This window comes from Ulvibacter sp. MAR_2010_11 (assembly GCF_002813135.1).
Lineage (GTDB): Bacteria > Bacteroidota > Bacteroidia > Flavobacteriales > Flavobacteriaceae > Altibacter.
This window is the reverse complement of sequence record NZ_PHTY01000001.1, coordinates 691,887-807,229: the sequence shown is the minus strand read 5'-3', so window position 1 is coordinate 807,229 and position 115,343 is coordinate 691,887. Positions and strand designations below refer to the sequence as shown.

Genomic DNA, 115,343 nt, shown 5'->3' with positions numbered 1-115,343 from the left:
GTTGGAATTTTTGTACTGCCTGCGGCCTTAGCTGCTTATGGAAGCATTAGTCTTCTGGGTTGGGTGTTTACAGCTGCCGGAGCACTGATTCTGGCAAAAATATTTAGCAATTTTAGTGTGCTAGTCGTTAATAAAAGTGGGGGTCCATACACCTTTGTGCGTGCCGGGTTTGGCGATTTTTTGGGCTTCTTAATCGCCTGGGGATATTGGATTTCTTGTTGGGTAAGTAACGGAGCTATTGCAATTGCAATAGTGGGTGCCTTGAGTTTTTTCTTCCCCGAATTAACAACTAGTCCTATTTTATCTGTAAGTCTTGGGTTGTTTTTTATTTGGTTCTTTACCTGGATAAATTCTCGAGGGGTAAAAACATCGGGGCAGGTACAGGTGGTAACAACAGTTTTAAAAATTTTACCGCTGCTTTTTGTCATCTTACTGGGAATCTTCTTTTTTGACATCGCAAATTTTCCGAAATTTAATTTAACGGGGGAAAGTGATTTTGCAACTGTTGCTACAGTGGCCACTTTAACTTTATATGCTTTTTTAGGTATTGAATGTGCTACCATCCCCGCAGAGAATGTTGAGAATCCCGAGGTGACTGTTCCAAGAGCAACTATGTATGGAACCATTATTACAACCAGTTTGTATATATTGGGTACCATTGTTTTATTCGGAATTTTACCGATTGATATACTTAAAAATTCGCCTGCTCCTTTTGCTGAAGCCGCCAATTTAATTGGAGGAGAATACTCAGGCTACTTTGTCGCTATTGGAGTGATTATTTCAGGTTTAGGAGTGTTAAATGGCTGGATTTTAGTTACAGGTCAGGTGCCTTTAGCCACTGCAAAAGATAATTTATTCCCTCGAATATTTAAGCGAGAAAATAAAAAGGGGGCTCCTATTTTTGGGCTCATTATAGGCAGCGTTTTATCTTCTATTGTCATGCTTATGAATTTCACGGAAGGCTTAGTAGATCAGTTCACTTTTATAGCTGAAATAACTGTTTTTTCAGTCTTGATACCCTATGTATTTACAGCCGCGGCGTATGCCTTGGTTTTAATTCAGAAAAAATTACACGCCAATAGTTGGGTTAAAACTTTTGTGCTAGCCGGTTTAGGATTTGCGTATTCGGTATGGGCCGTTTATGGCTCCGGAAGGGATACGGTCTTTTATGGTTTTATATTACTTTTACTTGGTGTTCCTTTTTATATCATGATGAAATGGAATCAAAAAAATAAGTTATGACCACACACCATTCAGAATTTTTAAAATTGGAATCGGTTTTTATCAAGCCGGCTAAGAACGCCTTCGTTTCAGATCAATTACTCGAAAAACAATGGCGGGATTTGAATTATTTGTCTCAGCCCTATTTCCGGCAGGCGAACGAAGAATACAATTTGTTTGAAACAACCCTGAAAAATGCGGCTGTCCAAATACATCATTTTCCAAAAGATGAAAGTCTCTCCATCGATTCTATTTATTGCAGGGATGCTGCTATTGCAACCGATTTCGGGATGATTCTCTGCAATATGGGAAAGCCGGGCAGAGTAAAAGAACCGACTGCCCAAAAGCAGGTGTATTTAGACAATAGCATCCCCGTTTTAGGCGAAATTACTGCGCCGGGAACGCTGGAAGGAGGCGATGTGGCATGGTTGGATGAAAAAACCTTAGCCGTGGGTCATACCTATAGAACCAACGAAGCCGGAATTGCTCAACTAAAAGCACTTTTGGAGCCCAAAGGAATTGAAATAATTGTAGCCGAATTGCCTCACTATAAGGGAAAGTCGGATGTGTTTCATCTTATGTCGATTTTAAGTCCGGTGGCCAAAGATCTCGCTGTGGTTTATTCACCGCTCATGCCTATTAAATTCAGGAATGAATTGCTCAATAGAGGGTTTCAACTTGTTGAGGTTCCCGAAGCCGAATTCGATTCGATGGGCTGTAATGTGTTGGCAATCGCCCCCCGAAAGTGTATTATGGTGGCGGGAAATCCAGTCACTCAAAAAGCGCTTGAAGCTGCAGGTTGTGAGGTAATCGCCTATGAAGGGGAACACATTAGTGTAAAAGGCGGCGGCGGACCAACCTGTTTAACCCGACCTATGTTGCGGAGCTTCTAATTACAATTTCAGATAAAAATCCTGTACCAGGGCTTTGTAATCCTCGGTGTAATTATGTCGTGTGGTTTCGATGGTAAGTTGTGTAATTTCAGGAGGGGTTTTTCTGAAAGAGAATTCCATCAAACTTCTTTTTTCTTCGGAAGTGGCTGTGCCGCGTACATGACAAATTCTGTTGGGAAATAAATTTACTTCCGAAGCCAATTTCGTAAAACTTACTTCCTCCTTTTTCGGGATAATAACAGCAAAGCATCCTGCATCGCTCAGTAAGGAACCGACTCCGTCAATCAATTCGTGAAAAGGCAGCGCCTCTGCAAATCGGGCGGTGTCCCGGGAAGCGTCTTCACTCTTATAATCGTCTGTATAAAACGGCGGATTGGAAACAATAAGGTCGTATGAATCGTCCATTTCGGCCACAAATTCATCCAAGCCCGCATGATAGCAAAACAAGCGGTCGGCCCAGGGGGAATTTTCAAAATTTTCGACACACTGTTCGTATGCGTTTTCATCGATTTCAATGGCATCTATCATCTCGGCTCTGCTGCGTTGCGCCAGTTGTAAGGCAATTACACCCGTTCCGGCACCAATGTCGAGAATAGAGAAGGGGTTGTCTTTTAGTGAAACCCAGGCACCCAGTAAAACTCCGTCTGTCCCTATTTTCATGGCACAGCGGTCCTGCTGAATACTGAATTGTTTGAATTTGAAGGGCTTCAATACTGATTTGCGATTTGGGATTTACGATTTGCGATTTGAGATTTTCAAAAAGCAATAATGTTCTTCTGCTTAATTATTATTAGATGAATCCTGTCTTTTTTCTTTTATCTAAAAGCACAGCGATCTTTGGTCTTTAATGAATTTGAAATTTGGAATTTTACTCTTTACAAATATAGTTCGATGAGTCCCTCCGGCACATCTAAAAGGATGGTTTTGGCGGTTCGATCCACCTTTTTAATAAAATTGTCGTTTATGGGAATGAGAATTTCTTTTCCGTCCCGGTTAATTTCAAAAAGAGCTTGTGCAGTGGTATCATTTACGCCGACAATGGTTCCCACTTCCCCAAAGGAAATGTCCTGTACGACATATCCGATGATTTCGTGATAATAAAATTGAGTTCCTGTAAGTTTGGGTAACATATTCAAGGGGAGGTATAACGCCGCGCCTATAAGTCCGTTAGCATCTGCCTCGGAGGTGACTTCTTCAAACTTTACACGAAGTAATTCCGATTTATGCAGGGAGCTTTCTGCAATAAAAAATGGAATCAAGTTGTTGTGTTGTTCCACAAAAACCGATTCCATTTTTACAAATTGTTCGGGGTCGTCTGTATCTAATTTTACAAGCAATTCCCCTTTAAAGCTATACTTCTTAACGATTTTGCCTAAGTAGAAGCAATTCTCCTTTTGCATCGTTACTTAGTTTACTCTTCTTCTTTTGCAGCTTCAGCAGCAGGAGCCTCTTCGGCAACTTTCTCTTCAGCAGCAGGAGCTTCAGGTGCTTTTTCGGCAACTTTCTCTTCAGCAGCAGGAGCTTCTTCAGCAACTTTCTCTTCAGCAGCAGGAGCTTCTTCAGCAACTACTTCTTCAGCCGGAGCAGCTTCAGTAGCTTCAACAGCCTCTGTAGTTTCAGCAGCAACCTCTTCGGCAGCTACTTCTTCTTCAGCAGGGGCTAGTGCAGCAGCAGCATCGGCAGTACGTTTTTCGTTTACTACTTTTTCAGCAGCAAGTGCTTCGGCTTTTGCTTTTTTCTGAGCATCAGAAAGTTTAGCACGCTTGTTATCAACAGCAGTTGCTTTTTCTTCCAACCATGCGTTGAATTTTTCTTCGGCTTGTTCTTCGGTTAACGCTCCTTTACGCACACCACCGGCAAGGTGATGCTTTAATAACACTCCTTTATACGAAAGGATTGCTCTTGCAGTATCGGTTGGTTGTGCTCCGTTTTGAAGCCATTTTACTGCACCATCAACGTCAATTTCGATTTGTGCAGGGTTAACTGTTGGATTGTAAATTCCTAATTTATCAAGGTATTTACCATCTCTTTTTGAGCGCGCATCTGCGGCTACGATCCAGTAATAAGGCTTCCCTTTCTTACCGTGTCTTTGTAATCTGATCTTTACAGGCATAAAAATTAATTTTTGGGGTTCACGACCCCGGTTATAATTAAGGACGGCAAAGATACTATATTTTTTTTCTGAAATTCAATAGATTAAACTTTTTCTTTTACATTTGTGACATACCATAAATGCCCAAATCATTATGAGACATTTTATACTTATCATTTTTGCAGCAATTCTTTTATCGGGTTGTGAAGATACTCAAACCAACAGTCCGGCATTACAAACCGAACTTGACAATATCTTTTTTAAGGCGATCGATGCTCGTGCAATAGAAAACGAAGACGGTTCGTTTAACATTCTGGGTGTTACTCAGGATGAAACACTTACCTTACATATTAATAAAGCCCAGTTAGGAATTTATCCTTTAGGAGCAGGCCAGCCTAACTACGCGACCTTCGAGGATGCTAATGGAAATATTTATTCTTCCAATCCTGAAGGTAGTGGTGAGATAATACTAACCGATAGATGCATTTCTTGTGGGTTACTTACAGGAACATTTAAATTTACATCGGTATTGGCCGGAATAGATACGATTGTCGCTCAAAAAGGACTCTTTTTTGAAGTGAAATTTCCTGTCGCTTCAGACGATAACGAACCCACCAATGCAGGGACTTTTGTCGCCCAAATTAATGGAACCCCTTTTAATGCATTTACAGTGGCTGCTGCAAATACCGGAAATAATATCATTATTACGGGAAGTACTTCTTCAACAACTATTTTGCTGCGCATGCCCATCGAAATTACATCGGGAACACACATCTTGCCTATGGCAGGTTTTCAGGCCACATTAACCAACGGTGCCGGGACCCAAACAGCACAGGCAGGTACTTTTATTATCGTGGAGCATAATGTTGCTTCCAAAACCATAAAAGGAACCTTTTCATTCGATACAGGAACAACTATTGTTTCTTTGGGACAGTTCAACGTTTCTTATTTGTAACCAAACTCACAAAATATACAACCGGGCCTTGGCTCGGTTTTTTTGTTTATAACCCTCCCAAACTGTTTACAACTTTCCTTCCCTTTTAGGGATGGTTTTTCTATTTTTACCTTCTAAGGTAACACCTCATACAATCCTCCATGTACTTAATTTTTGATACCGAAACCACCGGTTTACCCCGAAATTGGAACGCGCCTTTAACCGACAGCGACAACTGGCCTCGTTGTATTCAAATTGCCTGGCAATTACACGATGCCATGGGGAATGTGGTGGAGCATGAGGATTACCTGGTACAGCCCGAAGGTTTTAATATTCCCTTTGATGCCGAAAAGATTCACGGTATTTCCACCGAACTGGCGCAACAACAAGGTATTCCTTTGGCTGAAATGATTGAAAAATTCACCGAAGCGCTTTCCAAAACCAAATACGTAGTAGGACAAAACGTAGGCTTCGATCTCAACATCATGGGGGCCGAATTTTTACGCCTTGGCATGGAAAATCCCTTGCCAAAATTTCCTGTCCTCGATACATGCACCGAAACCACTGCACAACTCTGTCAGTTGCCCGGCGGACGAGGAGGTAAATTCAAACTCCCTACGCTTACCGAATTACATGAATTTCTGTTTCAACAGCCTTTTGAAGAAGCGCATAATGCTACAGCCGATGTGGAAGCTACTACGCGTTGTTTCCTGGAATTGGTACGCCGACAAATTTTTACTTTAGAAGAATTAGACGTACAACCCGATTATTTTGAGCGTTTTTCGGAAGAGAATCCGAAGGAAATTAAATTGCTGGGGCTTCAGCATATCAATCTTAAAAAAGCTTCAAAAAAGATAAAGGCTGCGCTCGACGCCAAAGTGGAAACGGTCGAAATTTCTTCCGAAGAAATTAAAGAAAACATTGCCACGCTTCAGGAAACTCCCTTTGCGCATTTACACAATCATTCGCAATTCTCCATCCTCCAGTCTACCTCTAGTACACAGGATTTGGTGAATGCTGCGGTAAAAAATAATATGCCCGCAGTTGCCATCACCGACAGCGGGAATATGATGGGTGCCTTTCATTTTGTACGTGCGGTAAATACCTATAACAGCTCCCTTTCAGAAGAAGAAAAACACAAAACTCTCAAAGGAATTGTGGGCTGCGAATTTTTTGTGTGCGAAGACCACACCAACAAATCGCATAAAGACAACGGCTATCAGGTGGTGTTGCTTGCCAAAAACAAGTCGGGATATCACAATCTGGCAAAAATGGCTTCTATTGCCTATACCGACGGATTTTACTACGTGCCGCGGATAGACAGAGAGGTGATTAAAAAATACAAGGACGATATTATCGTGCTTTCCGGAAGTATGTACGGGGAGGTTTCGAGCAAGATCCTCAATATTGGTGAGAATCAGGCGGAAGAAGCCTTGATTTGGTGGAAACAAGAGTTTGGAGAAGATTTCTATCTGGAAATTATGCGTCACAATCAGGAGGACGAGAACAGGGTAAACACCGTATTGATAGATTTTTCCAAAAAGCACAATGTGAAACTGGTCGCGTGCAACAATACTTACTACATCGACAAGGAAAATGCCAATGCGCACGATATTTTGCTGTGTGTAAAAGACGGGGAAAAGCAGGCAACACCCATTGGGAGAGGTCGCGGCTATCGCTACGGTCTGCCCAATCAGGAGTATTATTTCAAGTCGCAGGACGAAATGAAGGCTTTATTCAATGACCTTCCTGAAGCGATTGAAAGTATTTCTGAAATTATTTCAAAAATTGAATCCTTCAGTTTGATGCGGGATGTGTTACTTCCCAATTTTGCCATTCCGAAGGAATTTTTACACGTGGAAGATGCCGACGGTGGCAAGCGAGGAGAGAACGCCTATTTAAAATTTCTCACTTTTGAAGGCGCCAAAAAGCGCTACCCGGAAATGACCGACGAAATTCAGCAACGTTTGGATTTTGAATTGGAAGTAATTGCCAACACCGGCTATCCGGGATACTTTTTAATTGTACAGGATTTTATTGCTGAAGCCCGTAAAATGGACGTTTCGGTGGGGCCGGGAAGAGGTTCGGCGGCAGGAAGTGCTGTGGCGTATTGCCTGGGAATCACAAATATTTGCCCCATCAAGTACGACCTGCTTTTTGAGCGTTTCTTAAATCCGGATCGTGTGAGCATGCCCGATATCGATATCGATTTCGATGATGAAGGGCGTGGAAAAGTAATGGATTATGTGATTAACAAATACGGCAGCAGTCAGGTGGCGCAGATCATCACCTACGGAACCATGGCCGCAAAGTCGTCTATTCGCGATACGGCAAGAGTGTTGGATTTACCTTTGAATGACGCCGACCGTATTGCGAAGCTCATTCCCAATATGACCAAGCTGAATAAGATCTTCGGATTGAGTGACAGTGAATTGCGAAGCCGTTTCAGAAGTGACGAACTGCCAAAAGTGAATGAATTGCTAAACCTTTCGGAAGGGGAGGATCTGGAAGCACAAACTATCAATCAGGCGAAGATATTGGAAGGCTCGGTGAGAAACACCGGAATTCACGCCTGTGGAGTGATCATTACACCCAGCGATATCACCGATTTTGTGCCAATTGCCACTGCAAAGGACTCCGATTTGTACGTGACCCAATTCGATAACTCGGTGGTGGAAAGTGCCGGGCTGTTGAAAATGGACTTTCTGGGCTTAAAAACCCTTACGCTTATAAAAGATACCGTAAAAATTGTAAAGCACAAACACAATGTGTTGCTGGATCCGGACAACTTTCCGCTGGACGATGAAAAGACCTATGAACTCTTTCAACGCGGCGATACGGTAGGGATCTTTCAGTACGAATCGGCCGGGATGCAAAAACACATGAAGGACCTCAAACCTACTGTGTTTGCCGATCTTATTGCGATGAACGCTTTGTACCGTCCGGGACCCATGGAATACATCCCGAGTTTTATTAGAAGAAAGCACGGGGAGGAACAAATTAGCTATGACCTTCCGGCTATGGAAGAATTTTTAAAGGAAACCTACGGAATTACGGTCTATCAGGAGCAGGTGATGTTGCTGTCACAAAAGTTAGCCGATTTCACCAAGGGTGAGGCCGATGTGCTTCGGAAGGCGATGGGGAAAAAACAGAAATCGGTGTTGGACAAAATGAAGCCTCAGTTTATCGAACAGGCAGCTGCCAAAGGGCACGACCCCGAAAAGCTCGAAAAGATCTGGAAGGATTGGGAAGCCTTTGCGAGTTATGCCTTCAACAAATCACATTCTACCTGCTACGCCTGGATTGCGTATCAGACTGCCTATTTAAAGGCGCATTACCCTGCCGAATATATGGCGGCGGTACTGTCTAACAACATGAGCGATATCAAACAGATCTCGTTCTTTATGGAGGAATGCAAGCGCATGGGATTGGAAGTTTTGGGCCCCGATGTGAACGAATCGTTTTACAAGTTTACCGTAAACGATCGCGGCGCGGTACGCTTCGGAATGGGCGCCGTAAAAGGTGTAGGCGGCAACGCCGTAGCCACTATCGTAGATGAACGGAAGGACGGAAAGTATAAGTCGGTGTTCGATTTGGCAAAACGTATCGATTTGCGATCGGCCAACAAGAAAGCCTTTGAAAATCTGGCGTTGGCGGGAGGTTTTGACAGTTTCGATACACACAGAGCTCAGTATTTACATGACGATGGGGACGGGGTGATGTTTATTGAAAAGGTATTGCGTTATGCGGCGCGCTATCAGGAAACACAGAATTCGTCGCAGGTAAGTCTGTTTGGCGATGCCAGTGAGGTTCAAATCCCTGAACCCGAAGTACCGCCTTGCGAGCCCTGGGGCACTATGAAGAAACTGAAATTTGAAAAGGAAGTGGTGGGCATTTACATTTCGGGGCATCCTTTGGATGATTTTAAAACCGAAATGAAGAGTTTTACCAATTGCCGGGTTTCCGACTTTAATAATCTGGAACCCTTTATAAACCGCGAATTGTGTTTTGGAGGCATCGTCACCGACGTGCAACACCGTGAATCGAAGGCCGGAAAGGGCTGGGCGATCTTTGTGGTGGAAGACTACGACGACAGTTTTGAGTTTAAGATTTTTGGGGAGGAGTATTTAAAGTTTAGACACTTTTTGGTCCCCAACTCGTTTATTTATGCACGGGTGTTTGTAAAGGAGGGCTGGACCAACCGCGATACCGGCAAAAAAGGCGAACCCAGATTGCAATACAACAGTATGCAACTGTTACACGACGTAATGGACAGTCAGGCGCGGAAGTTGACCATACAGATGCCTATAGAAGATCTGGCGGAAGACACCATTAAAAGTCTGAAGGAACTATTTAAACTCCACAAGGGCGACAAACCGTTACAGTTTGTGATCTACGAGATGGAGGAAAAGGTAAAGTTGACCATGCCCAGCCGTAAGCAGAAGGTACATATCTCGCAGGAGTTGTTGGACGAACTGGAAATGGCGCAGGTGCAGTATAGGTTGAATTGATTAAAAGAGGATAGATAAAAGGGGATAGTGAAATGGACAAATTGACGAAAGAGCAGCGATTGAAAAATATGCGAGCCGTCAAAAATAAAGGTTCAAAAATTGAAAAGAAACTTGCAAAGGCGTTATGGCATAAAGGTTATCGTTATCGAAAGAATGATAAATCCGTTTTTGGAAAGCCTGATTTATCATTCAATTTATTACTAATCTTTTGCTGTTGCTTTTAGTGAATCTACGGCAGGTTTTAAGTATTTCAAATAAGTTTCACGTTGAGGGTTATCCAATTGAATTATTTCAGATAATTGTTCTAAAATATTTACCCCCTTAAAGTTATCAATAAAATGTTCTTGCAATACTCTTTTTACTAACAAATCTCCCCAATTTAATTTTGGCTCACAAAGCATTAATTCGTCTTTCAAAAGTGGTCCTTCTGAAAAAAGGTTTAAAAAACCAGTTCTTTCCATTAGCCCAATGTCATTTCTAACATTTTTTATTGATTTTCCGCTTTTTTTATATAAAAGAACTGATGGATATGTCGCCAAAACATCTAATTGATTGGCATAAGCACTGTGAATTAAAATTGGAACTCTTCTATTTTCAACACAATACTTAATATCTTCTAGAATTTCAAAATCTATTATCCCAGCATCTTCTTCCTTTTTCTGGGCCAAATCAAAAACTACTGCTTTAACTTCATCCCAATTATCATCAGAATAAATATAATCTCGCAGGTCCTCTAAAGAAACAAATACTATTGGCTTAAGTCCTAAATTTAAACCTCTTATAGCAGATTTTATTTTTCTTACAATCGGTTCTTCATCGTCGTATATAAGTATTTTACCCATTTATTTATCTAGTTTATTAATTATAAATGCCGGACCATAATCTCTGTTTTCAGCATGAATAGACCATTTATTCTTGTCAAGAATACTTTTTGTGTATGTTAATCCTAAACCACTTTTATTTTTGCCTGGTTTGTTAGAAACACCGTATTCAAAAATTATATCTATTATATCTTCAGGAATTAGTGGACCTGTATTACTAATTACTAAATTATTATTTTCAAGACTAAATAGAATTGTTCTACTATTCTCTTCACTAGTCTTTAACCAAAAAATTGCATTATTAATAATATTTAAAAAGGATATCCAAAGAGCATATTCATTATCTGTTATTTGATAGTTTTGCAGAGAAGGATCTATATCAACTTTAATATCATAATCACTAATATCTTTTTTATATAGTCTCATTACTTTTGAAAAAGATATAATTGGCTTAAATGTTCTACTTACAGATTTGCCAATTGCAGGCTCTAAAGAATCTTTTAAATCATCTAAAGTCGAAACGGCCTCTGATATAAAATTCAATTCTTCTGATATCTTATTTTTTATTTCATTTTGTTGTACTTTTTCATTTTGATCATAAATTTCCATTTCGGCAGCTCCAAGAATAGTAATAGGTTGGGCTAATTCATGATATAGTAGCTCCAAACTACTTCCTAAAGAAGCAAGCCTTTCAGCGAGGGATAACCGAAATTCAGCATTATCTAAGGCAGAATTGGTTTCCTTAATAAAATCTTGAGTTCTGTTTAGGACATTTAAATTTTGCACATTGTCATTTATGAATCTTAAATATTCCTCAGATTCAGGACGAGTATTAAATTTAGCAGTAGGTCTCCCCAAATTTTTTCTAAGCCTATAATTATATCTCAATTGCCCAATTTCCTGCATGGCCCTAAGTAACATGCCTTTAAGCTGATTAAAAGCTTTGTTTTCATAAAATCCTTCTCTATTGGTTTTCTCCTTCAAGCCATCATTTTGAGGTGAAAATAAATAGACATAACCCAAAACCAAATTTGGTCCAATATTTTTTCCGGGATCTTGAACTCTCTTTTGTCCTAACCCTAGCCAATCCTGAACACCATCAACATCACCATAAGGCTTTACTCCAAAACCATTTTTAGAGATTCTTATTCCTAATAATTTATTCAGTATATTTTTTGTTTCAGAATTTTTCTCATTTAGCAATACTCCCAACTTTTCGATAGCATCTTTTTCACGATCATATATTCTAATATCAAATATAAATTCCCCAACATCTTTATTTCTATCACTTTCAGATAATTCGAATGTTTCTTTTTTTTCTTTTCTTTTTGGTTGAATTTTATTAAAATCTGAAACATCAAAGTCTAAATTTTTAGGAAAATTATCACCCTCTAATCTATTAAAATATAGGAAACCATTTAACTTGCCATTTGAATCAACCTTTCCTATCGCCCTGTAACTATATCCTTTAAGTATTTTTAGTGGAGTAACTTCATGTAGTTCTAAGGATTCAGAATTAGATTCAATTAAATTTGTTCCGAAATTTAATTGGAAAGTACTATTTTCATTAGCAATCGCAATTTTATTAGAAATAATTTTCTTTTCAATAAGCTCTTTCTGTATTAATTCGCTCATTGCTAAGGGAGTAATTAATACTCCTAAGGACTTCATTATACTTGTATCTTCAAATTTAAGTTCATTCTCATTCTTACTAAACTCATCAATCATTAAGTTTTGAAGGCTGGCATCAACGTTCTCTATAATAATTAAAGTGCCCTCAAGAAAATCTCCACAAGCATCAGAATTAATTAAAGAAATTAAAGATTCATTTTTATCTTGTTTTCTAATTTCTAAATATTCTTCTTCTTCAAATAAATCCTTGTAATTAATAATTTCATCCCCTGGAAATTCAATTCGATTTAATAGTACTTCTTCTTGAAATTGGTTAGAGTCTAAACTAAGCCAATTATAATTTATACAATCAGAAGTTTTAGATATAACGGTCAATCGTTGTCCTAATGCCATAGCTGCAAGCCGACCAATGCCTTTGTTACCTAAAAATTTTCTATTAAATATTTCACTATGGGTCTTCTTTCTTTTTGAGCTAACAGAGGGTTGAAGCCATTCTCCAAACAAAACATCATCTGCCATTCCCACTCCATTATCGATAATAAACACGAAAGATTTAGCAACATTTATTTCTATATTTATGTAAACATTTACTTTGGTCGCATCAGCATCATATCCATTTTTCACAAGCTCATTAATTGCAGATGTTGGATGACCAATTAATTCCTCCCCCATTTGGATAATAGACCTAGCTCCAGGCTGAAAGGAATGTTTTCTAGTTGTAATCATAGTTTATTTTTTATTGCTTTTGCAATAGAATAGGCCATTAATGGTGGTACAGCATTGCCAATTTGCTTAAATGCGGCGGAACGAGAGCCTTCAAAATAAAAATCGTCAGGGAAGGATTGCAACCTAGCAGCTTCTCTTACTGAAATCGAACGACATTGTTTTATGTCAGGATGGATATAGTAGTGCCCATCTTTGGCAATATGAGCAACAACTGTATGAGAAACTCCTTTGCCATTTACAACTTTGAATCTATCTGCAAATGAAGATTCGTTCTTATGAGTCTTTAATTCTTTAGGCAAATCAGGATATTTTAAACGTTCTTCATTCTTGTCCCATTTTTCTATAGCTATTTTATAGATCTTTAAATCTCGGGCATTATGTGGTCTTGAAATATGTTGTGTAACAAAGTCGACACCGTTTCGTAATTCAAACCTTTTTAAGTAATCATTTTTAGGAATAGTGTAGTCTGCTACGTGTAATGCTTCGCCAGACTTTAGTTTAGGTAAATCTTGAAAAATATCGTTAACAGTAGTTTCTACTTTTATTTTTTTAATTTCTGGGAAGCCATAATCGATGTTCTTTTTCCAGCCAACAATAATTATTCTTTTTCGAGCTTGAAGTACTCCGTAATCGGCAGCATTTAGGGTATCATGATAAACTTCATAGCCGATTTTGCGAAAATATGCTTTGAGATTTTTGAAATGTTGTCCTTTGTTGGCACTTAATAAACCTGGCACATTTTCAAAAACAAATGCTTTAGGCTCATAATGTTTTAAGAATCTTCCATATTGGATATATAGTTTATTTCTTGGGTCGTTTTCAATATTTTCGTGATGTCTGCCAAGTAGAGAATATGCTTGACATGGCGGGCCGCCAATTATTAAATCAACCTTTTTTTTATTTAAAGTTTTGTCAATTTTTGAAAATATTGATTTTATCGAATCATCTGTAATTTCTATATTTAAAACAGAATCTAAAATATCTTTAGGAACTTGGCTGTATAATTCTTCTCTTGAAATTTCTCCTTTTAGATAATCAAAGTAAAATTTTTCCTTTCCATTTTTTGTAACGAAATGATAAACCGCTCTAGTTCTAATAGAATCACAAGCATATTTATCCATTTCAATGTGTGAAATAGGATTTAAGCCAGCTTGGATAAACCCTTCGGACATACCAGATGCTCCTGCGAATAAATCTATGAAGTTCAGTTCATTCATTTTATTTACTCGTTTTTATATTTCAAGAAATTCTTTCGAGTGACTTTTACCTTATTTATTGATCTGTCAGTAAGATGCTTTCCGAGAAAAGTCATATTCATCCATTTATGATTGTTCTTTACAAAGTAAACAAAAGTTTCGATTAGGAGAACAAAAGTAGCTAAATAACTTACTAGTGTGTTTATTCAAATTGAGAGGCAGTAGAAAGTGAATGCTCATTTTGTTTCCCCGCGTTAGGGATAGCAGCGAAAAGCCCACAGCGATGCGCGAGGACTTGTAGCGGATAGCCCGGTCCGCCTTAGGCGGAAACGCCCACCCACCTCTAAAGAGACGTTCGGGCAGGCCCGCCTAAACTATAGCTGCGCTCGGAGAAGCTCCCATATTTCTGGAGGTTTGTTCAGTTAAGCACGTCTATAATAAACGAGAAATTGGGACGAGCCCGCATAAACAAAACCAATGCTGCGATTGTCTAAAGTAATGTTAAGCGTGTAAGATTTCGGGAAATAATTGACTATTTTTGTCTAACATTTAAAAATTATTGCAATGGCTTTAGAAATAACAGACGCAACGTTTGAACAAACAGTATTAAAAAGTGACAAACCGGTAATGGTGGATTTTTGGGCCGCATGGTGCGGACCTTGCCGTATGGTAGGACCTATCATCGACCAAATTAGTGAAGAATACGACGGGAAAGCCGTGGTTGGAAAGGTAGATGTAGATGCAAACCAGGAGTTTGCCGCAAAATACGGAGTGCGAAACATTCCTACAGTATTGATATTTAACAAAGGTGAATTGGTAGGACGACAAGTAGGTGTAGCGCCTAAAAATGTATATGCCGAGGCCATCGATTCGCTTTTATAACAGTTTATAGAAATAATATGTAAAAGGCTTGGCAGTATGCTGAGCCTTTTCTTATTTTAGTGAATTAGTAAAAATTAAACAAGCGCCACAGTGGCCTACTACAATATGGAGAAAGTAATTAAAGTTCAGGACAGGATAGACAACCAATTATTAAACGATCGCAAGGTGTTTTTATGGGGGATGGTAGACGATAAAAGTGCCAAACACGTGGTAGATCGTTTGCTGTATCTGGATTCGGTGAGCAAAGACGAGATTCAGTTTTATATTAACAGTCCGGGTGGATATGTCACCAGCGGATTTTCAATTTACGATACTATTCAAAGCCTTAAAAGTCCCGTTTCGACCATTTGCACCGGACTCGCCGCTTCTATGGGAAGTATTTTGCTTTCGGCAGGGAAAAAAGGTAGACGATTTATTCAACCTCATGCGCGGGTGATGATTCATCAGCCCAGCGGTGGCGCACGCGGACAAGCAAGTGATATTGAAATTACGGCTCAGGAAATATTAAAAACCAAAGAGTTGAGCGCTCAGATTCTGGCAAAAAATTGCGGGCAGAAAGTCGAGAAGGTGATGAAAGATTTTAATAGAGATCACTGGATGGGTGCTGAGGAGAGTGTGGCGTATGGAATTGTGGATGGAGTGGCTAAATAGTGAAGTGTGAAGGGTGAAGGGTGAAGGGTGAGTAGTGAAGAGTGAGTGGTGAGTAGTGAAGGGTGAAGCGTGAAGGGTGAAGTGTGAAGTGTGAAGAGAATTGATTTGAAATTATAATGAATCATAAAGAAATGGATGTTTGGAAGAAGAGTATGGATTTAGCAGAGGCTATTTACACCATCACTCGAGCATTTCCAAAGGAAGAAGTTTACGGTTTAACAAGTCAAATAAAAAGAGCAGCTATCTCAATTCCATCGAATATTGCTGAAGGAGCTGCCAGAAAGAGTAATAAGGAATTTCAACAATTTCTTAGTATATCTCTAGGATCATTATCTGAGGTCGAAACCCAATATCAATTAGCTATCAGACTTGGTTTTATTTCTGAGAACACCGACTTGAATAATTTATTAATTTCTGTTAGAAAATTACTGCTGGGAACAAGAAATTATGTAAGAAACAATTAAAGAATGAAAAAAGTAAAAGCGCTTCACCCTTCACGCTTTACCCTTCACCAACAATGAATATAGAAAAAGAAATAAACGAAATTACCGGATTTAAGAATCTGGAGCTGCTCGCTACTCAGGTGGTGGAAGGGTTTATTTCGGGCTTGCATAAGAGTCCGTTTCACGGTTTTTCGGCCGAATTTGCGGAGCACAAGATCTACAACAACGGCGAAAGCACCAAGCATATCGACTGGAAGCTCTACGCCAAAACCGACAAGCTGTATACCAAGCGCTACGAGGAAGAGACCAATTTGCGGTGTCACTTAATTATCGACAACAGCAGTTCGATGCATTATCCCAAACTGAAGCAGTTTAATATCAATTCGTTGAATAAGATTGGATTTTCGGTACTGGCGAGCGCGGCGATTATGAATTTGCTCAAGCGTCAACGCGATGCCGTGGGGATGAGTATTTATAGTGATGTGTACGAGTTCTATGCTTCGGAAAAGGGAAGCGAGCGACATCACCACATGCTTTTAAGTCATCTTAATAATGCAATATCACAATCAAGCAAGCAAATACAGACGAAAACCTATTCACATTTGCATTTAATTGCCGAAAAACTGAAGCGGAGATCGCTGGTGTTTCTGTTTACCGATATGTTTCAGAGTGATGTGGAGGAAGAAAAATTATTTGAGGCCCTGCAACATTTAAAATACAACAAACACGAGGTAGTGTTGTTTCATACCTACGACAAGGAAACCGAAATTGAATTCGATTTTAATAATAGACCGAAGCGCTTTGTAGATGTGGAAACCGGCGAGCATGTAAATTTGTATGCAGACAATATCAAGGAATCGTATGAGGAGGCCGTACAAAACTATTTTACAGAGTTACAGTTAAAATGCGGGTTATACAGGATAAAGTATGTGCCGGTGGATATCAAGGAGCGGTTTAATAAGATACTTACTACGTATTTGGTGGAAAGGCAGAAGTTTGGCTAGTTTTAGTGAGTAGTGAGTAGTGAGTAGTGAGTAGTGAGTAGTGAGTAGTGAGTAGTGAGTAGTGAGCAGTGAGCTGAAAAGGGGAGAGCGCTTTTAGCCAAATGCTATAAGCCATAAGCTTTAAGCTTTGATTATCAAGTGAAATGATGGCTGGATTAAGTCAGAGGCTTTTTTTCTATAAATTTTTAAAAAAATTGTTTGTGGTAATAAATAAGGGGTGTATATTTGCCACCGCTAACAGTAAAATGTTGGTATGCTAACAAGCCTAAGGGCTTAGCAACGGTCTGGTAGTTCAGTTGGTTAGAATACCTGCCTGTCACGCAGGGGGTCGCGAGTTCGAGTCTCGTCCAGACCGCACTAAAATGTTGTGTTGAGTCACTTAAATGTGGCTTGTGGTTTAGAAATAAACCAATGAGAAGCTTTTCCTTAGATGGAGAGGCTTTTTTTGTTTGGGATAAATTCTTTTCACGGAGCCAGTTTAAAGAAGAATAGCTAAGTGATTGATAAACAGTAAAAAAGCATTATATTTAAGGATTTAATTTAAAATTATAGAACATGGAGTGTTATAATTCAGCAGTTATAAAAGCATCAGCTGAAAAGGTGTTCGATACCTTAAAGAATTTCCATGATATGTCATGGAGCAAAAATGTGGTAAATCAACTAGATCCAGTTGGAGACCGCAAATCTGATGAAGTTGGTGCAAAAAGAGTATTAAATGGTGCTTTTTCCGAAACTTTAAAAGCGATGAATCCCCAAGAAAAATCGTTCTCTTATAGTATCGATGATGGCCCTGGCCCACTATCTAAGGATAATGTCGATGGTTATATCGGAAACGTAAAAGTATTACCGATTACGGAGGATAATACAAGTCTCGTTGTTTGGACTTGCAAATGGCAAAGGGATAAAGAAGGTGGAGTTGCCGACTTCTGCAACCCCATTTATCATGCCTTATTGCAGGATCTTAAAGCACATTTTTCTACTTGATTAAGTTTAAAATTGGCATGTGGTTTAGTAATAAACCAATGAGAAGCTTATCCATATGGATGGGCTTTTTTTGTTTAAGGAAATATTTATTTGTTCATAAATGGATGCCTGCCCGTCCGAAAAGAATGTGGAGGCGGGGGCTTTTTTTGTTTACAGCCAGAATGCCAGGTTTTTCTTCTAAAAAGGTGTGCATCTAGGTGTGCAATTAACTTCTAAGGTGTGCATAATACATTAAAAAAATGTCACCACAAATATTGTATTTGGTGATTAATGATAATCCAAACCTACAATGTTATCAAGTGGACGAACCAACTGCAGTAATTTCAGGGGAGGTCCTCCTTATGATAATTGGTTTATTGATGGTAATCCTACCATAACAGATGATTGTCAATTAGGAGTTTCAGATTTGTTAAGGAATGAAATTTCAATCTATCCAAGTCCTATGGATGAGGTTTTTTCATAGAAATAAGCCCTGCAATTAAGATAAAATCTATTCAAGTTAGTAACCTCTTAGGTGAAATAATTCAGACCAAAACAGAAAACTTCAATCAAGTTAATGAATCAGCGTTTAAAATTGGAGTATATTTTTTAAGATTAAATACTGATGTAGGTTCTGTTGTAAAAAAATTAGTTAAAAGGTAAACCAAAGAGAAGTTTAGAACTCCCCAATTTATATAATTGATATGAAACAGCAATTCTTAGATTGTCTCTATTCTAAGCATGGTACAATCTTTTTTTATTCAATTTGTATGAAGCTATAATTGTATAAAAGATAAGTAGTATTAGATTCGTCGACTTACAAACTTCCTTTAAGCTTATTTGATAAAGGGCTTTCTAGCGTCAGTAAAAAGTTCAAATCTGTTTGATTCCATACACCCGATGATGGAGCAATTGTTTTTCAATAGGAATGACTATAACCTCCGAAGAATTGAGTTCATAACAACTTAACCCTCACAGAAAAAATAATCTAATCATGTAAGTATTTTCAAGGGGATTGGTGTTTTTTTATTGTGAAGAAAAAAGTTGTGCCCAATCCAATATTACTTTGAAGCCAAATTTTCCCTCCATAATTGTTTACTAACTTTTTCACTATAGAAAGCCCAATTCCAGAAGATTCTTTCTTATCATCGAGCGTTTGAAATATTTGAAATATCTTTTCAAAATAAATCTCTTTAATTCCAACTCCGTTGTCTTGAATTGAAAAAGTATAGAATTCTACATTTGAAGTAAAATCAATAGTAATCAATCCCTCGGTCTTGTCAATATATTTTATGGCGTTCTCAATAAGGTTTTGAAATATTTGCATGAACTTTGTTCTATTTCCTTTGATAGTTGGGAGCTGATCAGGTTTTATAAAAGTTATATATTCCCCAAATTGGAGTGTGTTTTCTATGTCTTGGATAAGATCGTTTAAATTAACCCTTTCCTCTTCAAATACATCATAATCCATTCTGGAATAGTTAAGTGTATTGGTTATTAGATTATCCATTTGAAACAAAGTGTCGTCGATAAGATCAAAATTTTTGCTCGTTTCTTGGCTTAATTTCCCTTCATTATCCTCCTGTATCCACGATATTAGAGCATTTATGGATCTTAGTGGCGATTTTAAATCATGTGAAACTATATGCACATACTCTTCCAACAGCGTTTGATAGTTTTTAATTTTGGTAAGGTTTTCAATTTGTAGAATTTTAGATGCTGCTATAGAAGCCATTGTCTCTATCGTCTTTAATTGGTTATGATCGAAAAAATCAAGCTCCTCATGTTTAGAGTATATTACGCCAACAACATCTTTGCCATTATGCACTAAGGGCACAGCTATTTCACTCAAAGTGGCCGCGGAATCTTGAGAATTTATTCCTTCGTTGTTGCCCACTAAAATTTTTGCTTTTCCATTAACTCCAACGATTCCAATTAAGCCAACTCCGCAACAGACCACATCACTATTACTTATCGTTTCCGAGTCTGTATTTACCCTTATCAAATGTTCTTTTTCCTCATCCATCAAATAAATTTCACACCATTGATTTCCGAAGTAAATATTAAATTTCTCTATCAACAAATTTGTTACATCTATAGTATTCAAGACATGGTGCAGTGCTTGTGAAAAAGAATTGATCAATGTTAGCTCACTATTTTTTATAGTAAGTTGTTCTACTAATCGATTCTGGATTTGAATATTTAGTGATTCTGGATCGTTCATAAACTAGAATTATTTCAACTAAAAGTTATGCTCTATTGACGTTTCCACAGTAGCATATAAAGGAAATATCTCATCACAATAAAAATCCTTTTCAAAATTGGTGCGACCTGAAATACAATCAGATAGCATAGTGACCTTATATCCTTTTTCGAAGGCAGACCTACCCGTACTATCAATACAGATTGAAGCAACAGTGCCTGCAATTAGTAAGTGCTCAATGTGGTGTTCTTTTAGAAATGAATCTAGCGGGGTATTTACAAAGGCATTAAGTCCTAATTTACCTGGGATGTTAGTAATTCTATCACCGAAAGCCTTGATCTCATCTATCGTTTCTGCGCCTTTCGTTCCTTTCTTAAAACCTTTTACCGATTTTATAGTTTCCAAGATGCCAACTGGATCTGAGAGTTCTTCATAATTTTCAGAAAAAATGATAGGAGTAGAAATTATGGGGATATGATTGGTATTGGCAATTAGGTTCACGGTATTCCTGATGATATCCGTAATTTTGGAGGATTCTTCAACGACGGATCGTAAGATACCATCTTTTGCAAAGTAATCGTTCTGATACCCAATAAGGATTATGGCTTTTTTCATTTCAATGTCAATTAATTAGGTGATGAGTTAAACTAATTCCATTCTGTCCATAGAATTTGTTCGAATATCAAAAGAAACAAAAACATTATCAGTGCTTTGTCGGTGAATCACCATTTTCGATAGTCCGATGGTTAAAGCAGGGAGACGAGCGGAACTTAAACTAATTGTATTAATGTCGTAGTTGTTATATGCTAATTCGTTTTCTTATTTATTCAATTGACCTAAGTTACGCAAAATGTAAGATGCGCTACGAGGAGCATAAACGACGTATTACTTAACCTTTTCGATAAATATATATGCGTTATCTCCTGTTAATAAGTCAATATCCAGGGGAGCCGTATCGTTATTGAGTAAATAAAAACCAATTACATCACTTGTGGTTAAATACGCAATGGTTTGGACGGTACGAATGGGTTGTAAATAGATATCTGTCGTTCCTACAATGGCTCCTACTAAGGCAGAAGAAGCTTCTGAGATCACGGTAGCTCCGTTTCGTACTTGCAAAGACACACCCAATGATGAGGTTGCTCCAAGCAGGTCATCTGGTGCGAGGTTTACAGTACCAAAGATCCTGTAATATCCATCTTGTTTAGGAGTGAAACTGTAGCTTGATGTATCATACTCTTCATTTAAATCGATTAGTTCTCCATCAAATGGCAACAAAATAGGTGAACCACTAAGCAAATTGATATCCAAATCGGTTGTACCTAGAAAATTTGCTTTGGTCACTGTTTTTTTTACGCTATTAAATATTGCTTCAGAAGTAATACTTTTTACCGTCCCATCTCGAGAAATTACCAAAACCGAATCTTTAGCGATTTCTAAGTCTGTTTCTGAAATAATTGTTCTAATTCTTAAATCGCCATTGATATCTAGCGCCGCAGTTGGGTTTACCGTCCCTACACCCACTTGTGATAGAACCTGAGTTGAAAATGCAAATAATATTAGGGTTGTTAGTAGAATAAGCTTCATGTCTATTGTTTTAAAGTGTTATAATGCAAACATATTTACAAAACGAATTCAATGAATTCATTTTTCGTTCAGTGGACGAATTGTATAGACCAATGAAAAAATTTTAAAGATGAGTAGTTAATAAGGATTAAGTGTTGCCTCGAACGTATAATTCAACTGCTATTATATTTACATATTTGTCAAAATAATACAACAAATTGCTAGTAAACCAGGCGCTTTAGCATGCCAAAAGAACATGCCAACAACTGTGCAAAGTAATTTATTCAAATACCGTTGCTGTAATAGTATAAAAAATGTCAAAATTAGAAGTACCCGCTTCATTAAAAACCGTTGGTATTATTCTGAATTCAATGGGAATATTTTCACGACAACCATAAAATTCGAAGACCTTAATGGCAATCGTGGGATCGTCGGGTATAGTAACATAACCATCGGGATCTGAGGAAGTCGCCGGATACAAATCTCTAGGGCCAAAATACTGAAGCACTGGGGGCAATTGGTCATAAATATTTGCCAGTGGAAATCGTTGACCACTATTCGCAAAGGTTCGAGCCTGTATAATCGCGCCGGCGGGGGCATTTGTTGTATTCAAAAACACCTTATATCGATATACAGTCTCGCAATTTTGTTCGGATGTGGTCGTAACACCCGTAATAGGGTTTATAGTAGGGTTCAATATAAAAGCGAGCTCCGGCTGTATCACACTTATAATAGGATCAGAATCATCTAATCCTGCTTCCATGGTGGGACTACCCTGAGAATAATTTGGGGAACCGTTAATGGTTAGTGTTCCATCTTGCACTTGAGCAGTTACTTGAAAGGATATTACAAATAAGAGTACTGGTATAAATTTTCGCATGATATTATCGTTTAATTATTTCATAAATAATTGAAAATCCGGGAGGTAGTTCATTAGACCCGCTATTGGTGTAGGTATATTGAACTTTATATCCATTCGTTTCACCATCATCGGTATAACCGGGACCAAAAGAGCGAACAATTCTGTTGTTTGTTTCATCAATATTGACGTTACTATTCACGCCTCGATCAATAAAATTGCCATTTACGCCGGTTTCAATTATTTTGGCTTTAAGGGTAATTCCTGAGGGAATCGGCATGCTTGTACGAACAAATATCTCAGATACATCTCCTGGGAATTCTGGTCTGTAGGTATAGTTAATCCAAATATCTGGGATAAAATCTGAAGTTCCACCGGCTAAGATCGGTAGACCAGCTTCTAAAAGTGCAGCCGAACCAGAAGATATAACCGGCTGTCCTCCTGGTGCCACATCAATTATAGCAACAGAATTTAAGAATAAGCTGCTCGTAGTAGAAGCTTGATCTCCTCCTATAATGAAGTTGCTAATATCCGATGCGTCTAACGTTTCTTGGGAGATACTCGGGCCGGAAATCAAAACTCCAATAAGTACCAAACTAAACTTTACATATATTTTCATTGTACACTAACCTTTAAATTGTTATTCTTAAATATTAATTTCTTTTCCTTAGCCGTAATTTCAATTTTGAAGTCTCTGTCCTCGCCTTCCTTCAATACTACTTGAATATTAGGCAGATACTTATAAGATTCTCCACCATTTTTAAAGCGAATAATTGATATTTCGTACTTGCCGGGCACTATATTTTGAAGCAAGAATTCACCGGACTCATTCGACTCTAAGAAATAGGTAAAATCGTCATTTTCTACTTTTATGAAACTGGACAAGTTGGTCTCCAAAGCTAATCGTTCATTGGTTAGCTGAAGTTTCCCTGCGAGTGTCGCCGCCTTGACCAAAGTAATGTCAATGAGCACATGTTCATCTTGCTTAATTTCTACTGCTATTGGGTTTTTAATTTTCGAAAGTACATTGAATGGCAATGAAGCATCCTCAATAAACAAGTAATGTATTCCGGTATTTAAATTATTAAATTCAAAATTCCCGTTTTCATCAGACACCACCGTCTTACCACCCACATATATTTTAATTCCTTTCGTATTTATGGCAGAATTGTTTGTTACAATTTTTCCTAGTATGCCTCCTTGTCTAAGAACTCGTTGTACTCCAACACCGAAAGAGTAAGTGTATTTTCCAAATCCAAAAAATTCCTTCATATTTAATCGCCCCGGGTTTTCGTAATAATTTGCACGAATCTCAAAAGTGTGCTTTTTCTTTACGCGTAGTTTCATATTTAAATTGAGATAATCCCTTTTTTCAAAGGTTTCTTCAGGACTGAATCCACTCGTATAATTTGCATTCAGACTAAAGTTCTTACGAAGTCTATAATTGATTCCAACATTATATCGAAAGTAGTTGGTACTTTCATCTAACTTCCCATATCTGTTTGTATAAATATGATTTAATCCTCCACGTAAGAAAGCATTTTTTAGGATGGCATATGATACATTTAGGCGATTGGAGTAGGTTTTTCTAAAGCTAGAATTCGCCACGAGTAGGTTTTTAGTTTCAGCAAATCTCCCACCAAAGCTACCGTTAAAGGATCTGTTATTATAAGTGAAATTATAATTGAAGCCGTACTCCTCGTAGTGATACTGCTTAGGATCTAATTTATCTTCTCTCGTGCGCTTATCGAACCTGAAGTTTATATGATGTTTATTAGAGAACCTATAGCCAGCAGTCGCATACAGGCTTTCAAAAAATGGTTCTGTCTCAAAAAACTCGGGGTTCAACCTTCGTTGAATTTTAGAAATCGAATGACCTATACCAAAGTTGAAGGACTTGGGGTTATAATTAATATTATTGTTAATTTGTAAGCTATTTGAAATATTACCCTGATACTTCGAATCTGCATATAATAAATTAGAATTAAGTCGAAGATTTCGTATCCCTTGGCTGAAATTAAAATTCCCTGCATAACCAACAGCTTCTCCATTATACGACGTACTAAGTTCTCCCTCAAAAGTTGTTTTGTTTCTCTTAAAATTATAATCTAAGGTTGCAATTTCTCCTTTATCGTTTTGTGATATCTGGTTTCGAAATGCAAACACATTGCCTTGCGAATGTTCGAGCGTTAGTCCAACCTGTGCGGCATCGTTCACATTATATTCTGCTCTTAGCCCATATAGCGGCTTGTTGGCATAATTATATAGTCGTGGTTTTACAAAAAAGGCAGAAAAAGTCCATTTCTTAACTCTCTGGTCTAATTTAAACCCCATCCCATATCGAGTTCCATACCCCAATCTATTAATATAATAAGAGTGATCACCTAGGTAAAGTGTGGTGTTTTCTTTGTAATTGTAAATAAAGCTGTATTGATCTACTGTACTAAATCGTCGTAAATTTTCTTTCTTTGGAGCTCGTATAATAAATTCCAAAAAATGGTTTCTCAGAGTGTCCAGGTATCCTCTACCCTTTAGCTCGGCTGAAATAGTAGAATAGTGTGTATTGCTATTGGTATAGCTATTAAAATATAAACTTGCAGACATAGGATATCTAAAGTAAGGGTCCTTTTGAACGGTCTTTGTTGGAATTACTTCAACGTTTTGAGAACCATATAAAATAGCTCCCGATTCTTCCGTTCTCGCTTCTAAATAAACTCCGATACGTCGTAGAATTTTGGCATTCGAATCTGTTTTTTGCTCGATTTCAACGATATATGTTGAATCCATGGGGATTAGAACATTCCTCTCACCTTTAATGGTATTTCTAGAGGATAGTTCCACTCGCTGCTCCACATTTCCGTTGTTTTTTAGTCCGAAACGAGCTGTAATTAATTCGCCAGCTTGTAATTGTTGTGGACTTGAGATTGGTATTAATTCCATTTCGTAATTTTTCTCGACCGTAAATGCTAACTTTAAAGTTTTTAGGTTTACAGATCCTGCGATTAGTGAAATAGTTGGTGTAACCGAACCGGCTTCATATTGAGATGGAATAAAGAAACTCACCAGAGCCATTTTTTTTGTTTGCGGTTGTAATACCCCTAATTCATTAACCGAAATTACCTTCCAACTTTCAGGAAAATTAAAGTCAAGACTTGCAGGAATCGCGCGATCACTGTTGTTCTTTAATTCAACTAGAATCGTGTGATTTTTATAGGTTTTAAATGATCTTTTATTAGATGCCAATCGCATTTCAAATGGATCGCTCATTTTGTTAACATATTCCATTAAATCTGTAAAATCTTCTTCCTTGTCTATTACAGTTGAAATTTGCAATAAATTTGAAGTCGTTGTCTTTTTGCCATCAGTAAGATTAATTTTTGTGCTAGTTGGAGTGGGTGTTAAAGAATCATTGGTAACCGCACCTTGGATGTCCCAGAGTGCATTGGAATTATCGGTTACATCGTATACAGTATTGGACCCATTGAATTGTTGATTGACGGCATTGGTTGGAACAGGTAAACTTACTTCAGGCCTTTTTATCGTACCCTTTGCCCCTAAAGTGTCGTCAATTTGTATTGCCTCGAGTTCCTCCTGTTTCGTTGAAGAACGTAAGGGACCACGAATTGAATCTACCTTTTCAGAAACATTTGCAAGAATTCTACTTTCCAATTGATTGGCACCCTTATTAACATCCTGCCATGTGGATTTGATTTTGGAACTGCTATTCTCAATGTTTTCATTCGAAGTTACAGACGAGTCCTCATTTTCGACAACCATTGAATCACCTTTACTTTTTGAGTCTTCATTACGTCCATCTGCAGAAGTGACCGGCTTTGAAGTTTTATCTACGCTAGTGTTTTGTGTTTCCTTTGATACGCTGGAATTTACTTTAAAATCTTCTTCAAACTCTATTAGATCCATTGGATCAAGTATGGTGCTTTTATCATCGACACAGCTAACTAATAGTATGTAAATACAAATTAGTATGAGTAGGTATTTGTTCATGGGTCTCGTTTTTAGGATAAAGAGATGATATACTTCGGGTTATTCTATTGTCAAAGTCAGATTGGTACCCGTATATTCATCTCGGGAGTCAGCGATGAGCACACATTCATAGGTGCCTTTTGGCAGATCTGAAACATCTACTGAGAAATCCCTGCATACCTCTGGAAATATCTTAGCCCTTTTGGTTTTTATGTCTAACACCTTGGTGCCACTCGTGTTATATATCTCAAGTGCAAGACGTACATTTTCTATATAAATGCTTTCGTTCAATATTTTTACGTCCAACAGCTTTTCTGAATTAATTGGGTTATCAGTTAGCACAACGTCTTCAAAATCGAGTTGGACATCTTCGTTTTCATTTATATCCGTAAGAAGTCGGATTGCATATCTTATTTTTGTATCGAGACCAATGTTTTTAATTACTTCTTCTCGAATTGGCTTTTCAACATTTACAATTAACGTGGTCCAATAACTTCCCTCTAAGGTTTTATCATTAGGAATTGTGATGTTATATTTGAAAGCGTATTTTTCTTTTGGAATGAGCACTATATCTCGCACCGAACTATCGAACCAGCCTGAAGACGAATTTTTATGCGCAATATCTTTCACAAAACTTCTACCTGTTTGACAATCGTAAATGGCTTCATTTAAATCGAATGTAACTCGTTGGTTTTCATCCGAGATGTTTACTAGAATTATTTGGCCTTCGTATGTTTGGCCAGATACACCCGAATATGAATGGGTGAGTCCGTTTAAAATGATCACATTTGCCTGGATTTCTTGAACACAAAAGAGAATAGAAGCGATAATAATTAATTTTATTTTCATGATTAACTGATTTTACTTGATCTTGAATATGGTACTAAAGTACTTTAGCTGGTAGGTAGATTTTATTCTATTTCGTCGGGTGACGGTTTAGTGTCGATGAAGTACAGGAATACCGCTTTATCGAAAACTGTAGCGACGGTATTGATTGGGAGATTCTAGAAGAATGAAATGGAATGGATGTCCATCATAGTTAAGTTGATATACAAGTGTTATAAAAAGAAAAGAACCTCTGGTAGGAGGTTCTTTTCATTTGGGGCAAAAAGTCTTTTACAAATCTGATAAGGTATATACCACCTGTGTAGAGTAGTTACCTGCAATATAATTGCTAAAGCTTCCAAACTGCTCAAGTGTATACAGCAACTTTACTCCATTTGCCTCATCACCGGTATAAACACTTTCAATTTGTGTTACGATGTTTTGTGAAGCGCCTGTGGTAATATCGTTTGACGTAAATCGAATGGGATTTGCAGTATCTATAGTTCCGGGAACACCATTGTCTGGGTTCTCAACCGTAGATTCTTCTGGAGTAATTACTAACTGAAGTCCACCAGGAAAACTACCTCCATTAAGACGAACAGAGATATTTCTTGTAGGCTCCGCCGCAGAAACAACACTTGTGTAATTCAAATACAAATCTGAATAACTTAAGGCGGCGAAGTCATAAAGACCCGCCTCGGCATTAATACCATTTGTAGTAGCATCTGCCATGTCAAAGGTAATTATTCCAACATCTGCTGGAACTGCTAAACTAGCATCCCAGATGTCTAGTAGGGCAACTTCTTGTACTAATACTTGAAGTTCATGTTGATCTACATTTGTGTCATCATTGTCTGCACTTTGTGCGTTGGCACTTAGCGTACCTAGGGCTACTAGTGCAATTGTCATTAGGTTAATTTTTTTCATTTTAAATGTTTAAATGATTAATAATTTATTTAGAACAAATGTATCACTAGGACTATTCTTACAGTTTAAGATTTCGACGACCATGCGTTTACTGTAGACGGATGTACCTGATTCTACTTGCAGTACTTCGTTTATATGCAAATTATGGGGTGCATGAGTATGCTTAGATTACTTTAATCCTATTAAGAAGTTGTTATCTGAATATATGGTTAATGGAATAAACATATGATTAAGGTAAATTCGCTTTGTCTGAATGGCCATAAGATAGGAAGATGTTAAGCATATAGGATTTGTGAACTTTAAAAAAAAATTGAAGAAGGAAGTCGGCGAATAGTTTTTGAGAATTTAGAGCTTTATTTGAATCTACTTACATTATTAGGGCTTTAGGAAGAGCAACCAATTTGTCTAAAAATTTGAATTCTAATCCGTCATCCTTATGCTGGTTTAGAAAAATAACAGCGACCGATTTAATTTTAAGAAGGTTAAATCCAGTAGAGAGGCAACTAAAATCTTCTATAACTGCCAAATTTTGAAAGTTCTAAAATATGTTTTTACAATATGACGTGCGGGTTGCTTCATGTTCTATACTAATACAATTCAGAGGAAGTAATTTTGGTTTTTATACAAAGTTAAAATTCGAGCGTTCGTTTGCTCAATAATTTCGATGGAGAGACAGTTGCCTGAGCTAAATTGCAAACTGCAACTATACAACTTGTCATTTGGGAGAAAAATTAGAGTAAATTGAGTCTTCTCATAAGTTCAGGTCTATTGGAACGACTTACCGGAATTACATTCTTGCCAATAAGTACACTATTATCTTCTATATCGATAATTTTGCTTGTATTAATTAGAAATGAACGGTGAACTTTCAAAAACAAGTCTGATGGTAGTTTCTCTTGGATCTTTTTTAAGCTTGAATGGACCGTGTAGTTTTTGTCTTCAGTTTTAAGCAATATATAATCTCCTTTTGCTTCAACAAGGGTTATTGTTGGGATATCAATTTTTATCAATCTTCTGTCTATATTAATAAACAAGTCGTTTTCTTGTGGGGCTGCAGTAGGGAATGACGACATCTCATTAGGCATTATATTAGTTATTGACGTTCGCACCTTTTCAATAGTTTTTGCAAAACGGTCATTTGTGATAGGCTTCACCAAATAATCTTTAATACAATCATACTGGTAGGCATCAATTGCGAAGTTTTTGTCTGAGGTGGTTAAAACAATCTTTGGCGGATTCTTTAAGGTCTCTATAAGATCGAAACCTGTAAAATCTGGCATATGAATATCAAGAAAGATGATATCTATCTCATTTTTATTCAGAAACTTTATAGCATCAATTGCATTGCTAAATTCACTAATAACATCTAACTCTTCGTATTTCGAACACAAATGAGTTAGTATGGATCTAGCGGTTTTTTCGTCATCAATAATAATGCAATTCATTTTTTATACTTAAAGATTATTTATAAAACTTGATATTTTTTTGAGAGCGAGCTCAAAAGCGGCTTTACCAGCCCAAGAGTTTTTCCTAAGGTTGTCCTCATATAAAATAGCCAATTCATAATTTTTATCGAGCCCCAAAATACCAATTTTATGTTTTAGTTTGTGCACTCTTTCGGCACATCTTTTAGCATCACCCACATCCTTATAATAAAGATCGATTTCTTCAGATATTTCCTGCTTCAAAATTTCGATTAAATTCTGCTTAAATTCCATGTTTCCACCGCTTAATTCATCGATATAGTTTAGGCTACAGGATTCCATTTTTATTTTTTTGAAGTGTAAAATAAAAAGTAGTCCCTTCTCCTAGGGTGCTTTTCAACCATATATCCCCCTTATAGAGATCGACTATTTTCTTAACGATGGCTAACCCAATTCCGGAAGATTCTTTCGTGTCGCTTAAAACTTGAAATATTTTAAAAATTTTACCATGCTGTTCTTTTGCAATTCCAATGCCGTTATCATAAATAGAAAATTGATAATATGTTCCCTTATCAACATAGTCTATCTCAATAATACCATGATCCTTATCTATATATTGAATGGCGTTACTAATGAGGTTTTGGAACAATTGCTGCATTCGCGTTTCGTCCCCGTAAATAAAAGGTAATGGTCTTAAGATTTTGAAATTAATATGCTCAGGAAAATATAATATTCGTTTCAAGTTTTCTATGACTGCGTTTAAGTCTATTTCCTGCATCACAATTTCTTCAGCAGTAACACTAGAATATTTTAAAATATCAGTAATTAGCCTTTCCATCTTTTCCAGGGTAGCCTCAATAAGTTCTATATTCTGCAAACTTGACCTATTTAGCTTCTCTTGGTTGTCTTCCTTTAACCACTCAATTAATGCAAAGATACTTCGCAAAGGTGATTTTAAATCATGGGAAACTATATGAGCATACTCTTGTAGCTCATTATTACTTATTTCTAAGTTCTTAAGTAGTTCTTCTCTTTGTTCTTGCAAGTTTTTTGTCTTGGTGATATCAAGAATAACTCCAATAGATCCTATTACTTTACTTTGTTTGTTATAATTTGGAGCTGAGCTAACTAATAATGATAATAATTCACCCTTTTTTGTTTTCATTTGAAATTCATGAGATCCGGAATTTCCATTTTTAGTCATTTCAGCAATTTTTTCCACGTGTCCCTGCTGTGATTCAGGAATTAATAAATCAATGGCTGGCCTGCCTATAAGTTCCTCTTCAGTATATCCAATAAGATTTATGAAGCTTTGATTCACCATTACAATTACATTGTTGCTATCAACCTCGACCAAACCTAAATTCATATTCGCAATAATGCTGCTGTACTTTTGTTTTTCAGCCTCAAGGTTTTTGTTATAATTGCGTTCTAAAGTTACGTCATTGAAACTCCAAAGGTGTCCTCTAAAAATACCATTCTTAAATATTGGAACGTAGTTTCGTTCTAATATCTTTCCGTCTTTCATCTTTAATTCCTCTCTAATTACAGGCTCTCTATTGGAGATAATCTCATTATATCGATTCACAAATTTTTCAGGCTCAATAAAAAGGGCTTTACTTTCTTCGGCGCCGTTAGAACAATCCTTTCCTGTATACGATTCAGGTGGGCCCGGCATATAAAACTGCTCACACAAACTTTTGTTAGCTAAAAGTGCCACTCTATTCTCATCTTCAAGGAAGATTCCACTATCAAGATTTAGAATTAAGTTTTTTAATCTATTCTCAGACTCAATTAAATTGTTTTGAATTTCCTTTTCGCCGGTAATATCTTTGTAGCTCCATAAATGTCCTTTGTAAAGATTATCATTAAAAATAGGAATATAATCTCTTTGCAAAATCTTACCATTGGCCATTTCAATAACTTCGGAAAGCTCCTCTTCTTTATTTTTAATTAAAGCATTAACACGTTCTACAAACCCTTCGGAATCAAGAAATAACTTTTTAGAATCTTCAATTGCATTTACGCAATTTTGACCTACCAATAAAGATGAGGCGACAGGAATCTCAAATAAATTACAAAATTTATCATTGATAAGTACAATATTTCTATTTTCGTCTTCCAATAAGATACCGCTATCCAAATTCTTAATCAATACTTTCAATCGGCTCTCAGACTCTATTCTTTTTTGTTGTAAGCGCTTTTCATCAGTGATGTCTCTAGCGATTCCTTGGATAGCAATTGGCTTACCTTTATCATTAAAAATTAGGCTGGCATTAATTTGGAGATATTTAATTATGTTTTCGTTGGTTTCGATTCTTACATTAAAGTTTTTTAATGTACTTTCCTTACGAATTTTCCGAAATGCCTCCATTGTTGCTTGAACATCTGGTGCATATACAAAATCGGATAGATTGATGGATTCATCTTTAGATTTACATCCTAAAAGTTCAAAAGTAGCATCGTTCATCTCCAAAACATTGCCATACATGTCTATAAGGCAATAGGCGTCCAAAATGTTCTTGAATACACCTTTTAATTCAAAGTTTTTTTTGGCTAAGAGACTTTCTAAAACATTGTTGCTTTCCTTAAGTTTATTAGTGAGGTCATAAAGTTTAAAAGCCTTGTCCTCTAGGATCGATTCCGCTTCTTTACGAGCCTGTTTTTCTCGAATGAGTGCGCGTTCTAAAATTCCTATTTTTTTGGAGTCCATTAATTCCGTACAATTGTAAATTTAACTTCAGACCCATCTTCTTTAATTTTATCGAAGGTTATGGTCGCACTCGAATTAAAGTGTTCGAAAGTCTTGTGCATTAATCCTAGTCCGAAATAATACATCGAGCGACTCGACTTATACAACATTACCAAAGAATTTTCTGTTCTTGTTAAGATTTCAAATGTGGGTAATTCGGCATCGGGATAGATTTTAAGTACTTCCACGTGAATATGATTCTCTATGGAGGCCAACATTTCTAAAGGGTCCTTGTAGGTTTTAATTAGTTCGGGGTAACTACTTACTAAAACACTAAAAAAGTGTTCAGAATATATCATTAAAAGTTCGTCTACACTAATAGAAGTATGCCTACTTAAATGGTTAAGAAGACTTAACATTTCAGAAAATGAATAGGTCCCAACGGCTGTATAAACCCCTTTTGAAGGTAAATTCGAATTGGTAATAATCTCATCTACTACCTCTAGGCCAAACTTCGATTCTACCAATTCCAAAAACTCCGTAAATACAATTCCTTTCATCTATCCTTTAATTAATTCATTTACACTCCAATAGGCTAACAATTTATCAATTTTATAAACATAATCCTTGTAATTCAGTGGCTTTATTATATATCCTGCTATTCCAACTTTATAACATTCCAGAACATCTTTACGATTGTGTGATGTAGTTAATACAATGGTTGGTATATACTTAATTTTGTCATCGTCTTTCAAAATTTTTAAAAATTCTATTCCATTAATTTTAGGCATGTTTAAATCCAATAAGATGATATCAGGAAATCGGTCCGTGCTTTTTAAGAAAGCAAGCGCCTGTTCACCATTCTTAGCTTCATGAATGGTGTGATTTAATTCTAACTTCTCTAGAGTTCTATGCATTTTCATTGTTTCTACGAGATCGTCTTCAATGAAAAGGATTGACATTTGATTCAGCATTAAATTTCTTTTGAAATGGTCGAATAAAATCAAATATCATCTTTTCTTTAATTTAAGGAGCAATGATTCTGTAAATCTCTACTAAAGTATAGACGAATGGAAATAAAGTGTAGACGAATGGTTCAGTGTCAATTTCAATATACCCTCTGTTTTTATCATTTCAAGCAGCGATATGTTCATTGGTCTTTACGCTTTCTAGAGATGCAATTTTTTGAGTTAGTATGATTATTTCTTGTTGAGCCTCTTTCTTTGATATTAAAAAGTCTTGCAACTCACCTATATTGTATTGATCTCTGGACGCAAGACGGATTATTGAGGGCTCTAGGTTATACAAAAATTCAAGACGTTTAATATACCCCATAAGTTCGCGATTTACCTTCGCTCTTTGAGTTTTCAACTCCAGCCTAAGAAATTCACGATCACTAAGCCTCACGCATTCTGCTTTTTTAAAGGAAGTATTTTTAATTGTATTTATTTTTGAATCGAAGGAATCTTGCGGGATTACCAAATATTTCTCCGAATTCAAAATGCCTAGAAAATAACACCATGCAATTTGTAGTTGTTTCTCCAAAAATGTAAAATAAGATCCACTAAATAAATCATGTATATACTCCATCATAAAAACTTAAAATTGTTCAAATTACATCAACCCTTAAATAGTAATAACGGGACAAATCTATTTTCCTTTATGAGAGTATTGTGAAAATATCGATAAGTGCAAATAAAGTGTAGACGAATGGTAAATAAACGCCGATATTATAATGGGGTATTTGAAAATGATTAACAAATACATAATTCCCTTATTTAGACCCTCTTAGTGTTTTTCTTCAACCAAGAAAGGGATCGGTCTGTTGTAATTTGATCGCCACAGTTTTTAACTTGGGGATGAAATCCAAACGGATATAGTGATGAAACTGGAACTGGGTAAACTTGCTTCAATAAAGACCATTTATAACAATTTTTACCATTTCATTTTAGTAAATAACATGATAAACTGAATTTCAATTCGCGTAATCGAACTAATCCCGCTGCAGAGCGAGAGCTAGGGCGCTATTTCAATTTCTTTATCAGCAAATAAAAAGACCTGTCCCCCGAAACCCATTGTGCAACCATGCTAAATATCGATGAATAGTGCAGGTGAAGGTTTTATTTGAATCAGATCAATTTATGTCCCAAAAATCATTTCACACAAGTTTTTTACGTCCTAAAGGAATGCATTGAATTGTGCTATTTGAAAACTCCGGTTCCAATATATTTTATTCCTATTTTTACGATAACTTACTAACTAATAATTATTGGCATCTATATGAAATATCCTTCTGTACCCTTTCTTTCGGGTCTCTTTTGTATTCTCTTGTGGTCCTGTGACGGAAAAAAGGAAAATGTTGAAATCGATCAGGATACGCCCCTCTTTACCTTACTCGAACCCAAAAACACCAAACTGATCTTTAAAAATACGTCTATTGAAAAGCCGGATCGATCTTTAGGCAACTACGATTATTTTTACAACGGGAGCGGGGTAGCAATTTCCGACTTTAATAACGACGGTCTTGCCGATGTTTTTATGTGCGGAAATGACACTACAAATCGATTTTTTCTGAATAAAGGAGATTTTGAGTTTGAAGATCTTACAAATAAGGCGGGATTCAATTCCAGTCAGTGGTCTACCGGTGTAACAACAGTAGATATAAATAATGATGGATATTTAGACATTTATGTATGTAATTCGGGCCCTACCTTAAATGATGATCTGCTTAAAAATAAACTGTACATAAATAACGGAGATTTAACCTTTACTGAAAGTGCTGCTGCGTACGGAATTGATGATGCCTCCTATTCGTCTCAGGCAGCCTTTTTTGATATGGACAAGGATGGAGACCTGGATTTATTTGTGTTAAACCATTCTATCTTCAATTATGGGAATACCGAGAGAGGTAACAGTATTCAGGATTTTAATCAAACACTTTTGTCACAAACACCGGATGTCCAAAAGAAATCGGTTAATACTCTTTATAGAAATGAGGGAAATGGAAAGTTTACCGATATCACAGCCGAAGCCGGCATGTTTAAAGTTGGTTTTGGATTGGGAGTTTCTATAACCGATTTCGATGATGATGGATATCTGGATGTATATGTTTCGAATGATTATTTTATACCGGACTTTCTGTATATAAACAACCGGGACGGTAGTTTTACGGACCGCCTACTCGCAAAGGCTTCGCATACATCATTTTATTCGATGGGTTGTGATGTGGCCGATTTCAATAATGACGGATTGGTAGATTTAGTGGCTGTAGACATGACCCCATCAGATCATTATTTAAATAAAACATTGATGGAGTCGATGAATGTTGAACTTTTTACCTATTTGGTAGATACCGTTAAATACGTGCCGCAGTATATGTTTAACACATTGAATGTGAATCGAGGTACAGGAAACTTTAGTGAAATTGCACTAATGGCCGGAGTTTCTCAAACAGGTTGGAGTTGGGCACCTCTTTTTCTTGACCTTGACAATAACACCAATAAAGACCTTATTGTAACCAATGGATTTAAAAAAGATACCAAGGATAACGATTGGAAGATTAGCCTGGCAAAACGATACAAACGAGAAACAGGAGATAAAAGTCAAATTTACTTTTCTCACTTAGACAGTGCCAAATCCCGTCCCTTGCCAAATTTTATTTTTGAGAATCAGGGAAATTTGACGTTTCAGGACAAATCGAAAGATTGGGGCTTTAACACGGCATCCTTTTCGAATGGTGCGGCCTATGGCGATTTAGATAATGACGGCGATTTGGATATGATTGTAAACAATCTCGAATCGCATGCCTTTGTTTATAGAAACAATACTTCAGAAAAAAAGAAAAACCACTTTATACAATTTGAACTTACAGATGGTAAGAACACTTCAAATGTATTGTATTCAAAAATCAAAGTGTATTCGGGTGATATAACACAATTGGTAGAGTACAGTTTTGTTAGAGGCTATTTGTCTACTATGCAGCCTCTGGCTCACTTCGGCTTGGGAGAATTAAATTCTGTAGAAAAAGTCGAGATTTTCTGGCCCGATGGGACGAGTTATATAATGAATGATGTTGCAATCGATAAAAAACATAAGATAGATAAACAAAAAGTTTCAAGTATTGCAACCACCGTTGAGGTGAAAAGTCCGCTGTTCTTTGATATTACCGGTCAATCGGGACTCGATACCTTTATTCATCAAGAAAATAAATACAATGATTTTCAAACAGAAATATTACTACCCCACAAACAATCAACACTAGGGCCGAGTGTGAGTGTTGGTGATGTAAATAAGGATGGTTTGGACGATCTGTATATTGGAGGCGCATTAGGGCAGGCAGGGCGGATGTATTTTTACGGTGCGAAAGGCATGGAATTTTCGGCACAGCCGGCATTAACGCAAGATTCAAAATTTGAGGATACCGGTTCCTTATTTTTCGATTCGGATGGAGATGGCGATTTAGACTTATATGTGTCCAGCGGTGGGGGTGGGGATGTAAAAAATACACCCAATTTATTGCAGGATAGGTTGTATGTTAATGATGGTCAAGGAAATTTAAAGAGAGCTGTGAACGCATTGCCAAAAATAACTTCCAGCACCAAAGAGGTGAGCGCATTCGATTGGGATGGAGACGGGGATTTAGATTTATTTGTTGGCGGAAGAACAGAACCGGGAAAATATCCTCTTGCTCCTACTTCCTATTTATTGGAAAACACCAACGGCATCTTTAAAGATGTTACCATGACGTTGGGCTCCGGCATACATAAGGCCGGGATGATTACAGGCTCGTGTTGGCTGGATATGAATAGGGATGGCAGAAAGGATTTAGTAATTGTAGGGGAATGGACGCCAATCATGGTCTTTCATAACACGCCTAAGGGTTTTGTAAATGCAACCGAAAGTTATTCTTTTTCGAATCATGTAGGTTGGTGGTCCGGCATTAACAAGGGTGATTTTGACAATGATGGTGATGAAGATTTAATCGTGGGAAATATTGGCTTAAACAATAAATTCCATCCTACAATGGACAAACCTTTACATATTTTTTCAAGTGACTTTGATAAGAATGGAACGCTTGATATCGTCCTAAGTAAGTATTATAAGGGTAAGTTAGCTCCTGTACGCGGAAAGGAATGTTCGTCCCAGCAAATGCCATTTATAAATGAAAAATTTCCAATGTATAAGGATTTTGCTTCCTCTACTCTTGAAGATATATACGGAACCGATGCCCTGGCAAATGCACTTCATTATGCAGCGACTAATTTTGCGAGTGTGTATATAGAAAACTTAGGAAACGGCTCTTTTGCAGTTAAGGAATTACCCATGGAATCCCAAATGGGTCCTATAAACGACATGGTTGTTTACGATTTTAACAAGGATGGAAATTTGGATCTTCTGGTTGGAGGAAATGTGTATGATACTGAAGTGGAAACGCCTGCCTATGATGCAAACAAAGGATTGTATATGCAAGGTAACGGGGATGGATCTTTCAAGCCAATGCCTATTTTAGAAGAAAGCGGACTATTCTTACCATTAAATGTTAAGGGAATTGAAATATTGTTTCTTGGGCGCGAGAAGCGACCGGCTATCTTAGCAGTCAACAATGCCGGTCCGCCTAAATTACTCATCTGGACTCGATAAGGACAGACTCATTTGTTTTTAGTAAGAATCCTGTATTAAGGCACTTAAATGTGAGTTGTTCTTTAGATTCCGAATCAAGCACGGAATGACAAAACCGACGAAAAGCTTTTTCATATTTATGCCCGACCGCCGAAACAAATGTGCAGGCACGGGCTTTTTTGTTTGTCATCAAATAAGTTACCGGGACCCTTCATCACTTCATAATAAAAAGGGTTTTTTATGGGCACCGATTTGTTTTATTTGTATATTTATGTATTGAAATTCAGTGTATTGTGGAGTAATTGCCAATTCATTTGTAGTGAATTCTACTCACTTCAATTTAAACATTTAATCGCTAAGCAATATGAAAAGAATCAGTCTTATTTTTATTTTGATCCCTGTTTTTATCATTGCACTTCTATTTTCAACCTTTAGCAATAATAAAGAACTGAAACCTGTGATAAAGGTTGGGTATAATTTTATTAAATGCACTCCGCCTAAGTTCCAGTTTGGTGTCGTCGATTCGACCAAACAAATAGCTCCGCTCTTCGAAAATTTAGGTGATCTCAGCTTTAAAATCAGTACAGAAAATGAACTAGCCCAAACCTTCTTCAATCAAGGCATGAAGCTCGCGTATGCTTTTAATCATGCCGAAGCGCATCGCTCTTTTATGGAGGCTTCGAGACTAGATCCTAAATCGGCAATGTCATATTGGGGGCAGGCTTATGTTTTAGGCCCTAATATTAATGATCCCTTGCCGGATGATGAACGTAAACAAAAAAGTAATGAGGCTCTTGTAAAGGCTGTTAAACTGGCAGCTTCTGCCACCCCGAAAGAACAGGCACTCATCAAAGCACTGGAAGCTCGATATAACAGCGATTTAACAGTCGATATTGGTCATTTAAATATGGCGTATTTAAAAGCTATGGAAACTGTATTGTCTTCCTATCCCAGTGATGCCAATATTAATATACTGTATGCCGAAGCTGCAATGAATACTGTCCCCTGGAACTATTGGGATGAAAATGGTACGCCTTCTCCCAATATTCAGGAAGCGAAACTGGCTCTTGAAAAAGCCATGCTGTTGGATCCTGAAAATCCCGGGGCACATCATTACTATATTCATATGGTAGAACTGCCCTTTCCGGATTTAGGTGTGCCAAGTGCAGATATTTTGGGATCACTTATGCCGGCTGCAGGCCATATAGTACATATGCCTTCTCATATCTATATTAGAGTTGGACGATATAAAGATGCCGTCATCGCGAATAAAGCGGCCATATTGGCCGATGAAGACTATATATCACAATGTTATTCTCAAGGCCTTTATCCATTGGGTTATTACCCTCATAATATTCACTTCTTGTGGTCTGCTGCTAGTTTGTTAGGCAGTAGTGACGAGGCTATCGATGCAGCAAAAAAAACAGCTGAACGGGTCCCCACCGGGGAATTAGTTGCGATGCCTTTTCTTCAGGATTTTGCCGCAACTCCATTATTGGCATATGTCCGATTTGGAAAATGGAACGATATATTAACCATTCCGGCGCCCAATGCCAACATAAAACACCTTTCCCTTATTCGTCATTACGCCAGGGGAATGGCCTTTATACGAAAGAAAAACTTGAAAGAGGCCAAGGAGGAACTCGATGCAATTGGGCTGCTAAAAGAAGATCCCGAGCTGTCTAAACTTATGGCAGTAGCCCAAAACACCTCCGATGCAATTGCAAATATTGCCTATGAGGTTATTGCCGGTGAGCTTGCTTCTGCCGAAGGGAATGTTACAAAGGCCATTAAACACCTTGAAAATGCAATCAAATTGGAAGATGCATTGACGTATACCGAACCGTCTGCATGGCATATTCCTGTACGTCAGAATTTGGGAGCAATTCTCTTACATACCGGTAAACTTGCCGAAGCGGAAATGATTTATAAAGAAGACCTCAAAGTACTACGGCAAAATGGCTGGTCTCTAATGGGACTTTACAATGTGTATATGGCACAAGGAAAAACCAATGATGCAAAGCTCATTAGGAAGGAATTTGAAAGCGCTTGGCAGTATTCCGATATAAAAATCGACCAATCTGTGTTATAGATTGATTAGTACTTCCTGCGATAAATAGCTGCGGATTTTGGTTTTCAACTTTATTGAAGGATTTAAAATCCGCTTGGAGGTAAAGCGACTCCTTCCGGTAAAAAAAGCATATTTACGGTGATGTCGTTTTGTGCCTTGGCGATAAAGCCTTTTCTGTAAATCATCACATTCAACCACATATCAATTTCAGTGTCCACATAGCCATCTCCCTGGTACCTTTGCCATGTCGAATTGTTGACATGTGCTCTTAAGAACCATGTTCCCGTTGCAGGATTAGGATATGCGTAGATTTGATAGCCTTCAATATTGAGGTTGGAGACCGAACTGCTTGGCATAATACTACCGGTTCGACCTGCACCGGCAATGCCACACGAATAACCCTGAATACTAACCAGATAATCATTGGTAGCTATTTTGGTGTCGTAATCTAACAAACCCTGTGCCGACAAGTTTTTGAAGGCAAATTCGACGTAGTTTATGGGACCGTATTTACTCTGGGCTATATCGTAGCGAGAAAGTTCATTAGAAGTGGTGCGAACCAAGAACTTGGATCCTCGTATAGCCGTATTATCGCCCGGGGATTCCAGATAAAATCCGCCGTCGATTAAAACTTCTCCATTCACGTCGAGAGCCGCAGAAGGGGTTGTGGTGTTTATACCAACTTGAGCATAACTTGCAGTTGTTGAGATAAAAATTGTCAGTATAATAAGTATTTTTTTCATGATTTTTGTTTTATTCAAAAATTGGAACCGAAGAGGCTGTTCCCGTATTAGACCCTCCCAAATTTGTTGTTATTGAAGGAAATTCTCTGAAATACAATTTGTTATAGATTATCAATGTAATATGGTACTCTAATGAATCTAAAATATTTAAATCGAGCTCCTTATTGCTAATTTCCAAATGCCAGGTGCCGCCACTTTTAAAAGTTCGTACCACAAAATGACCAATAGAATAGTTGTCTCCTCCGGGAACTTTTTTGATGGCATCTCCTACGTGTCTGAAATTGGCAACGCCCACTACGTACTTATCTTCGTCATACATTAAATTTACATCACTTAAATTGTCCAGATGTACATTGACAAAATGGTAATTAACAGTATTGATAGGCGCCACATCCATATAATCGGGATCCAGTATGGTGATTTTTCCTGCCGGAGTCGAATTTGTAATTCTTGTGACAAGTTTAAAGTTTTCTTCCGATGACGATACAGTAGTAAGGTTGGTTGTTACCAATCCTCCCTGAACCAGCGCATCCCCCACAACATGTAAGTCGGCTAGAGGTGTAGTAGTGCCAATACCAACTTGTGCGAAGATAGACCCGCTACTAAATACAATAATTAGAGTGTAAAGTAATTTCATATCCAACGTATTAATTAATAATAGGGGAAGAGGCGGCTCCTGTAGCGGCTCCTCCCATCGGGATATCTACAGTCCCGTACTGTTTGGAAACATCATTTGAGAAAATCAAGGTGCTAATTGTCCAAACGCCAATAGTGGTTTCATCAATATTCGCCGCTTGGGGGTAGTCTGCCACCAGGCGCCAGGTGCCATTTTTTACAAAGGCAGAGGCGAAAGGTAAACTTGCATTATCTGCAGCCCCCGGATTGTTAGTAAGATCTAATTCCTGATTAAAACTGGCAGAAGTTACAATTACAACGTAATCGGTCGCATCAATTTGTGTGTTGAATTCCTTGACCCAGTCGAGATTAGGTTCTTCAATAATATATTCCTGAATATAGGCCAAAGCAACACCGGTAGGATTACTCACATCCAGCGATTTAATGGAATTGTCGGCTTCTTGAATGAGAAAAGTACTGGATTCTACTTCTTCAAGTGTACTGTAGTCTAAAATTTCCAGGGCGCTCGAAATATTCATATCTCCGGCAACCTCTAGCATGGTTCGTGGATTCTGCGTATTAATTCCTACTTGAGAAAATAAGGCGCTGCTCATTAAAAGCAGGCAAATTATAGGAATCGCAGCGGGGGCTTTGTACGATTTCATAAGTATTAAATTTGGGTACTACAAAGATAACCCAATTTGCGTAAGTAACTGTTAAATAAACAGTTGCAAATTGTATTACATCGAATATATTATGTAATACATCGAAAAATTGAAAAAATAAATACAAATAGGTAAGAATTAGTCTTTAATAATGTAGGAATATTTATTAGAAATTACTTTGGAAATTGTAGGTTTGGATACTATGTCAACCCAACTTTTATAACAGAAATGGCTTTTTATGCGTGAGGTAATTGAAAAGTTTAAATGCTCATCCAGACTAGTTCCTAAAATTAATAACAACCCACCGCGTACCATCATACACCAATTCTATTGCGCCTTCGCCCGAAGTTGATTCACTCGGACCGCTGCCATAGGTAATAATTCGATTCACTGCGAGAGACTGATTGGATTCGTTGATTACACCCATATTCACATTCATTGGATTTAATAATATTATATGTCTCCCCTCAATGCCATCTTTAATTCCGGTGATATCAAAAGATTGGGTTTGACCTGTAAATCGGATGACCGTTTTGTAGGCATTCGCGCCAACTACGCCCAAGTCGATGTTGTCAATCCGAGTATTTGGAGTGGGTGTGGTTACTGAAACGTTAACAACCGAATAGTATCCGGTCCCCGAAGCAATAATAGTGTTATTGTGAATTTCGAGCGCACCGCCAACATCCATAGTGTTTAATGTTCCGGTTGCATCCACTCCCAAGACGGAAGTAGCCGATCTTCCTGAAGCGTCGTCTACACGAATTTTCCCGTTTACATGGAGTGCTTCCTGCGGATTTGTAGTATTTATACCAACCTGTCCTAATGTGGGGAGAGAGACAAGCAATAAAACTACGAATAGTATTATCTTGCTCATAACGTGAGATTTAATGAAAAGTAAATGTATTTATTGAGAAACGACTTACAAAATGTTTACGATTAAGGGATAAAATACTCGTTCAAATCGTAAAAAATGAATATATAGTATTGAAAAAGAGCATATTGGCAGATTTTCGTAGCAGGAATTAATGAATTCCTTTTTTAAAAATTTAGGAACTCTAATTTTTGAAAGAAGTATAATAAAGATGAAGGCTTTAGTTTTTCTCAGCTCGTATATGAACCCAATGGGTATCAAGGGCTGTGGGCTCAATAAAAGTAAATCCTGCCTTCATTAACCATTCTAATTGATTATCCAAGGCATCGGGCTTGTCGAACTCATTGTAATGCTCCATTAACCACTGCCATTTCTCGCCATCGGAATAGTTGTTGTAAACAAAAGATTCCCAACCCTTTAAAAAAGGAGGATGCTCGATCGAGTTTTTGTCGATCATTAAATCGGAAAAACTAAAAATACCCCCGGGTTGTAACGAGTGGTGTATTTTTTTGAAAAGCTCCCGTTTCTCGGCACCTTCACAATGATGCAAGCTAAATCCTGCTACAATTAGATCGTAGTAGTTTTCTTTAAAACTGAAATCTTTAAAATAGGAGATTGCATAATCTGCCTCAACTTGATGAAAGCGGGATTTGCATAGATCGATCATTTTTTCGGAAGCATCGAGGAGCGTATACTGCGCTTGGGGAAAGGTGTGTAATAGTTGAAAGGTGACGTTTCCGTTTCCGCAGCCCAGATCTAAAATACGCTTCGGACTAAAATCGACGGGAAGTCCTTCGGTGAAGAGGGAAAGCAATCGCAAATAATGAGGTACACAGCGTACCATGTCTTCCGTATAATTCACAGAAAAATCGTTAAATTCGTTGGCGATGTTACTTCCTATTCTCATATGGACTAAAATTCTAAAACTAAGATAAAACAAAAAAGCATTTTTTTTTGGCCTTCAAAACCAAAAAAATAATTTGTATATTAAACCTAAATACATAAGTATTCAAAGTGCTGCTCAAAGCAGATTTTAAAGAAACGGGTTTTTTATGCACGAATGGTCACATCCTTAGTCGATAATAGTTTTGGTTAAGGGAAAGAAAAGTTTAAATCAGCATTCTTTTCTTTTTTCGATATTTCTAGGCGTTAATTCCCGAGTAAATAGATACCTTTGGGCGTTCATTAACTCCCCTTAAGAGCTATTATAATGTAGCTCGAAACGTAAATAATAGTATGTAGTTACATCTCTTATGAAAATGAGAATGTATACTAATGTCAACAGGGATTAGAATGGGTAAATCACGAAGCTCTAAATACGAAATAAAATCCTCCGTAACCGATAATACGATAGAGGGTCATGATGAGTTATTCGAATTTCTAAACGATGACCAAGGGTTTGAGTCACTGTTCTACAAAAGTTCCATTCCAAAAGCACTGTCTAATATAAATTCTAAAAAGTTCATCGCCGTTAATTCGGCCTGGGAGACATTTACGGGTTACAAAAACAAGGAGGCGACGAATGTCACGGCCTACGACCTGAATCTCGTGGGTGAAGAAGAGGGGCAGTATATAAGAGAAATACTAGAAAAAAAACACTCACTGAAGTCCTTTGAAGCCGAATTGCTACCAAAATCGGGAATTCGCACCAACGCACTATTTTCTTTTGAAAGAATTACGATCGGCAAAAATGATTATATATTAAGTGAAATCCTCGATATTAGTGAACTACGAAGATCGAAAGACCTTTTAAAGGCAGAGAAGGATTTTTCGCAAAATCTATTAGCCTCATTACAAGAAGGTTTATCTGTGATTAATCTTCAGGGCACTCATATTTCAGTAAATGCAGCCTTTTGTGAAATGACAGGATTCACAAAAGAAGAGTTAATTGGGATTCAACCACCCTATCCGTATTGGCCCCCTGAGGAATATGAAAATATTAATGTCGCTTTTCAAAATACATTAAAAGGTCAAATAAAGAAAAATATTAATTTAATTTTTAAACGGAAAAACGAAGAGCGGTTTCCGGTATCATTAGCTGTTTCTTCATTAAAGGATAGTGAAGGAAATACAATTGCTTTTTTTTCAACAATAAAGGATATTACCCAACAATTACGCGCAGAGGAAGAGTTGCGATTGGCAAAGGAATATTCTGAAGAGTTAGTGACATCGTTACGTCAGGGGCTAGTAGTTATGAATGTAGAAGGGGAAATTATCGATGTTAATCCGGCCTATTCTTCCATAACAGGGTTTAAAAGAGAAGAACTCTTAGGTGCAACGGCTCCTTTTCCTTTTTGGCCCCCGGAGTCGTATGAGGAAATCCAGAAATGTTTGGTTCGCACCTTAGCCGGAGAAGTTGGAAATTTTGAATTTTTATTTATGCGGAAGAATGGAGAACGCTTTATGGCCTCATTAGCCACGTCTTCCATTAAAAACAATGAGGGGAAAGTTATGGCCTTTTTCGTGACAATTGACGATATTACAGATAAAATAAATGCCCAAGCCGAAATTCGACGCGCAAAGGAGTTTTCGGAGAATCTGCTTGCCTCGATGGACGAAGGTCTTTTGGTTGTTTCCATTGAGGATGGAAAACTAACAAAGGTGAATCCGTCATTTTGTAAAATGACAGGCTACACCGAAAAGGAACTTTTAGCATCAAAAGCACCATTTCCTTTTTGGGCTCCCGAATGCTATGATACCTGCTTTTCACATTATGAAAATCTAATAAAGGCCGAGTACCACAACTATTATGAAACCGTATACAAACGTAAAAACGAGGAACGATTTCCGGTTCAATTAATATCATCTCAAATTAAGGATGAGGAAGGTAAGGTGGTTGCCATCTTAGCAACAATACAGGATATTACCGAAAGGAAAGCTGTTCAGCGAGAATTAAATTCACTTAATATCGAGTTGTCCACAGCAGTAACCGAATTGAAGGAATTGAAAATTCAACTTCAAAACGAAAATGTTTACTTGCGAGACGAGCTTGATTTGGTTTTTAATTTTGAAGAAATGGTCTATGGTAGCGCCGCCTTTAGCGACGTTCTTAGTAATGTGGAAAAAGTAGCACCAACAGATGCAACTGTTTTGCTTTTGGGAGATACGGGCACAGGAAAAGAATTACTCGCAAGAGCGGTCCATAATATTAGTGTAAGAAAAGACAAACCACTAATCAAAGTGAATTGTGCTGCGATTCCTCGGGAATTGATTGAAAGTGAGTTATTCGGACATACAAAAGGATCCTTCACCGGTGCTGTACGGGATAAAATTGGAAAGGTCGAGTTGGCGCACGGGGGTACTTTGTTTTTAGATGAAATAGGAGAATTACCTCTCGATATGCAGCCAAAATTACTTCGGTTTTTACAGGAAGGTGAAATAGAGAAAATAGGGGAAAACACGACTCGGAAATTGAATGTTCGAATTATTGCTGCTACCAATAGAAACCTTAAAAAAGAGGTGGCGAAGAAAAGATTCAGAGAAGATTTGTATTTTAGATTGAATGTCTTTCCAATTAAAATTCCTCCTCTTCACAAAAGACTAGAAGATATTCCACTACTCGTCGAACATTTTGTAAATAAATTCGGAAAAATATATAGAAAAGAAATTAAATATATATCCGATAAGGCCATGATTGAAATGCAACAGTATAAATGGCCTGGAAACATCAGAGAGCTTGAGAATCTTATTGAGCGTGCAGTAATTCTGTCAAATGGCGAATATTTGCAGCTCCCTCAATTCGATATATCCGATCAAACAAGTAACAGACCCATCACTATCACCAATTTATCGCTCGACGAAGCACAGCGTATCCATATTCTCAAGGTTTTGGAGAAATGTGATTGGAAAATTGATGGAAATAAGGGAGCAGCTTTATTCCTCAAAATTAAACCAAGCACCCTTCGCGATAGGATGAAAAAATTAAAAATTAAAAGACCTGATTAAATCCACGTTATTCCGCTGAATTGCTATTTGCATTTCTTTTTCCCACGATATACCGTGGGATACAAAAAAATCATTCAATTTCCTGTTCTTTTTATTGTGCACTCTCTCAGCTTATTAAGTTAAATTCCCATCTCCTTTTTCGTTATGGCACAAGGATTGGCTTCTTCTTTTTATGCCGGAGACAGTTAAATCGAATAATGCTATAATTTTTGGAAGAGCAAAATTTCAGATTGCCAACGGCATTCTGCATTGCGAATTCTTCAATATGGAAATGTACCATTCGCTTCGCGCAGAACGGGCCCAAACCTATATAGAAGCAATAAAGACCTTGTGCCAAGGGAAGCCCACTCCGTTTATAATCGATATTCGCAATGCTAAGGGGACCTATACCATTGAAGCTGCTAAACTATTTGCGGATAGTCCCGATCTCAAATTTATTAGAATAGCCGAAGCTTATATTTTGAATTCAACCGCAATGAAATTATTGATTGGGGCATATAAAAGAATTTACGAGCCAACAACTCCCTTTATACTAGTCAATGACCTCGAACAGGCCATCACCTATTGCCTGGAAGCAAAAAAAATGTATGATACAGACAATTGAAAAAAAGAAAATAATGAATTATGGAGATTCAGAATTGTTGGAGTTACTTCAGCAAAATGTGATTTTATCTATCACAGATGCTTTGGGGAGAATTTCGTATGCCAATGAGAATTTCTGTGTTATGATGGGTTATTATAAGCACGAATTAGTAGGTGAAGTTAATGGCTTACTTAGATCTGAATGTGATAAAGACCCTAAGTATAAAGAACTATGGAAAACCATAAAAAAAGGACGTATTTGGAATGGAGTATTATGCCATCGAAAAAATAATGGGAAACCATGTTGGCTCGATACCACCATTACTCCTATTGTGAATAGCAAAGGATGTGTTGAAAAATATGTCGCTGTACACAATGATATTACTACTATTTATGAAGAAAAAAGAGCGTTAAACGATTTGGAATTCAAGCATAGTGCTTTTGTGGAAAGTATTCCAAATTTAGTTGTATCCATAAATAAGTTAGGAAAAATTTTAACTGCCAATCGCGGGATTGGAAGTCTTACAGCTGAAGCACTTTTGGGGACATATATTTATGGATATGTAAATCCAATTCATCACGATCTGGTTCGCAAAAATGTCGATATAATTTTTAATGGTGGTAAGTGTAAAGAGTATGAAACCATGGAGTATGACGCAAAGGGACGGACAAGGTATTTGTTATCTCAAATTGGTCCTGGTTATAACAAGCAGGGTGAAATAATCTCAGCGACAATCGCAATAAGTGATATTACAAAATTCCGTAAACACGAACGAGATACGCATGGGAATGACACTAAGTATCACACCTTCTTTAAGTCGATTGATGTTGGAATTATTGTAGTTGCAGACTGCAATGGAAATATTACCGAGTGGAATAAAGGTGCCGAACTGGCATTTGGATATAGTGAATCCGAAATTATTGGATGTCACCTCACACAATTAATGTCTCAAAAATTTAGGAAGGCCAGTATGAAAGAACTTGTTTCTGCGGTCAATAAATTGAAAACACACCGTATTCAGGGGACTATCGAAATGTACGGACTTAAAAAGAATGGAGAAGAATTTCCGGTAGAATTTGCCCTTAGCAAATTGAAAAATGGAAAAGCCGATTATTTCTGCGCAATGATGTTGGATATTTCCAAAAGTAAAACGCTGGAGAATAAGCTAAAGATAAAAACTAAAGACCTGGAATTATTTTTGTACCGATCGGCCCACGATTTGAGCGCTCCTTTTTCATCGGCAGAAGGAATCATTAATTTGATGAATCAGGAAGAAAAAAGTCCGGTTGTGTCTCAATTAACATCAATGCTGGATGTGACACTTCAAAAGGGAAAATCAATGTTAGATAACTTGGCATTGGTGGCTACAATTTCCGATAAGAAAAAGCATCTTCAATCAATCAATTTTGACAATCTCATCGATGAAATAATTCGAGATACCAAGGAAACCACACATTTTCAACACATCGAATTTGTGACTATCGTGAAAGGAGCGGGTGAGTTTTATTTTAATCCTGATTTGTTAAAGTCTCTTTTTGAGAACCTGATTCAAAATGCCGTTAAATTCGGTAACCCACCATCAAAGAACTTTATACCTACTGTAAAGATAGAAGTCACCTCCGTAAAGGGGAACATTCAAATTGTAATAGCAGATAATGGTAGAGGGATTTCAGAGGAACACCTGGTTAAAATATTCGACCTATACTATCGCGTGAATAATGATGAATTACCGGGGGAGGGAATTGGGCTCTATTTTGTCAAGAATATAGTGGACGACCTTAATGGAGAGATAGAGGTAACAAGTGAACTTTCAAAAGGAACTTGCTTTAAAATTCTCTTACCACAAATTATTATTTCACAATAGATGAAAGAGGGCACAAACATAATGCTTATTGACGACAATAAAATCGACCTTTTTGTAAACCAAAGAGTTATCGAAAAATTTGACGCTCTGGCAAATACTCTAGCTTTTTCAAATGCCCCAAATGCCTTAAAATACTTAGAAGATTTCGACTCAACATCACAATACCACAGAGAGAATTTCCCCCATATTATATTCTTAGATATAAATATGCCCGAAATGAACGGCTTTCAATTCTTGAATAAAATAAAGAAACTAGAAGTAATACATAACATAAGGCCCCAAATTTATTTGCTTTCATCCTCCTCTCTTGGCGAAGACAAGAGAAAGGCAAATGAAGAAGAACTGTGTACAGATTACCTCAGTAAACCATTAACGCTTGAAAAAATAACACATCTACTGGCAAAGCCGGAACCTAACTTTGAAATTTTAAAATCATTAAAACAACAATCATGAAAAAGACAAAGTTGAATGCTTTTACAACTTCCACCATGTTTGTTGTGTTAATCTGCTTTTCTACCCGCGCCCAGGTCGGAACTGGAACTAAATCCCCTAATCCAACACCAGTTTTCGACATCTTCTCAACCGCCAGAGGAATGATCGCCCCTAGAATGACGACAGCGCAAAGCACCGGTATTTCAACCCCTGCAAATAGTTTGTGCGTGTACAATTCCAGCATGAAAGATTTTATTACTCCTTAATTTTTATTGGTTAATTTTGAAGGTACGCCTCGTTTCATATCATAAACGGGGCGTGCTTTCTTTTTTTTTTTTGTATATTTTGGTAGGGTAAATTCTTTTCAGGCTGTTTTAGCTTTAAACTGACTTTCATCATATTTCAGATTAGCCATTTATGGTATCTTTCTAACTGCAAAAAATAAATTTATGGAACGTAGAAAATTTATTACCAAATCGGGACAGGCTCTGCTTGCAATATCCACTATCTCTATAACCGGAGCGGTTATTTCTTCATGCTCGCCCGATGATAGTAACGACTTCTTTAACGACGGTTATTATGGTGATGGGTATTACGGAGACGGCTATTATGACGATGGGTATTACGAGGATGGCTATTATGATGATGGTTACTATGATGATGGTTATTACGATGATGGTTATTATGATGATGGTTACTACGACGACGGATATTACGATGATGGATATTACGACGACGGTTACTACGACGATGGCTACTACGATGATGGCTACTATGGAGACGCTCAGGTAATTAGAGATATTCTTATGGACGGACTCTGGTATGTTCAAAATTACAACGACAGTGGGTCCGACCAAACGGCAACCTATAACGGATACGAAATCGATTTCATGACTGGAGATCAGGTCTCAGCTACCAACGGTAGTAACACCAATAACGGAACCTGGATCGTAAACGGCAGCGGCACCGAACTGGCCCTAAACTTTATTGGAGTACCTTTCGATGAATTTAACGACGATTGGGATATTATAAGTGTGCTTCCAAACCGAATTGAATTACGCGACGTAAGCGGCGGCGGAAGTGGTACCGATATCCTTATTCTGGAAAAATTATAATTAGTACGAATTAGTTATAAAATTGGACATTTCAGCAATGGTTTGAAATGTCCAATTTAATTTACAACCCCCTTTATTTTGAAAAACATTCTCTTTCTTCACGATACTACCCTCGCTACACCGCGCGGAGCAGAACTCACCATCCGTGAACTCATGCAATTGGGCGAACAGAAAGGACATCCGGTCATCCTGGATTACCTGAATGATTTCGAAAAAACCAAAAAACACATCAGCAATGCTAATTTGGTAATTCTCAACAGTACTTCTCGTTGTAATTACGAACTGGAGCTGGTAGATTTCCTAATCAATCAGTCTGTTCCTTATGTAAAAGTGGAATACGATTATAACTTCTGCATTCGCAGAAATATTCTCTGTACCGTCGATCCCAAGGTACGCAGTTGCTGTCACCCCGATAAGTTTCATTTGTTCCGAAGACTTTTTTCAGGTGCAGCCCTCAATATCTTTCAGTCTCCCAAACACTTTGAAGCACATCGCGATTTTTACGGAGAAGCAGTCGCCAAGAAATTGATCATGCCTCCCACCGTCGATGTTTCCAAATTAAAACCTTCGGAAGAAAAAATAGAGAACGTCATTCCGTTTTTCGGGGATCTGAATTTTTTAAAGGGCGGACACGAATACGTCACCTTTGCCGAAGAACATCCTGCAATTCAGTGTAAGGTCTACGGCCGAAACAGATTGCGACGTGAAATGCCGAAGAATATTTCGTTCCACGATCCTGTTTCCAACGCCGAAGTACTCGAGATTTTAGGGAAAACAAAACGATTTATCTGCAAACCCGTTTGGCCCGAACCCAGCGGCCGACTCGCAGCTGAAGCGTTTCTTTCGGGCTGTGAAATGATCACGAACGATAGAGTAGGGACATTTTCCTTCGATTTTTATCCTGAAAATAAAAAACAAGCCTACACCGAAATGCAACAGGCTCCCGAAGCATTCTGGAAAGCGGTTGAAAGTATTTTATCCACTTCCGAAGCAGACAAAAAAGCAAAAAAATTGGGCAAAGTACTGGTCTATAAAAGTTACGGCGGCTTGGGAGATATATTCTTTGCCATTCCTGCTATCTACAAACTGGCCGAGGTTTCCGAATCCTTGCATTTTGCCGTGGCACCCAGGCTGGTCGATTTTTTTACCAAACACCTAACGGTAAAAGTAGTCAACGAAAAGGAAGTTAGAGAACAGGAAGAAAATTACGATCACATTTACGAACTGGGCAATTATCCTGCGTTCAGAGGTTACGATCTGCCTCATGCCCTCAAATATCCAACACACAAAAAGGTAAAGCAACATGCCATTCAGCATTATATAGACACCATAGCCAAACTGCATGTGGATATTGACAATCGGTTGGAAGGCTATCCCTATTTTAAAGCTGAAAAAGATTCAAAAAACCCTTATTTTGTAGTGCATCACGGCGCCGGCTTTTTACTGAAAATCTGGCCTACCAAAAAGTACGCCCAGCTTATTGAAAGGCTTGCCGATATTTACCCGAATCTGGATTGCAAGATCATTATGGGCCCGGATGATCCCGATATCGCTCAGTATTTTACCAAGGAAATGCCGCATGTCGAATTTATAACCGGCGGAATGCTGGATGTGGGTGAAGCCATGGCAGGCGCCTTGTTTCATATTGGTAACGATGCCGGAATCACGCATGTAGCGGGGAGTTTTAATGTTCCCTCCGTGGGAATTTACGGCCCAACCGGTCCCGGAAGTTGGGGAAGTTTCGCCCAACACAACGATTTGATCTGGGGAAAACAGGGCGTTTGTGCCATTCGTTGTAATTACGATGTTATTTTAAGCTGTGAACATAAGATCTGCCTGAATTCCGTTACTGTGGATCGGGTGTTGGAAGCCTTGTACAAGGTCATTCAAAAAGCCTATCCCGAGCAACCGGCTGTACTAAAAGTGAATCCGCAGGCAGCCTTCGAATTCACCGAAAAAGATTGCCTGGTGAAGTTAGGCGAAAACGAATTATTGCTGGAATATCACAGTCCGGATATGCGGAAAAACGTGGAAGCACTATTGATGCGAAAAGAGGAGACTATTTCCAGCGAAGCCGATGTAAAAATGGTGGTCGATGTGCTGAAACAGCAGCATATTTTGTTTGAAGTTGCCACGTTTCAGTAATTTTTTTTACTTCTTTTACCTATCTTTCGGAATCAAAAAAAACCTATGATTTCAGAGATAATAAAGAACCGACGTGCGGTATTTCCGGCACAATACAATTCCGAAGCCATTTCAAAAGAAGAAATTCAATCAATTCTCGAAGCCGCCAACTGGGCGCCTACACATAGAAGAACCGAGCCCTGGCGTTTTAGGGTGATTCATGGAGAGGCGCAGGCCCGTTTGGGGGAATTCCTTTCGGAAACCTATAAAAATAAGTCGGATAGCTTTTCAGAATTCAAGTATAAAAAATATCGTGACAACCCTAAAAAGGCAGCCTGTATCCTTGCAATTTGTATGCAGCGCGACCCTGCAGAAGCCATCCCCGAATGGGAAGAAATAGCAGCAACGGCCATGGCCGTACAAAATATGTGGCTCACCGCCCACGAAATGAAAATTGGAGCCTATTGGAGCTCTCCGGGTATTGTAAAATATATGAACGACTTCTTTACCATGGCACCGGGTGAACGCTGTCTGGGCTTTTTCTATATGGGAAAATACGACGGCGAACTGCCGGATGGGGTAAGAAATACCTCCATTCAAGAAAAAACAACCTGGCTTTAAAATAAAACACTTCATAGTTTTTTAGTATATTTAATAGTCTCCCCTATAAAAAGCATTGTTAGATATGCGATTTGTTTGTCTGTTTATTCTAATGTTTGTTAGTGCGATTCTAAACGCGCAAATTGTAAATATCCCGGATCCTGTTTTTAAAAATGCATTAGTTAATACTCCTTGTGTTGATACCAATGGGGATGGGTCCGGAGATGCTGATGCTGATACAAATGATGATGGAGAAATTCAGGTTGCCGAAGCGGAGGCGGTACTAGGCTTATATATACCTTTTACCAATATTAATTCATTAACCGGATTGGAAAGTTTTATAAATCTGGAGGTCTTTCAGTGCCAAACAACTTTCGTTACCGGTATTGACGTTTCAACATTGACTAACCTTCGAGTATTACTTATTAGTGATAATAATTTATTGAACTTGGATATTACTCAAAACCCATATTTGGAACGATTAGATTGTCATGGCAATGATCTAAACAATTTAATAGTTTCTCAAAATCCACTACTGGTTTATCTTAATTGTGCTCAGAACGATCTTAGTGTCTTAGATGTTCAAAATAATACAGTTCTTGAAACTCTGTCAATTGGAGGACAATCTATTGCCGCTATTGATTTAAGTCAAAATCCTAATCTTGAACTTTTAAACTTTGAGGACAATAATTTTACTGCTTTAGATATTTCAAATAATCCAAACTTAGTGGGATTGTTCGTAGCTGAGAATAAATTAACACAATTGGACTTGAGCCAAAACCCTAATTTGGAGGTTATAACTTGTTCTGAGAATCAGTTAGTGGAATTGGATGTATCACAAAACACCAGTTTGGAATTTCTATGGTGTCATGAAAATTCATTGACCTCCTTAAATTTAAAAAATGGAAATAATGTGGTTCTAAATTATATGAGAGCAGAAAATAATCCAAATCTTAGTTGTATACAAGTTGATGATGTAGACTACGCCAACCAACAGACAAATTGGTTAAAGGATGGTTCAGCAGTTTATAGTGAAGAATGTGCCTTGGGAGTTGAGAATATGGAGCTATCATCACAAATTTTTGTGTATCCTAATCCTGTGGAGGAACTTTTATTTATTGAGAGTACTCTCTCTATTGAAATTGAATCTCTCAAAATGTATAATCTTTTAGGGGAATTAATACTTTCTAAAACCAAAGATTTTACTCAAACAGATGTTTCAGCCCTAAAAAGCGGAATGTATTTTCTAAAAGTGAGTACCGAAGCGGGTAGTAGTACTAAAAGAGTAATAAAATTGTGAGTTAGAAGAACAGCTCCCAATGCGCCCATACCTTATAGACAAACAGCCCTAAAAACACCAGCGTTGCCGTTAGTTTTATAAAGGTAGAAGCCAGAAATCCTATAAACGAGCCAAAGGCGGCCTTCACTGCTTGTTTGCCTTCAGTTTTATTAAAGACCATTTCGCCAATTAAGGCGCCTGCAAAGGGACCAATCAAAATTCCAAAGGGAATAGGGGCAATAATTCCTATAAATAACCCAATAATAGTTCCCCAGGCACCCGCCTTACTACCGCCAAATTTTTTAGTCCCAATCGCCGGTATGATATAATCCAGCACATAAATACCTACTGCTACAATCCCCGTAAGAATAATAAACAGCCAGTCGAAGGTCATAGCCGGAGCCAAATGCAGCACGACTAATCCCGCCCAACTCACCGGTGTCCCGGGAATTACAGGCAATACACTTCCTATAATGCCAATGAGCATTAATACAAATCCAATAATAAGTAAGGTGATGTCCATAGCTGCATTAGACCCTAAAAAAACCATTCTGTTACAATTTTATAACTAAAAAATTAGTTTAAACTAAATAATTAGTTATATTTGATAAATGAAAACGAATGCTATGAAACAACTTACCAAAGCCGAAGAAGACATAATGCAGATACTATGGGATCTGGGAGAAGGCAATGTAGCATCCATCGTCGAGACTTTCCCCGAACCGAAACCTGCCTACAACACCGTCTCGACCATTGTTAGAATTCTGGAAAGCAAAGAGTTTGTCGATTACCGAAAGGAAGGGCGCGGACATATTTATTTCCCGAAAGTCCAAAAAGCCGAATACAGCAATCAGTCCCTTACCAAGCTCATGGACGGCTATTTTCAGGGATCGTTTAAAAGTATGGTCTCCTTTTTTATGAAAAAGAACGATATCAGTGTTCAGGAAATGGAAGCCATTATGAAAGAACTTAACAAAGAGGACAAATGATACACTACATTCTTCAAACCATAGCCTGCCAGCTTTTGTTCCTGCTGGTGTACGACCTCTTCCTTAAAAAAGAAACCTTTTTTAACTGGAACCGACTCTATCTTATCGCCACTCCTGTGCTTAGTTTTTTGCTGCCGCTTATAAAAATAGATGCCATTCAACAAAGCATTCCGCCCGAATACACCATACAACTTCCTGCAGTACTTATTGGCAATGTTGCTTCGGAAGAACTCGTAGCCACTTCTAACCCTTCAGTTTTAAACCTAGGTTGGGAAACGTTTTGGATTTTAGGAGTTTTGATAAGCCTTACCTTTTTCGGGTATAAATTGTACAAGCTTTTTAAACTGAAACGATCCGGAAGTACTGCCACATTCGGGAAAATGCACCTGGTGCTCTTACCAAAGTCCGATGCTGCCTTTTCCTTTTTCAACACGGTGTTTTTAGGCGAAAAACTTTCAGAAACACAACAAAAAAATATTCTGCTGCACGAAAAAGTGCATATGGAACAACGTCACTCGATCGATCTGTTATTTTTTGAATTATTGCGCGTGCTTTGCTGGTTCAATCCGTTGATCTATGTTTTTCAGAACCGAATGGAGTTGCTGCAGGAATTTATAGCCGATGCCGGGGTAGCCTCACAAAAAGACAAACGCGAATACTATCAGGATTTGCTTTCGCAAGTCTTTCACACCGAAAAAATTTCATTCATCAATACATTTTTCAATCATTCATTAATCAAAAAACGAATCGTTATGTTACAAAAATCAAGATCCAAAAAAATCTTTCAGTTAAAGTATTTATTGCTGGTTCCCGTAGTTTGCGGAATGCTCATCTATACTTCCTGCGCTCAGGAAACAAAATCTGAAGATACCGCTGTAGTTGCAGACTTTCAAAAAGGCGATACTTCCCAAAGTGAAATTATCAGCAATATTGAGGCCTTGAAAGAATCGATCGCGGCCAAAGGCAATTTAACTCCCGAAGAAGAAATTGCCTTAAAAACTCTGGTGGTGCTAACGTCAGACAAGGGGATGGGCGACATTCGCTTTGACGCGGTAAAGGACAGTATCGAGCTTCCTTTTGGAGTAATCGACAAAGTTCCTATCTATCCGGGTTGCGAAGGACTTGCTAACGAAGCGACCAAGAAATGTTTTATCGAAAAGATTTCGGCCTTTGTGGGGGATAACTTTAATGTGAAAAAATTAGATGGTTCCGGTCTAAGCGGCCGACAAAAAATCGTGACAACCTTCATCATCAACAACAAGGGTGAGGTTGTAGTGAAGGAAATTAAAGCAAATCACCCGGCCCTCAAAGCCGAAGCGCTTAGAACCCTCCAACAGTTGCCAAATATGCTTCCGGGGGAACACGAAGGAAAAAAAGTAGCAGTTCAGTATAATTTGCCCATCATTTTTGAAGTAGCCGAATAGATTTTTAGTGATTTATTTCTCAATGCAGCCGAAGCGAAATACGCTTTGGCTGCTTCGTTTAAAAGAAGTCATGTAATTACGGTTAAAAATTGTAATTTTCGGTTTTATTACCCGGCAATGAAAAACAGTGTTACTTTACTATTTCTTTTAGGACTGGTCACTTCCTGCCAATTTTTTGAAACCGAAAAAATTTCTACCGAAACGTTCTACGAAGAAGAACTCAAAACCATCAATTGGAAAGATGTCGATCAATACCCTGTCTTTGCAGCTTGCGAACATCAAACCGAAAAGGCAGCGCAAAAAGTCTGCTTCGAGACTACCTTGTCTACACAAATTTACGAATACATAAGCACCAAGAACATTGTTGCTACCCGCGATGTAAACGATACGGTTTTGCTGGATCTATCGGTTGCAAAGGATGCCCAACTGTCGGTGCGTGAAATTAAAATAGACAGTTTGATTACTCAAGAATTTCCTCATTTGAAGAATTGGATGCTGCAGTGTATCGATTCCATTCAACTGGTGGCTCCTGCCTATAAAAGAGGGATTCCGGTAAAAACCGAATTCACCCTTCCCATCGTCATTAAAACGAAGGATTTATAGATTCAGTTTGTACCCCAAAGAAATGTCTACGGGGGTATTTCCGTTGTTATCTATGGTTACGGCAACTATATCGTGGTACACCAACGAAAGATATCCGTTGCCAAGGGCATAATCGAAACCAAATCCGAAGGCACCCGGCACCTGAAACTGACTCCCGGAAGTGAATTTAGTAACTTCTTCCCCATCAATGAGCTCCTGATCTCGGGAAACACTGGTAAAGGTTGCCGCCTTGGCAGTGACGAACGCGTCAAACTTTTCAGATTTTATAAATTTGAAACGGTAGTTGAAAGAAACCTGTGACGATGAAAATTTATAATCGGAATTCTCCAAAACCTGCTTAAACTGAAATACTACTGCATGACGTTTGAGCCGAACTTCGTCAATTATCTCGAAATCGATTCCCAGAGCAGGTAGAAAATCGTTATTCGGGTTGTAGAAATAGGCGTTGTTAGTCATTCCGGCAAATACGCCCAATCGTGTTTTTAGCTGTACCGAAGGCTTTTCATATACAAAATTGCTGTCTGCCTTTCGGTTGTACTCCACCACATAATTTCGCAGTCCTGAAAGGGTCAGTTTCAATTTATCGGTCGAAACCGGGGCATCGGAAGTAAGTAAGGTAAGAGTTTCTTTGTATTCTTCTTTATAATCCCCGTCGACTTTGGTGTTTTTAAGCTCGGTAATAGCGCTGCCCTTTTTTACAAAATAGCGGTATTCGTCATCGATGGTATTCCACAATAAGGTCAAGGTTCCTTCTATTTCGGTCTGAAGGGTATAGGTTTTGCCTTCAACAGTATATTGTTGCTGAGCGTGAGTAATTCCAACTGTAAGTAGCAGGAGAATAGCGCATAGGGAGTGTAGGTATTTCATAAGGGCCTGATTTAGTACGTCTAAAGGTAAAAAATTAATTCAATTATTCGGTTTTTTATGTTTTCGGCCTTTCCAGGAGTAACTTCCGCCGAAACTTAGTACCACAACCCAAAGGGTAATAAAGGGATAGAGAAAGGTACTTAGCAGAAAGTAAAAGGGGTGTATTTTTTTTCTGAAAAATTGTGCAGTCAGAGATAATGAGATAGCGTCGATAACAATCTTGGCAATTATAAACACCGCATAAAACGGAAGTGTTTGAGTATTGAAGTAACACAAAATGGGTCCTAAGATTACCAACAAATTGGTGAGTAAAACTACAAATCCCAAGGCTTTGGTCGTAATTCCTTTTTGATAAGTGGTTTTTGAAGCCCAACGAATACGTTGTTGCAGCACCGAAGTCCAATTGGGTTGAGGTTGTGTCCTTACAATGGCGTCCTTTGCTTTTAAATAATGCACCTGCTTCGGAAAGGCACGCACCATCTTTTCCAGTAGAAAAACATCGTCCCCGCTGGCGTGTTGGTCATTTCCTTCAAATCCGTTTACCTTATAAAAAGCCTCTTTTTGATACCCCAAATTCGCACCGTTACAAAGTAGCGGGTTGCGAAGTCCGAAGCTTCCCATGGTGACGCCTTGTAAACTCCAGCCGTCAAGTTGCTGATAACGTTGTACAAAGGAATTGTTGGAGGTATATACCACCGGGCCTGCGATAAATTTTGAATCGCCAGTGTCTATAAAAGTGTTATAAGCCTGCAGCCAATTTTCGGGAAGTCGGCAATCGGCATCTGTGGTAAGGATCCAGTCGTGTTTTGCATGTTTAATGGCTTCGGAAATGGCATCTTTTTTGGGAGATTGGGATTTTCGAACATTTTTCAGAATGCGATAGTCTATTTTATTTTTTTCTGAAGTCTGTTTAAAAAACCCTTCAATGATCCCGACCGAAGCATCTTCGGAAGCATCGTCTACCAAAATAACTTCAAACTTTTCCGTAGGATATTTTAATTGTGCAATAGATTCGAGTAGCAAAGGCAGTTGTTCAGCTTCATTTCGGAAAGGGATAACGATTGAAAACGCAACAACTTTTTCAGCTTTAATTCCTTCCGAAGAAAATTCAGCAAGCTGTAAATTGCCAATGAGCAAGATTCCCAAAGTGATGAGATAACAAAATCCGATGACGATAATCGCGAGAATCATACGGTCTCAGGTTTATAGGTCACTACAAAAAAGCTTCCCAAAAGTGCGGGAATCACAAAATTGAGCAACCACATGACAAGAACCGTACATAAAACAGCGAGTTCGGGCACACCGGCCAAAGAAAATAACCAAACAGCCACGCCACCGCGAATCACCACATCGAAAATAAATAGGGTGGGAATCAAAGAGACCAGTAAATACATCGCAAAGATCAAGGGATAGGCTTGCGAAAATGCAATATCGACTTCAAAGTACCGAAGCAGCAGTAAAAACAAATACGTAAAACATGCATAGCGCAACAACGACAAGAACCACACTTTCACTCGTAAGCTTGCCGGGAGTTTTTTAATAAAATCGATGACCTTTTTAATTGACAGCCCCTTTATAAGCAGCTCTTTTTCTTTAAACAAATACCCCACTACGAAAAGCACAGTGAGCGCTACTACAAATGCTGCAATTTTTAAAACCGAAAAGGAAAGGCTGTATTTTGAAATTACAATTAGCAGTCCCAAAATCCCAAAAATAAGGGTGACTGCCATCTGACTCACATTCGAAAAAAAATTGAGCAGCAATACCTTTTTTCTGGTTCCGGCGGCATAAAAATACGCCTTGGCGCCGTAATCTCCTATTCTGTTAGGAGTGGCCAGGGAAGTAGTTAAAGCCATCAAACTTTGCTTAAGCGCCTCCCAAAAAGTAAGTTGCTTCACAGGTGCAATCACCGTTTGCCACTTTAAAATTTCCAGTATCCAATTAATACCTGCAAGTCCGACAAAGACAAACAAGATCCAACTGTTTTTATGCTGAATGGCTTCGGTAAGCGTGGTTATTGTCTCTGCGTTGGTATCGCTTACTTTCGAATAGATATACCAAAATGTAATTCCAAGTACGAAAACCTTTAGGGTAACGAGCAGATATTGTTTAGATTTGTGAGATAGGGCTAACATCGAAAACGAATTTACTAATTTTTGATTGGTTTTGCTCGGTATGAAAGGACTGTAAATGAATTCAGAAAAAATTATTTTAGGAATTGACCCCGGCACGACTATTATGGGCTTCGGACTCATAAAAGTGGTGAAAAAGCAGATGCATTTTATGCAGTTGAACGAGCTCATCCTTACCAAATACGACGATCACTACCTAAAACTGAAACTGATTTTTGAACGTACCATCGAACTTATCGATACTCACAAACCCGATGAGATTGCCATTGAAGCACCTTTCTTCGGAAAAAACGTCCAATCCATGCTCAAACTGGGAAGAGCGCAGGGAGTGGCAATGGCGGCCGGATTGTCACGGCAAATTCCCATCACCGAATATTCCCCGAAAAAGATAAAAATGGCCATTACCGGCAACGGAAACGCGAGCAAAGAGCAAGTAGCCAAAATGCTGCAAAGTTTGTTGCAACTCAAAGAACTCCCAAAAAACCTTGACAGCACCGACGGGCTTGCGGCAGCAGTTTGTCATTTTTACAATGGCGATAAAGTGAGCATCGGGAAAAGCTATACAGGCTGGTCGGCGTTTGTGAAACAGAATGATGATAGAGTTGATAAGTAGTGAGTAGTGAAGAGTGAGTTGTGAGTAGTGAGTAGTGAAGAGAAGAGAAAATAGAACAAAGAGAATAGAAAAAAGACAAAAGCGAACAGGAATTTGTATAGATAAACTTAAAACCAACTCAACAACTCAACAACTCAACGACTCAACGACTTAAACAATGAGCGGTGAAGCGTGTAGAGAAAAGAGAAGTTAGAAAAAAGAAAATAGACTAGTTTTACTCATAACTCATAACTTGTGAGCAGTGAGCAGTGAGCAGTGAGCAGTTAAGGGAAAAGGAAAGAGCGAAGAGGGTATTGGGATTGGAGATTAGTGAATTAGTGAATTGGTGAATTGGTGAATTTGAAAAGAGAAGAGAAAATAGAACAAAGAGAATAGAAAAAAGACAAAAGCGAACAAGAATTAATTTTATATGTAAGCTTAAAACCAACTCAACAACTCAACAACTCAACAACTCAACAACCCAAATCCCAAATCTAAAATCTTAATTCTAAATTCGTAAATCGTAAATCCCAACATGTCCGGCATCTACATACATATTCCCTTTTGCAAGCAAGCCTGTCATTATTGCGATTTTCACTTTTCTACTTCGATGAAGAAAAAAGGAGAATTGGTGGACGCTATTTGTACAGAGTTGATGCTTCGGAAAGATGAACTGCAAACTACAATTCAAACTATCTATTTTGGAGGAGGAACTCCCTCTTTACTCACTTCCGAAGAATTACAACAAATAATGGATTCGGTATATGCAAACTACACAGTTGCCGAATCGCCGGAAATCACCCTCGAAGCCAATCCCGACGATCTAACGGAAGCAACCATCCTGCAATTGTCCAATAGTTACATAAACCGCTTGAGCATCGGAGTACAATCGTTTTTTGAGGTAGACCTCACTTTTATGAATAGGGCACACAATGCTACCGAAGCGCTGGAGAGTATTAAAAATGCAACCCGGTATTTCGACAACATAAGCATCGACCTAATTTACGGTGTTCCGGGAATGACGTTGCAACGCTGGCAACAAAATCTGGAAATTTCTTTTTCGCTAAAGGTGCCCCACTTGTCGTGCTACGCTTTGACCGTGGAGCCCAAAACCGCCTTGGCTAATTTTATTGAAAAAGGAATAGTTCCTCCGGTAGACGATGCCTTGGCAAAGCAACATTACGAGCTGCTACTTAAAGAAACGGCAAAGGCCGGTTTCGAGAATTATGAATTTTCAAACTTCAGCAAACCCGGCTATCATTCGCAAAACAATACCGCCTACTGGCAAGGGAAGCCCTACATTGGGATCGGTCCTTCGGCACATAGTTACGACGGAAATACACGTAGTTGGAATGTAAACAACAATTCAAAATACATAAAAAGCATTCAGGAAGGAACGTTGCCACAAGAAAGGGAAACGCTATCGGTAACCGATAAATACAACGAATTCATCATGACGGGACTACGCACCAAATGGGGTGTTTCGCTTGAGAAAATTGAAACCGACTTCGGAAAAAAGTATAGAGAATATCTTTTAGAACAGGCTGCGATAGACCTTTCTGAAGGCCTGTTAACACTGCAAAACAATACGCTGAAAGTCACGCCGAAAGGAAAGTTTTTAAGCGACGGGATTGCGGCAAACTTATTCTTAGTAAATTTAGAATCCTAAAACAACCTATTTGAAGGCCACGATTCACATTAACGATCAATTAATAACTATCGACTTATCAAAACCCCTGGATATTTCCATTCAATTGCAGGCCTCGTCTGAAAATCCGCTGGCCTGGTACCTGGATGCTCCAAGAATCGAACCTGTAAAGATCGATGATTGGGTGGGGAAAATAAGTGAGGGCGCATCTGTCAATTTTAATAATATTTGGTTTAATCCGCATTCACACGGCACCCATACCGAATGCGTTGGGCATATTTCAAAGGAATTTCATTCGGTCAATGAAGCGCTAAAGGAGTTTTTCTTTGTGGCTGAAGTAATTTCAGTAGCACCACAAACTTTGGGAGAAGATTTAATTATTCCGAAGAAACAACTGATAACACTATTAAAAGGGAAGAATCCCGAAGCTGTTGTCATTAGAACCCTTCCCAATACCCACTCCAAGAAAAGCAGAAAGTACTCACACACCAATTGGCCGTATTTGGAAGAGGCAGCCGCCTTGTATTTACGGGAGTTGGGGGTGAAACATCTGCTCATTGATTTGCCTTCGGTTGATAAGGAGAAAGACGATGGAAAGTTATTAGCTCACAAGGCATTCTGGAATTACCCCAAAGCGCCCCGACACGAAGCCACCATCACCGAATTTATTTATGTGCCCAACAGTGTTAAGGACGGAGCCTATTTGCTCAACCTGCAGGTAGCACCCTTTAAAAATGATGCAGCTCCTAGTAGACCTGTACTATTTCAATTTTTATAAATGGAAATCACCCTCAAAATAGAAGAAGTGGCGCAATTCGGATTGGGAATTTTTTTATTCTCACAACTGGATTTTTCATGGTGGGTTTTTCCGGCACTTTTGTTACTTCCCGACATAGGAATGTTGGGGTATTTAGCCAATCCAAAAACGGGTGCCATTACCTATAACTTGTTCCATAACAAAGCTATAGCGATTGTCTTTTTTGTGGGAGGAATGCTTTTTTTGGGTGAAATGTATACCTTAGCAGGGGTAATTTTATTTTCACATGCCGCTATGGACAGAGCATTGGGCTACGGATTAAAATATCCCGACAGTTTTAAAAACACACATTTGGGCAGGATTGGACAAAAAACCAAAAGCGATTCCTAATGATAAAACAATTTACGTATCTGCTTCTTTTTTTAATTGGAGTCACTCCGTTAATCGGGTTTTCTCAGGACTACGAACGTATTGATGCCACTATTTTGTTGTACCCCAAAACCTTTGAAAAGGCCGAGGACTTGTCGAAGTTTATAAGTCGGGATTTTACCACCGACGAAGAAAAAGTACGTGCCATGTATTCGTGGATTATTCAGAATATCGCCTACGAACCCGATGAGTACAAACAATTCGATTTCAAATTTAAAAATTACAGAGAACGGAATCAGAAGGAAGAGAAAACACGGGAAAAAGTTATTTCACGTACCCTTCAAAAAGGAATTGCCGTTTGCGAAGGGTACGCCATGCTATTCGAAAAATTGTGCGAGTTACAAGGCATACAAAACTATCTGGTTCGCGGAGATACCAAAACCAATTTCAACGATATTGGTAGATCGTTTGCCAAAAATCATATGTGGAATGTCGTGTATATTGACGAGGAACCCTATCTCTTCGATCTTACATGGGGAGCAGGGAGATACAACGGGAAATTTATAAAGGAGCCTTCCTATTTTTATTACAAAACGGCACCGGGCTTGTTTTTTAAGACCCACTATCCAGAAATGCTCGAAGACGCCTATATCGATAATATAGTGACTAGAGAAGTATTTTCGACCATGCCACTTATTATTTCCGAAAGATTAAAAATTGAAGACGTGGAAGTACCGCTCAATGGAATTATTCGGGCTGAAGATTATTTCGATTCGGTCGCTTTTACAATAAACAACGCCAGTCCGTCTTCGGTAAGCTATTCCTACGGAAAGGAAAAAATTAAACTGGAAAGCTTTGAAAAATCACAGGGAAGAGCAAAATTTAGTATTCCCCTGGAATTGGGCGTGGAAAATCTCCTTATCTATTTCGATGACGAACCCGTTCTTGGGTATAAAATAAAGTAAGCATGAATATCGAAGATTTCAGAAATTACTGCCTCGCAAAAAAAGGTGTAACCGAATCATTTCCCTTCGATGTGCATACTTTGGTTTTTAAGGTTATGGGAAAGATGTTTGCTATATGCGGACTCGAACGCATCCCTTCCCAAGTAAATTTAAAATGTGATCCTGAAAGATCGGTGGAGCTGAGAACCAATTACGATGGTTTGATAAATCCGGGCTGGCATATGAGCAAATTGCATTGGAATACGGTGATTATCGAATCGAATCTCCCTCCAAAATTAATCACTGAGCTCATAGACCATTCGTACGATTTAATTGTACAGGGGCTTACCAAAAAGCTAAAGGAAGAATTGGCGAATTTATAAATTAAGTTTCCGCTAAACAATAAAATATTGCACGTGCATTGCATGACGCACGTGAATTTATGTTAATGGTCTGCCATTTGACATCAGCGCATTCGCTGCAAAACTTTTTATTCGGCAGTAGTGGGATCGATTATTTCCGACACTCGGCTTACCTTGTTTGCCGGAAATCCACCTTGCTTAGCATGGTCGCGTACCATCTCCTCGTTAGGAGCATTGTACACACAATAAATCTTGTCGGTAGTAACATAACTCTGAACCCATTGAATTTGAGGTCCCATCTTATTGAGTACTCCGCATGAAGTTTGTGAGATCCCCTTTAATTGGGCGGATGTAAGTTTACCCGCATTGGGAATTTCTCTTTCGATGACATATTTTGGCATAATACTAAAAATTAATTGCCTACTCCTTTGGTTTTTCGGTATCACCCCGTTTGAAATGTGGTTTCTGGTCTCCACCTAAAAGTTATTTAAAAATAATAAATTTAGCAATTCGAAAAGCAACTAAGACTCTGAAAATTAGTAAACTGACAATCTTTTACCTGAAAATAAAATTACTCAATAGATGGAAACCAGGTGGTAACACCGGAATTGATTTCGCGTTCGAAGTATTTATTGTACTAAATGTTTAAGATACTCACGAGGCGTTTGCCGCTTCAATTCCAGAAACTTTCTATTAAAATTTGAAACATTCTGAAACCCTGCCCGCTCCGAAATTTCGGCAATGCTAAGTTCTTTTTCGGTGTGTATCAGTTTACAGGCTTCCTCAATACGCAATTCATTTAAAAAGGTAACAAAGGTTTTTCGGGTACGCTTTTTAAAGTACCTGCAAAAGGCATTTTCGGTCATAGCCGCCTGTTCGGCAATATCTTTAAGGCTAACAGGATTACGAAAATGAGTCATGGTGTATTCAAAAATGGCACTCATACGTTTACCTTCGGTGTCCTTGTACTTTTTTTCTGAAACAAAAGAAGACAAACGTTCCTGTTGTGCCGTACTAAGGATTTTCAAGAGCTGTAAAAAAAGTAAAAACCTATCGAACTTCGAGGCCTTGAAAAGCTGTGCAAAATACCCGGCTATCTGTTGCTTTTTTGATGTTAATTTACACCCGTTTTCAGCCTTTTTAAAAAAGGGTTGCAGCGATTTTAATTCTTCAATTAAAAAGAAATTATCCCCAAAAGATGCTTCCGTAAAAAATATGGAAAGCATATGGGACTCTCTGTTTTTTGAAGTGTCACTCCTAAAAACATGCGGCAGATTACTGCCAAAAATCAACACGTCCCCTTCGGAGTAGGAGGTTACGGTATCACCAACCAATAAGGTTCCCACTCCCGAAAGGATCACACTAATTTGAATTTCTTCATGTTGATGTAAGTGCGAATAAAAGACAGGTCCTTTGTCCTCCTGTAATAGCAAAGTGTCACGTTTGGGCTTCGGAATGGTAAAAGGAAGTATCTTCATAATAGCATTATACTATTCAAAAATAAGACTAAAATTTATAAATAGGATAAGATAGTATCAGTATGTGATAAATATGCATTATCCAATCTATCGCGATTCAAATATATTTACAAAAAATTAGTAACCATGCATATAGAATGGAAAGGCGTTATGCCTGCAGTCACCACAAAATTTACCGAAAATGACGAACTGGACTTACACATGTTCAAAGTAAATTTAAAAGCCCAACTGGAAGCCGGCGTCCACGGAATTGTTTTGGGCGGAACCCTGGGAGAGGCCAGCACGCTTAGCGACGAGGAAAAACGAATCCTTACCCGTGAAACCGTTGCATTCGTAAATGGAAAGGTGCCGGTACTCATCAATATCGCCGAACAAACCACAAAAGGTGCCGTCGAAGCAGCCACAAAGGCGAAGGAAGATGGAGCGAGCGGCTTGATGATGTTACCGCCAATGCGCTATAAGGCCGGAGACCATGAAGTGGTCCAATATTTTAAAACCGTGGCCAACAGTACATCGTTGCCCATCATGGTGTACAACAATCCGGTGGATTATAAAATTGAAGTAACCCTCGAAATGTTCGAAGAACTGCTGCACTGCGAAAACATTCAGGCGGTGAAAGAATCCACTCGCGACATCTCGAACGTTACCCGCATCAAAAATAGGTTTGGCGACCGACTCAAGATCATGACGGGAGTAGACACGCTGGCGCTGGAAAGTCTGCTCATGGGAGCCGATGGCTGGATCGCCGGACTGGTGGATGCCTTCCCGGCAGAAACTGTGGCGATTTACGAACTGCAAAGAGTTGGCAGGATCAAAGAAGCCCTTGAAATCTATCGTTGGTTCCTTCCCTTGCTAGAGTTAGATATTAACCCTAAATTGGTACAAAATATAAAACTTGCCGAAGTGGCAACCGGAATCGGGACCGAACATGTACGCGCACCCAGATTGCCTTTGATGGGGGAAGAGCGTAAACTCGTTCTAAAAGTGATCGAACACGGATTAAAAACAAGACCTCAGTTACCCGATTATAAAAATTTGTAGCCTCTTTTGGGTGTTCCCACGCCCGGGCGTGGTCAGGCTCTCGGCACTCGCTTTTTTAGATTTCGCCAAACGCAAAATCCCAAAAAGAGCTCAAACAAATGCCTCCATCCTTAACACGGGAGAGCAGTGAGCGGTGAGCAGTGAATAGTTCATTAGAAGATTAGTGAATTAGCGAATTAGTGAATATGAAATAGTAATAAATTAGTATTACTAAAATCTAAAATCTAAAATCTAAAATCTAAAATCTAAAATCCCAAATCCCAAATCCCAAATCCCAAATCCCAAATCGTAAATAAGGAAAAGATACATGATAACAGGAAAAAATTATATAGGAAACACCAAATCTGCAAAGGGAAACCGAACGTACCAAACCTTCAATCCCAAGTTGAATCTGGAGAACGAACAGCTTTTTACCGAAGCAACCAATCTAGAAATTGACGAGGCGGTAGCTCTGGCTTCCGAAGCTTTTAAAAGTTTTCGCACCACGCCCGGACTAAAAAAAGCTGCTTTTTTAAACGCCATAGCCGATGAAATTCTGGCCCTGGACGACACACTTATTACCCAATATTGCACAGAAACCGGCTTGCCAGTAGGTCGTGCCATTGGAGAACGCGGTCGCACTGTGGGTCAGTTGCGTGCCTTCGCCGAACTTGTTACAGAGGGTTCCTGGGTAGAGGCTTCAATAGACACCGCCATTCCCAACAGAAAACCCCTTCCCAAATCCGACATACGTAAAATGCTCATTCCCTTGGGACCGGTAGTAGTTTTTGGTGCCAGTAATTTTCCACTGGCCTATTCCACAGCAGGTGGCGATACTGCCGCAGCATTGGCAGCAGGTTGTCCCGTAATCGTTAAATCTCATCCCATGCATGCCGGAACCGGAGAATTGGTAGCTGCAGCCGTTGTAAAGGCTGCAGAAAAAACAGGAATGCCTAACGGAGTTTTTTCTAACATTAACAGCAGTGGTATCGACATTGGGAAACGATTGGTACAACATCCCGGAGTAAAAGCAGTTGGCTTTACAGGAAGTATTCGCGGCGGACGAGCCCTATACGATTTGGCAGCGCAACGCGAAGAGCCCATCCCTGTTTTTGCAGAAATGGGAAGTGTAAATCCGGTGATTTTACTTCCAAAAGCATTGGAAAACAAAGGAACGGATTGGGCGAAAATATACGCCGGATCCATAACGGTAGGGACAGGACAATTTTGTACCAATCCCGGTTTGCTACTTGGAGTAAAGAGTAAGGCCTTAGACAATTTTGTAAAAACCCTATCTACCGAAATACTCAAATTGGAACCCACCTGTATGTTACACCCATACATTCACAACTCCTTTGAAAGCAATAAACAACGAGCTACCAATCAAAGAGGACTCGAAGTGGTTGCAAAGTACGATTCCGAAGTAGCAATCAATCACGCCAGACAAATGGTGGCAACAGTTGACGGAAGTATATTCCTCGACAATAACACCCTGCATCAGGAGGTGTTTGGCCCTTATTCCTTGGTAGTTCAGTGTGAAAACATGGAAGAATTAATTGCAATCGTATCGAAACTGGAAGGTCAACTTACGGGAACTGTTCTTTCTGAAGGAAATGAAGCTGCAAACTTTACCAAATTAATTTCAACCCTACAAAATAGAGTCGGCCGAATTATTTACAACGGAGTCCCAACAGGCGTTGAGGTATGTCCTTCTATGGTGCACGGTGGACCCTATCCTTCATCTACCGACAGCCGATTTACAGCTGTGGGCGTAAATTCCATCAAACGCTGGGTGCGTCCGTTCAGTTATCAGGATTGGCCCAACGAATTACTGCCGGAAGCACTTAAGAATGAAAATCCGCTGGGAATTTCAAGATTGGTAAACAACAAACAGTCTAAAGCAAAGATCTAGCTTATGGCCCGCAACACCTTTGTTTGTATCGATGCACATACCTGTGGCAATCCGGTTAGGGTGATAAAAGAAGGAGCTCCCATGTTAATTGGGACAAACATGAGTGAAAAACGCCAGCATTTTCTAAAAGAATTCGATTGGATCCGCAAAGGGCTTATGTTCGAACCCAGAGGACATGATATGATGAGCGGTAGTATGCTATTCCCGCCTCACTATCCGCAAAACGATGTTGCAGTTCTGTTTATTGAAACTTCGGGATGTCTGCCTATGTGCGGTCATGGAACCATTGGCACTATAACAATAGCCATCGAAGAAGGTTTGATAACACCCAAAGTTCCGGGACGTGTTCGAATGGAAGCACCGGCAGGCTTGGTCGAAATTGCCTACTCCATGAAGGGAAACAAAGTAGCTTCAGTAAAACTCACCAATGTAAAAAGTTATCTGGCAGCAGAAGGGTTGACAATCGATTGCCCGGAATTAGGGGAGTTGATTTTCGATGTTGCCTATGGCGGAAATTATTATGCAATTGTCGATCCTCAGAAAAATTTTGAAGGAATTCAGGCGTTTTCAGCAGGTAAAATCATTCAGTATTCGCAGATTTTGAGAAAACGAATCAATGAAAAATATCCCGGCCATTTTGTGCATCCTGAAAATCAAACCATTCGCGACGTGAGCCATTTGCTATGGACAGGTACTCCTTTAAATCCGCTGTCTTCAGGAAGAAATGCGGTGTTTTACGGGGAGAAGGCTATAGACCGAAGCCCCTGTGGAACCGGGACGTCAGCAAGAATGGCACAATTGTACGCAAAAGGAGAGCTTCAAAAAGGAGAAGAATTTATACATGAAAGTTATATAGGAAGTACTTTTATCGGGCGTATTGAAGAAGTTTCAACATTGGCTGGAAAAACAGCAATTATTCCCAGTGTAGAAGGTTGGGCGAAAATATATGGGTACAACACCATTAGTATTGACGACGAAGACGATCCTTATGCCCATGGGTTTTCTGTAATTTGACAATGAACTATAAAATGATTTATTTAGTTTTATAGTGAAAGTGAGCAGTGAGCAGTGAGCGGTGAAGAGAAGAGAAAATAGAACAAAGAGAATAGAAAAAGACAAAAGCGAACAGGAATTTGTTTTATATATAAACTTAAAACCAACTCAACAACCCAAAACCAACAACTCAACAACTCAACAACTCAACGACTCAACAACTCAAGAACTCAACGACTATCCCATGAAACACTGTATAATAATCGGCGGCGGAATTATCGGACTTTGTTCGGCTTACTATTTAAATAAGCAGGGACATCAGGTCTCAATAATCGATAAATCCAATATGGATGCGGGGGCTTCCTATGTAAATGCAGGTTATTTGTCACCCAGCCATATCATTCCCCTGTCTGCACCCGGAGTGATGAAAAAAGGTCTGCGATGGATGCTCAATTCCGCGAGTCCGTTGTATATAAAACCCAGATTTAAATCGGATCTATTAGAATGGTCATTGGCTTTTAACAGATCCTGTAATGCCAATCATGTTACCAAGGCGATTCCTGCCATCAAAGATATTTCCTTGATGAGCCAGGATTTGTACGACGATTTAAAAAACAGCAACGGATTTACATTTCATTACGAGAAGAAAGGGTTGTTGATGTTATGTCAGACAGATAAAATGCTCGAAGAAGAAGTAAAGACTGCACAGCTGGCTGCGAAAGAAGGGTTGGAGGCACATGAAATTAGTTTAGACGAATTAAAAAAGATAGAACCCTCCATAAATTTCAACGTGTTAGGAGCGGCTTATTATAAATGTGATTCGCATACTACCCCGAGTGAATTTATGCGGGATATGAAAGCCGAGCTTACCGCTTCAGGGGTTTCGTTTTTTGCAAATGAAAGTGTGGAGGATATCAATGTTAAGGCCGGGAAAATAGTTTCAGTCCTAACAAACAAACAGCTACATACCGCCGATGAATTTATATTGGCAGCAGGTTCCTGGAGTAATCTGCTGAGCAAGAAATTAGGTTTAAAATTATTACTGCAAGCAGGGAAAGGATATCGTATCAATACCGAAGCACCAACAGGAATAACCACTCCGGCAATTCTCGCTGAAGCCAAAGTTGCCGTTACTCCAATGAATGGTTTTACACGCTTCGCAGGCACTATGGAAATTGCAGGAATCAACGAAAAAATTAATAAGGTGAGGGTAGATGCAATTGCAAGAGCGGCTACAAGATACTATCCCGACATTCAACTTTCCGAAGAGGAAAAAAACAATGCTGCTTCGGGATTACGACCTGTTTCTCCCGACGGACTCCCATATATCGGGAAGTCGAAAAAGTGTGAAAATCTAACTATCGCAACCGGTCATGCCATGATGGGATGGAGTATGGGAACAGCAACGGGTAAATTGGTTGCTGAAATTGTGTCACAACAAAAACTATCCATGGATATTTCAGCCTTTCATCCCGACCGAAAATTTTAGCAAGACATATCGGCTACGATCTTCCATTCACCGTCAATCTTTTTGAAAATAATTAAAAATACGCCATTGGCATCACCTACACTTCGTTTAAGAAAATATTCACCCATCACCCAGTAACTGCCTTCATCAATTTGTGAGATATCGCTTATTGTAAAGTTTAGAGTCCCCGAATGTTCCTTGGTAGGATAACCTTTTTTATAGTTGTCCAGGGTTTGTTGCCAGCCTTTGGTTAAACCACTACTGCCGAAGAATTTTAAAGAATCGTTTTTCCAATAGCCTTGCATAAATCCTTCCAGATCGTTTGCAGACCATGCTTCTTCCTGCAATTTCATTACAGCCAGGATGGCTTGTTTATCTTCGGCTTCGGTTTGGGCATTGCTTCCAAAAGCGATAAGGAAACATGTAATCATCAGTAATTTTTTCATAATTAATAGTGTTGCATAAAATCTTCCAAGAAAACGGTTTTCAGTCTAAAGATAAGTTCTTTTGCGTTTTCTTTACTGAAAACCAGAGGCGGTTTTATTTTAAGGACGTTATAATCGGGACCATCGGTGCTCATCAAGATTCCTAAATCCTTCATTCGGTTGGCCAAATAGGAAGCATGATCGGCAAGCGGTTTTTTCTGTGAGTCGTTTAATTCGAAACCTAAAAACAGCCCTTCGCCCCGAACGTCACCAATAATTGGAAACTCCTTTTGCAGATTTTTCAGTTCACTTTTTAGAAACTCGCCAACTTCCAGCGCATTTTCCTGCAATTTTTCATCTTCAATAATTTCCAAAACGGTACGCCCTATGGCAGACGACACCGGATTTCCACCAAAGGTGTTGAAAAACTCCATCCCATTGGCGAATTTTTCGGCAACTGCCTTAGTACAAACCACGATGGCCAAAGGATGTCCGTTCCCGGCCGGTTTTCCCATGGTGACAATATCCGGAATTACATTGTAGAGTTCAAACGCCCAAAAAGTTTTCCCCATACGTCCAAACCCGGTCTGCACCTCGTCTGCAATACAAAGTCCGCCGGCCTCTTTAACGTATTGATACACTACTTTAAAATAGTTGGATGGTGGTACAATTTGTCCGCCGCAACTTACCATGGATTCGCCTATAAATCCGGCAATTCCCTTGCCTTCCTTATATAAACTGTCAATGTATTTTTTAGCGTAGTTGGCATAATCACTTCCCGCCGTTTCACCTGTGTATTTGCCACGATAAGCATCGGGAAGTGGGAGAATATGTGTGGTTTCCGGTTTTCCGCCTCCTCCTTTTCCATCGAATTTATAGGAGCTCACTTCCATCACGGCGTTTGTATTTCCGTGGTAACCCACTTCAATGGCGAGCATATCTTTTTGTCCGGTACAAGCTTTGGCCATTCGTATGGCCAATTCATTCGCCTCGCTCCCCGAATTTACAATATGCACCACCGACAATTCTTTAGGGAGTTTTTTGAGCAGGGCTTCGGTATAGGCGGTAATTTCTTCGTGCAGATAACGCGTATTTGTATTGAGAAGCGACATTTGCCGCTGCCCGGCAGCGACGACTTTGGGATGCTGATGCCCCACATGATTTACGTTATTTACGGTGTCCAGGTATTTACGTCCTTCAGTATCCATTAAATACACGCCTTCACCACGTACAATGTGTAAGGGAGTAGCGTAGGATAGGCTCAAAGCCTTTCCCAAATGCTCCTTTCGGAAATCAATTAGTTCCTTTTTTGGTTTTTCATATTGAGTGACCAAATCCTTGTTTTTAAACAGCAAATTAGGATCCGGACACATACTTTTCCAAATGGGCAACTGTTTTCCGTAGGTCACCCCCGGAAAGTCGATGGTGTAATCCAACATCGACAGCATTATCTGAAAATGCAGATGCGGCGCCCAGTTACCGTTTTCTTGTGGTATTCCCAACTCACCTATACAGACTCCTTTTTTTATTTGTTCACCCGGCTTATATTTTGTGGCACTCGCAACCGAAAGATGTCCGTAAAGCGTATAAAAAGTAATTCCGTCTTCGTGGTGCTTTAAGATTATAAGTCCGCCGTATTCCTTAAACCCTGCGTCGTTGGTAGCAGTTACAACTTCTCCATCGAACAAACTGTGAACCGGCGTTCCGGCGGGCAACCAAAAATCTACTCCCAGATGAAAGGTTCTGCTTTCGGGGCCGTTGTTGCCTTCTTTATCGTATGAAGTTGCGGTATAGAGCGGTCGCGGCTCACAATAACCTCCTGCGATTAATTTGTCGGAATGTTCTTTTTGTAATGCATCAATTTTAAACTGAAATAAGTCCAGATCGTTAAACTCTGTCTGACTCCCCATCCAGGGACTTGAAACTTTGAGATCTAAAAGTTGAATGGCTTGCTTGTTTTCTGAAGGAAATAATTCTGAAAAACTAAAGGTGTTGTCAACTGCCCATTTTTTAAATAGTGCTTCCGAAGGATGCGCACTAAAACCACAGGCGAATCGGAAACTGTAATGGGCAAATTCGGCATTGACATTCCTCCATTTTTTAAGCAAGTCCCAGGCGTCGTTTTCACTTATTTGCAAATAACGGTTTTCGGGTTCTTTGGATTTATTGATGGCCGATTTCGTCACTGAAATCACCAAACGCATAGCGATGGCATTGTATAAATGTAAAAGCTCTTCTTCGTGTAAAGGAAACTGGGAATGATAGCCTTTTACAATGGGAAGGGCAGCTTTCAGCGGATCGGGGTGTTTCATGATGGCGTAGGCACAGGCTACCGCCAAATCGTTAATTATTTGTGTATGAACTGCATCTCCAAAATCGATTATCGCGGCTACAGTCGGATTTATAAGCTCGGGGCTAACAATAATATTGTTGTCGTTCGCATCATTCTGAACCACGCTTTTTCGAAGGGTTGCATAGGAATTTTGCGTTGTTTCAAAGCGATCTTGAAAGTAGGAAAGGATTTCTTTTTCTTCGGAATGGAATAAGTGTAAGTGGTTTTTTGTCCACAAGGAATGTGCAATGTCCCAATCGAATGTCCTATGTGCTTCGGGATGCTCAAATCCTTGTAAAGTATTAGTTGTTGCACCGCATTGCTTCCCGAGACTAAAACGCAGCTCGTCCAATTGCGGATTCACTTCGCTCCAAACCCTACCGGGAATCCAGCTGAGAAGGCGTACTTTACGAATGTTGCCGGCGGCGTCGGTTATCTCCGAAATTAGATTCCCTTCCTTGTTTTGAATGATTCTTGGACTGTTGTTCTGTGAATTCTTCAGCTCAAGATGCTGTAAAACCTGTTGCTGAAATTCTAAATAGTTATCATTTTCATTAGGACGAGAAATTTTCAGGATATAGCTTTCAGAAGTTTCAGTTTTTATTCTGAAATTGAAATCGATTTCGCCCGGAAGTGCGGTTACTTCCCCCGAAATAGTATAAAGTGATTGCGCTATTTCCGAAGCTTCATTCAGGCTTATTGTGGGTGTCATATAAGTGTCCTTAGCGTAACAATATTAGGCAAAAAAGTTTGAAGCCCGAAGCCAAAACTTCTTAGAAAATAAAAAAACCCTCTCCGAAAAAGAGAGGGTAGATTGTAAATATTTCACGACTTAAAAATTACAGAACGCTTTTTTGTTTTTTATAAAAGGCATCGGCTTGCAATTGCATGAGTTCGCGTGCTTTTTTGCGTTTGTAATCGTACAATTCCTGCTCTTCTGCTATGTCGGCATACACGCGATTGTTAACGTCACGATCTGTTGTAACCAGGACATCCCGTTGTCCTTTTTGTTGGGTAACCCAAGATTTTACGGCACTTTCCTGCTCGTCCAGTTTTAGGTCGTATGCGCCTTTGGGAGAGAGTAACTTTGCGATAATGGGAGATGTTTCAATGGCTAAAAACAGTAAAAAGATAAATAGAGACGGAAGCCATGGTAATTTATCCAGTGCATTTACCCGCGCCATTAATCCGTCGAAACCATCAATTACCGGTTGGGTAGAGGCCACTTTTGTTTGGTATTCGGTGGCAAGGGTCCCGATTTGTGCTTCAATAGCGGCAATTTTTTCGGCATTTGTTGTTCGCAATGCTTGCAAAGCGGCCAGTTCGGCATCGTGTTTGTCACGTTTTTCCTTGTAAACGGGTCCCTTCCCAATTAACTCGGTGCCTTTGCGACCTTCTGCTTCTGCGATATAGGTTTCGTACAACGCATTTACTTCGGCTTCTTTGTCTACGACCTCTTTTTTAAGTGTTTCAATTTCGGTATTCAAGGTGGTAATGGAAGGGGTGTACTGTAATGCCAACTGATCTTTGTTCGCCAAAGTCATATCGTTTTTTTCTTCCAGCAATACTTGATTGATTTCTTTTTCAAAGATCTTCAGTTCCAGCGGTTTTGCGATTACAATGGCAATGATAATTGCCAAAGCGATTCGGGGCGTGGCTTGTAATAATTCGTCGAAGAAATTGTCTCTTTTTTTAATGGTGGAAACAATAAAGCGATCCAGATTAAAGATGAGTAGCCCCCAAATAAATCCGAAGACAATCGCGGTAAAATAATGGTCAAAAACGGTGTATAGCGCGTATGCAGAGGCGATGGTTGCCATTACTGCGGTGAAAAAAACGGTCGCGCCAATTCCGGCGTATTTGGTCTGTTCACCTGCCGAGCAATCCTCTAGAATGTCGGTATCGGCGCCGGAGCAGAAGATAAAAAAGCGTTGTAGCATAGTTAGGAATTTATTGATTGATGAGATTATATAACGCAAATAGTGTTAGAATGTTACATAAAAAAAGCCCCGAATTTTCGAGGCTTCACTTTTTCATAGATTTTACAATGATTAATCGTCAATAGTAATGCCTTTTGTGGAAATATTTACCACGTGAGGCTTCGATTTGTACATTCTTGTTTGAATGATCAATTCAGGGTTTTCTTTGATTAACGCAATGGCTTTATCGGATGAAATTTTTTCATTTTCATAGTAAAATATGGCATTTTCCTTGGCCATAGTAACAATATGATCTAATGCATTTTCGGAAATAGGTGGCGGTGGAGGCAACATTTTATCACCTCCGGGTGCAACATTATCGGGTAAAGGAGGCGGTGGTGGAGGTGGTGGAACGGTACTCTTTTCACCCTTTATCACTTTAGGAGCATCGGGAGCCGGTGGAGGAGGTGGCGGAATACATTCCGGAAAGGGCTCGGCTTTTGCTTTTTGAGCGTCGGACATTTTACGGTAAATGGTTTCCAGACGTTGGAGATCTTTTTTCAGGATTATTCTTTTGTCTTTGGGTTGTGCATTGTACTTTCTGGCCAGCGCATTATATTCTGCCAATTCTTTGGCGGTGGCTTCTTTTTGAAGCGATGCTGAAACTTTTTCTGAAGCAGGAGGTGCTGTGGAAATGGTTTCTCTCGAGCTGAAACTAAATAGTACAAAGGCCAATAGAGGCAGAAGCAGCAAGCTTCGCAGCCATGCCGTTTTTTTTGATGTGTGTGTTTTCATAACTGTAAATCGTTTTTTGATGAATGAATAATGAATGGCATTTGCCAGATTGTTTTCAGGGACATTTGATGAGAAAGCCAGAATAATATTTTGATAGGTGCTTTGTTCGACACCTTTACTTATTACAGCGGTATCGGCCAGAAACTCGTGATTCAGTTTTATGGAATGTTTCATTGCATATACAATTGGGTTAAACCAGAATGCAATTTGAATGAGTTCAATAATTAAAATGTCGATGCTGTGTTTTTGTAAGGCGTGGGTTTGTTCGTGGAGTAATACTTCCTGCGGAATTTCACGGGCTTCAAAGCGTTCTTTGTTTAGAAAAATATAATTGAAAAAGGTATGCGGGGTCACCGAATCACCCAATAAAACATGAATGATATGTTGTAGTTTCAGCTTTTGGTTGCGACTAATTTTAAGGAATAGGCTGCGGATATTTCGAATAAAACGAATACTGAAGAATAGCACTCCGAGACCGTATAGAGACCATAATATAGTCGGGAGATAGACGAGTAAAGAGAATGCTTCAGTTTCGGTTCCTTCTGAAGCAGTTACCAAAACCGCGGGATTGGATAGTTCTGAAACAGGAGTGTATGTAGTAAAAGTTATAAACGGAATGACAAAAGACGCGACTAAGGCACCAAGTAGGTAAAAGCGCTTAAAGTAGTGCATGGAAGTATTTTCGAAGACTCCTTTGTAAAAGAAAAAGAAGAGGGCCAGACAGGCAGCAGATTTTAAGATATACAGTTCCATATTACTTCTTTTTAATTTCGGAATCGATGATTGCTTTCAGTTTTTCCAGTTCTTCTTTGGATAAGTTGGTCTCTTGGGTAAAGAAGGATGCAAATTGTGAGGCACTGTCGTTAAAAAAGTTTTTAATGAGGCCGTTTACGTGCTTCGAAAAGTAGTCCTTCTTTTTTACCAATGGAAAATATTCGCGGGAACGACCTTCCTGGGTGTAATCCACAAAATTTTTATCCTGCATACGCTTTAAAAGTGTCGCGATGGTTGTAGTAGCCGGTTTTGGATCGGGGTAGGCGTCAATAAGATCTTTCATCATGGCTTTTTGAAGCTTCCATAGATGGTTCATTAATTCTTCTTCCGATTTGGATAATTTCATGGTACTTTATTTAATTGCTCTACAAACATAGAACAAAATATTTAATTCTACAACTGTAGAGGTGAAATAATTTCAGAAATTTTGAAAAGACTTTGGTATTTGGCCCATTCATTTACCTTTGCGACAAAATGTAACGTTATGAGCATCGAAAGAAGTTTGAAACAGCGCAGTGATTCCAAATGCGAATTGTGCAGTAGTGCTGAAAACCTGAGCGTTTATGAAGTTCCCGCCTCTCCAAAATCGGGAGAAGAGGCAGGTATTTTAGTATGTAAAATTTGTTTGGAACAAATTGAGGATCCTGAAAAAAGAGATCCCAACCACTGGCGTTGTTTGAATGACAGCATGTGGAGTACGGTTCCGGCAGTACAGGTAACGGCATGGCGTATGTTACAACGTCTGAAAGCTGAGGGTTGGCCGCAGGATTTGCTCGATATGATGTATATGGAGGAAGATGTAAAGGAATGGGCGAAGGCTGATGGTGACGGAGCAGATAAGAGCAACGCACTTGTTCACAGAGATTCCAACGGAGTAGTTTTACAGGCCGGAGATAATGTGGTGCTTATAAAAGATTTAAAAGTGAAAGGCTCCAGTATGGTTGCCAAGCAGGGAACAGCGGTGCGACGTATCTCTTTGGATCACGAAAACGAAAAATATATTGAAGGTCGGGTTGACGGACAACAGATTGTGATCATTACAGACTTTGTAAAGAAATTGTAGGGATGTCTGTTCGAGTCCTTCGACTTCCCGCTAGAATGACTCTGTTGGGCTGACGCTCAGGATAAACTTAAAGTCGAGAACTAATGACCTTTCGACTGCCATGCCCGTTCCGTTCAGGCGGGCGCTCGAGGGGACATTTATTTACTCAACGCAATTTAAATCCTAATCCCGTGTTAGCGATTGCAGTGGCATCCCGCCACTTTTTTGGCGGATACAACGGAAAGCGCGCCCCTCTGTAACTATTGAAGGTAGTTACAGAGGGGAACACCCCAATTATTTTTTAAATTCTTCGGTAAAATAGTGATAGAACTGCGGAATGGTTTCTATGCCTTTTAAATAGTTCCAGATCCCGAAATGCTCGTTGGGCGAGTGAATGGCGTCACTGTCGAGACCAAAGCCCATAAGGATGGTTTTACTTTTCAATTCCTTTTCAAACAGAGAGACAATGGGAATGCTTCCACCGCTACGCTGTGGAATGGGCACTTTTCCGAAGGTATTTTCGTAGGCCTTTTCGGCGGCACGATACCCAATACTATCTATGGGCGTCACGTATGCTTGTCCGCCGTGATGCGGCTTCACCTTAACGCGAACACCGCGTGGCGCCAGACTTTCAAAATGTGCTGCAAAGAGTTCGGTGATCTTTTTCCAATCCTGATTGGGAACCAGACGCATACTGATTTTTGCAAAGGCCTTGCTCGCAATGACGGTTTTGGCACCCTCGCCTATGTATCCACCCCAGATTCCGTTTACGTCGAGGGTAGGGCGAATGGAATTGCGTTCGTTGGTAGTATAACCGGCCTCTCCATAGACCTCGTCGATATCCAAAGCTTTCATATAAGCCTCTTTACTGAAAGGCGCTTCGGCCATTTTGGCTCTTTCCTTTAAAGACAATTCTTCTACTGCATCGTAAAACCCGGGAATGGTAATATGATTGTTTTCGTCGTGCAGGGATGCAATCATTTTTGTTAATATATTGATGGGATTTGCCACGGCACCACCGTACAATCCGCTGTGTAAATCGCGGTTGGCAGCAATAACTTCGACCTCCACATAACTGAGTCCGCGTAATCCCGTAGTGATGGAAGGCACATCATTGGCAATCATTCCGGTATCGCTAATCAAGATCACGTCGTTGGCGAGTTTTTCACGATTGCGTTCCACAAACCAGCCCAAACTCTCACTGCCAACCTCTTCTTCGCCTTCGATCATAAACTTCACGTTACAGGGCAGCTGATTGGTTTTGGTCATATATTCCAAAGCCTTTACATGCATGTACATTTGCCCTTTATCGTCGCAACTTCCGCGTGCGAAAATAGCTCCTTCAGGATGTAATGCTGTTTTTTTTATGACAGGTTCGAACGGCGGACTCTCCCACAGATCCAAAGGATCGGGAGGTTGAACGTCGTAATGACCGTATACGAGAATGGTGGGTAATTTGGGGTCGATTAGCTTTTCGCCATAGACGATAGGATAGCCGGGGGTTTCACAAATTTCTACTTTCTCACATCCTGCTTTTTTCAAGCTGTCCCGAACGGCTTCGGCAGTTTTGACAACGTCTTTTTTGTAGGCCGAATCGGCGCTAATGGAAGGAATTTTGAGTAGTTCGATAAGTTCGTTTAAAAAACGATCTTTGTTTTCTTCAATATACGGTTTGGCACTTTTCATAGCGGAATCTGAATTTTTGCTTAAAAGTACTAAAATTGCAGTAAAACAGAGTGGACAAATGGCCTGATTTGTTAGTGGGATTCAGTTGAATGAGTAGTAGTTTACAAGAAATTAGTGATATAGTAAAAAAATAAAGTAAGTTCTTTTGGATTCGGAAGGATTAATTATATTTGCAGTCCTTTAGCGGGCGTGATGGAATTGGTAGACATGCCAGACTTAGGATCTGGTGCCGCAAGGTGTGGGAGTTCGAGTCTCCCCGCCCGCACAGGTAGAAAGCTTCTTGGAAACGAGAAGCTTTTTTTGTACCCATTATTTCGAGTCTCTTTAGCCTGTCCTGAGCAGAGACGAAGGGCCCGCACAGGTAGAAAGCTTCTTGGAAACGAGAAGCTTTTTTTGTACCCATTATTTCGAGTCTCTTTAGCCTGTCCTGAGCAGAGACGAAGGGCCCGCACAGGTAGAGAGCTTCTTGGAAACGAGAAGCTTTTTTTGTACCCATTATTTCGAGTCACTTTAGTCTGTCCTGAGCACAGACGAAGGGCCCGCACAGGTAGAAAGCTTCTTGGAAACAAGAAGATTCTCTATTTTATAGTCTTTGAAGTGATCTCTTCAAATATTGTCTAGAAATGTCATAAATCAAAAAGCTCCGGTTTACACCGAAGCTTTCATCAATATTAATCAAATCTAAATCTCAATTAATTAAGCTGTTGTTTTTTTATAAATAAGCCCTGCTAACAGACCCATTATTCCGAAGAAAATAACAAATAACACAAAATTTATAAGTATGCCTTGTAAATCCAGAATATTTGCGGTGGCAAAGTCGATAAGACCTTCACCAAGACCAACAATTACTGAGAACCAAAACCCCAGCGCAAAGCCACTTGCGGCACCGTAAGCAGTCGCTCCGTATTTGCCGTAAATGGTTGAAAATCCAAAGGCCTGAATAAGACAGCCCACAAAAATATAGGCCATGTCCGGCATTTCTTTCATTAAACCTTCAGTTAACATGTGGTCTGCAAATAAACTTTCTCCCAGAATACCCCACAGCAGATATCCTCCACCAAAGGCCCAAATAGTGAGGACCAAGGTGCTAATAATATTAGCTTTTGAAAACATAATTAAAGTTTTATTGATTAGGTGTCAGAAAGTTACATAAATATTTAACACGTATTTGTAGAAATAATCTCACAAAAAAATTCAGTCGGATGCCTTGTCGATTATTTCAGATACTTCCTCTTTTTCGTCTCCGTTTAATTGAGAAGTTGATGGTGTAGAGTCATTTTTTTTTAAGTGAATTTCGTAATACATTCCAAAATGATCACTTCCAAAATTTGGGGTACGGACCATTTTTTTTACAAAAAGATCCTTGGTGTGAAATAAATGATCCAGTGGGAAGCGCATAAAGAAATAACCGGCGTGATAGGTAGAGAAAAACCCTCGTCCCACGCGCGGATCCACCATCGATGTCATTTTTTTAAAGAGTCTTGTGGTCCTTGACCAAACGACATCGTTCATATCGCCACAAACAACCACAGGCATGTCTTTTTTTTCAATTTCTTTTCCTATCAGCATCAGTTCGGCATCTCGATCGATAGAAGTTTCATTTTCGGTTGGACTGGGTGGTGCGGGATGCAGAATAGCAATAAAGATGTTTCGAGTTTCGGAAACAGGATACTCCAAAAAAATGGAAGGGGTTTCTTCGTCTACCAGGTAGTTTATGGTAACATTTTTCGGTTTACTTTTGGAATACAAATGCATTCCGTAGAAATTTTCCTTCGGAATTTTTACCGAATAGGGATACTTGCTTTCAATTTGTTCAAGCCCCAATTCCCAATCTTTATTAGATTCCATTGTGATTACAATATCTGCATTGTACTGCTCTATTAGGCTTTCAAACTGTTTGTAATTGGTGTTGGTTTGTAACACATTGGCAGCTAAAATAGAAATACATCCTTTACTTGGGTAATTTGGTTTTTTCCTCGGATAGAAGTGACTATACGGAAATACTTTTACCATTTGGTAGATGATAACAACAACCAAAGCTGTTGTGATACTCCAAGATAGAATTGTGAACTTATCTTCGAATAGTATAAGAAGTACCAGAAGCACAATTTCAACAAAAATAGATTGTAGTCTTATAAAATCGGGAGTTCTAAAAAACCAATGCGGATTCCCTGTCGCCGGGAAAAAAGGGGAGATAATAAAAATAAAGCTAAGAATATAAAGTGCGATCATTATCTAAATGTACAGAATTCCGAGGGAATTATTCCTAATTTTGAATCGTGCAAACCCATTACGACATAATAATTATTGGAGGCGGAGCTGCAGGTTTTTTTGCAGCCATAAATGTGGCCGAAAATAATCCTAATCTCAGTATAGCTATTTTAGAAAGAGGAGGCGAAGTCCTCACCAAGGTAAAAGTCTCCGGTGGCGGGCGATGCAATGTCACGCATGCCGAATTTTCTCCGAAAGAACTCTCCCAAAATTACCCACGAGGCGAGAAGGAATTATTAGGTCCCTTTCACAGTTTTATGACGGGGGATACCATCGACTGGTTTTCCAGGCGGGGTATCGAACTTAAAATTGAAGAAGATGGCAGGATGTTTCCCGTAAGCGATTCTTCCCAAACCATTATCGATTGTTTTGTTGCCGAAACCCGGCGTTTGGGGATTTCAGTTTTAAAGAATCACCCTGTCAAGTATATAGAGAAGCAGGACAATCTATGGAAGGTAATTATCAAGGAGGAAGTATTTTTTTCAGAAAAATTGGTAATCGCTTCAGGAAGTAATCCGAAAATCTGGAAGCTTCTTGAAAATTTAGGACATACTATTGAAGCTCCGGTACCCAGCTTATTTACCTTCAATATTGAAGATAATCGTATTAAAGATTTGCCGGGAGTGGCAACAGGGGCATCTGTGGAAGTTTTGGATTCAAATAACAAAAGCATACTGCAAAGCGAAGGTCCCCTTTTAATTACCCATTGGGGAATGAGCGGTCCGGCCATCTTAAAATTGTCGGCATGGGGCGCGAGACTATTGCATCCAACAAACTATCATTTTGCCATAAAAGTAAATTGGCTTATCGATGTTTTAGCTGAAGAAGCCTTGGAAACGTTACGTGAATTAAGAACGGAACTGAATAAGAAATCGGTGGTAAAATACGCTCAGTTTCAGTTGCCGAAAAGATTATGGCAAAGCCTCGCCTTGGCATCCGGCATTGATGACGCCTGTACCTGGGCCGAACTGACCAAAGAACAATTGGTGACGTTGTCAAAGCAGCTAACGGAAGCAACCTTTCAAGTAAACGGTAAAAGTACCTTTAAGGAAGAATTTGTGACGGCCGGAGGGATAGATTTAAAAGAGGTAAATTTTAAAACCTTCGAAAGTAAACTTCATAAAAACCTCTATTTTGCAGGAGAAGTTTTAAATATTGATGCCATTACCGGCGGATTTAATTTTCAGAATGCCTGGACAGGAGGGTATTTGGTGGCAAAGGCCATATCTTCCCCTTTAAAAAGAGAGGAGTAAGGGGTGTGTAAAAAATTAGGTGGTGAAAATATACTACAATCCAAAATTGAAAGAATTAGCCAGACAGCTGAGGAATAATGCGACCAAGTCTGAAATAAGACTATGGTATTATTTGAAAGGGGATAAAAGGTATGGTTATGATTTTCACAGACAGAAGCCCATTGACCAATACATTGATGACTTCTTTTGCAATAAATTACAACTGGCTATCGAATGTGATGGCTATTCACATGAAATTGTTGAGGTTTATGAAAAGGATATTGTAAAAACACGAAAATTAAACGATTTAGGGATACACGTGCTTAGATTTTCAGATTTTCAAATAATGAATGACATTGATACTATTTTAAGAGCAATAGAAGATTATATTTTAATTTTTGAAGCAAATAATTCAACACCTCCCTCAATCCCTCCTTGTTAGGAGGGAAGTCTTATATGAAAAAATACATCGCATTACTAAGAGGAATTAATGTTAGCGGACATAAGAAAATCCTTATGACCGATCTAAAAGCCCTGTTTGAAGCGTTGGGTTTCGAAAAGGTGCAGACGTATATTCAAAGTGGGAACGTGGTATTTACTTCTGAAAAAAAGGTGAATTTGGCCGATATAATTTCCGAAGCAATTAAAAAGGCTTATGGTTGGGAAGTTCCTGTATTGGTACTAACTGTTTCAGAAATTGAAGCTATTCTCGCGCATTGTCCTTTTCCGATGGAGAAAATGGAAAAGAGTTATTTCGTTCTGCTTGCTCAACCTCCATTAAAAGAAGATATAGATGCAACATCATCGCTTTATTTTCCGAAAGAAGAATTTATTATTACACCTCAATGTGTCTATTTGTACACTGAAATAGGGGCGGGAAATACGAAACTAAGCAACAATTTTTTTGAAAAAAAATTAAAAGTTTCGGCCACCAGCCGGAATTACCGGACGATGGCGAAACTTTTGTCATTAATTAGTGGTTAGTTAGTTGTACAATTCCTCTAATTAATTTTTCAGCATTTTTATGGTTGCAGATTTTCCTTGTGAGTCTTGGATTGTTACCAAATACATCCCCGGTGCATTTGGCAATTCCAGCTGAATACTTTGGGTATTTTTAAATTGTCTTGTTACTATAGTTTGCCCTAACATATTTGCTATAATTACATTTATTTCGGTAAAACTTTCTCCCAGATTGATGCTAAAACTTCCACTCGTTGGATTGGGATATGCGGTTATGGAAGTATTTAATGTATTATCGGTTACCCCGAGAATAGCAGGTGTAGTTTCAAACACCCAATAGTCGTCCATTCCTTCACTGGCATCTCCTTTATCGCCGGAAACATTAGAATCTGAAGAGCATGCCATAACAAAATCACCACTTGGCAATTCGATTACGTAAGGTCCGGATTCGTCATTACTTCCGCCAATCGAATTTTGCGAAATAAGAGTACCTCCTGAGTTGAGTTTTACCAACCAATAATCATATCCGCCGTTGGATGCTTCGGTTTTATCGCCCGAAACGTTACTGTTGCTCCAACCTGCAATCATAATAGTGCCATCACTAAGCTGTTTAATGTCTCGCGGATAATCAATCCCACTGCCACCAATGGTATTTTGCCAGACAATGTTTCCGCCGGTATCCAATTTAAGGATCCAATAGTCGTAATCTCCTTGAGAATTTTCGGTCTTATCTCCTGAAGCATTTGATTTTGAATAGCCACCCAGTAGATAACTGCCATCGGCTATTTGGATCATATCGCGAAACACGTCACTATCATTACCTCCAATGGTGTTTTCCCATTCAATTGCGCCGGTAGCGTCCAATTTTACGACCCAATAATCATTTCCTCCCTGAGAGTTTTCAGACTTATCCCCTGAAGCGGCAGAATTTGAAAATCCACCAATTATATAACCTCCATCGATAGTTTGAAAAGCAGCCTGCGGTCTGTCTACCAAGTTTCCGCCTATACCGTTTTGCCACACAATGGCACCTGTACTGTCTAATTTCAGAGCCCAATAATCACGCTGTCCGTTGGTTGGATCTGTCTTTTCTCCACTTACGTCGGAGTCTGAATATCCACCAACAAAATATCCGCCGTCTGCAGTTTCAACTATATAGGTATCAAATTCAGGTTGGGCACCACCGTATGTTTTTTGCCACACGATAGCTCCCGAAGCGTTTAGTTTAAGAAGCCAATAGTCTAAACCGCCTCTTGAATTTTCAGTTTTGTCGCCCGAGATGTTCGAGTCGGAACCCGAACCCACAATATATCCACCGTCCGCTGTTTGTTCTAAAGAAATAAGAAAATCGTCGCCGCTTCCCCCTATGGTATTTTGCCATTGAATGGTTCCGGCGGCGTCAATTTTTACTATCCAAATATCGATTGCCCCATTAGAGTTTTCTGTTTTGTCACCTGAAATGTTTGATGTTGAATATCCTCCCAGAATATAACCGCCATCGGCAGTAGGTTCGAAAGCGGTTAAAAAATCACCATCGCTTCCACCAATGGTGTTTTGCCATACTATGGCGGGATCTTGAGAAAAGGCTTGTAGTATCCCGATTAAAAATATAAGTAAAGTAATCTTGGTTTTCATACTATGTTAGTTTAAGGATTATATTATTGCATCGATGTAGCTTAAAAATGTCATCAAATAATTTTCATTGCCTAAAAAAGAGGGGAAGAAAAAATCTTCAGAAACAGGTTTCATTTCTGAATTTTAAGCGTTTTAAAAGTAATTTTACTTTTAGGATAAAATGTCCGAGATATTCACATATCATGAAAATTTGTACTAATTGAGATGTCCTTTTTTAAATTCGGAAGGAGTACATCCCGCGATTTTTTTAAAGGAATCGTTAAACGTAGATTTAGAATTAAAACCTGCTTCCAATCCAATAGCCGCAATGGTATACTTTGAGAATTTTGGATTGATTAAATAGGTTTTTGCTTCTTCAACACGCAATACATTGATATAATCTGAAAAACTTATATTGATTTCGGTATTAATAATTCGCGATAAATGCCCTGTACTAATGCCAATTTCACAGGCTGTAGTTTTAAGACTTAGGTTATCCAAGAATTTCTTTTCCTCTATGCAAAGCCTCTTAAAAGCTCTAATATGCCTGTTGCATTGTTTTTCGTTACTATAAATCATCTTTTTGCTATTTAATTTAACAGTTACGTTTATTAGAAAGCTTATTATTCGAAGCAGTTGGCTCCATAACCCATTTTTAAAAGTTAGGTACATCACTCCCCACAGTGAGTAGTTTTTCTTTCATAGGCTATGGAACACCAAATGCAACACCATTTTTCTATTTAACAAAAAGTTCTATTATTTTATCAATCAACTATATATAGTGCACCAACATCCAATGAATTATTAGTTTGAGAGTAATCTATGCTATCTTCACGTCGGGCCCCAATTGTTAAGTAATTACCATTGGGTGAAATTCCTAGAATCTCTCCGAACCAATCTCCAGAATCAGGGTTAGGTGCTTTAATATAGCGGGATAATATCCAGTTTGAATTATCAAATTCATATAAAAATACTCCACCCGAAACGGACCGGTTGGTGTTGGAATAATCTCCATCAAAACACATAGCATCGCTTGATTCCAATGGCGCCCCTACAAAGAGTTTTTCACCTGAGGAAGATAAGGATAGGTTGTGTGAAAACCACCCACTTACAGCGAAGGGAGCTTTTATATATGTTTGAGGTGACCAGGTTATTCCGCTGCGGGTAAATGTAAATACAGCTCCTGAATTAGCCTGGCTATTATCGTTAGGGTTGCCGTTTATCCCAATGGCATTACTGTCTTCATTAAAAGTACCAACGGCCAACACACTTCCGTCGTCATTAATATCGATTTGAGATCCAAAATAATCTTGTGCATCTATCGCCCATGGTTTTATGTAGGCCTCTTGACTCCAGACACCTGCATTTTTTACAAAGGCGTATACAGCGCCCGCTCTAAAGAGATTGTTTAAATTCGCACCAGAATTAATAGTGGTTGAATTGCTTCCTTCCATTGTCGCCGATACAAAAAGTCGATCGCCAACATCATCCAGTTTTACCTTTGCTCCGAAATAGTCCTGACCTACTATGGCAGGTTTAATATAGTCATCGAATTGCCATTGAAAACCATTGTAGCTATAAAGATATACTCCGCCATAAAACTGAGTTGAAGAAGCATTAAGATTTGGATTGATGCCCGGATTTGGATTGTCATCATAGGGAGCTCCCACCGCTAGGATAGTGCCATCGGAATTAAAATCGATACTAGCTCCAAATGTTTCCCCAGTACCATTTCCGTTGTTACTAGCACTTATTATAGGAGCTTTTATATAAGCTGTTTGGCTCCAGGATCCTGCACTTTTACGAAAAATATAGACTGCCCCGGCATTGGTAATGGAATTATCTGCTTGATTATTTTGAAATGCACTATCTTCATTATTTGCTCCTACCGCTAAAACATCTCCAGTGTCATTAAGTGCCATCGAAAATCCGAATAGATCTCCGGTATCGGTATTAGAGGCTTTAATAAAAGCTTCTTGACTCCAGATGCCGTTGCTTTTGGAAAAAATAAAAACAGCGCCGGAAGTAGTTGCCAAATTATTAGAGTCATCTCCGTTTATGCCAGTAGCATTGCTGTTTTCTCCAGCGTGGCTCACTGCCAATATAGTCCCGTCCTGACTCAAAGCAATAACAGATCCAAAGTAATCTTGAGATTCTGCATTACTCGGCTTTAAATAAACGAAAGATTCACAGGTATATATATCCACCACTGTAATATTTCCCAAATCGTCAATACAAACCCATTCACCATCTATCTTGAAACAGGTTTTATTTCTGGAAATATCGTAAACAGCTGTTCCATCGATTGGCTCATTACCATTACCATCGGTGACATCTTCAATTTTTGTTACCCTTGGGATGACAAGCCCGGTATCGCTAGAAGAAATGTCCAACACCCCTTTTGGAGCTAAGGTTCCTATACCAATTTGTCCAAATAGACAAAAAGGTATTAGTAACACAATGAAATTTAAAGTTCTCATTATCGATCCTGCTTTTTAAGGGTGTTATAATGGTCTTTTTTAACTATAGGAGCTTTAAGGGGTGGCGTACCGAGTGCCGGTGTAGTGACTGCTATACTGGCATCGTTTGCAATACATATCCAGGTACTTGAGATTCTAAAGCAGGTTTGGTTGCGAGATTCATCATATACAATGGTCCCGTTTTCCGCAAGACCTGAATTATTGTTGGTAACGTCTTCTATTTGGGTTACCCTAGGTAAAACAAGCCCAAGATTATTGGAAACAATATCCAAAGCTCCTTTAGGTGTAGTGGTATTTATTCCAACTTGTCCGTAAGAAGAAGCAGAAAAGAACAATACTAGGAATACTAATTTTTTCATGACTTAAACTTTAAAAAAGCATAAGCAGGAATCAATGCTAATTCTAAGAAGCAGATTTTGGGCAAAATCAGGGTGCTTTATTAGTACATCGAAAGAGAAGGTGATATGTCATCACCTTTGTAGAAAATTTTTATGATTTTGTCCTGCGAAACCAAAAAAAGTAGAGAAGGAATAAGACCAATAACAAACCACCCACCCACCAATACCACATTGGGCTGCTCGTAGTAAGTTCAAGAGGAGTAGTATCGCCCATGATAATTAAACCGGCCCAGTATTGAGGCGCGATGGACCTTCCCGGCGCAGTCGATAAATAGGTAAGCTTGGCTTCTTTTAAGGCCTTATCTTTAGGCATTCCTTTTGCCAGGTTGTCGTAAAAGGATGCCAGTATTAGTGCGCTGGATTTTTCGTCTATTTTCCATAGACTTGTAAGAATGCTTTCACTTCCGGCATAGGTAAAGGCGTGAGCCAATGAAATCATTCCTTCTCCTGCCTGATAGGTTGGTTTTCCGGTTTCGCAAGCCGTTAGAATTGCTAATTGTGAGGATAGATTAAGATCGTAAATCTCGTAGGTATAGAGAAAGTTATCATCTATGTTTGCTTCGGAAATATTTTTTGCAAAAATGAGACGGGAAAGTTCGGGACTTACATTGTTGGATTCGGCATGAGTCCCAATATGAATTATTTTATGCTCTCCGGCGTTTTTTTGGAAAAGCTGTTTTGAAGCCTTTTCATTAATAAAAGAACTCCCTTCGAACATTTTCGAATACCTTTTTACTATATCGAGACTGAAAGGTTGAGGTAGTAGTGTTAAATAGTTTCTATCTATGGAAGCAGAATCTGTAATGGCAAGAACATATTCCTCTTTCATCTTTTCAGAAAACTCGGGCGCAAAGGCTACAAAATTTTCCGAATAGATATTCATTTTTGATTCATACCCCATTTGCAACAATAAACTGAAATTGTAGGAAATAATATATTTGGCCAGTAAGCTGTTGGTGCTCAAATCGGCAAATGAATTGATAGGAGCAGGAGTCAGCAATTCGAAACTGAGATTGAACAACTCTCTGTCGGGGATAATAATTATTCTTTCCGTCTTAATATCTTTTTCGAAAGGTTTCCAAAGACTTTGGTAGAGTTCAAATAGCTTCGGACTTACCTTTTTTACATCAAAATTGTTATCGACAAGTTGAGGAATGTATTCTTTTACAGCTTTAAACTCCAGAGGATAGAGTTTTTTTTCAGAAGAAGAAACTACAAAAGCATACAAATTCTCATCGATAAAAAAATACCTCACTACTGTTACAGTTTTTGGAATGTGTTCTTGCAGTTGGTCCAATGGTTTTTCGATGGTCCCGTACCGCATTTTATAATACTTTGGATAGGCATGCTTTAAAGAATCCAGAAAGATTTCCCAATTGGCGGTTGCATCAAAGAAGGTGCTGAAATTGTTAATTTTTGATGTTTCCAATGCCGAAGCGAGCTTCTTTTTTAATTGTATTTCCTTATTTAAAATCTCCTTGGGGACATTGGCAAATGATATATCGTTTCGAATGTTCAATCTGGATCGGATACGATTGTAAATTCCGGATTCGTGGGCATTAATGAGCCCTAATAAATAGGAGTCATTCTTGGTAATTTCGTAGAGGTCTAAACGGATTTGTTTTATAAAACTGAAAAGGTCATTGTTGTCATCTATAAGAATCTGCAAATCTTCGGGGGTTTTAATAAGGGTTTTTCGACGTTCCAAGATAGTAACGCCTTCTTCCACCTGAGCCAAAATATTCTTTAAAAAAGCCTCCGATTTCTTTTCCTGGAGATGGAATTTGGATTTTGCGTTAATGAGTAGCGAACGGGGTTTTATAAATTCAATCTGAATAGAATCGGAGAGTGAGGCTGAAGTAAAGGAATTTTGCTCGAAGAAGTTTAGTGCCTCATCACTGTATTGTAAAGCTTCAGGATAATTTTTTAATTCAAAATGGACATTTGCCATATTCTGAATGTGATGAAAATGTATCAGATCATTTTGATACCTTTCATTTTGGGTAACTCGGTAGCCTGTGTTAGCTAATGTCAATGCCTTTTCTGATTTGCCTCTTTTTGAATAAAAAAGAGACATGTTGATCATGGTATCCAGATAGTCTTTTGAGTAGGTGCCGTCAAACGATTGCATATATAGCGATTCACTTTTTTTATACATTTCTTCAGCTTGTTCCCATTGCTCTAATGCTTCAAATATAGAAGCTCTAAGTGCAAGGGTATAGCTGTGTAAAAGTGAATAATTTGAAGGATTTTCATCGATTAACTCCAACGCCTTATCCAAATATACACCTGCGTCCTCATAGTTTTTAGCACTTAGATTACCATGTCCCAATATGGCGAGTGAAAAAACGACATTGGGATCATTTGACCCCAGAAGTTTTATTTTTTCACGATAGGAATATTCCATCAACTCTAAAGCCATATTGAATTCACCAAGTCCGTGGTAAAATGTCCCCAGATTATCAATTGTAGCCAGACGATACTTTTGTGCCCTGAGTTTCTTAGTCGAGTCTGTTGCAACGACCATGAATTTTTTATAATCGGATATTGAATTTTTAATATACTCTATTGCTTGCTGGGTGTTCCCTACATTTTGTAAGTTCAATGCAATGTTATTGTTTACAATGGCTTTCCAATAATCTCGGTTCACTTCGGTACTATCCATTTTACCGAGAGTGTTCACTGCTTTTTTATAATAATAGGTGGAGCTGTCTAATTGTGAAATACTTGCATAATACCTCCCGGTAGAATTATAAATATTATAATACTCATTTAAATTTTTACCGGATTCCTTATCCAAAACTCTCTTGGCAGAAATGAGATGTTTTTTTGCCTCAACTAAAGCCCCCAAATTAAGATGAGCAGTTCCAATATTGTAATGCAATGTAGAAAGCAGCAGCCTGTCCGAAGATTTGCCTTGTCCTACATATTTCAAGCCTTCTAAACACGCCTCCAAAACTTTGTCGTTTTGTCTGGCTGTAAAGTAAAGATTACTTAGTTCTACCTGCGCTTTTGCATATAAATGCGGTGTAACGAACGGTTTAATTTCCAGAACCAATCTATGCGCTCTTTCTGTAGCGCCCGGTATATTATTAAGGGACAGAGAAGCATTACCTAACAGCGGGATATAGCTGACCAATGTATCATAATTACCTTGTGCTTTAAATGCAGCTATTTCTGAAGTCAACAATTTATTGGCTTCTTCTATTTTTTTTTGCTCAATAAGCTTTTCGATATAATGGGGTCCGGCAAAATGTGATTCTTGGCTAAAAGACAAGTTGCAACAACACAATATTGCCAGTAATAGAATTGGATATCCATGTGCAACCAGCCGGATCATTTATTTTTGTTTAAATCGAATAGTAATTGATCGTTCTTTACAGTTGGGTAGGCTTGCAATAATTTTGAAGCTTTAGCGGTTTCGCCTAATCTTATCAACGCCAATGCTCTGTAATAGATGGCATCTTCTGCGAACATACTCTCGGGATAGGCTCCCAATGTTTCCAAATAGTTCAAAGCTTTCTCACTGTCTCCATGCGCCAGATAAGAAACTCCCAGATAATAATTTAAAGTGTCATTGTCAATTTTTTCTTCTGAAAGTTTTTCCCATTTAGCAATAGCAATTGTATATTCTTCCCTCTTGTAATTGACCATGGCATCGTAAAAATCGAAGTTGGAGTTGGAACTCATGGTTGTGGGTAATCCCGGATCAGCGATGAAATATTTTGAAAATAGTTTCTCCGATGTACTGTCCAAACTCATAAAATAAAAAGTGCCAAATAGTGCAACACATACTGCTGCTATTGCAAATACGGGATATTTCGATTTTTTTATTTTCTTAATGGTGGGACGTACTTTCTTTTCTTTGGAATTTTCTGATGAAATTTCCTTGTGAAAGGCATTCATTTTTTCTTTGAGAATTGAGGTTTCAAGTCCGGAAAGAATGATCCGTAAATCGTTCACCTGTTGCCGAAGCACCGGATCTGCCTCCATTCTTTTTTCAAAAAGTATGTATTCTTCTTTGTCCATCGATCGGGTTATAAACCTTTCGATGGTTTCCAGAAGTTCTTGGGATATGTTGTTGTGTTCTTCCACGATTGTTTATTGTTTTGGAGCAAGGATTATGTCTCTTAATTTTTGCAGACATCTGTACTTTTTATTTCTTGCCGAAGCTTCGGCAATACCGTAAACAGACGCAATTTCACGTAAACTTTGTTGGTCGTAATAAAAGGTAGTTAGCAGTTTTCTGCATTCATTTCCCAATTGTTTAAAAGCTTCTGAAATTTGCGATTGTTTATTTTTTTCTTCAGTCATAGCAAGCGTTTCGGCACTTTCAACTTCATAGGGTTCACTGAATTGAGAAGACAAATGAATTGTTTTTTTGAATGCAGCCGATCGCAGGTAATCCAGCCATTTATTTTTGGCAATTTGATACAGGTATCCTTGCAGGGCCGTTTCGTTTTGGGGAACAAACTTGTCCTCCTTTATGTTTTTCCAAACTGCAATAAATGCTTCCTGATATGTGTCCTTTGCTTGGGGCATGGTACCGTTGTTCTTTAAGATATATTTTTCGGTCTTAGGGTAATTAGTGGTGTACAATTGCCTTAAAACCGATTCATCATTGGTCTTTATATCGGCAATTAACTGAAACTGTCGGTCAATGTTTTTTACTTTCCCCATCTTGTGTAGATAGAAGAAAGATAGTAATTTTTTTATTGCTCAACAGCAAATTTTGTCCATTCTTTATTGTTGGTTCTATTGTCTATTCTGGGATCAAATAATGAATTATCAGTACCTATATACAAGCCATCATTACTAACCCAATAATGATTATTGCCGGATTGTACGTTGTAATGTTCGCCTGTTTCGTGATTTCCTATTAGGGCAGTGCCGGTAATAGAATTAACTGTTTTGGTGTGTCCCGCACTGTTTATATTACTTCGATTGAGATAGCCTTTGTGACTAATATCTAATATGTCACTATAGGTATCGCCAATACTTTTTGCGGCGTTTCCCTGTGCCGCAATTGCTTGCATACGTTGACGGTGTGCTGCTGCACTTTTCGCGGAGGCATCGGCCCAAAAACTTTCTGTACGTTGTATGTCACCCACCAACTTGCCATTGGCATAGGCAACCCACTGCGGATTAATTTGGGTATTCGCTGTGGCATATAAATAGGCGTTTTTGGCTTCATCAAAATCATCGGAATTAACTTCCATTTCTGTAGTATTTAACATCCATACCATAGATTGAGGAGAAATGGTTTCCATTTTCAACAAAATAATAAAGGCCTTAGTGCCTGTTCCGGTATTCCAATCTGAACCCAATGCCTCGATTTTTCTTTGATTTCCCGTATTGGGCATGCCGGTGGCAAATCGTTCCCAAAATCCTTGGACTTCGGGTAATGGATAACTTTTAATAAGACTGTATCCTTGAGATTGCGCGCTTGGTAAAATGTATTGCTGAAGTATTTGTTGGGTACTTAAAGGCGCTGCCAGGGTTTTTCCGCTCATTTGAATGGATTGCTGCATAAAGGGATCATTGGACCAGGCATACTGATTGGTTTCGGTTTTGTATATTTTTAATCCGTTAGGACCATCTATATAAACGGGATCATTGGGGTTGTTTACGCTCCAGCTTGCAGGAATTGGAGACCGGGCCTGGATCATTCCATTATTGGGATCTCTAATCTCATGGAACTTTGTTTTTTCAACGTTTGCCATCCCAGTTGTGAGTAACTCCCGGATACCTTCTGTAGAATTATTATTCTGTTGCGAGTCGTTTCCGCTCAAAAAACTTTCGGAAGGTTTCACATCCATACAGCTATGTAGCGAAACACCTAAGGCGACTAAAAGTAGGGTTGTGGATTTCATTAGTAAGGGATTTTAGTATACATCGTAGTTTTTTTGAAATGTCATCGTTTTTCAATTATTTCCGAAGAAAAATTCCTGTCAGGCGACTCTATATTTTTTAGTATCGAATAAATAGTTTGGAGTTCTTTTTTTAGAACTGCGTTTTCTTCTGAAAGTTTTTCAATTTTTGCATTAAGTGCTTTTATACTTTGTACATATAGCGCATCATAAGTTCCGTAAGCTGTTTGATAATACCCTAAATTATCTATTTCCACGTTATGAGGAAACACTTCTTTAATTTCCTGAGCAATAAAACCATATTGTATGCCTTCAGGACGTTTGCTCCCGGTCTTATCATCATTCCATTCATATGTCACTCCTCTTAGTTTCAAGAGTGCATTCAAAGCTTCTTCTTCAGAATATGTATAAATGTTCTTTTTAAGTCGTGAGTCACTATTGGCGAGCCAGTCACCGGCCGTTGTTTTGGAAGCGCCACCTTCTACTTCAAGCATATTTGTTGAAGGAAGTCTGGATATCCCCATTCTACCATTCTTTAGAACATTCAATGCATTGTTCGGGGTATTATTTGCAACTACAAAGAGCCTGTCGGTCCCAACTGCTGTTGTCGTGCTCGAAGGTACATAGGACGCATTAATATAGCCTATTACGGTTTCAGCATAAGAAATCGCGGTGATATCGGTCCCTAAAGCAACAGCATTCTGTCCCGATGCTCTTGCTTCACTACCAATTGCAATGGCGCCATCGGCAGAACTTTCTGCTCCAAAGCCAATGGCAACTGCTTCACCTCCTGCCGCCGCTGTGGTAGAACCTCCCATGAGTGCCATGGAGCTATCTCCGGCTGCGGTACCGGAAATCGCGATGGCCCCGGCACCGGTGGCACTTCCGTTAAACGCAATGGAGTTGTTTCCGCTTGCCGTTCCGTAATGTCCTGCAAAGGAGTCGTTACCGGATGCAATCCCGTTCGAGATAGAGGTGGCACGCATGCCGGAGGCCGTTGCATTGTTTCCAAGGGCAATGGCATCTTGGCCCGACGCTTGTGCTTGTCCGCCAATAGCCATAGCCCCATTGGCAGAACTTTCCGCACCAAATCCGATGGCAACGGCTTCACCTCCTGCCGCCACTGTGGTTGTACCTCCCAAGAGTGCCATGGAGCTGTTCCCTGCTGCGGTACCGGAAATTGCGATGGCTCCTGCACCGCTGGCGCTTCCGTTAAACGCAATGGAGTTGTTTCCGCTTGCCGTTCCGTAATGTCCTGCAAAGGAGTCGTTACCGGATGCAATCCCGTTCGAGATAGAGGTTGCACGCATGCCGGAGGCCGATGCATTATTCCCGAGAGCAATGGCATCTTGGCCCGACGCTTGTGTTTGTCCGCCAATAGCCATAGCTCCATTGGCAGAACTTTCCGCTCCAAATCCTATGGCAACGGCTTCACTTCCTGCGGCCGCGGTAGTACCTCCCAAAAGTGCCATGGAGTTATCCCCGGCTGCGGTACCGGAAATGGAGATGGCCCCTGCACCGCTTGCGTTGCCGTTAAGAGCAATTGAATTTGCGCCACTGGCCGTCCCGTAAAGTCCTGCAAATGAATTTGATCCTGATGCAATACCATTGGCAACGGCGGTTGAACCTATTCCGGAGGCTCTGGCATTTTCACCCAGTGCAATTGCTCCATTTGCAGAAGCTTCAGTGCCACTACCAATAGCAAAAGCATCAAGAGCTTCGCTACTTGAATTATTCCCTATAGCCACCCCTTGTTGAGCGGCGTTAGTAGTAGTTCCTCCCATAGCAGCCAAGGAGTTTTCGCCGGCTGCGGAACCGGAAAAGGAGATAGCTCCTGCACCACTCGCGTTGCCGTTAAGAGCGATTGAATTTGCGCCACTGGCCGTCCCGTAAAGTCCTGCAAATGAACTTGATCCTGATGCGATACCATTGGCAACTGCAACTGAACTTATTCCGGAGGCTCTAGCATTTTCACCCAGTGCAATTGCTCCATTTGCAGAAGCTTCAGTACCACTACCAATAGCAAAAGCATCAAGAGCTTCGCTACTTGAATTATTCCCTATAGCCACCCCTTGTTGAGCGGTGGCAGTAGTAGTTCCTCCCATAGCAGCTAAGGAGTTTAAGCCGGCTGCGGAACCGGAAAAGGAGATGGCTCCGGCACCGCTGGCGTTGCCGTTAAGGGCAATTGAATTTCCTCCACTGGCCGTCCCGTAAAGTCCTGCAAACGAACTTGATCCTGAAGCGATACCATTGACAACTGCAATTGAACCTACACCGGAAGCACTGGCATTTTCACCTAATGCAATTGCTCCATTTCCGGATGCTTCAGCAGCATTACCAATAGCAAAAGCATCAAGAGCTTCGCTACTTGAATTAAAACCTATGGCTACCCCTTGTGCAGCGCCGGAAGTAGTAGTGCCTCCCAGGAGTGCCATGGAGTTTTCGCCGGCTGCGGAACCGGAAATGGAGATAGCCCCTCCACCGCTGGCGTTTCCGTTAAGGGCAATTGAATTTGCGCCACTGGCCACCCCATAAAGTCCTGCAAACGAATAATCTCCGGAGGCTTCTGCTCCTGCTCCGAGTCCGATGGAGCCTGCACCCACATTAGCGTCGTCCCATTCAGTTCCGCCTGTCTCTCCGGCTCTAAAGGCTGCTTTGCTTTTATCGAAGAAAAAACGGGCGCCAGAACCTGACAGCGTAGTACTTCCGAATACAAAATCATCTGATCCAATGTTTGATGTATTTTGTACAATGCCTGAAAGACTCTGGAACTCTCCATTGGCTCCGGTCGATAAATTCATCCAAACCGATCCATCAAAAAACCAGAATCCTGTGGCATTATTGGTTTGATAGATTAAAAGCCCTGTAGCAGGGGTTGTGATTGCTGTACGCTGGGCCTCGGTCATTCGCGGCACCAATATCCCGGCACTCGTGCTTGTAATATCTAATGCAGATGAAGCATCCGGTGTGGTGGTACCGATTCCTACCTGGGAAAAAGTAACAGCACAGAAGAGCATAAAAATAAATAGAGATAAGCTTTTCATAATTTTATTCTTTACGTTATAAAAAGCATAATTGGGTAAAGTGTTGGTATTTTCTGAAAATAGATTTTGGGCAAAATCAGGTGTTGTTTACCTTACATCGAAACATTTTCGAATTGTCATCGCTTAGATGAAAAAGAATTTTAATTTTGTTAAAGAAAATAAACTCAATGACGGAAGCGACCTTTATTCCGAAATCGTATAAAAATACCCTTGACCATGGGAGTGTAAGCTTTAAGGCTCCCAGTAATATTGCGCTTGTAAAATATTGGGGAAAGTATGGAGAACAGCTTCCCAAAAATGCTTCCATCAGCTTTACACTTAGTAACTGTTTTACTAAAACCCAATTGTCATTTCAGAAAAAGGAGATACAGGAATTCGATTTTGAAGTGTATCTCGACGGAAAAAGAGAAGAGGGATTTGAGCCCAAAATTTTAAAATTCTTTGAAAGGGTTGAGGTGTATTTACCTTTTCTGAAAACCTATAGCTTCAAGATTGAAACTTCCAACAGTTTTCCGCATAGTAGCGGCATAGCTTCTTCAGCAAGCGGAATGAGTGCGTTGGCTTGTTGTTTGGTTGAAATGGAAAAACGAATGAGCAAAAACCTCTCGACTGCGCTCGAGGAGACAAAGCAAAAAGCTTCATTTTTAGCAAGATTAGGATCGGGGAGTGCCTGCCGAAGCATTGAAGGCGACCTTATTGTTTGGGGAGCACACGAGCATATTGAAGGTAGTAGCAATCTCTTCGGAATAAAATATCCGTATGTAGTCCATGATAATTTTAAAAATTATCAGGACACGATTTTGTTGGTCGATAAAGGCGAAAAACAGGTGAGCAGTACGGTGGGTCATAATCTAATGCATGAACATCCTTTTGCAGCACAACGCTTCAAACAAGCCAATGACAACCTTTCCAAACTCATTCCTATTCTTGAAAACGGAAGGCTTTCGGAATTTATAAAAATTGTGGAACAGGAAGCACTGTCATTACATGCCATGATGCTTACATCTGAACCCGGTTTTATTTTGATGAAACCCAATACGCTGGAAATTATTAACAGGATTTGGACGTTCAGAAAAGAAACCAACAGCAATGTCTGCTTTACCTTAGACGCCGGTGCCAATGTACATGTGCTCTATCCAGAAGGTGAAAAAGTTTCGGTGCTCAACTTTATAAAAACCGAATTAAAGCCCTTCTGTAAAAACGGGGAGTTTATTGTCGATATGACCGGTTCCGGAGCGGTTCCACTTTAATTATTGAATCACTAGCCTTGTGGAAGCCAGCCTTCCTTTTTCTGAAGTAAGTTGCGCTAAATATATTCCGGCAGCTAGTTTTGAAGTATTCAATAGAGCCAAATCTGAATCGATAGGGATCTCCTCAAGTATCTGTCCCAAATAATTTGAAATTGTGATAATTGCTTCGGAATGATTTTGAATTAACTCGGCCGGAAACTTAAATTGCACTATGCCTTGCGACGGATTGGGATAGGCATAAAATTCAATTTTTTCGGAAGTAAAATCGGGTGCTGCCAAATTTATTTCAACCATTCGCAGTGTCACATTCGTGGAATTACAGAATACGATAAAGGTGTATTCAAATCCTTCAAAAGTCGCATACACATAATCCGCCAGATTACATGACTGAATGTTATTCGCACTAATAACTCCATATTCGTCGCCAATTTCGGGTGCATAGCTAAGATTGATATCGATAGTTCCCTCTAAATCGGGAAACCCAACTACTTGCATCACGTCGAATTCTCCCGGAGTATTGCCCGCAATGTCAATTTCCAATATCGAATTGGTCGAAAACGTAAAGTTGTTGACAACATCCAGGGTGCCTACATTATCACTTCCGGAAGGGGAAAAAGTACCGTTGTTGACAAAGGTGGCAGTGATGTCATAAGTCCCACGTCCTTGCAAAATACCGGTGGTAGTATTGTTAAGATTTGCTGAGGTGACTAAGAACAAAAACTGATGTCCGTCGGCTACGTCAATAGTGCCGTAATTATTCATATCGTATATCATATAAAAAGACCCGGATCCACTGCCGTCGTCAAGTTTTCTGATATTTCCGTAGTTATTTATGGTATTTCCCACCTCGTTTTGCGTGAGACCTCCGTTACTCAAAATATCTATAGCAGCCGGTTCGAAGTTATTTATGACGGCAGCTTGCTCGAGGCGAATTATATTCGAATTGGTAATATAAATAGCTCCGTAATTATTTAATGTCGTGTTCATTAACTTTTTATCTTCTGTAGATTCAAGCTGAATCAGTCCGGAATTATCAACCGTACCACTCCCGCTTATAATTCCTTTTAGCCAGTTGAGGTTAGACCCTGCCGCAATAGTTAGCGATCCTGCCATCGATAGGTTGTTTCTCAGTGTAAGCGTTGAAATTCCCTCAAGTATTATAGCATTTGCCGTAGCCGCAGCTGCTTCAATTTCCACCGAGAAACCGGTGGGAATTAGGACCTCACTTGATATTGTGGGAACCGTTCCGGCATCCCAATTGACCGCGTTAAACCAGTCGTGATCTCCGGCACTTCCATTCCAAACATGGGATTGGGCTATCAATGACATCTGAAAACTTAAAAATACTAAAGCAGAGAGAAGGAATGTTGTTTTCATGGTTATACGGTATTAGTTACTAATATACTACATATCTGATATTTAAGCCTTTTTTTAGATCGAGATACCTTTATTTTTAAAAAGGAAGCTATATCTTTGCCGTGTATTTTATTTTATTGGTTAAAAACACTACTTTTAACAAACCATTGTTATAAAGCCTATGCGAGGTCCCCTCTTCTATTCAAAAATTTTATTATTCGGCGAGTACGGTATTATAAAAGATTCCAAAGGGCTTTCAATTCCCTATAATTTTTACAAAGGAGCTTTAAAAATCGATACCCACAAAACCGTCGCTACTCACAAGTCGAATGAAAATTTAAAACGCTTCGCCTCTTATCTACAACAGCTTCAAACCGAAAAACCCCACCTGGTTAATTTCGACATGGATGCTTTATTAAAAGATATTGATAATGGTCTCTATTTCGATTCAAGTATTCCTCAGGGATATGGGGTAGGAAGTAGCGGTGCACTGGTTGCAGCAATCTATGATAAGTACGCTGCTAATAAAATCACTGTGCTTGAAAATTTGACGCGTGACAAGTTGTTACAGCTCAAAGGAATTTTTGCCGAAATGGAATCTTTTTTCCACGGAAAATCTTCAGGGTTGGATCCGTTGAACAGTTACTTAAGTTTACCTATCCTTATCAACTCACAGGATAATATTGAACCGGCAGGGATTCCTTCCCAAACTGAAAACAGCAAGGGTGCCGTTTTCTTGTTGGATAGTGGAATTACGGGAGAAACCGCCCCAATGGTGCATATTTTTATGGAAAATATGAAGCAGGAAGGTTTCAGAAATATGCTGAAAGATCAATTTGTAAAGCATACTGATGCCTGTGTGGAGGATTTTCTTCAAGGAGATGTAAATTCACTCTTTGGAAATATCAAGCAACTTTCTAAAGTAGTACTTGACAATTTTAAACCTATGATTCCGAAGCAATTTCACAAACTTTGGAAAAAGGGAATCGAAACCAATGCCTACTATTTAAAGTTATGCGGTTCGGGCGGCGGTGGTTATATGCTAGGTTTCACCGAAGACATAGACGAGGCACGTAAAGCCCTTAAAGATTATAAGCTCGAGGTAGTTTATAATTTCTGAATGCAGTAGACACTGCGAAGATTTCTAAATTTACTTAAGGATGTTCACCAGAAAACAAAAACACTTTTTAATAAAGTTTTTCAGTTTGTTTTCAATCATTCGTGGTTACAACATTTTGGTTATTGTACTGGCGCAATACCTCACTTCGGTATATATTTTAGCTCCGAAGCTTCCTGTTAAAAAAGTGCTTTTCGACATAAATTTGTTAATGCTGGTATTGGCATCTGCTTCGGCAATTGCAGGAGGATACATTATCAATAGTTTCTACGACAGCGAAAAGGACTTAATCAATCGGCCGCGAAAAACCATGTTGGACAAGCTGGTGAGTCAGCGCACCAAATTATCGGCCTACTTTATTTTCAATTTTTTATCGGTTGTTTTTGCCAGCTACGTTTCATTTAGAGCCGTGGTATTTTTTTCATTGTATATCTTCGGAATCTGGTTCTATTCGCATAAACTGAAAAAATACCCCTTTATTGGAAATATTACTGCGGCAATCCTGGCGGTTGTACCTTTCTTTGCGGTCTTTATCTATTACGGCAACTTCGATTTGGTAATTTTTGTACATGCTACCTTCCTTTTTCTTATTATTTCCATGCGTGAATTGGTGAAAGATCTCGAAAATCTGCAAGGCGATTTGGCACAGAATTATCGTACTATCCCCGTGGTATACGGCGAAATAGTTTCCAAGAGGATGCTTACCTTATTAAGTTTGCTCACCCTGCTTCCCGCTTTTTTACTGATTACCAAATTTGAAATTGGCTATATGCATTACTTTTTCTACGGAAGTATTTTGTCCCTCATCGTTTTCTTGCTTGTCCTGTGGTATTCCGAAAAAAAAATACATTACGTCATCTTACATAATATCCTTAAATTTATTATCGTAATTGGCGTTTTCAGTATTGTACTTATCGATGTTGATGTATTACTGAATCGTATTTTATAATTGTTACCATGAAAGAGAATCTTCTAAAAGTTGCCCTCGCCCAAATAGCTCCTGTCTGGCTAAACAAGGCAGAAACACTTCAGAAAATTAAAAAGCAAATTACCATAGCTGCTAAAAACGAAGCCGAATTGATTGTTTTTGGAGAGGGATTGTTGCCCGGATATCCGTTTTGGCTCGCACTAACAGATGGTGCAGCGTGGGATACCAAAATCAATAAGGAACTTCATGCGCATTATGTTCGCAATGCGGTTACTATCGAAAAAGGAGATCTCGATGCAATCTGCGAGCTGGCGAAGCAACATAAAATGGCTGTCTATCTGGGAATAATCGAGCGCCCCACAGATCGCGGAGGACATAGTTTGTATGCTTCTTTGGTCTATATTGATGCTTCCGGGAAAATTCAGTCGGTACATCGCAAATTACAACCTACTCACGACGAGAGGCTTACATGGTCTATGGGGGATGGCAACGGATTGAGAACACATCCTCTAAAACAATTTACGGTTGGAGGATTAAACTGCTGGGAAAACTGGATGCCGCTGCCAAGAGCTTCGCTCTACGCGCAGGGCGAAGACCTGCACGTGGCCGTATGGCCCGGCAGCGACCATAACACCAAGGACATCACCCGTTTTATAGCCCGGGAATCGAGAAGCTTTGTAATTTCGGTTTCTGCTCTAATGAAAATTGAAGATTTCCCTCAAAACACGCCGCATTTGGAAAAGATTTTCGAGAAATCCCCGAAAATTCTGGCAAACGGCGGAAGTTGTATCGCAGGCCCTGACGGAGAATGGCTGGTAAAGCCGGTCCTTAATAAAGAAGGAAATATCTACCACACCCTCGATTTTAATCGCGTTCTCGAAGAACGTCAAAACTTCGATCCGGTTGGGCATTATTCAAGGCCTGATGTCACCAAGTTAATTGTAAACAGAGAGCGTCAATCTACCATCGGATTTGAAGATTGAATTGCGCAATAAACTTTTGACTTTCAGCTTAGCGCATTCCACTTCTTACACTATCTTTGCAAAAAATTAGATTATGAGCAGACAAGACACAAGTGGAAAAGGAAAGACTTCGGGACGAGGAGAGGATAACAATAGGAAGAGAAGCAGTGCCAGAGGAAATGCTCCCTTTAAAAAGGAAAATACGAACAGGCCTTCAGGAAGACAAAATACCGTTAGTAAGCCGGTTAAAAAGAGGGATGGGATTCGTTTAAACAAATACATTTCAAATAGTGGAATCTGCTCAAGACGTGAAGCAGATACTTATATTGCCACAGGATTGGTAACAGTTAATGGAAAAATAATTAACGAGATGGGCTATCAGGTGAAACTTGAAGACGATGTACGTTTTGATGGCCGTCGAATTAACCCCGAACCAAATACTTACGTTTTATTGAACAAGCCAAAAGGTTTTGCAACAACTACCAGCGATAGTAAGGGAAATACGGTTATGGACTTAGTTGCCAATGCTACCAACGCACGTATTACTCCCATAGGAAGATTGGGCAGAAATGCTACCGGATTGCTATTGTTTACCAATGACGACCAACTAAAGGAAAAATTGAGCAAAAAAGGAATGGCTCGTTTGTTTCATGTCGAACTCGATAAAAATTTAAAACCAACCGATCTTCAGAAAATCGCGGAAGGCTTAAAAATAGAAGGAAAAGAAATATATGTAGAAGAGGTGAGTTATGTCACCAATGCCCCTAAAAAAGAAGTGGGTATAAAGATCAAACACATGGGGAATAGTGTGATTCGAAATATATTTGAACATCTGGGGTACGATTTGGTAAAAGTAGATTGCGTGACACTTGCGCATCTTACCAAAAAGGATTTGCCCAGAGGTAATTGGAAACATCTATCGAAAGCCGAAGTGGAGCTCTTTTCCATGTTGTAAATCTTCATTTCAAAAAAAAATTAAAATTACTTTGCGTTTCAATTTTTTTTAGTTCTTTTGTCCCGCATTTAGCTGAACAAATTGAATCCTGTTTCTATGTTTGGGTTTTTGAAGAATCGGAAGTTAAATTCAAAGACAGTCCGCCAGGCGGATAACCAAATTCTAAAGCTAGCTTCCGCTTTTACTATGTTAACAGGCAGAGAACTTCTACAACAACGATTAGCCTACTGGCTAAACCCTATTCGTATCTGATATTCAGGTTAAATTTTTGTTATACTTCCCATTTCTTGAAGTATTTCCATTATTATTCTTAATTTCAAATTTCAATAACCGCAAAACATGAATACCAAATATATTGACTTGATTAGTCAGACCTACGATTTTCCACAGGAAGAGTTCACCTTAAACGAATCTACTTTAGAATTTCACGGGATCGATTTAATGGCTCTGGTAGAAGAATATGGAGCTCCGTTAAAATTTACATACTTACCAAAAATTTCAGAAAATATAAATCGCGCCAAGCGTTGGTTTGGCGATGCCATCGAAAAGCAAAACTATAAAGGCACTTACAATTACTGCTATTGCACCAAAAGTTCACATTTTAAACATGTGTTGCATGAGGCTCTGGAGAACGACATTCATATAGAAACTTCTTCGGCATTCGACATAGATATAGTTGAAAATCTAAAGGCAGAAGGACGCGTGACCGATAAGACTTATGTAATCTGTAACGGGTTTAAACGGGAACAATACATCGAGAATATTGGCCGACTGATAAATTCAGGTCATAAAAACTGTATTCCCATAATCGACAATTACGAAGAAATCGGACTCTTAAATGAGGCGATTAAAGGGAAATTCAAGGTAGGTATTCGCATCGCTTCAGAAGAAGAGCCTAAGTTCGAATTTTATACTTCTCGTTTGGGCATTGGCTACAAAAACATTGTTCCCTTCTACGAAAAACAAATCAAGGACAACAAAAAGGTAGAGCTCAAAATGCTTCACTTTTTTATCAATACCGGTATTCGCGATACAGCCTACTACTGGAACGAATTGGTAAAATGTCTTACGGTCTATACAAGGTTGAAAAAGATATGCCCAACCTTAGACAGCTTGAATATTGGCGGCGGCTTTCCTATAAAAAACTCGCTAGCCTTCGAATACGATTACCAATATATGATCGATGAAATCATCAATCAAATAAACATCACCTGTCAAGATGCCGATGTTGCGGTTCCTAATATTTTTACCGAGTTCGGTAGTTTTACAGTAGGTGAGAGTGGGGGTGCGATTTATGAAATACTTTATCAGAAGCAACAGAACGACCGTGAAAAGTGGAATATGATTAATTCGTCATTTATTACTACTTTGCCGGATACCTGGGCTATTAGCAAGCGATTTATACTTTTGGCAATTAACAGGTGGAACGATGAGTACGAACGTATTTTATTGGGTGGACTTACTTGCGATAGTGACGATTATTACAACAGTGAACAGAACATGCATGCCATTTATCTACCAAAATTCAGAAGAGACAGACCGTTGTATATAGGTTTCTTCAACACAGGAGCCTATCAGGAAACAATAGGAGGTTTTGGCGGTTTACAACACTGTCTAATTCCTTCGCCAAAGCATGTTTTAATTAATAAAGACAAGGATGGAAACATCACGACAAAATTATTTTCAGAACAACAAACAAGCAAACAATTGTTAAATATTTTAGGTTATGAGCACTAAAACGTATGCCGGCATCCCACAACAATACGGGGCGTTGGAGACAAGTAAAATTGTATTAATTCCGGTTCCCTACGATGGAACAAGCACCTGGCAAAAAGGGGCCGATAAAGGACCTCAGGCTTTTTTACACGCTTCCGAAAACATGGAATTATACGACATTGAAACTGAAACCGAAGTGTACAAACAGGGAATTCATCTTGCAGATCCTGTTACTGAAAATGCTTCGCCTGAAGCAATGGTCGACGCTGTCCATAAAAAAACAAAGGAATATATTATCCGAAATAAATTTGTAACCATCTTCGGAGGGGAACACAGTATTTCTATCGGAACAATTAGAGCCTTTAATGAATGTTTTGACGATTTAACAGTATTACACATCGATGCGCATGCCGATTTGCGAAAGGAATACGATGGTTCAACTTGTAATCACGCCTGTGCAGTATATGAAGCGAGTCAGACGACCAATCTAATACAAGTTGGTATCCGAAGCATGGACGTTGCCGAAACTCGCGTAATGGATACCGAAAAAGTATTCTTCGCCCACGAAATGGCAAAGGACGATTATTGGGTAGATAATGTGATCGAGTCATTGGGAGAAAATGTATTTATCACTTTCGATTTGGACGCTTTCGATCCTTCAATCTTGCCATCAACGGGAACTCCGGAGCCGGGCGGACTATTTTGGTACGAAACGCTCGATTTCCTGAAACAGGTTTTTGCCGAAAGAAATGTAGTAGGTTTCGATATTGTAGAATTGTGTCCAAATACAGTTGATAAAGCTTCAGATTTTCTGGCAGCAAAATTATATTACAAAATGCTTACCTATAAATTTGTAGGTACCGATGAAGAAGATGAATTTGAAAGCAACTTCCATGAATCGAAAAAAGAAATTTCAAAATTTAATGACGAAGAAGATGACTACTAAAAAAGGAGCCATTTCAGAATTTATCCAAAAATACTATCTGCATTTTAATGCCGCTGCTTTGGTAGATGCTGCCAAAGGATATGAATTGCAATTGCAAAACGGTGCAAAAATGTTGGTTTCCCTTGCAGGTGCTATGAGTACTGCCGAATTGGGGAAGATTTTTGCTGAAATGATCCGCCAAGATAAAGTACATATTATTTCCTGTACCGGAGCCAATCTGGAGGAGGATATCATGAATCTCGTGGCGCATTCGCATTACAAAAGAGTGCCCAATTACAGAGATTTAACCCCTCAGGAAGAATGGGATCTATTGGAACAGGGCCTCAACCGTGTGACCGATACCTGTATCCCTGAAGAAGAAGCTTTCAGAAGAATTCAGGAGCATATTGTAAAGATATGGATGGATGCCGAAGCCAAAGGTGAGCGATACCTTCCGCATGAATATATGTACAAATTATTACTCAGCGGGGTGATGGAAGAACATTACGAAATCGATTTAAAAGATTCCTGGATGTATGCCGCTGCCGAGAAAAACCTACCTATTATCTGCCCGGGATGGGAAGATAGTACCATGGGAAATATTTTTGCCAGCTACGTGCTTAAAGGCGAATTGAAAGCCTCTACCATGAAAAGCGGAATTGAATACATGACTTTTTTAGCCGATTGGTATACCGATAATTCTAAAAAAGGAATTGGTTTCTTCCAAATTGGCGGAGGAATAGCCGGTGATTTTCCTATTTGCGTAGTGCCTATGTTGTATCAGGATATGGAGCGGACAGACACTCCTTTTTGGAGTTATTTCTGTCAGATAAGCGACTCAACTACCAGTTATGGAAGTTATTCGGGGGCAGTGCCTAACGAAAAAATCACCTGGGGGAAACTGGATATTCATACCCCAAAATATATTATAGAAAGTGATGCTACCATTGTAGCTCCACTAATTTTTGCATACCTATTAGACATGTAATTATGAAAGGGCAACAACCAACACTGAAAAGAGTCATTGTTGATTTTAAAAAACTGACTCAGGAAATTTTAGACCTTCTGGTTGAAAAGTATCCGCATGGGTATAAGGGGAATGACATTATTGTGTTCCGAAATGCTCAAAATGAAATTATCGAAGCGGTTGAAGTAAAGACCGAAGACACCATCTATCTTGTGAAGGTGAGTCAGAGACTGGCCGACACCATGGAAAACTATGACGAAGACGATAATTTCGATGATGAAGATACTTCGGCTGAGGGATTAGAAATTGAAGACGAATCTTCGGGAGAAGATGATTTTGATTAAGAAATATTTCGTAATTTAATTTCTGCTAAAACGATTCGATATGGACAATAGATTTCATATTTCATTGCCGTGCGTTAGCACCAAGACTACGCAGGAATTTTACACATCCATTGTTGGTGCCAAAGTTGGAAGACGTGCCGAAAAATGGGTAGATATCAATCTTTTCAACCATCAAATTACCTTTATTAAATCGGGGAAATTTAAATTCGATTATGCCAGTTACGGTTTTGAAAATACCGTGTTGCCCTCGTTTCATTTTGGGGTTATTTTAGACACAGCCGAATGGAATAAGTTGTATCAAAAACTAAAATCGAATGTCCATATAGACGTCACCAACTTCCTTGCAGGTAAAAATGGAGAGCATCAGTCTTTCTTTTTGAAGGATCCCAACGGCTATGTAATCGAATTTAAATGCTTCAAAGACGGAGAAACTGTATTTATGAAGTAAGAAATTCTTCTTTTTTAGGAGCGTTTTTTGTTTTTCTGAAGTAGATTTCCCAAACCGCATACCCAATAACCACTGCATATTCAATGGCTATAAGGAGTTCATTTTCCTGAAATCCTTCGGCAGTATAAGCCGAATAACTCAGTACTGCCATCAAACTCCAAACCACCGGAAACCTATATTGGGTAAATACCGAAAGCAATAAAGGCGTTGCCAAATACCAGGGATGCACTGTCGTGGAAAGCAGCAAATAAAAGGAAATCGCCCAAACCATTGCCGTGATAAGTTCTTGAGTTGATTTATTTTTTCTGAAAAAAGTAAGTCCGAGTACAAAGAGCAACACAACAATTGGCAGGATCTTTCCGGTGATACCAATTAAATTCCAGCCTATGGTTTTAAAACTAATCCACCGCAGAATATAGTGCACACTGGCATTAAACTCAAATTCCTGAAACCATAGCCCGATTGTTCCGCTAAAATTTGAAATAAATTCAGAAGAAAGAAATGGTGCAAAACTTAGGACAAGTGTGAACCCTACTACTGCATAAAATTTTACCAATGAAAGAACTCCTGAAGCTTTCGAACCCCTGGTTTTTATAAAGTATTGATATAACAACGGTAAAAACAGCAAGGGAATTAATTTTACTGAAATTGAAAGGCCCACCAAAACAGCAGCCCAAAGCCATTTTTTTTGATGAAGCAGGTAGATAGCCCATATGAAGAAGAAAAGCATCACTCCTTCAAAATGCAGGTTGCCGGTAAGTTCGATAATAATAAAAGGATTCAGGAAATACCAAAAAATAGTATTGGGATTGAGATTAAGGACTTTCAATAATTTCCTTCCGAAGTATAAGATTCCAAGATCGGCAAGTATCATAATTACACGAAGCACCACGACCGATCCCACTATGCTTTTCCCCGAAAAAAGTGCCGCTACGGCAAAGAATAATTGATTTACAGGCGGATAATTGCTAAAATGCCCCGCACTCAAGGCGCCCATACCTTCATACAAAAGTTGTGCCCGGGGAATTTCGGCACCCACCGAAATTGTAGCGTCCATATACATTTGTGGTGTAAACAAATACGGACTCACTCCTTGTAACAGCAATCGCCCATCCCATAAAAACCGATAGAAATCCTGCGAAAGATTGGGGATACTCGTAAAAAACAACAATCGGAATACTACTCCGAAGCCTGCCAACAACCAAAAGCTGTCTTTTGAAATTTGAATCAGCTTGTACGCCAAAAAAAATAATCCGGCGTACAACAAGCTTAGCTTTAGAAAATCACTTCGTTCCAAATTGTACCCGAAACTTATATAAAACACCACACTAATGGCGGCAAAAAGGATTGGGATTCGGTGTGATTTTACAAAGTCGAACATGCTTTTAAGTTAGTCCTGCCATTCGGCGATAAATAGGTTGGTGTCACGCCCGCCACCGTTATTTCTGTTAGACGAGAACACCAAATACTTTCCATCGTTGGAAAATACCGGGAAGGCATCGAAGGTTTCACCGTGGGTAATACGTTCCAGATTTTTACCGTCCACATCGATCATGTACAAATTAAAGGGAAAACCTCTTTCGGCTTCAAAATTACTGGAGAACAGGATTTTCTTTCCGCTAGGATGAAAAAACGGACTCCAGTTTGCATTCCCCAAATTGGTAAGTTGTCTTAGATTGGAACCATCTGCGTTACAAATGTACAATTCCATTTCGGTGGGTTGCACCAGCCCCTGAGCCAGCATATTTTTATAGTCTGCAATTTCGGCTTCGGTTTTTGGACGCGATGAACGGAAAATCAATTGACTTCCGTCGGGCGAAAAGAAGGCACCCCCGTCGTATCCTAATTCGTTTGTAATTTGTTTAACATCACTTCCGTCTATATTCATGGTGTACAATTCCAAATCGCCACTTCTAGTGGAGGTAAACACAATTTTGTCGCCTTTGGGTGAAACGGTTGCTTCGGCATCATACCCGGGTTCATTAGTGAGTTGTGCTGTAATATTTCCTTGTAAATCGGCTACAAATATGTCGAACGAATCGTATACCGGCCATACGTATTTACCGTTTTTCCGAAGCGGGACTTCGGGGCAGTTTGTATCAACCAAATGTGTTGATGCGTAGACAAAATGCTTGTTATCCGGTAAAAAATACGCACAGGTGGTTCGTCCTTTCCCGGTTGAAATCATGGAGGGCTGCGTGTCTTTAAAATTGTCGGTTGCATTCATGACAAACATTTGGTCGCATTCCAAGCCCCAGGCTTTGTTGTTGGACTGAAACACCAATTGCTTGTCGTCGAAACTCCAATAGGCTTCGGCATTATCACCTCCAAAAGTGACCTGCCTCATGTTTTTAAAATGCTTTTCTTCAGGATAGATGAGAGAATCTTGAGATATGGTAATAGTTTCGGATGTAGTGTTTTCGTCAGATTTATTGATTTCCTGATTGTTTTCAGAAGTGTTTTTACAAGAAATTAACACAGCCAAGATGGCAATACATACTAGGTTTTTCATATTAAGCGTTACTTTTGTGCAAAAGTAACAATATGCGCGCATTTTTTATAGTAATTCTTATCTCCATATTTTTTTCATGTAATAAAGTGGTCGTGGACTCTGTTTCCATGGAAGAAGACGTAACTATTTTAGCTTCAGACAGTCTGGAGGGGAGAGAAACAGGGACTTTAGGAGAGAGGCTTGCAGCCGAGTACATCGCTAAGCGATTTAAAGATTTACAATTAACACCCAAAGGTACACAGGGATTTTATCAAACCTTTTCCTTTAAACCGAGTTCCGACCCTCATAAACAGGCTGAGGTCGTCGATAGCGTTGTAGATACGCTTGCGCAAGGAATGAATCTGGTGGGTTGGATAGATAATAAAGCGACAACTACTGTAGTTATTGGTGCGCATTACGATCATTTAGGAATGGGAGGTGCCGGTTCATTATATAGAGAAGGCGAAGCAATTCACAATGGAGCCGATGATAATGCGAGTGGTGTGGCGATACTCTTGCATCTGGCTGAAAGACTACAGCAACAAAAAGATGCACAACACAATTACCTTTTCATTGCCTTTTCCGGAGAGGAAATGGGCTTGTTAGGATCCAATTATTTCGTAAAAAATCCGACCATCGACTTGAAACGGGTTTCTTATATGATAAATATGGACATGGTGGGCCGTTTGAATTCAGAAAACACTCTGGCCGTACATGGAGTGGGGACCTCCCCGGTTTTTAAACAAGCCTTGTTTGCCAATAATGAAGGACTTACCATCGCCGAACACGAAAGCGGAATAGGCCCCAGTGATCATACTTCATTTTATGTTTCGGATATTCCGGTATTGCATTTCTTTACCGGACAACATAGCGATTACCACAAACCGGGTGACGATGCCGAAAAACTGAATTATGAAGGAATGGAAAAGATTTCAGATTATATTTTCAGAATTATTACCGACTTAAACGATAATGGCAAGTTAGCCTTCAGAAAAACAAAGAACGAAAGTGAAACGGTTCCCGATTTTAAAGTGACCTTGGGAGTTGTGCCCGACTATCTCTTCACCGGAAAAGGAATGCGAATTGACGGTGTAAGTGAAGACAAACCGGCTCAAAAAGCGGGATTGCAAAAAGGGGATGTTGTTGTAAAAATGGGTGAACACGAAGTGACCGACATGATGAGCTATATGAAGTCGCTATCCCTGTTTGAGAAAGGACAAACAGCTTCGGTTAAAGTAAAAAGAGGCAATGAGATACTGGAGGTAGCAATTACCTTTTAAACCTTACTCACCAAACTCTTAAAAAACACATAGCCAAAGCCTAAAAAGAGCATCAGGTGAAACGGAAAGAGTCCGAAATCACCACCCTGATCCCCAACTACAAAGGCCGAATACATCCCAAAGGCGAAATAAAGCATTAGTGCACCTTCAAGAATTACGTTAGGCGAAATGTTCTTCTTTAGGTATTTATTACCCTTCCAACTATCTTTTAAACTGTTGATGTTGAATTTAGGGGTACGTATAAATTCACTTTTCTTACCCATATGTCCTTCGAGTACGGCAACCGAATTATGTAACGAAAAGCCCATCGCAATAGAAAAGAAGGTAATGAACATTCCCATATATTTTATAAAACTTTTAAATCCGCTGCCATACATATTTTTGTACATAAACCAGTAGCATATAAAGAATATGAGGGTGCTAATTACAAAGAAACTCATCACAAAAAAGTACATTTTTAAATGTTCGTATTCGTTTTTAATGTACAACATGGGGATGCTTAAAATGGCCACAATAAGAATGTTGAGAAACATCGTACTGTTGAGCAGATGCAAAATACTGTGAACTTTGGTCTTAAAGGGCATGTCGTTACTTTTAATTACACGTCCTGCCATTTTCTGAAAGTTTTCCGCCCCTCCTTTGTTCCATCGAAATTGTTGCGAGCGTGCTGCACTAATTACTACGGGCAGTTCGGCCGGAGTTTCAACTTCTTCCAGGTACTTAAATTTCCAGTTTTTAAGTTGTGCGCGGTAACTCAAGTCCAAATCTTCGGTAAGGGTATCACCTTCCCAGTTTCCTGCATCGAGGATACATGCACGTCGCCAAACTCCTGCGGTACCGTTAAAATTTATAAAATGTCCCTTACTGTTTCTTCCAACCTGTTCCAAGGTAAAGTGAGCATCTAATGCAAAGGCTTGTACACGGGTTAGGATAGAATAATTGCGATTTAAATGTCCCCAGCGTGTTTGTACTACGCCAATTTCGGCGTCTTTAAAATAGGGAATGGTACGTTTTAACCAGTTGGGCTTCGGAAGGAAATCTGCGTCAAAAATCGCTATAAACTCTCCCTTAGCTGTTTTTAAACCCTCTTTTAGGGCACCGGCTTTATAGCCCGCTCTATTCGCTCTGGTTACATGCTGAATATCGAGTCCGGTGGCTTGTAATTTTTCTATCTGAAGGGCGGTAGTTTCAAAAGATTCATCGGTGGAATCGTCCAGCACCTGAATCTC

At 39.2% G+C, this 115,343-nt stretch carries 103 protein-coding genes and 2 tRNA genes (2 of these 105 cut by a window edge); 53 read left to right on the top strand and 52 right to left on the bottom strand.

Features of this window, described 5'->3' with window-relative positions; all coding sequences use genetic code 11:
* Both ATE92_RS03830 and ATE92_RS03825 read left to right on the top strand, forming a co-directional pair.
* Window positions 1–1,242, top strand: partial view of an amino acid permease gene (locus ATE92_RS03830; protein ID WP_100802436.1) — the 3' portion only. Its footprint begins 69 nt before the window's first position; 1,242 of the gene's 1,311 nt are visible here — the last part of the coding sequence; the start codon falls outside the window, past its left edge; its stop codon occupies window positions 1,240–1,242.
* Window positions 1,239–2,114, top strand: coding sequence for a dimethylarginine dimethylaminohydrolase family protein (locus ATE92_RS03825; RefSeq protein ID WP_100802435.1), 876 nt, complete (start codon window positions 1,239–1,241; stop codon window positions 2,112–2,114). Before ATE92_RS03830 ends, ATE92_RS03825 begins: the two co-directional genes overlap by 4 nt.
* On the opposite strand, the gene ATE92_RS03820 is transcribed toward ATE92_RS03825, so the two are convergent.
* The 3 genes from ATE92_RS03820 to ATE92_RS03810 form a co-directional block, all read right to left on the bottom strand.
* Window positions 2,115–2,774 carry a tRNA1(Val) (adenine(37)-N6)-methyltransferase gene (locus ATE92_RS03820; protein WP_100802434.1) on the bottom strand — a complete coding sequence of 220 codons (660 nt, stop codon included), beginning with the start codon at window positions 2,772–2,774 and terminating at the stop codon, window positions 2,115–2,117.
* A gap of 215 nt (window positions 2,775–2,989) precedes the next feature.
* Entirely contained in the window at window positions 2,990–3,514 is a 525-nt protein-coding gene (gene rimM, locus ATE92_RS03815; protein WP_100802433.1) for a ribosome maturation factor RimM, read from the bottom strand.
* Window positions 3,515–3,525: 11 nt separating this feature from the next.
* Complete coding sequence (locus ATE92_RS03810; RefSeq protein WP_100802432.1) at window positions 3,526–4,227, bottom strand: 30S ribosomal protein S16; 702 nt, start codon at window positions 4,225–4,227, stop codon at window positions 3,526–3,528.
* A gap of 133 nt (window positions 4,228–4,360) precedes the next feature.
* Here ATE92_RS03810 and ATE92_RS03805 point away from each other — a divergent pair, with 133 nt between their 5' ends.
* From ATE92_RS03805 to ATE92_RS03795, 3 genes are all read left to right on the top strand, one after another.
* On the top strand, window positions 4,361–5,161 hold the full coding sequence (locus ATE92_RS03805) for a DUF6252 family protein (RefSeq protein ID WP_100802431.1): 801 nt from the start codon (window positions 4,361–4,363) through the stop codon (window positions 5,159–5,161).
* Between the two features lie 140 nt (window positions 5,162–5,301).
* The gene (dnaE, locus tag ATE92_RS03800; RefSeq protein WP_100802430.1) at window positions 5,302–9,651 is read left to right on the top strand and encodes a DNA polymerase III subunit alpha; all 4,350 of its coding nucleotides are present in this window, start codon (window positions 5,302–5,304) and stop codon (window positions 9,649–9,651) included.
* Between the two features lie 32 nt (window positions 9,652–9,683).
* Entirely contained in the window at window positions 9,684–9,875 is a 192-nt protein-coding gene (locus ATE92_RS03795; protein WP_100802429.1) for a hypothetical protein, read from the top strand.
* Here the strand turns inward: ATE92_RS03795 and ATE92_RS03790 are convergent.
* The 3 genes from ATE92_RS03790 to ATE92_RS03780 are packed head-to-tail and all read right to left on the bottom strand — an operon-like array spanning window position 9,852 to window position 14,047.
* The gene (locus ATE92_RS03790) at window positions 9,852–10,493 is read right to left on the bottom strand and encodes a hypothetical protein (protein ID WP_100802428.1); all 642 of its coding nucleotides are present in this window, start codon (window positions 10,491–10,493) and stop codon (window positions 9,852–9,854) included. The two genes, ATE92_RS03795 and ATE92_RS03790, sit on opposite strands and share 24 nt — an antisense overlap.
* Window positions 10,494–12,830 carry a sensor histidine kinase gene (locus tag ATE92_RS03785; RefSeq protein ID WP_100802427.1) on the bottom strand — a complete coding sequence of 779 codons (2,337 nt, stop codon included), beginning with the start codon at window positions 12,828–12,830 and terminating at the stop codon, window positions 10,494–10,496.
* A complete protein-coding gene (locus tag ATE92_RS03780; RefSeq protein ID WP_100802426.1) occupies window positions 12,827–14,047 on the bottom strand; it encodes a DNA cytosine methyltransferase in 1,221 nt (406 codons plus the stop codon). Before ATE92_RS03780 ends, ATE92_RS03785 begins: the two co-directional genes overlap by 4 nt.
* 543 nt (window positions 14,048–14,590) lie before the next feature.
* On the opposite strand from ATE92_RS03780, the gene trxA reads away from it, so the two are divergent.
* From trxA to ATE92_RS14250, 8 genes are all read left to right on the top strand, one after another.
* Window positions 14,591–14,908 carry a thioredoxin gene (trxA, locus tag ATE92_RS03775; RefSeq protein ID WP_100802425.1) on the top strand — a complete coding sequence of 106 codons (318 nt, stop codon included), beginning with the start codon at window positions 14,591–14,593 and terminating at the stop codon, window positions 14,906–14,908.
* 105 nt (window positions 14,909–15,013) lie between these two features.
* Window positions 15,014–15,559 carry a ClpP family protease gene (locus ATE92_RS03770; RefSeq protein WP_100804349.1) on the top strand — a complete coding sequence of 182 codons (546 nt, stop codon included), beginning with the start codon at window positions 15,014–15,016 and terminating at the stop codon, window positions 15,557–15,559.
* 116 nt (window positions 15,560–15,675) lie between these two features.
* The gene (locus ATE92_RS03760) at window positions 15,676–16,023 is read left to right on the top strand and encodes a four helix bundle protein (RefSeq protein WP_198515595.1); all 348 of its coding nucleotides are present in this window, start codon (window positions 15,676–15,678) and stop codon (window positions 16,021–16,023) included.
* A 53-nt stretch (window positions 16,024–16,076) separates the two neighbouring features.
* On the top strand, window positions 16,077–17,006 hold the full coding sequence (locus ATE92_RS03755) for a DUF58 domain-containing protein (protein ID WP_100802422.1): 930 nt from the start codon (window positions 16,077–16,079) through the stop codon (window positions 17,004–17,006).
* 281 nt (window positions 17,007–17,287) lie between these two features.
* Window positions 17,288–17,361: transfer RNA gene (locus ATE92_RS03750), tRNA-Asp, on the top strand.
* Window positions 17,362–17,561: 200 nt separating this feature from the next.
* Entirely contained in the window at window positions 17,562–17,990 is a 429-nt protein-coding gene (locus ATE92_RS03745) for an SRPBCC family protein (RefSeq protein ID WP_100802421.1), read from the top strand.
* Between the two features lie 289 nt (window positions 17,991–18,279).
* Window positions 18,280–18,453, top strand: coding sequence for a hypothetical protein (locus tag ATE92_RS13970; RefSeq protein WP_157809550.1), 174 nt, complete (start codon window positions 18,280–18,282; stop codon window positions 18,451–18,453).
* Window positions 18,450–18,632, top strand: coding sequence for a T9SS type A sorting domain-containing protein (locus ATE92_RS14250; RefSeq protein ID WP_100804348.1), 183 nt, complete (start codon window positions 18,450–18,452; stop codon window positions 18,630–18,632). The genes ATE92_RS13970 and ATE92_RS14250 overlap by 4 nt, the downstream gene beginning before the upstream one ends.
* Before the next feature lie 343 nt (window positions 18,633–18,975).
* Here the strand turns inward: ATE92_RS14250 and ATE92_RS03735 are convergent, their stop codons facing one another.
* The 14 genes from ATE92_RS03735 to ATE92_RS03670 form a co-directional block, all read right to left on the bottom strand.
* On the bottom strand, window positions 18,976–20,193 hold the full coding sequence (locus ATE92_RS03735; RefSeq protein ID WP_100802420.1) for a GAF domain-containing sensor histidine kinase: 1,218 nt from the start codon (window positions 20,191–20,193) through the stop codon (window positions 18,976–18,978).
* Between the two features lie 18 nt (window positions 20,194–20,211).
* Window positions 20,212–20,787 (bottom strand): cysteine hydrolase family protein, encoded by a 576-nt coding sequence (locus ATE92_RS03730; RefSeq protein WP_100802419.1) that lies wholly within the window; start codon window positions 20,785–20,787, stop codon window positions 20,212–20,214.
* Window positions 20,788–21,057: 270 nt separating this feature from the next.
* Window positions 21,058–21,759, bottom strand: coding sequence for a hypothetical protein (locus ATE92_RS03725; RefSeq protein ID WP_100802418.1), 702 nt, complete (start codon window positions 21,757–21,759; stop codon window positions 21,058–21,060).
* A gap of 259 nt (window positions 21,760–22,018) precedes the next feature.
* Window positions 22,019–22,618, bottom strand: a complete 600-nt coding sequence (locus ATE92_RS03720; RefSeq protein ID WP_100802417.1) for a hypothetical protein — start codon at window positions 22,616–22,618, stop codon at window positions 22,019–22,021.
* 4 nt (window positions 22,619–22,622) lie between these two features.
* Window positions 22,623–23,216, bottom strand: coding sequence for a hypothetical protein (locus ATE92_RS03715; RefSeq protein ID WP_100802416.1), 594 nt, complete (start codon window positions 23,214–23,216; stop codon window positions 22,623–22,625).
* Window positions 23,213–26,602 (bottom strand): hypothetical protein, encoded by a 3,390-nt coding sequence (locus tag ATE92_RS03710; RefSeq protein ID WP_157809549.1) that lies wholly within the window; start codon window positions 26,600–26,602, stop codon window positions 23,213–23,215. The genes ATE92_RS03715 and ATE92_RS03710 overlap by 4 nt, the downstream gene beginning before the upstream one ends.
* 39 nt (window positions 26,603–26,641) lie before the next feature.
* Entirely contained in the window at window positions 26,642–27,430 is a 789-nt protein-coding gene (locus ATE92_RS03705) for a hypothetical protein (protein ID WP_100802414.1), read from the bottom strand.
* A 267-nt stretch (window positions 27,431–27,697) separates the two neighbouring features.
* Complete coding sequence (locus ATE92_RS03700) at window positions 27,698–28,315, bottom strand: hypothetical protein (protein WP_157809548.1); 618 nt, start codon at window positions 28,313–28,315, stop codon at window positions 27,698–27,700.
* Window positions 28,316–29,064: 749 nt separating this feature from the next.
* Window positions 29,065–29,778: a LytTR family DNA-binding domain-containing protein gene (locus tag ATE92_RS03695; protein ID WP_100802412.1), complete on the bottom strand. Its 714-nt coding sequence runs from the start codon at window positions 29,776–29,778 to the stop codon at window positions 29,065–29,067.
* A 9-nt stretch (window positions 29,779–29,787) separates the two neighbouring features.
* Complete coding sequence (locus tag ATE92_RS03690) at window positions 29,788–30,099, bottom strand: histidine kinase (RefSeq protein WP_100802411.1); 312 nt, start codon at window positions 30,097–30,099, stop codon at window positions 29,788–29,790.
* Entirely contained in the window at window positions 30,086–32,470 is a 2,385-nt protein-coding gene (locus ATE92_RS03685) for a PAS domain S-box protein (protein WP_100802410.1), read from the bottom strand. Before ATE92_RS03685 ends, ATE92_RS03690 begins: the two co-directional genes overlap by 14 nt.
* A complete protein-coding gene (locus ATE92_RS03680; protein WP_100802409.1) occupies window positions 32,470–33,009 on the bottom strand; it encodes a heme NO-binding domain-containing protein in 540 nt (179 codons plus the stop codon). The genes ATE92_RS03685 and ATE92_RS03680 overlap by 1 nt, the downstream gene beginning before the upstream one ends.
* Window positions 33,010–33,423, bottom strand: a complete 414-nt coding sequence (locus ATE92_RS03675; protein WP_100802408.1) for a response regulator — start codon at window positions 33,421–33,423, stop codon at window positions 33,010–33,012.
* 160 nt (window positions 33,424–33,583) lie between these two features.
* Window positions 33,584–34,042: a hypothetical protein gene (locus tag ATE92_RS03670; RefSeq protein ID WP_100802407.1), complete on the bottom strand. Its 459-nt coding sequence runs from the start codon at window positions 34,040–34,042 to the stop codon at window positions 33,584–33,586.
* 687 nt (window positions 34,043–34,729) lie between these two features.
* On the opposite strand from ATE92_RS03670, the gene ATE92_RS03665 reads away from it, so the two are divergent.
* Window positions 34,730–38,089 carry an FG-GAP-like repeat-containing protein gene (locus ATE92_RS03665; protein ID WP_100802406.1) on the top strand — a complete coding sequence of 1,120 codons (3,360 nt, stop codon included), beginning with the start codon at window positions 34,730–34,732 and terminating at the stop codon, window positions 38,087–38,089.
* Between the two features lie 343 nt (window positions 38,090–38,432).
* Window positions 38,433–40,160: a hypothetical protein gene (locus tag ATE92_RS03660; protein WP_100802405.1), complete on the top strand. Its 1,728-nt coding sequence runs from the start codon at window positions 38,433–38,435 to the stop codon at window positions 40,158–40,160.
* A 62-nt stretch (window positions 40,161–40,222) separates the two neighbouring features.
* Here the strand turns inward: ATE92_RS03660 and ATE92_RS03655 are convergent, their stop codons facing one another.
* The 5 genes from ATE92_RS03655 to ATE92_RS03635 all read right to left on the bottom strand — a co-directional run bounded on the left by ATE92_RS03655 (window position 40,223) and on the right by ATE92_RS03635 (window position 43,940).
* The gene (locus tag ATE92_RS03655) at window positions 40,223–40,882 is read right to left on the bottom strand and encodes a hypothetical protein (protein ID WP_100802404.1); all 660 of its coding nucleotides are present in this window, start codon (window positions 40,880–40,882) and stop codon (window positions 40,223–40,225) included.
* Window positions 40,883–40,892: 10 nt separating this feature from the next.
* On the bottom strand, window positions 40,893–41,519 hold the full coding sequence (locus tag ATE92_RS03650; RefSeq protein WP_100802403.1) for a hypothetical protein: 627 nt from the start codon (window positions 41,517–41,519) through the stop codon (window positions 40,893–40,895).
* 10 nt (window positions 41,520–41,529) lie between these two features.
* On the bottom strand, window positions 41,530–42,162 hold the full coding sequence (locus tag ATE92_RS03645; RefSeq protein WP_100802402.1) for a hypothetical protein: 633 nt from the start codon (window positions 42,160–42,162) through the stop codon (window positions 41,530–41,532).
* A gap of 277 nt (window positions 42,163–42,439) precedes the next feature.
* A complete protein-coding gene (locus tag ATE92_RS03640) occupies window positions 42,440–43,036 on the bottom strand; it encodes a hypothetical protein (protein ID WP_100802401.1) in 597 nt (198 codons plus the stop codon).
* 217 nt (window positions 43,037–43,253) lie between these two features.
* The gene (locus tag ATE92_RS03635) at window positions 43,254–43,940 is read right to left on the bottom strand and encodes a trans-aconitate 2-methyltransferase (protein ID WP_100802400.1); all 687 of its coding nucleotides are present in this window, start codon (window positions 43,938–43,940) and stop codon (window positions 43,254–43,256) included.
* A gap of 368 nt (window positions 43,941–44,308) precedes the next feature.
* Here ATE92_RS03635 and ATE92_RS03630 point away from each other — a divergent pair, with 368 nt between their 5' ends.
* The 9 genes from ATE92_RS03630 (at window position 44,309) to ATE92_RS03590 (ending at window position 54,996) form a co-directional block, all read left to right on the top strand.
* The gene (locus tag ATE92_RS03630; protein WP_100802399.1) at window positions 44,309–46,978 is read left to right on the top strand and encodes a PAS domain S-box protein; all 2,670 of its coding nucleotides are present in this window, start codon (window positions 44,309–44,311) and stop codon (window positions 46,976–46,978) included.
* Between the two features lie 172 nt (window positions 46,979–47,150).
* The gene (locus ATE92_RS03625; protein ID WP_100802398.1) at window positions 47,151–47,582 is read left to right on the top strand and encodes a hypothetical protein; all 432 of its coding nucleotides are present in this window, start codon (window positions 47,151–47,153) and stop codon (window positions 47,580–47,582) included.
* Window positions 47,566–49,425 carry a PAS domain-containing sensor histidine kinase gene (locus ATE92_RS03620; protein WP_198515594.1) on the top strand — a complete coding sequence of 620 codons (1,860 nt, stop codon included), beginning with the start codon at window positions 47,566–47,568 and terminating at the stop codon, window positions 49,423–49,425. Before ATE92_RS03625 ends, ATE92_RS03620 begins: the two co-directional genes overlap by 17 nt.
* Window positions 49,426–49,878: a response regulator gene (locus ATE92_RS03615; protein ID WP_100802396.1), complete on the top strand. Its 453-nt coding sequence runs from the start codon at window positions 49,426–49,428 to the stop codon at window positions 49,876–49,878.
* Window positions 49,875–50,123: a hypothetical protein gene (locus ATE92_RS13965; protein WP_157809547.1), complete on the top strand. Its 249-nt coding sequence runs from the start codon at window positions 49,875–49,877 to the stop codon at window positions 50,121–50,123. The genes ATE92_RS03615 and ATE92_RS13965 overlap by 4 nt, the downstream gene beginning before the upstream one ends.
* Before the next feature lie 183 nt (window positions 50,124–50,306).
* Window positions 50,307–50,972, top strand: coding sequence for a hypothetical protein (locus ATE92_RS14065; protein ID WP_198515593.1), 666 nt, complete (start codon window positions 50,307–50,309; stop codon window positions 50,970–50,972).
* Between the two features lie 78 nt (window positions 50,973–51,050).
* A complete protein-coding gene (locus ATE92_RS03600) occupies window positions 51,051–53,117 on the top strand; it encodes a glycosyltransferase family 9 protein (protein WP_100802394.1) in 2,067 nt (688 codons plus the stop codon).
* Between the two features lie 45 nt (window positions 53,118–53,162).
* Window positions 53,163–53,717: a nitroreductase gene (locus ATE92_RS03595; protein ID WP_100802393.1), complete on the top strand. Its 555-nt coding sequence runs from the start codon at window positions 53,163–53,165 to the stop codon at window positions 53,715–53,717.
* A 64-nt stretch (window positions 53,718–53,781) separates the two neighbouring features.
* Complete coding sequence (locus ATE92_RS03590; protein ID WP_100802392.1) at window positions 53,782–54,996, top strand: leucine-rich repeat domain-containing protein; 1,215 nt, start codon at window positions 53,782–53,784, stop codon at window positions 54,994–54,996.
* A 1-nt stretch (window position 54,997) separates the two neighbouring features.
* Here ATE92_RS03590 and ATE92_RS03585 read toward each other — a convergent pair whose 3' ends face one another.
* Window positions 54,998–55,525, bottom strand: a complete 528-nt coding sequence (locus ATE92_RS03585; protein ID WP_369819656.1) for a DUF456 domain-containing protein — start codon at window positions 55,523–55,525, stop codon at window positions 54,998–55,000.
* 76 nt (window positions 55,526–55,601) lie between these two features.
* Here ATE92_RS03585 and ATE92_RS03580 point away from each other — a divergent pair, with 76 nt between their 5' ends.
* The 3 genes from ATE92_RS03580 to ATE92_RS03570 all read left to right on the top strand — a co-directional run bounded on the left by ATE92_RS03580 (window position 55,602) and on the right by ATE92_RS03570 (window position 57,991).
* Window positions 55,602–55,964: a BlaI/MecI/CopY family transcriptional regulator gene (locus ATE92_RS03580; RefSeq protein WP_100804346.1), complete on the top strand. Its 363-nt coding sequence runs from the start codon at window positions 55,602–55,604 to the stop codon at window positions 55,962–55,964.
* The gene (locus ATE92_RS03575) at window positions 55,961–57,388 is read left to right on the top strand and encodes a M56 family metallopeptidase (RefSeq protein WP_100802391.1); all 1,428 of its coding nucleotides are present in this window, start codon (window positions 55,961–55,963) and stop codon (window positions 57,386–57,388) included. Before ATE92_RS03580 ends, ATE92_RS03575 begins: the two co-directional genes overlap by 4 nt.
* A gap of 117 nt (window positions 57,389–57,505) precedes the next feature.
* Window positions 57,506–57,991, top strand: coding sequence for a hypothetical protein (locus ATE92_RS03570; protein ID WP_100802390.1), 486 nt, complete (start codon window positions 57,506–57,508; stop codon window positions 57,989–57,991).
* Here ATE92_RS03570 and ATE92_RS03565 read toward each other — a convergent pair.
* From ATE92_RS03565 to ATE92_RS03555, 3 genes are read right to left on the bottom strand one after another with little or no spacing between them, the layout of a single operon-like run.
* On the bottom strand, window positions 57,986–58,858 hold the full coding sequence (locus ATE92_RS03565; protein WP_100802389.1) for a hypothetical protein: 873 nt from the start codon (window positions 58,856–58,858) through the stop codon (window positions 57,986–57,988). The two genes, ATE92_RS03570 and ATE92_RS03565, sit on opposite strands and share 6 nt — an antisense overlap.
* A gap of 39 nt (window positions 58,859–58,897) precedes the next feature.
* Window positions 58,898–60,049, bottom strand: coding sequence for a glycosyltransferase (locus ATE92_RS03560; protein ID WP_100802388.1), 1,152 nt, complete (start codon window positions 60,047–60,049; stop codon window positions 58,898–58,900).
* Window positions 60,046–60,993, bottom strand: coding sequence for a lysylphosphatidylglycerol synthase domain-containing protein (locus ATE92_RS03555; RefSeq protein ID WP_157809546.1), 948 nt, complete (start codon window positions 60,991–60,993; stop codon window positions 60,046–60,048). Before ATE92_RS03555 ends, ATE92_RS03560 begins: the two co-directional genes overlap by 4 nt.
* Window positions 60,994–61,048: 55 nt before the next feature.
* Here ATE92_RS03555 and ruvC point away from each other — a divergent pair, with 55 nt between their 5' ends.
* The 6 genes from ruvC to ATE92_RS03525 all read left to right on the top strand — a co-directional run bounded on the left by ruvC (window position 61,049) and on the right by ATE92_RS03525 (window position 65,683).
* Window positions 61,049–61,603: a crossover junction endodeoxyribonuclease RuvC gene (gene ruvC / locus ATE92_RS03550; RefSeq protein ID WP_100804345.1), complete on the top strand. Its 555-nt coding sequence runs from the start codon at window positions 61,049–61,051 to the stop codon at window positions 61,601–61,603.
* A gap of 514 nt (window positions 61,604–62,117) precedes the next feature.
* Window positions 62,118–63,251, top strand: coding sequence for a radical SAM family heme chaperone HemW (gene hemW, locus ATE92_RS03545; RefSeq protein WP_100802386.1), 1,134 nt, complete (start codon window positions 62,118–62,120; stop codon window positions 63,249–63,251).
* A gap of 10 nt (window positions 63,252–63,261) precedes the next feature.
* Complete coding sequence (locus tag ATE92_RS03540) at window positions 63,262–64,008, top strand: cyclase family protein (protein WP_100802385.1); 747 nt, start codon at window positions 63,262–63,264, stop codon at window positions 64,006–64,008.
* Window positions 64,009–64,377 carry a DUF4260 domain-containing protein gene (locus tag ATE92_RS03535; RefSeq protein WP_100802384.1) on the top strand — a complete coding sequence of 123 codons (369 nt, stop codon included), beginning with the start codon at window positions 64,009–64,011 and terminating at the stop codon, window positions 64,375–64,377.
* Entirely contained in the window at window positions 64,377–65,321 is a 945-nt protein-coding gene (locus ATE92_RS03530) for a transglutaminase domain-containing protein (RefSeq protein ID WP_100802383.1), read from the top strand. Before ATE92_RS03535 ends, ATE92_RS03530 begins: the two co-directional genes overlap by 1 nt.
* A gap of 2 nt (window positions 65,322–65,323) precedes the next feature.
* On the top strand, window positions 65,324–65,683 hold the full coding sequence (locus ATE92_RS03525) for an MmcQ/YjbR family DNA-binding protein (protein WP_100802382.1): 360 nt from the start codon (window positions 65,324–65,326) through the stop codon (window positions 65,681–65,683).
* A 107-nt stretch (window positions 65,684–65,790) separates the two neighbouring features.
* Here ATE92_RS03525 and ATE92_RS03520 read toward each other — a convergent pair whose 3' ends face one another.
* Both ATE92_RS03520 and ATE92_RS03510 read right to left on the bottom strand, forming a co-directional pair.
* Window positions 65,791–66,063 carry a DUF4242 domain-containing protein gene (locus tag ATE92_RS03520; protein ID WP_100802381.1) on the bottom strand — a complete coding sequence of 91 codons (273 nt, stop codon included), beginning with the start codon at window positions 66,061–66,063 and terminating at the stop codon, window positions 65,791–65,793.
* A 228-nt stretch (window positions 66,064–66,291) separates the two neighbouring features.
* The gene (locus tag ATE92_RS03510) at window positions 66,292–67,140 is read right to left on the bottom strand and encodes an AraC family transcriptional regulator (RefSeq protein WP_100802379.1); all 849 of its coding nucleotides are present in this window, start codon (window positions 67,138–67,140) and stop codon (window positions 66,292–66,294) included.
* A gap of 126 nt (window positions 67,141–67,266) precedes the next feature.
* Here ATE92_RS03510 and ATE92_RS03505 point away from each other — a divergent pair, with 126 nt between their 5' ends.
* The 4 genes from ATE92_RS03505 to ATE92_RS03490 all read left to right on the top strand — a co-directional run bounded on the left by ATE92_RS03505 (window position 67,267) and on the right by ATE92_RS03490 (window position 72,554).
* Window positions 67,267–68,181 (top strand): dihydrodipicolinate synthase family protein, encoded by a 915-nt coding sequence (locus ATE92_RS03505; RefSeq protein ID WP_100802378.1) that lies wholly within the window; start codon window positions 67,267–67,269, stop codon window positions 68,179–68,181.
* A gap of 307 nt (window positions 68,182–68,488) precedes the next feature.
* Window positions 68,489–70,072, top strand: coding sequence for an aldehyde dehydrogenase (NADP(+)) (locus ATE92_RS03500; protein WP_100802377.1), 1,584 nt, complete (start codon window positions 68,489–68,491; stop codon window positions 70,070–70,072).
* 3 nt (window positions 70,073–70,075) lie between these two features.
* Window positions 70,076–71,086 carry a 4-hydroxyproline epimerase gene (locus ATE92_RS03495; RefSeq protein ID WP_100802376.1) on the top strand — a complete coding sequence of 337 codons (1,011 nt, stop codon included), beginning with the start codon at window positions 70,076–70,078 and terminating at the stop codon, window positions 71,084–71,086.
* Between the two features lie 223 nt (window positions 71,087–71,309).
* On the top strand, window positions 71,310–72,554 hold the full coding sequence (locus ATE92_RS03490; protein ID WP_100804344.1) for an FAD-binding oxidoreductase: 1,245 nt from the start codon (window positions 71,310–71,312) through the stop codon (window positions 72,552–72,554).
* Here the strand turns inward: ATE92_RS03490 and ATE92_RS03485 are convergent.
* The 5 genes from ATE92_RS03485 to ATE92_RS03465 all read right to left on the bottom strand — a co-directional run bounded on the left by ATE92_RS03485 (window position 72,551) and on the right by ATE92_RS03465 (window position 79,124).
* On the bottom strand, window positions 72,551–72,979 hold the full coding sequence (locus tag ATE92_RS03485) for a DUF4440 domain-containing protein (RefSeq protein WP_100802375.1): 429 nt from the start codon (window positions 72,977–72,979) through the stop codon (window positions 72,551–72,553). The two genes, ATE92_RS03490 and ATE92_RS03485, sit on opposite strands and share 4 nt — an antisense overlap.
* Window positions 72,980–72,981: 2 nt before the next feature.
* The gene (locus tag ATE92_RS03480) at window positions 72,982–76,002 is read right to left on the bottom strand and encodes an aminotransferase class III-fold pyridoxal phosphate-dependent enzyme (protein WP_100802374.1); all 3,021 of its coding nucleotides are present in this window, start codon (window positions 76,000–76,002) and stop codon (window positions 72,982–72,984) included.
* A gap of 127 nt (window positions 76,003–76,129) precedes the next feature.
* Window positions 76,130–77,230, bottom strand: coding sequence for a DUF4407 domain-containing protein (locus tag ATE92_RS03475; RefSeq protein ID WP_100802373.1), 1,101 nt, complete (start codon window positions 77,228–77,230; stop codon window positions 76,130–76,132).
* A gap of 111 nt (window positions 77,231–77,341) precedes the next feature.
* The gene (locus ATE92_RS14240; protein WP_100802372.1) at window positions 77,342–78,757 is read right to left on the bottom strand and encodes a M56 family metallopeptidase; all 1,416 of its coding nucleotides are present in this window, start codon (window positions 78,755–78,757) and stop codon (window positions 77,342–77,344) included.
* Window position 78,758: 1 nt separating this feature from the next.
* Complete coding sequence (locus ATE92_RS03465) at window positions 78,759–79,124, bottom strand: BlaI/MecI/CopY family transcriptional regulator (RefSeq protein ID WP_100802371.1); 366 nt, start codon at window positions 79,122–79,124, stop codon at window positions 78,759–78,761.
* Window positions 79,125–79,262: 138 nt separating this feature from the next.
* Between ATE92_RS03465 and ATE92_RS03460 the strand changes: the two genes are divergently transcribed.
* A complete protein-coding gene (locus ATE92_RS03460; RefSeq protein ID WP_100802370.1) occupies window positions 79,263–79,841 on the top strand; it encodes an alkylphosphonate utilization protein in 579 nt (192 codons plus the stop codon).
* 273 nt (window positions 79,842–80,114) lie between these two features.
* On the opposite strand, the gene ATE92_RS03455 is transcribed toward ATE92_RS03460, so the two are convergent.
* Window positions 80,115–81,506: a dipeptidase gene (locus ATE92_RS03455; protein WP_100802369.1), complete on the bottom strand. Its 1,392-nt coding sequence runs from the start codon at window positions 81,504–81,506 to the stop codon at window positions 80,115–80,117.
* A gap of 183 nt (window positions 81,507–81,689) precedes the next feature.
* Between ATE92_RS03455 and ATE92_RS03450 the strand changes: the two genes are divergently transcribed.
* A tRNA-Leu gene (locus tag ATE92_RS03450) sits at window positions 81,690–81,771 on the top strand.
* Window positions 81,772–82,202: 431 nt separating this feature from the next.
* Here ATE92_RS03450 and ATE92_RS03445 read toward each other — a convergent pair.
* Window positions 82,203–82,619 (bottom strand): hypothetical protein, encoded by a 417-nt coding sequence (locus ATE92_RS03445; protein WP_100802368.1) that lies wholly within the window; start codon window positions 82,617–82,619, stop codon window positions 82,203–82,205.
* Between the two features lie 81 nt (window positions 82,620–82,700).
* Window positions 82,701–83,738 (bottom strand): endonuclease/exonuclease/phosphatase family protein, encoded by a 1,038-nt coding sequence (locus tag ATE92_RS03440; protein ID WP_100802367.1) that lies wholly within the window; start codon window positions 83,736–83,738, stop codon window positions 82,701–82,703.
* Between the two features lie 47 nt (window positions 83,739–83,785).
* On the opposite strand from ATE92_RS03440, the gene ATE92_RS03435 reads away from it, so the two are divergent.
* Genes ATE92_RS03435 through ATE92_RS03425 form a run of 3 tightly spaced genes read left to right on the top strand, consistent with a single transcriptional unit; the run spans window position 83,786 to window position 85,993 of the window.
* Window positions 83,786–85,030: an NAD(P)/FAD-dependent oxidoreductase gene (locus tag ATE92_RS03435; protein WP_100802366.1), complete on the top strand. Its 1,245-nt coding sequence runs from the start codon at window positions 83,786–83,788 to the stop codon at window positions 85,028–85,030.
* A 19-nt stretch (window positions 85,031–85,049) separates the two neighbouring features.
* Window positions 85,050–85,451, top strand: a complete 402-nt coding sequence (locus tag ATE92_RS03430) for an endonuclease domain-containing protein (RefSeq protein ID WP_232729106.1) — start codon at window positions 85,050–85,052, stop codon at window positions 85,449–85,451.
* A gap of 14 nt (window positions 85,452–85,465) precedes the next feature.
* Window positions 85,466–85,993, top strand: coding sequence for a DUF1697 domain-containing protein (locus ATE92_RS03425; protein WP_100804342.1), 528 nt, complete (start codon window positions 85,466–85,468; stop codon window positions 85,991–85,993).
* A 21-nt stretch (window positions 85,994–86,014) separates the two neighbouring features.
* Here ATE92_RS03425 and ATE92_RS03420 read toward each other — a convergent pair whose 3' ends face one another.
* The 9 genes from ATE92_RS03420 to ATE92_RS03380 form a co-directional block, all read right to left on the bottom strand.
* Window positions 86,015–87,604 (bottom strand): T9SS type A sorting domain-containing protein, encoded by a 1,590-nt coding sequence (locus tag ATE92_RS03420; RefSeq protein ID WP_100802365.1) that lies wholly within the window; start codon window positions 87,602–87,604, stop codon window positions 86,015–86,017.
* A 195-nt stretch (window positions 87,605–87,799) separates the two neighbouring features.
* A complete protein-coding gene (locus ATE92_RS03415) occupies window positions 87,800–88,162 on the bottom strand; it encodes an AraC family transcriptional regulator (protein ID WP_157809545.1) in 363 nt (120 codons plus the stop codon).
* Between the two features lie 185 nt (window positions 88,163–88,347).
* Window positions 88,348–90,063, bottom strand: a complete 1,716-nt coding sequence (locus ATE92_RS03410) for an FG-GAP repeat protein (protein WP_100802363.1) — start codon at window positions 90,061–90,063, stop codon at window positions 88,348–88,350.
* Window positions 90,063–90,422 carry a hypothetical protein gene (locus ATE92_RS03405; RefSeq protein WP_100802362.1) on the bottom strand — a complete coding sequence of 120 codons (360 nt, stop codon included), beginning with the start codon at window positions 90,420–90,422 and terminating at the stop codon, window positions 90,063–90,065. The genes ATE92_RS03410 and ATE92_RS03405 overlap by 1 nt, the downstream gene beginning before the upstream one ends.
* Before the next feature lie 130 nt (window positions 90,423–90,552).
* Window positions 90,553–93,801, bottom strand: coding sequence for a CHAT domain-containing protein (locus ATE92_RS03400; RefSeq protein WP_100802361.1), 3,249 nt, complete (start codon window positions 93,799–93,801; stop codon window positions 90,553–90,555).
* The gene (locus ATE92_RS03395) at window positions 93,798–94,556 is read right to left on the bottom strand and encodes a tol-pal system YbgF family protein (RefSeq protein ID WP_157809544.1); all 759 of its coding nucleotides are present in this window, start codon (window positions 94,554–94,556) and stop codon (window positions 93,798–93,800) included. Before ATE92_RS03395 ends, ATE92_RS03400 begins: the two co-directional genes overlap by 4 nt.
* A 6-nt stretch (window positions 94,557–94,562) precedes the next feature.
* Complete coding sequence (locus ATE92_RS03390) at window positions 94,563–95,141, bottom strand: RNA polymerase sigma factor (protein ID WP_100802359.1); 579 nt, start codon at window positions 95,139–95,141, stop codon at window positions 94,563–94,565.
* Between the two features lie 32 nt (window positions 95,142–95,173).
* Window positions 95,174–96,334 (bottom strand): hypothetical protein, encoded by a 1,161-nt coding sequence (locus ATE92_RS03385; protein ID WP_157809543.1) that lies wholly within the window; start codon window positions 96,332–96,334, stop codon window positions 95,174–95,176.
* Between the two features lie 41 nt (window positions 96,335–96,375).
* A complete protein-coding gene (locus ATE92_RS03380) occupies window positions 96,376–99,375 on the bottom strand; it encodes a tail fiber domain-containing protein (RefSeq protein WP_100802357.1) in 3,000 nt (999 codons plus the stop codon).
* 167 nt (window positions 99,376–99,542) lie between these two features.
* On the opposite strand from ATE92_RS03380, the gene ATE92_RS03375 reads away from it, so the two are divergent.
* Window positions 99,543–100,625: a diphosphomevalonate/mevalonate 3,5-bisphosphate decarboxylase family protein gene (locus ATE92_RS03375; protein ID WP_100802356.1), complete on the top strand. Its 1,083-nt coding sequence runs from the start codon at window positions 99,543–99,545 to the stop codon at window positions 100,623–100,625.
* Here ATE92_RS03375 and ATE92_RS03370 read toward each other — a convergent pair whose 3' ends face one another.
* Complete coding sequence (locus ATE92_RS03370; protein WP_100802355.1) at window positions 100,626–102,002, bottom strand: T9SS type A sorting domain-containing protein; 1,377 nt, start codon at window positions 102,000–102,002, stop codon at window positions 100,626–100,628.
* Window positions 102,003–102,162: 160 nt separating this feature from the next.
* Between ATE92_RS03370 and ATE92_RS03365 the strand changes: the two genes are divergently transcribed.
* The 9 genes from ATE92_RS03365 (at window position 102,163) to ATE92_RS03325 (ending at window position 110,343) form a co-directional block, all read left to right on the top strand.
* The gene (locus ATE92_RS03365; protein ID WP_100802354.1) at window positions 102,163–103,101 is read left to right on the top strand and encodes a mevalonate kinase; all 939 of its coding nucleotides are present in this window, start codon (window positions 102,163–102,165) and stop codon (window positions 103,099–103,101) included.
* Window positions 103,102–103,141: 40 nt separating this feature from the next.
* On the top strand, window positions 103,142–104,047 hold the full coding sequence (locus tag ATE92_RS03360; RefSeq protein ID WP_100802353.1) for a geranylgeranylglycerol-phosphate geranylgeranyltransferase: 906 nt from the start codon (window positions 103,142–103,144) through the stop codon (window positions 104,045–104,047).
* A gap of 8 nt (window positions 104,048–104,055) precedes the next feature.
* The gene (locus ATE92_RS03355; RefSeq protein WP_100802352.1) at window positions 104,056–105,009 is read left to right on the top strand and encodes a carbon-nitrogen hydrolase family protein; all 954 of its coding nucleotides are present in this window, start codon (window positions 104,056–104,058) and stop codon (window positions 105,007–105,009) included.
* Window positions 105,010–105,082: 73 nt separating this feature from the next.
* The gene (locus tag ATE92_RS03350; RefSeq protein WP_100802351.1) at window positions 105,083–105,943 is read left to right on the top strand and encodes a pseudouridine synthase; all 861 of its coding nucleotides are present in this window, start codon (window positions 105,083–105,085) and stop codon (window positions 105,941–105,943) included.
* A gap of 339 nt (window positions 105,944–106,282) precedes the next feature.
* Window positions 106,283–107,680: an arginine decarboxylase gene (locus ATE92_RS03345; protein ID WP_100802350.1), complete on the top strand. Its 1,398-nt coding sequence runs from the start codon at window positions 106,283–106,285 to the stop codon at window positions 107,678–107,680.
* Window positions 107,670–108,605 carry an agmatinase gene (gene speB / locus ATE92_RS03340; RefSeq protein ID WP_100802349.1) on the top strand — a complete coding sequence of 312 codons (936 nt, stop codon included), beginning with the start codon at window positions 107,670–107,672 and terminating at the stop codon, window positions 108,603–108,605. The genes ATE92_RS03345 and speB overlap by 11 nt, the downstream gene beginning before the upstream one ends.
* Window positions 108,595–109,572, top strand: coding sequence for a deoxyhypusine synthase family protein (locus ATE92_RS03335; protein ID WP_100804341.1), 978 nt, complete (start codon window positions 108,595–108,597; stop codon window positions 109,570–109,572). Before speB ends, ATE92_RS03335 begins: the two co-directional genes overlap by 11 nt.
* A 23-nt stretch (window positions 109,573–109,595) precedes the next feature.
* Window positions 109,596–109,895: a hypothetical protein gene (locus tag ATE92_RS03330; protein WP_100804340.1), complete on the top strand. Its 300-nt coding sequence runs from the start codon at window positions 109,596–109,598 to the stop codon at window positions 109,893–109,895.
* Between the two features lie 40 nt (window positions 109,896–109,935).
* Window positions 109,936–110,343 (top strand): VOC family protein, encoded by a 408-nt coding sequence (locus tag ATE92_RS03325; RefSeq protein ID WP_100802348.1) that lies wholly within the window; start codon window positions 109,936–109,938, stop codon window positions 110,341–110,343.
* Here the strand turns inward: ATE92_RS03325 and ATE92_RS03320 are convergent.
* The gene (locus ATE92_RS03320; RefSeq protein ID WP_100802347.1) at window positions 110,333–111,724 is read right to left on the bottom strand and encodes a glycosyltransferase 87 family protein; all 1,392 of its coding nucleotides are present in this window, start codon (window positions 111,722–111,724) and stop codon (window positions 110,333–110,335) included. The genes ATE92_RS03325 and ATE92_RS03320 overlap by 11 nt on opposite strands.
* Before the next feature lie 9 nt (window positions 111,725–111,733).
* Window positions 111,734–112,855, bottom strand: a complete 1,122-nt coding sequence (locus tag ATE92_RS03315; RefSeq protein ID WP_100802346.1) for a PD40 domain-containing protein — start codon at window positions 112,853–112,855, stop codon at window positions 111,734–111,736.
* A 32-nt stretch (window positions 112,856–112,887) separates the two neighbouring features.
* Between ATE92_RS03315 and ATE92_RS03310 the strand changes: the two genes are divergently transcribed.
* Window positions 112,888–114,114, top strand: coding sequence for a M20/M25/M40 family metallo-hydrolase (locus ATE92_RS03310; RefSeq protein ID WP_100802345.1), 1,227 nt, complete (start codon window positions 112,888–112,890; stop codon window positions 114,112–114,114).
* On the opposite strand, the gene ATE92_RS03305 is transcribed toward ATE92_RS03310, so the two are convergent.
* On the bottom strand, window positions 114,111–115,343 hold the 3' portion of the coding sequence (locus ATE92_RS03305) for a cellulose synthase family protein (RefSeq protein ID WP_100802344.1). The gene runs 261 nt beyond the window's last position; 1,233 of the gene's 1,494 nt are visible here — the last part of the coding sequence; the start codon falls outside the window, past its right edge — the gene reads right to left on this strand; its stop codon occupies window positions 114,111–114,113. The genes ATE92_RS03310 and ATE92_RS03305 overlap by 4 nt on opposite strands.

What these genes read in the sequence shown, in the direction of transcription:
- ATE92_RS03825 (WP_100802435.1), top strand. Translation starts at nt 1,239, where the DNA reads ATGACCACACACCATTCAGAATTTTTAAAATTGGAATCGGTTTTTATC.
- ATE92_RS03820 (WP_100802434.1), bottom strand. Translation starts at nt 2,774, where the DNA reads ATGAAAATAGGGACAGACGGAGTTTTACTGGGTGCCTGGGTTTCACTA.
- rimM (WP_100802433.1), bottom strand. Translation starts at nt 3,514, where the DNA reads ATGCAAAAGGAGAATTGCTTCTACTTAGGCAAAATCGTTAAGAAGTAT.
- ATE92_RS03810 (WP_100802432.1), bottom strand. Translation starts at nt 4,227, where the DNA reads ATGCCTGTAAAGATCAGATTACAAAGACACGGTAAGAAAGGGAAGCCT.
- ATE92_RS03805 (WP_100802431.1), top strand. Translation starts at nt 4,361, where the DNA reads ATGAGACATTTTATACTTATCATTTTTGCAGCAATTCTTTTATCGGGT.
- dnaE (WP_100802430.1), top strand. Translation starts at nt 5,302, where the DNA reads ATGTACTTAATTTTTGATACCGAAACCACCGGTTTACCCCGAAATTGG.
- ATE92_RS03795 (WP_100802429.1), top strand. Translation starts at nt 9,684, where the DNA reads ATGGACAAATTGACGAAAGAGCAGCGATTGAAAAATATGCGAGCCGTC.
- ATE92_RS03790 (WP_100802428.1), bottom strand. Translation starts at nt 10,493, where the DNA reads ATGGGTAAAATACTTATATACGACGATGAAGAACCGATTGTAAGAAAA.
- ATE92_RS03785 (WP_100802427.1), bottom strand. Translation starts at nt 12,830, where the DNA reads ATGATTACAACTAGAAAACATTCCTTTCAGCCTGGAGCTAGGTCTATT.
- ATE92_RS03780 (WP_100802426.1), bottom strand. Translation starts at nt 14,047, where the DNA reads ATGAATGAACTGAACTTCATAGATTTATTCGCAGGAGCATCTGGTATG.
- trxA (WP_100802425.1), top strand. Translation starts at nt 14,591, where the DNA reads ATGGCTTTAGAAATAACAGACGCAACGTTTGAACAAACAGTATTAAAA.
- ATE92_RS03770 (WP_100804349.1), top strand. Translation starts at nt 15,014, where the DNA reads ATGGAGAAAGTAATTAAAGTTCAGGACAGGATAGACAACCAATTATTA.
- ATE92_RS03760 (WP_198515595.1), top strand. Translation starts at nt 15,676, where the DNA reads ATGAATCATAAAGAAATGGATGTTTGGAAGAAGAGTATGGATTTAGCA.
- ATE92_RS03755 (WP_100802422.1), top strand. Translation starts at nt 16,077, where the DNA reads ATGAATATAGAAAAAGAAATAAACGAAATTACCGGATTTAAGAATCTG.
- ATE92_RS03745 (WP_100802421.1), top strand. Translation starts at nt 17,562, where the DNA reads ATGGAGTGTTATAATTCAGCAGTTATAAAAGCATCAGCTGAAAAGGTG.
- ATE92_RS13970 (WP_157809550.1), top strand. Translation starts at nt 18,280, where the DNA reads ATGTTATCAAGTGGACGAACCAACTGCAGTAATTTCAGGGGAGGTCCT.
- ATE92_RS03735 (WP_100802420.1), bottom strand. Translation starts at nt 20,193, where the DNA reads ATGAACGATCCAGAATCACTAAATATTCAAATCCAGAATCGATTAGTA.
- ATE92_RS03730 (WP_100802419.1), bottom strand. Translation starts at nt 20,787, where the DNA reads ATGAAAAAAGCCATAATCCTTATTGGGTATCAGAACGATTACTTTGCA.
- ATE92_RS03725 (WP_100802418.1), bottom strand. Translation starts at nt 21,759, where the DNA reads ATGAAGCTTATTCTACTAACAACCCTAATATTATTTGCATTTTCAACT.
- ATE92_RS03720 (WP_100802417.1), bottom strand. Translation starts at nt 22,618, where the DNA reads ATGCGAAAATTTATACCAGTACTCTTATTTGTAATATCCTTTCAAGTA.
- ATE92_RS03715 (WP_100802416.1), bottom strand. Translation starts at nt 23,216, where the DNA reads ATGAAAATATATGTAAAGTTTAGTTTGGTACTTATTGGAGTTTTGATT.
- ATE92_RS03710 (WP_157809549.1), bottom strand. Translation starts at nt 26,602, where the DNA reads ATGAACAAATACCTACTCATACTAATTTGTATTTACATACTATTAGTT.
- ATE92_RS03705 (WP_100802414.1), bottom strand. Translation starts at nt 27,430, where the DNA reads ATGAAAATAAAATTAATTATTATCGCTTCTATTCTCTTTTGTGTTCAA.
- ATE92_RS03700 (WP_157809548.1), bottom strand. Translation starts at nt 28,315, where the DNA reads ATGACAATTGCACTAGTAGCCCTAGGTACGCTAAGTGCCAACGCACAA.
- ATE92_RS03695 (WP_100802412.1), bottom strand. Translation starts at nt 29,778, where the DNA reads ATGAATTGCATTATTATTGATGACGAAAAAACCGCTAGATCCATACTA.
- ATE92_RS03690 (WP_100802411.1), bottom strand. Translation starts at nt 30,099, where the DNA reads ATGGAATCCTGTAGCCTAAACTATATCGATGAATTAAGCGGTGGAAAC.
- ATE92_RS03685 (WP_100802410.1), bottom strand. Translation starts at nt 32,470, where the DNA reads ATGGACTCCAAAAAAATAGGAATTTTAGAACGCGCACTCATTCGAGAA.
- ATE92_RS03680 (WP_100802409.1), bottom strand. Translation starts at nt 33,009, where the DNA reads ATGAAAGGAATTGTATTTACGGAGTTTTTGGAATTGGTAGAATCGAAG.
- ATE92_RS03675 (WP_100802408.1), bottom strand. Translation starts at nt 33,423, where the DNA reads ATGCTGAATCAAATGTCAATCCTTTTCATTGAAGACGATCTCGTAGAA.
- ATE92_RS03670 (WP_100802407.1), bottom strand. Translation starts at nt 34,042, where the DNA reads ATGATGGAGTATATACATGATTTATTTAGTGGATCTTATTTTACATTT.
- ATE92_RS03665 (WP_100802406.1), top strand. Translation starts at nt 34,730, where the DNA reads ATGAAATATCCTTCTGTACCCTTTCTTTCGGGTCTCTTTTGTATTCTC.
- ATE92_RS03660 (WP_100802405.1), top strand. Translation starts at nt 38,433, where the DNA reads ATGAAAAGAATCAGTCTTATTTTTATTTTGATCCCTGTTTTTATCATT.
- ATE92_RS03655 (WP_100802404.1), bottom strand. Translation starts at nt 40,882, where the DNA reads ATGAAAAAAATACTTATTATACTGACAATTTTTATCTCAACAACTGCA.
- ATE92_RS03650 (WP_100802403.1), bottom strand. Translation starts at nt 41,519, where the DNA reads ATGAAATTACTTTACACTCTAATTATTGTATTTAGTAGCGGGTCTATC.
- ATE92_RS03645 (WP_100802402.1), bottom strand. Translation starts at nt 42,162, where the DNA reads ATGAAATCGTACAAAGCCCCCGCTGCGATTCCTATAATTTGCCTGCTT.
- ATE92_RS03640 (WP_100802401.1), bottom strand. Translation starts at nt 43,036, where the DNA reads ATGAGCAAGATAATACTATTCGTAGTTTTATTGCTTGTCTCTCTCCCC.
- ATE92_RS03635 (WP_100802400.1), bottom strand. Translation starts at nt 43,940, where the DNA reads ATGAGAATAGGAAGTAACATCGCCAACGAATTTAACGATTTTTCTGTG.
- ATE92_RS03630 (WP_100802399.1), top strand. Translation starts at nt 44,309, where the DNA reads ATGTCAACAGGGATTAGAATGGGTAAATCACGAAGCTCTAAATACGAA.
- ATE92_RS03625 (WP_100802398.1), top strand. Translation starts at nt 47,151, where the DNA reads ATGCCGGAGACAGTTAAATCGAATAATGCTATAATTTTTGGAAGAGCA.
- ATE92_RS03620 (WP_198515594.1), top strand. Translation starts at nt 47,566, where the DNA reads ATGATACAGACAATTGAAAAAAAGAAAATAATGAATTATGGAGATTCA.
- ATE92_RS03615 (WP_100802396.1), top strand. Translation starts at nt 49,426, where the DNA reads ATGAAAGAGGGCACAAACATAATGCTTATTGACGACAATAAAATCGAC.
- ATE92_RS13965 (WP_157809547.1), top strand. Translation starts at nt 49,875, where the DNA reads ATGAAAAAGACAAAGTTGAATGCTTTTACAACTTCCACCATGTTTGTT.
- ATE92_RS14065 (WP_198515593.1), top strand. Translation starts at nt 50,307, where the DNA reads ATGGAACGTAGAAAATTTATTACCAAATCGGGACAGGCTCTGCTTGCA.
- ATE92_RS03595 (WP_100802393.1), top strand. Translation starts at nt 53,163, where the DNA reads ATGATTTCAGAGATAATAAAGAACCGACGTGCGGTATTTCCGGCACAA.
- ATE92_RS03590 (WP_100802392.1), top strand. Translation starts at nt 53,782, where the DNA reads ATGCGATTTGTTTGTCTGTTTATTCTAATGTTTGTTAGTGCGATTCTA.
- ATE92_RS03585 (WP_369819656.1), bottom strand. Translation starts at nt 55,525, where the DNA reads ATGGTTTTTTTAGGGTCTAATGCAGCTATGGACATCACCTTACTTATT.
- ATE92_RS03580 (WP_100804346.1), top strand. Translation starts at nt 55,602, where the DNA reads ATGAAACAACTTACCAAAGCCGAAGAAGACATAATGCAGATACTATGG.
- ATE92_RS03575 (WP_100802391.1), top strand. Translation starts at nt 55,961, where the DNA reads ATGATACACTACATTCTTCAAACCATAGCCTGCCAGCTTTTGTTCCTG.
- ATE92_RS03570 (WP_100802390.1), top strand. Translation starts at nt 57,506, where the DNA reads ATGAAAAACAGTGTTACTTTACTATTTCTTTTAGGACTGGTCACTTCC.
- ATE92_RS03565 (WP_100802389.1), bottom strand. Translation starts at nt 58,858, where the DNA reads ATGAAATACCTACACTCCCTATGCGCTATTCTCCTGCTACTTACAGTT.
- ATE92_RS03560 (WP_100802388.1), bottom strand. Translation starts at nt 60,049, where the DNA reads ATGATTCTCGCGATTATCGTCATCGGATTTTGTTATCTCATCACTTTG.
- ATE92_RS03555 (WP_157809546.1), bottom strand. Translation starts at nt 60,993, where the DNA reads ATGTTAGCCCTATCTCACAAATCTAAACAATATCTGCTCGTTACCCTA.
- ruvC (WP_100804345.1), top strand. Translation starts at nt 61,049, where the DNA reads ATGAATTCAGAAAAAATTATTTTAGGAATTGACCCCGGCACGACTATT.
- hemW (WP_100802386.1), top strand. Translation starts at nt 62,118, where the DNA reads ATGTCCGGCATCTACATACATATTCCCTTTTGCAAGCAAGCCTGTCAT.
- ATE92_RS03535 (WP_100802384.1), top strand. Translation starts at nt 64,009, where the DNA reads ATGGAAATCACCCTCAAAATAGAAGAAGTGGCGCAATTCGGATTGGGA.
- ATE92_RS03530 (WP_100802383.1), top strand. Translation starts at nt 64,377, where the DNA reads ATGATAAAACAATTTACGTATCTGCTTCTTTTTTTAATTGGAGTCACT.
- ATE92_RS03525 (WP_100802382.1), top strand. Translation starts at nt 65,324, where the DNA reads ATGAATATCGAAGATTTCAGAAATTACTGCCTCGCAAAAAAAGGTGTA.
- ATE92_RS03520 (WP_100802381.1), bottom strand. Translation starts at nt 66,063, where the DNA reads ATGCCAAAATATGTCATCGAAAGAGAAATTCCCAATGCGGGTAAACTT.
- ATE92_RS03510 (WP_100802379.1), bottom strand. Translation starts at nt 67,140, where the DNA reads ATGAAGATACTTCCTTTTACCATTCCGAAGCCCAAACGTGACACTTTG.
- ATE92_RS03505 (WP_100802378.1), top strand. Translation starts at nt 67,267, where the DNA reads ATGCATATAGAATGGAAAGGCGTTATGCCTGCAGTCACCACAAAATTT.
- ATE92_RS03500 (WP_100802377.1), top strand. Translation starts at nt 68,489, where the DNA reads ATGATAACAGGAAAAAATTATATAGGAAACACCAAATCTGCAAAGGGA.
- ATE92_RS03495 (WP_100802376.1), top strand. Translation starts at nt 70,076, where the DNA reads ATGGCCCGCAACACCTTTGTTTGTATCGATGCACATACCTGTGGCAAT.
- ATE92_RS03490 (WP_100804344.1), top strand. Translation starts at nt 71,310, where the DNA reads ATGAAACACTGTATAATAATCGGCGGCGGAATTATCGGACTTTGTTCG.
- ATE92_RS03485 (WP_100802375.1), bottom strand. Translation starts at nt 72,979, where the DNA reads ATGAAAAAATTACTGATGATTACATGTTTCCTTATCGCTTTTGGAAGC.
- ATE92_RS03480 (WP_100802374.1), bottom strand. Translation starts at nt 76,002, where the DNA reads ATGACACCCACAATAAGCCTGAATGAAGCTTCGGAAATAGCGCAATCA.
- ATE92_RS03475 (WP_100802373.1), bottom strand. Translation starts at nt 77,230, where the DNA reads ATGCTACAACGCTTTTTTATCTTCTGCTCCGGCGCCGATACCGACATT.
- ATE92_RS14240 (WP_100802372.1), bottom strand. Translation starts at nt 78,757, where the DNA reads ATGGAACTGTATATCTTAAAATCTGCTGCCTGTCTGGCCCTCTTCTTT.
- ATE92_RS03465 (WP_100802371.1), bottom strand. Translation starts at nt 79,124, where the DNA reads ATGAAATTATCCAAATCGGAAGAAGAATTAATGAACCATCTATGGAAG.
- ATE92_RS03460 (WP_100802370.1), top strand. Translation starts at nt 79,263, where the DNA reads ATGAGCATCGAAAGAAGTTTGAAACAGCGCAGTGATTCCAAATGCGAA.
- ATE92_RS03455 (WP_100802369.1), bottom strand. Translation starts at nt 81,506, where the DNA reads ATGAAAAGTGCCAAACCGTATATTGAAGAAAACAAAGATCGTTTTTTA.
- ATE92_RS03445 (WP_100802368.1), bottom strand. Translation starts at nt 82,619, where the DNA reads ATGTTTTCAAAAGCTAATATTATTAGCACCTTGGTCCTCACTATTTGG.
- ATE92_RS03440 (WP_100802367.1), bottom strand. Translation starts at nt 83,738, where the DNA reads ATGATCGCACTTTATATTCTTAGCTTTATTTTTATTATCTCCCCTTTT.
- ATE92_RS03425 (WP_100804342.1), top strand. Translation starts at nt 85,466, where the DNA reads ATGAAAAAATACATCGCATTACTAAGAGGAATTAATGTTAGCGGACAT.
- ATE92_RS03420 (WP_100802365.1), bottom strand. Translation starts at nt 87,604, where the DNA reads ATGAAAACCAAGATTACTTTACTTATATTTTTAATCGGGATACTACAA.
- ATE92_RS03415 (WP_157809545.1), bottom strand. Translation starts at nt 88,162, where the DNA reads ATGATTTATAGTAACGAAAAACAATGCAACAGGCATATTAGAGCTTTT.
- ATE92_RS03410 (WP_100802363.1), bottom strand. Translation starts at nt 90,063, where the DNA reads ATGAGAACTTTAAATTTCATTGTGTTACTAATACCTTTTTGTCTATTT.
- ATE92_RS03405 (WP_100802362.1), bottom strand. Translation starts at nt 90,422, where the DNA reads ATGAAAAAATTAGTATTCCTAGTATTGTTCTTTTCTGCTTCTTCTTAC.
- ATE92_RS03400 (WP_100802361.1), bottom strand. Translation starts at nt 93,801, where the DNA reads ATGATCCGGCTGGTTGCACATGGATATCCAATTCTATTACTGGCAATA.
- ATE92_RS03390 (WP_100802359.1), bottom strand. Translation starts at nt 95,141, where the DNA reads ATGGGGAAAGTAAAAAACATTGACCGACAGTTTCAGTTAATTGCCGAT.
- ATE92_RS03385 (WP_157809543.1), bottom strand. Translation starts at nt 96,334, where the DNA reads ATGAAATCCACAACCCTACTTTTAGTCGCCTTAGGTGTTTCGCTACAT.
- ATE92_RS03380 (WP_100802357.1), bottom strand. Translation starts at nt 99,375, where the DNA reads ATGAAAAGCTTATCTCTATTTATTTTTATGCTCTTCTGTGCTGTTACT.
- ATE92_RS03375 (WP_100802356.1), top strand. Translation starts at nt 99,543, where the DNA reads ATGACGGAAGCGACCTTTATTCCGAAATCGTATAAAAATACCCTTGAC.
- ATE92_RS03370 (WP_100802355.1), bottom strand. Translation starts at nt 102,002, where the DNA reads ATGAAAACAACATTCCTTCTCTCTGCTTTAGTATTTTTAAGTTTTCAG.
- ATE92_RS03365 (WP_100802354.1), top strand. Translation starts at nt 102,163, where the DNA reads ATGCGAGGTCCCCTCTTCTATTCAAAAATTTTATTATTCGGCGAGTAC.
- ATE92_RS03360 (WP_100802353.1), top strand. Translation starts at nt 103,142, where the DNA reads ATGTTCACCAGAAAACAAAAACACTTTTTAATAAAGTTTTTCAGTTTG.
- ATE92_RS03355 (WP_100802352.1), top strand. Translation starts at nt 104,056, where the DNA reads ATGAAAGAGAATCTTCTAAAAGTTGCCCTCGCCCAAATAGCTCCTGTC.
- ATE92_RS03350 (WP_100802351.1), top strand. Translation starts at nt 105,083, where the DNA reads ATGAGCAGACAAGACACAAGTGGAAAAGGAAAGACTTCGGGACGAGGA.
- ATE92_RS03345 (WP_100802350.1), top strand. Translation starts at nt 106,283, where the DNA reads ATGAATACCAAATATATTGACTTGATTAGTCAGACCTACGATTTTCCA.
- speB (WP_100802349.1), top strand. Translation starts at nt 107,670, where the DNA reads ATGAGCACTAAAACGTATGCCGGCATCCCACAACAATACGGGGCGTTG.
- ATE92_RS03335 (WP_100804341.1), top strand. Translation starts at nt 108,595, where the DNA reads ATGACTACTAAAAAAGGAGCCATTTCAGAATTTATCCAAAAATACTAT.
- ATE92_RS03325 (WP_100802348.1), top strand. Translation starts at nt 109,936, where the DNA reads ATGGACAATAGATTTCATATTTCATTGCCGTGCGTTAGCACCAAGACT.
- ATE92_RS03320 (WP_100802347.1), bottom strand. Translation starts at nt 111,724, where the DNA reads ATGTTCGACTTTGTAAAATCACACCGAATCCCAATCCTTTTTGCCGCC.
- ATE92_RS03315 (WP_100802346.1), bottom strand. Translation starts at nt 112,855, where the DNA reads ATGAAAAACCTAGTATGTATTGCCATCTTGGCTGTGTTAATTTCTTGT.
- ATE92_RS03310 (WP_100802345.1), top strand. Translation starts at nt 112,888, where the DNA reads ATGCGCGCATTTTTTATAGTAATTCTTATCTCCATATTTTTTTCATGT.